This window comes from Variovorax sp. VNK109, from assembly GCF_049445855.1.
In the GTDB taxonomy this organism is placed as follows: domain Bacteria; phylum Pseudomonadota; class Gammaproteobacteria; order Burkholderiales; family Burkholderiaceae_C; genus JAGOCV01.
On record NZ_JBMSDV010000001.1, the window covers coordinates 956,271 to 1,068,287 of the forward strand.

108 protein-coding genes, 1 tRNA gene and 1 pseudogene (2 of these 110 running past the window's edge) are annotated in these 112,017 nt (G+C 62.2%); 42 read left to right on the forward strand and 68 right to left on the reverse strand.

Annotated features, from left to right (window positions below):
• Positions 1 to 34 carry the 3' portion of an acyl-CoA dehydrogenase family protein gene (locus ACO2Q9_RS04690; protein ID WP_423308793.1) on the forward strand. 959 nt of this gene lie to the left of the window's left edge, so 34 of the gene's 993 nt are visible here — the last part of the coding sequence; its start codon lies beyond the left edge, outside the window; it ends in the stop codon at positions 32 to 34.
• Here the strand turns inward: ACO2Q9_RS04690 and ACO2Q9_RS04695 are convergent.
• The 7 genes from ACO2Q9_RS04695 to ACO2Q9_RS04725 form a co-directional block, all read right to left on the reverse strand.
• Positions 31 to 1,197, reverse strand: a complete 1,167-nt coding sequence (locus tag ACO2Q9_RS04695; RefSeq protein WP_423308795.1) for a CaiB/BaiF CoA transferase family protein — start codon at positions 1,195 to 1,197, stop codon at positions 31 to 33. The genes ACO2Q9_RS04690 and ACO2Q9_RS04695 overlap by 4 nt on opposite strands.
• Positions 1,194 to 1,988 carry an enoyl-CoA hydratase/isomerase family protein gene (locus ACO2Q9_RS04700; RefSeq protein ID WP_423308797.1) on the reverse strand — a complete coding sequence of 265 codons (795 nt, stop codon included), beginning with the start codon at positions 1,986 to 1,988 and terminating at the stop codon, positions 1,194 to 1,196. Before ACO2Q9_RS04700 ends, ACO2Q9_RS04695 begins: the two co-directional genes overlap by 4 nt.
• Before the next feature lie 52 nt (positions 1,989 to 2,040).
• The gene (locus tag ACO2Q9_RS04705; protein ID WP_423308799.1) at positions 2,041 to 2,871 is read right to left on the reverse strand and encodes an FAS1-like dehydratase domain-containing protein; all 831 of its coding nucleotides are present in this window, start codon (positions 2,869 to 2,871) and stop codon (positions 2,041 to 2,043) included.
• 3 nt (positions 2,872 to 2,874) lie between these two features.
• Positions 2,875 to 3,813, reverse strand: coding sequence for an electron transfer flavoprotein subunit alpha/FixB family protein (locus ACO2Q9_RS04710; RefSeq protein WP_423308801.1), 939 nt, complete (start codon positions 3,811 to 3,813; stop codon positions 2,875 to 2,877).
• 746 nt (positions 3,814 to 4,559) lie between these two features.
• Complete coding sequence (locus tag ACO2Q9_RS04715) at positions 4,560 to 5,309, reverse strand: electron transfer flavoprotein subunit beta/FixA family protein (protein WP_423308803.1); 750 nt, start codon at positions 5,307 to 5,309, stop codon at positions 4,560 to 4,562.
• Between the two features lie 15 nt (positions 5,310 to 5,324).
• Positions 5,325 to 6,137, reverse strand: coding sequence for an HpcH/HpaI aldolase/citrate lyase family protein (locus ACO2Q9_RS04720; RefSeq protein WP_423308805.1), 813 nt, complete (start codon positions 6,135 to 6,137; stop codon positions 5,325 to 5,327).
• 2 nt (positions 6,138 to 6,139) lie between these two features.
• Positions 6,140 to 7,297: an acyl-CoA dehydrogenase family protein gene (locus ACO2Q9_RS04725; protein WP_423308807.1), complete on the reverse strand. Its 1,158-nt coding sequence runs from the start codon at positions 7,295 to 7,297 to the stop codon at positions 6,140 to 6,142.
• A gap of 121 nt (positions 7,298 to 7,418) precedes the next feature.
• Here ACO2Q9_RS04725 and ACO2Q9_RS04730 point away from each other — a divergent pair, with 121 nt between their 5' ends.
• A complete protein-coding gene (locus tag ACO2Q9_RS04730; RefSeq protein WP_423308809.1) occupies positions 7,419 to 8,378 on the forward strand; it encodes a LysR family transcriptional regulator in 960 nt (319 codons plus the stop codon).
• A gap of 455 nt (positions 8,379 to 8,833) precedes the next feature.
• On the opposite strand, the gene ACO2Q9_RS04735 is transcribed toward ACO2Q9_RS04730, so the two are convergent.
• From ACO2Q9_RS04735 to ACO2Q9_RS04780, 10 genes are read right to left on the reverse strand one after another with little or no spacing between them, the layout of a single operon-like run.
• Positions 8,834 to 9,814 (reverse strand): PDR/VanB family oxidoreductase, encoded by a 981-nt coding sequence (locus ACO2Q9_RS04735; protein WP_423308811.1) that lies wholly within the window; start codon positions 9,812 to 9,814, stop codon positions 8,834 to 8,836.
• A gap of 49 nt (positions 9,815 to 9,863) precedes the next feature.
• Positions 9,864 to 10,547, reverse strand: coding sequence for a TetR/AcrR family transcriptional regulator (locus ACO2Q9_RS04740; RefSeq protein ID WP_423308813.1), 684 nt, complete (start codon positions 10,545 to 10,547; stop codon positions 9,864 to 9,866).
• Between the two features lie 47 nt (positions 10,548 to 10,594).
• A complete protein-coding gene (locus tag ACO2Q9_RS04745) occupies positions 10,595 to 11,332 on the reverse strand; it encodes an SDR family NAD(P)-dependent oxidoreductase (RefSeq protein ID WP_423308815.1) in 738 nt (245 codons plus the stop codon).
• A gap of 9 nt (positions 11,333 to 11,341) precedes the next feature.
• Positions 11,342 to 12,493, reverse strand: coding sequence for an aromatic ring-hydroxylating oxygenase subunit alpha (locus tag ACO2Q9_RS04750; protein WP_423308817.1), 1,152 nt, complete (start codon positions 12,491 to 12,493; stop codon positions 11,342 to 11,344).
• 40 nt (positions 12,494 to 12,533) lie between these two features.
• Positions 12,534 to 13,709, reverse strand: coding sequence for an ABC transporter substrate-binding protein (locus ACO2Q9_RS04755; protein ID WP_423308819.1), 1,176 nt, complete (start codon positions 13,707 to 13,709; stop codon positions 12,534 to 12,536).
• Positions 13,710 to 13,726: 17 nt separating this feature from the next.
• Positions 13,727 to 15,592 carry an AMP-dependent synthetase/ligase gene (locus ACO2Q9_RS04760; RefSeq protein ID WP_423308821.1) on the reverse strand — a complete coding sequence of 622 codons (1,866 nt, stop codon included), beginning with the start codon at positions 15,590 to 15,592 and terminating at the stop codon, positions 13,727 to 13,729.
• 9 nt (positions 15,593 to 15,601) lie between these two features.
• Positions 15,602 to 16,375: an ABC transporter ATP-binding protein gene (locus ACO2Q9_RS04765; protein ID WP_423308823.1), complete on the reverse strand. Its 774-nt coding sequence runs from the start codon at positions 16,373 to 16,375 to the stop codon at positions 15,602 to 15,604.
• Positions 16,372 to 17,139, reverse strand: coding sequence for an ABC transporter ATP-binding protein (locus ACO2Q9_RS04770; protein ID WP_423308825.1), 768 nt, complete (start codon positions 17,137 to 17,139; stop codon positions 16,372 to 16,374). Before ACO2Q9_RS04770 ends, ACO2Q9_RS04765 begins: the two co-directional genes overlap by 4 nt.
• Positions 17,136 to 18,212 carry a branched-chain amino acid ABC transporter permease gene (locus tag ACO2Q9_RS04775; protein WP_423308827.1) on the reverse strand — a complete coding sequence of 359 codons (1,077 nt, stop codon included), beginning with the start codon at positions 18,210 to 18,212 and terminating at the stop codon, positions 17,136 to 17,138. Before ACO2Q9_RS04775 ends, ACO2Q9_RS04770 begins: the two co-directional genes overlap by 4 nt.
• Positions 18,213 to 18,214: 2 nt before the next feature.
• A complete protein-coding gene (locus ACO2Q9_RS04780; protein ID WP_423308829.1) occupies positions 18,215 to 19,087 on the reverse strand; it encodes a branched-chain amino acid ABC transporter permease in 873 nt (290 codons plus the stop codon).
• Positions 19,088 to 19,224: 137 nt separating this feature from the next.
• Here ACO2Q9_RS04780 and ACO2Q9_RS04785 point away from each other — a divergent pair, with 137 nt between their 5' ends.
• Together ACO2Q9_RS04785 and ACO2Q9_RS04790 are read left to right on the forward strand one after the other, a co-directional pair.
• Positions 19,225 to 21,240, forward strand: coding sequence for an NAD(P)-binding domain-containing protein (locus ACO2Q9_RS04785; protein ID WP_423308831.1), 2,016 nt, complete (start codon positions 19,225 to 19,227; stop codon positions 21,238 to 21,240).
• 16 nt (positions 21,241 to 21,256) lie between these two features.
• Positions 21,257 to 22,021 (forward strand): enoyl-CoA hydratase/isomerase family protein, encoded by a 765-nt coding sequence (locus tag ACO2Q9_RS04790; protein ID WP_423308833.1) that lies wholly within the window; start codon positions 21,257 to 21,259, stop codon positions 22,019 to 22,021.
• A gap of 15 nt (positions 22,022 to 22,036) precedes the next feature.
• Here ACO2Q9_RS04790 and ACO2Q9_RS04795 read toward each other — a convergent pair whose 3' ends face one another.
• Positions 22,037 to 22,171 (reverse strand): hypothetical protein, encoded by a 135-nt coding sequence (locus ACO2Q9_RS04795; RefSeq protein ID WP_423308835.1) that lies wholly within the window; start codon positions 22,169 to 22,171, stop codon positions 22,037 to 22,039.
• 125 nt (positions 22,172 to 22,296) lie between these two features.
• On the opposite strand from ACO2Q9_RS04795, the gene ACO2Q9_RS04800 reads away from it, so the two are divergent.
• From ACO2Q9_RS04800 to ACO2Q9_RS04820, 5 genes are all read left to right on the forward strand, one after another.
• Entirely contained in the window at positions 22,297 to 23,232 is a 936-nt protein-coding gene (locus ACO2Q9_RS04800; RefSeq protein ID WP_423308837.1) for a LysR family transcriptional regulator, read from the forward strand.
• Between the two features lie 71 nt (positions 23,233 to 23,303).
• A complete protein-coding gene (locus tag ACO2Q9_RS04805; protein ID WP_423308839.1) occupies positions 23,304 to 24,215 on the forward strand; it encodes an amidohydrolase family protein in 912 nt (303 codons plus the stop codon).
• The gene (locus ACO2Q9_RS04810) at positions 24,212 to 25,207 is read left to right on the forward strand and encodes a tripartite tricarboxylate transporter substrate binding protein (RefSeq protein WP_423308841.1); all 996 of its coding nucleotides are present in this window, start codon (positions 24,212 to 24,214) and stop codon (positions 25,205 to 25,207) included. Before ACO2Q9_RS04805 ends, ACO2Q9_RS04810 begins: the two co-directional genes overlap by 4 nt.
• A 7-nt stretch (positions 25,208 to 25,214) precedes the next feature.
• Positions 25,215 to 26,189, forward strand: coding sequence for a Bug family tripartite tricarboxylate transporter substrate binding protein (locus ACO2Q9_RS04815; protein ID WP_423308843.1), 975 nt, complete (start codon positions 25,215 to 25,217; stop codon positions 26,187 to 26,189).
• A gap of 22 nt (positions 26,190 to 26,211) precedes the next feature.
• On the forward strand, positions 26,212 to 27,108 hold the full coding sequence (locus ACO2Q9_RS04820) for an amidohydrolase family protein (RefSeq protein ID WP_423308845.1): 897 nt from the start codon (positions 26,212 to 26,214) through the stop codon (positions 27,106 to 27,108).
• A gap of 51 nt (positions 27,109 to 27,159) precedes the next feature.
• Here ACO2Q9_RS04820 and ACO2Q9_RS04825 read toward each other — a convergent pair whose 3' ends face one another.
• The 10 genes from ACO2Q9_RS04825 to ACO2Q9_RS04870 all read right to left on the reverse strand — a co-directional run bounded on the left by ACO2Q9_RS04825 (position 27,160) and on the right by ACO2Q9_RS04870 (position 37,524).
• Positions 27,160 to 28,236 carry a branched-chain amino acid ABC transporter permease gene (locus ACO2Q9_RS04825; RefSeq protein WP_423308847.1) on the reverse strand — a complete coding sequence of 359 codons (1,077 nt, stop codon included), beginning with the start codon at positions 28,234 to 28,236 and terminating at the stop codon, positions 27,160 to 27,162.
• Between the two features lie 17 nt (positions 28,237 to 28,253).
• Positions 28,254 to 29,237, reverse strand: a complete 984-nt coding sequence (locus tag ACO2Q9_RS04830; RefSeq protein WP_423308849.1) for a branched-chain amino acid ABC transporter permease — start codon at positions 29,235 to 29,237, stop codon at positions 28,254 to 28,256.
• Positions 29,234 to 29,962 (reverse strand): ABC transporter ATP-binding protein, encoded by a 729-nt coding sequence (locus tag ACO2Q9_RS04835; protein ID WP_423308851.1) that lies wholly within the window; start codon positions 29,960 to 29,962, stop codon positions 29,234 to 29,236. Before ACO2Q9_RS04835 ends, ACO2Q9_RS04830 begins: the two co-directional genes overlap by 4 nt.
• The gene (locus ACO2Q9_RS04840) at positions 29,959 to 30,735 is read right to left on the reverse strand and encodes an ABC transporter ATP-binding protein (RefSeq protein WP_423308853.1); all 777 of its coding nucleotides are present in this window, start codon (positions 30,733 to 30,735) and stop codon (positions 29,959 to 29,961) included. The genes ACO2Q9_RS04835 and ACO2Q9_RS04840 overlap by 4 nt, the downstream gene beginning before the upstream one ends.
• Positions 30,735 to 31,910 carry a substrate-binding domain-containing protein gene (locus ACO2Q9_RS04845; protein WP_423308855.1) on the reverse strand — a complete coding sequence of 392 codons (1,176 nt, stop codon included), beginning with the start codon at positions 31,908 to 31,910 and terminating at the stop codon, positions 30,735 to 30,737. Before ACO2Q9_RS04845 ends, ACO2Q9_RS04840 begins: the two co-directional genes overlap by 1 nt.
• A 27-nt stretch (positions 31,911 to 31,937) precedes the next feature.
• Positions 31,938 to 32,798 (reverse strand): alpha/beta fold hydrolase, encoded by an 861-nt coding sequence (locus ACO2Q9_RS04850; protein ID WP_423308857.1) that lies wholly within the window; start codon positions 32,796 to 32,798, stop codon positions 31,938 to 31,940.
• Positions 32,795 to 34,465, reverse strand: coding sequence for an acyl-CoA synthetase (locus ACO2Q9_RS04855; protein WP_423308859.1), 1,671 nt, complete (start codon positions 34,463 to 34,465; stop codon positions 32,795 to 32,797). The genes ACO2Q9_RS04850 and ACO2Q9_RS04855 overlap by 4 nt, the downstream gene beginning before the upstream one ends.
• 206 nt (positions 34,466 to 34,671) lie before the next feature.
• Positions 34,672 to 36,087 (reverse strand): sigma-54 interaction domain-containing protein, encoded by a 1,416-nt coding sequence (locus ACO2Q9_RS04860; RefSeq protein WP_423308861.1) that lies wholly within the window; start codon positions 36,085 to 36,087, stop codon positions 34,672 to 34,674.
• Between the two features lie 25 nt (positions 36,088 to 36,112).
• Positions 36,113 to 36,871, reverse strand: a complete 759-nt coding sequence (locus ACO2Q9_RS04865; RefSeq protein ID WP_423308863.1) for an enoyl-CoA hydratase/isomerase family protein — start codon at positions 36,869 to 36,871, stop codon at positions 36,113 to 36,115.
• Entirely contained in the window at positions 36,868 to 37,524 is a 657-nt protein-coding gene (locus tag ACO2Q9_RS04870) for a TetR/AcrR family transcriptional regulator (protein ID WP_423308865.1), read from the reverse strand. The genes ACO2Q9_RS04865 and ACO2Q9_RS04870 overlap by 4 nt, the downstream gene beginning before the upstream one ends.
• A 197-nt stretch (positions 37,525 to 37,721) precedes the next feature.
• Here ACO2Q9_RS04870 and ACO2Q9_RS04875 point away from each other — a divergent pair, with 197 nt between their 5' ends.
• Genes ACO2Q9_RS04875 through ACO2Q9_RS04905 form a run of 7 tightly spaced genes read left to right on the forward strand, consistent with a single transcriptional unit; the run spans position 37,722 to position 45,909 of the window.
• Positions 37,722 to 39,659, forward strand: a complete 1,938-nt coding sequence (locus ACO2Q9_RS04875) for an NAD(P)-binding domain-containing protein (RefSeq protein WP_423308867.1) — start codon at positions 37,722 to 37,724, stop codon at positions 39,657 to 39,659.
• 40 nt (positions 39,660 to 39,699) lie between these two features.
• Positions 39,700 to 40,869, forward strand: coding sequence for an ABC transporter substrate-binding protein (locus ACO2Q9_RS04880; protein WP_423308869.1), 1,170 nt, complete (start codon positions 39,700 to 39,702; stop codon positions 40,867 to 40,869).
• A gap of 11 nt (positions 40,870 to 40,880) precedes the next feature.
• Complete coding sequence (locus ACO2Q9_RS04885) at positions 40,881 to 41,753, forward strand: branched-chain amino acid ABC transporter permease (protein ID WP_423308871.1); 873 nt, start codon at positions 40,881 to 40,883, stop codon at positions 41,751 to 41,753.
• Position 41,754: 1 nt separating this feature from the next.
• Positions 41,755 to 42,669 (forward strand): branched-chain amino acid ABC transporter permease, encoded by a 915-nt coding sequence (locus tag ACO2Q9_RS04890; RefSeq protein WP_423308873.1) that lies wholly within the window; start codon positions 41,755 to 41,757, stop codon positions 42,667 to 42,669.
• Positions 42,662 to 43,435 carry an ABC transporter ATP-binding protein gene (locus ACO2Q9_RS04895; RefSeq protein WP_423308875.1) on the forward strand — a complete coding sequence of 258 codons (774 nt, stop codon included), beginning with the start codon at positions 42,662 to 42,664 and terminating at the stop codon, positions 43,433 to 43,435. The genes ACO2Q9_RS04890 and ACO2Q9_RS04895 overlap by 8 nt, the downstream gene beginning before the upstream one ends.
• A complete protein-coding gene (locus ACO2Q9_RS04900) occupies positions 43,428 to 44,225 on the forward strand; it encodes an ABC transporter ATP-binding protein (protein WP_423308877.1) in 798 nt (265 codons plus the stop codon). The genes ACO2Q9_RS04895 and ACO2Q9_RS04900 overlap by 8 nt, the downstream gene beginning before the upstream one ends.
• Positions 44,218 to 45,909: a class I adenylate-forming enzyme family protein gene (locus ACO2Q9_RS04905; protein ID WP_423308879.1), complete on the forward strand. Its 1,692-nt coding sequence runs from the start codon at positions 44,218 to 44,220 to the stop codon at positions 45,907 to 45,909. Before ACO2Q9_RS04900 ends, ACO2Q9_RS04905 begins: the two co-directional genes overlap by 8 nt.
• 122 nt (positions 45,910 to 46,031) lie before the next feature.
• On the opposite strand, the gene ACO2Q9_RS04910 is transcribed toward ACO2Q9_RS04905, so the two are convergent.
• Positions 46,032 to 46,316, reverse strand: a complete 285-nt coding sequence (locus ACO2Q9_RS04910; RefSeq protein ID WP_423308881.1) for a helix-turn-helix domain-containing protein — start codon at positions 46,314 to 46,316, stop codon at positions 46,032 to 46,034.
• A gap of 90 nt (positions 46,317 to 46,406) precedes the next feature.
• On the opposite strand from ACO2Q9_RS04910, the gene ACO2Q9_RS04915 reads away from it, so the two are divergent.
• The 5 genes from ACO2Q9_RS04915 (at position 46,407) to ACO2Q9_RS04935 (ending at position 50,944) form a co-directional block, all read left to right on the forward strand.
• Positions 46,407 to 46,748, forward strand: a complete 342-nt coding sequence (locus ACO2Q9_RS04915; protein WP_423308883.1) for an NINE protein — start codon at positions 46,407 to 46,409, stop codon at positions 46,746 to 46,748.
• 278 nt (positions 46,749 to 47,026) lie between these two features.
• Complete coding sequence (locus ACO2Q9_RS04920) at positions 47,027 to 48,364, forward strand: site-specific DNA-methyltransferase (protein ID WP_423308885.1); 1,338 nt, start codon at positions 47,027 to 47,029, stop codon at positions 48,362 to 48,364.
• A 1-nt stretch (position 48,365) separates the two neighbouring features.
• A complete protein-coding gene (locus ACO2Q9_RS04925; RefSeq protein ID WP_423308887.1) occupies positions 48,366 to 48,731 on the forward strand; it encodes a DUF5681 domain-containing protein in 366 nt (121 codons plus the stop codon).
• A gap of 19 nt (positions 48,732 to 48,750) precedes the next feature.
• Positions 48,751 to 50,226 (forward strand): phage terminase large subunit, encoded by a 1,476-nt coding sequence (gene terL / locus ACO2Q9_RS04930; protein ID WP_423308889.1) that lies wholly within the window; start codon positions 48,751 to 48,753, stop codon positions 50,224 to 50,226.
• Between the two features lie 169 nt (positions 50,227 to 50,395).
• Positions 50,396 to 50,944: a hypothetical protein gene (locus tag ACO2Q9_RS04935; protein WP_423308891.1), complete on the forward strand. Its 549-nt coding sequence runs from the start codon at positions 50,396 to 50,398 to the stop codon at positions 50,942 to 50,944.
• Here the strand turns inward: ACO2Q9_RS04935 and ACO2Q9_RS04940 are convergent.
• The 6 genes from ACO2Q9_RS04940 to ACO2Q9_RS04965 all read right to left on the reverse strand — a co-directional run bounded on the left by ACO2Q9_RS04940 (position 50,941) and on the right by ACO2Q9_RS04965 (position 57,118).
• On the reverse strand, positions 50,941 to 51,372 hold the full coding sequence (locus tag ACO2Q9_RS04940) for a DUF1810 domain-containing protein (RefSeq protein ID WP_423308893.1): 432 nt from the start codon (positions 51,370 to 51,372) through the stop codon (positions 50,941 to 50,943). The genes ACO2Q9_RS04935 and ACO2Q9_RS04940 overlap by 4 nt on opposite strands.
• Positions 51,372 to 51,815 carry a helix-turn-helix domain-containing protein gene (locus ACO2Q9_RS04945; RefSeq protein ID WP_423308895.1) on the reverse strand — a complete coding sequence of 148 codons (444 nt, stop codon included), beginning with the start codon at positions 51,813 to 51,815 and terminating at the stop codon, positions 51,372 to 51,374. The genes ACO2Q9_RS04940 and ACO2Q9_RS04945 overlap by 1 nt, the downstream gene beginning before the upstream one ends.
• A gap of 29 nt (positions 51,816 to 51,844) precedes the next feature.
• The gene (locus ACO2Q9_RS04950) at positions 51,845 to 54,133 is read right to left on the reverse strand and encodes a S1C family serine protease (RefSeq protein ID WP_423308897.1); all 2,289 of its coding nucleotides are present in this window, start codon (positions 54,131 to 54,133) and stop codon (positions 51,845 to 51,847) included.
• A 536-nt stretch (positions 54,134 to 54,669) separates the two neighbouring features.
• Positions 54,670 to 55,380, reverse strand: coding sequence for an NYN domain-containing protein (locus tag ACO2Q9_RS04955; protein ID WP_423308899.1), 711 nt, complete (start codon positions 55,378 to 55,380; stop codon positions 54,670 to 54,672).
• Positions 55,381 to 55,390: 10 nt separating this feature from the next.
• The gene (locus ACO2Q9_RS04960) at positions 55,391 to 56,203 is read right to left on the reverse strand and encodes a hypothetical protein (protein WP_423308901.1); all 813 of its coding nucleotides are present in this window, start codon (positions 56,201 to 56,203) and stop codon (positions 55,391 to 55,393) included.
• 15 nt (positions 56,204 to 56,218) lie between these two features.
• Positions 56,219 to 57,118: a BRCT domain-containing protein gene (locus ACO2Q9_RS04965; protein ID WP_423308903.1), complete on the reverse strand. Its 900-nt coding sequence runs from the start codon at positions 57,116 to 57,118 to the stop codon at positions 56,219 to 56,221.
• A gap of 138 nt (positions 57,119 to 57,256) precedes the next feature.
• Here ACO2Q9_RS04965 and ACO2Q9_RS04970 point away from each other — a divergent pair, with 138 nt between their 5' ends.
• Entirely contained in the window at positions 57,257 to 57,766 is a 510-nt protein-coding gene (locus ACO2Q9_RS04970) for a DUF2924 domain-containing protein (protein ID WP_423308905.1), read from the forward strand.
• Complete coding sequence (locus ACO2Q9_RS04975) at positions 57,763 to 59,448, forward strand: recombinase family protein (RefSeq protein ID WP_423308907.1); 1,686 nt, start codon at positions 57,763 to 57,765, stop codon at positions 59,446 to 59,448. Before ACO2Q9_RS04970 ends, ACO2Q9_RS04975 begins: the two co-directional genes overlap by 4 nt.
• A gap of 89 nt (positions 59,449 to 59,537) precedes the next feature.
• Here ACO2Q9_RS04975 and ACO2Q9_RS04980 read toward each other — a convergent pair whose 3' ends face one another.
• On the reverse strand, positions 59,538 to 60,242 hold the full coding sequence (locus tag ACO2Q9_RS04980) for a toll/interleukin-1 receptor domain-containing protein (RefSeq protein WP_423308909.1): 705 nt from the start codon (positions 60,240 to 60,242) through the stop codon (positions 59,538 to 59,540).
• 320 nt (positions 60,243 to 60,562) lie between these two features.
• Between ACO2Q9_RS04980 and ACO2Q9_RS04985 the strand changes: the two genes are divergently transcribed.
• Both ACO2Q9_RS04985 and ACO2Q9_RS04990 read left to right on the forward strand, forming a co-directional pair.
• Positions 60,563 to 60,982 carry a TIR domain-containing protein gene (locus ACO2Q9_RS04985; RefSeq protein WP_423308911.1) on the forward strand — a complete coding sequence of 140 codons (420 nt, stop codon included), beginning with the start codon at positions 60,563 to 60,565 and terminating at the stop codon, positions 60,980 to 60,982.
• 86 nt (positions 60,983 to 61,068) lie between these two features.
• Positions 61,069 to 61,326: pseudogene (locus ACO2Q9_RS04990) on the forward strand (IS21 family transposase); the annotation flags it as partial.
• A gap of 539 nt (positions 61,327 to 61,865) precedes the next feature.
• Here the strand turns inward: ACO2Q9_RS04990 and ACO2Q9_RS04995 are convergent.
• The 6 genes from ACO2Q9_RS04995 to ACO2Q9_RS05020 all read right to left on the reverse strand — a co-directional run bounded on the left by ACO2Q9_RS04995 (position 61,866) and on the right by ACO2Q9_RS05020 (position 66,929).
• Complete coding sequence (locus ACO2Q9_RS04995) at positions 61,866 to 62,525, reverse strand: hypothetical protein (RefSeq protein WP_423308913.1); 660 nt, start codon at positions 62,523 to 62,525, stop codon at positions 61,866 to 61,868.
• Between the two features lie 569 nt (positions 62,526 to 63,094).
• Positions 63,095 to 63,184, reverse strand: a tRNA-Ser gene (locus tag ACO2Q9_RS05000).
• 47 nt (positions 63,185 to 63,231) lie between these two features.
• Positions 63,232 to 64,542: a serine--tRNA ligase gene (gene serS / locus ACO2Q9_RS05005; RefSeq protein WP_423308914.1), complete on the reverse strand. Its 1,311-nt coding sequence runs from the start codon at positions 64,540 to 64,542 to the stop codon at positions 63,232 to 63,234.
• A gap of 27 nt (positions 64,543 to 64,569) precedes the next feature.
• Positions 64,570 to 65,505, reverse strand: a complete 936-nt coding sequence (locus ACO2Q9_RS05010; protein WP_423308915.1) for a threonine/serine dehydratase — start codon at positions 65,503 to 65,505, stop codon at positions 64,570 to 64,572.
• Positions 65,506 to 65,517: 12 nt separating this feature from the next.
• Entirely contained in the window at positions 65,518 to 66,480 is a 963-nt protein-coding gene (ispH, locus tag ACO2Q9_RS05015; protein ID WP_423308916.1) for a 4-hydroxy-3-methylbut-2-enyl diphosphate reductase, read from the reverse strand.
• Entirely contained in the window at positions 66,477 to 66,929 is a 453-nt protein-coding gene (locus tag ACO2Q9_RS05020) for an FKBP-type peptidyl-prolyl cis-trans isomerase (RefSeq protein ID WP_423308917.1), read from the reverse strand. Before ACO2Q9_RS05020 ends, ispH begins: the two co-directional genes overlap by 4 nt.
• Before the next feature lie 117 nt (positions 66,930 to 67,046).
• On the opposite strand from ACO2Q9_RS05020, the gene radC reads away from it, so the two are divergent.
• The 4 genes from radC (at position 67,047) to ACO2Q9_RS05040 (ending at position 71,626) form a co-directional block, all read left to right on the forward strand.
• Entirely contained in the window at positions 67,047 to 67,724 is a 678-nt protein-coding gene (gene radC, locus ACO2Q9_RS05025) for a RadC family protein (protein ID WP_423308918.1), read from the forward strand.
• 112 nt (positions 67,725 to 67,836) lie between these two features.
• Positions 67,837 to 68,709, forward strand: coding sequence for a c-type heme family protein (locus ACO2Q9_RS05030; protein ID WP_423308920.1), 873 nt, complete (start codon positions 67,837 to 67,839; stop codon positions 68,707 to 68,709).
• A 22-nt stretch (positions 68,710 to 68,731) separates the two neighbouring features.
• Entirely contained in the window at positions 68,732 to 70,903 is a 2,172-nt protein-coding gene (locus ACO2Q9_RS05035) for a protein kinase domain-containing protein (RefSeq protein WP_423308922.1), read from the forward strand.
• A 78-nt stretch (positions 70,904 to 70,981) separates the two neighbouring features.
• Positions 70,982 to 71,626 (forward strand): Smr/MutS family protein, encoded by a 645-nt coding sequence (locus tag ACO2Q9_RS05040; RefSeq protein ID WP_423308924.1) that lies wholly within the window; start codon positions 70,982 to 70,984, stop codon positions 71,624 to 71,626.
• A gap of 13 nt (positions 71,627 to 71,639) precedes the next feature.
• Here ACO2Q9_RS05040 and ACO2Q9_RS05045 read toward each other — a convergent pair whose 3' ends face one another.
• The 17 genes from ACO2Q9_RS05045 to apbC form a co-directional block, all read right to left on the reverse strand.
• On the reverse strand, positions 71,640 to 72,044 hold the full coding sequence (locus ACO2Q9_RS05045) for a group II truncated hemoglobin (protein WP_423308926.1): 405 nt from the start codon (positions 72,042 to 72,044) through the stop codon (positions 71,640 to 71,642).
• Positions 72,041 to 74,566: an ABC transporter permease gene (locus ACO2Q9_RS05050; RefSeq protein ID WP_423308928.1), complete on the reverse strand. Its 2,526-nt coding sequence runs from the start codon at positions 74,564 to 74,566 to the stop codon at positions 72,041 to 72,043. The genes ACO2Q9_RS05045 and ACO2Q9_RS05050 overlap by 4 nt, the downstream gene beginning before the upstream one ends.
• Complete coding sequence (locus ACO2Q9_RS05055; protein WP_423308930.1) at positions 74,563 to 75,450, reverse strand: formate dehydrogenase accessory sulfurtransferase FdhD; 888 nt, start codon at positions 75,448 to 75,450, stop codon at positions 74,563 to 74,565. Before ACO2Q9_RS05055 ends, ACO2Q9_RS05050 begins: the two co-directional genes overlap by 4 nt.
• A gap of 91 nt (positions 75,451 to 75,541) precedes the next feature.
• Positions 75,542 to 75,931 carry a hypothetical protein gene (locus tag ACO2Q9_RS05060; RefSeq protein ID WP_423308932.1) on the reverse strand — a complete coding sequence of 130 codons (390 nt, stop codon included), beginning with the start codon at positions 75,929 to 75,931 and terminating at the stop codon, positions 75,542 to 75,544.
• Between the two features lie 21 nt (positions 75,932 to 75,952).
• Positions 75,953 to 77,158, reverse strand: a complete 1,206-nt coding sequence (locus ACO2Q9_RS05065; RefSeq protein WP_423308934.1) for a formate dehydrogenase subunit gamma — start codon at positions 77,156 to 77,158, stop codon at positions 75,953 to 75,955.
• 10 nt (positions 77,159 to 77,168) lie between these two features.
• The gene (locus ACO2Q9_RS05070; protein ID WP_423308936.1) at positions 77,169 to 77,399 is read right to left on the reverse strand and encodes a hypothetical protein; all 231 of its coding nucleotides are present in this window, start codon (positions 77,397 to 77,399) and stop codon (positions 77,169 to 77,171) included.
• Positions 77,396 to 78,013, reverse strand: a complete 618-nt coding sequence (gene fdh3B / locus ACO2Q9_RS05075) for a formate dehydrogenase FDH3 subunit beta (RefSeq protein ID WP_423308938.1) — start codon at positions 78,011 to 78,013, stop codon at positions 77,396 to 77,398. The genes ACO2Q9_RS05070 and fdh3B overlap by 4 nt, the downstream gene beginning before the upstream one ends.
• A 15-nt stretch (positions 78,014 to 78,028) precedes the next feature.
• Positions 78,029 to 80,992, reverse strand: coding sequence for a formate dehydrogenase subunit alpha (locus ACO2Q9_RS05080; protein WP_423308940.1), 2,964 nt, complete (start codon positions 80,990 to 80,992; stop codon positions 78,029 to 78,031).
• Between the two features lie 30 nt (positions 80,993 to 81,022).
• A complete protein-coding gene (locus ACO2Q9_RS05085; protein ID WP_423308942.1) occupies positions 81,023 to 81,250 on the reverse strand; it encodes a twin-arginine translocation signal domain-containing protein in 228 nt (75 codons plus the stop codon).
• A gap of 126 nt (positions 81,251 to 81,376) precedes the next feature.
• Positions 81,377 to 82,018, reverse strand: a complete 642-nt coding sequence (locus ACO2Q9_RS05090) for a TorD/DmsD family molecular chaperone (RefSeq protein WP_423308944.1) — start codon at positions 82,016 to 82,018, stop codon at positions 81,377 to 81,379.
• Entirely contained in the window at positions 82,011 to 84,092 is a 2,082-nt protein-coding gene (locus tag ACO2Q9_RS05095) for a 4Fe-4S binding protein (RefSeq protein WP_423309932.1), read from the reverse strand. Before ACO2Q9_RS05095 ends, ACO2Q9_RS05090 begins: the two co-directional genes overlap by 8 nt.
• The gene (locus tag ACO2Q9_RS05100) at positions 84,052 to 84,720 is read right to left on the reverse strand and encodes a DUF3306 domain-containing protein (protein ID WP_423308946.1); all 669 of its coding nucleotides are present in this window, start codon (positions 84,718 to 84,720) and stop codon (positions 84,052 to 84,054) included. Before ACO2Q9_RS05100 ends, ACO2Q9_RS05095 begins: the two co-directional genes overlap by 41 nt.
• Positions 84,713 to 85,303, reverse strand: a complete 591-nt coding sequence (locus ACO2Q9_RS05105) for a DUF3305 domain-containing protein (protein WP_423308948.1) — start codon at positions 85,301 to 85,303, stop codon at positions 84,713 to 84,715. Before ACO2Q9_RS05105 ends, ACO2Q9_RS05100 begins: the two co-directional genes overlap by 8 nt.
• A complete protein-coding gene (gene fdhF / locus ACO2Q9_RS05110) occupies positions 85,290 to 88,220 on the reverse strand; it encodes a formate dehydrogenase subunit alpha (protein WP_423308950.1) in 2,931 nt (976 codons plus the stop codon). The genes ACO2Q9_RS05105 and fdhF overlap by 14 nt, the downstream gene beginning before the upstream one ends.
• On the reverse strand, positions 88,217 to 90,055 hold the full coding sequence (locus ACO2Q9_RS05115) for an NADH-ubiquinone oxidoreductase-F iron-sulfur binding region domain-containing protein (protein WP_423308952.1): 1,839 nt from the start codon (positions 90,053 to 90,055) through the stop codon (positions 88,217 to 88,219). Before ACO2Q9_RS05115 ends, fdhF begins: the two co-directional genes overlap by 4 nt.
• 121 nt (positions 90,056 to 90,176) lie before the next feature.
• A complete protein-coding gene (locus tag ACO2Q9_RS05120; RefSeq protein WP_423308954.1) occupies positions 90,177 to 91,118 on the reverse strand; it encodes a LysR family transcriptional regulator in 942 nt (313 codons plus the stop codon).
• A gap of 13 nt (positions 91,119 to 91,131) precedes the next feature.
• Positions 91,132 to 92,220 (reverse strand): iron-sulfur cluster carrier protein ApbC, encoded by a 1,089-nt coding sequence (gene apbC / locus ACO2Q9_RS05125; protein WP_423308956.1) that lies wholly within the window; start codon positions 92,218 to 92,220, stop codon positions 91,132 to 91,134.
• Positions 92,221 to 92,326: 106 nt separating this feature from the next.
• Between apbC and metG the strand changes: the two genes are divergently transcribed.
• Both metG and ACO2Q9_RS05135 read left to right on the forward strand, forming a co-directional pair.
• On the forward strand, positions 92,327 to 94,423 hold the full coding sequence (gene metG / locus ACO2Q9_RS05130) for a methionine--tRNA ligase (protein WP_423308958.1): 2,097 nt from the start codon (positions 92,327 to 92,329) through the stop codon (positions 94,421 to 94,423).
• Between the two features lie 10 nt (positions 94,424 to 94,433).
• On the forward strand, positions 94,434 to 95,189 hold the full coding sequence (locus ACO2Q9_RS05135) for a YoaK family protein (RefSeq protein ID WP_423308960.1): 756 nt from the start codon (positions 94,434 to 94,436) through the stop codon (positions 95,187 to 95,189).
• On the opposite strand, the gene ACO2Q9_RS05140 is transcribed toward ACO2Q9_RS05135, so the two are convergent.
• Complete coding sequence (locus ACO2Q9_RS05140; protein ID WP_423308962.1) at positions 95,181 to 96,854, reverse strand: sensor domain-containing diguanylate cyclase; 1,674 nt, start codon at positions 96,852 to 96,854, stop codon at positions 95,181 to 95,183. The genes ACO2Q9_RS05135 and ACO2Q9_RS05140 overlap by 9 nt on opposite strands.
• Positions 96,855 to 96,963: 109 nt before the next feature.
• On the opposite strand from ACO2Q9_RS05140, the gene ACO2Q9_RS05145 reads away from it, so the two are divergent.
• On the forward strand, positions 96,964 to 98,625 hold the full coding sequence (locus tag ACO2Q9_RS05145) for a SulP family inorganic anion transporter (RefSeq protein WP_423308964.1): 1,662 nt from the start codon (positions 96,964 to 96,966) through the stop codon (positions 98,623 to 98,625).
• 17 nt (positions 98,626 to 98,642) lie between these two features.
• Here the strand turns inward: ACO2Q9_RS05145 and bamE are convergent, their stop codons facing one another.
• Positions 98,643 to 99,167, reverse strand: coding sequence for an outer membrane protein assembly factor BamE domain-containing protein (gene bamE, locus ACO2Q9_RS05150; RefSeq protein WP_423308966.1), 525 nt, complete (start codon positions 99,165 to 99,167; stop codon positions 98,643 to 98,645).
• Between the two features lie 38 nt (positions 99,168 to 99,205).
• Here bamE and ACO2Q9_RS05155 point away from each other — a divergent pair, with 38 nt between their 5' ends.
• Entirely contained in the window at positions 99,206 to 99,412 is a 207-nt protein-coding gene (locus tag ACO2Q9_RS05155) for a DUF3460 family protein (protein ID WP_423308968.1), read from the forward strand.
• Positions 99,413 to 99,471: 59 nt separating this feature from the next.
• Positions 99,472 to 100,269 carry a segregation and condensation protein A gene (locus ACO2Q9_RS05160; protein ID WP_423309934.1) on the forward strand — a complete coding sequence of 266 codons (798 nt, stop codon included), beginning with the start codon at positions 99,472 to 99,474 and terminating at the stop codon, positions 100,267 to 100,269.
• 19 nt (positions 100,270 to 100,288) lie between these two features.
• On the opposite strand, the gene ACO2Q9_RS05165 is transcribed toward ACO2Q9_RS05160, so the two are convergent.
• From ACO2Q9_RS05165 to ACO2Q9_RS05180, 4 genes are all read right to left on the reverse strand, one after another.
• Complete coding sequence (locus ACO2Q9_RS05165; protein WP_423308970.1) at positions 100,289 to 101,281, reverse strand: NAD(P)H-dependent glycerol-3-phosphate dehydrogenase; 993 nt, start codon at positions 101,279 to 101,281, stop codon at positions 100,289 to 100,291.
• Positions 101,282 to 101,320: 39 nt separating this feature from the next.
• On the reverse strand, positions 101,321 to 101,776 hold the full coding sequence (secB, locus tag ACO2Q9_RS05170) for a protein-export chaperone SecB (protein ID WP_423308972.1): 456 nt from the start codon (positions 101,774 to 101,776) through the stop codon (positions 101,321 to 101,323).
• A 132-nt stretch (positions 101,777 to 101,908) separates the two neighbouring features.
• Positions 101,909 to 102,169, reverse strand: coding sequence for a glutaredoxin 3 (gene grxC / locus ACO2Q9_RS05175; RefSeq protein WP_423308974.1), 261 nt, complete (start codon positions 102,167 to 102,169; stop codon positions 101,909 to 101,911).
• A gap of 22 nt (positions 102,170 to 102,191) precedes the next feature.
• Positions 102,192 to 102,542, reverse strand: a complete 351-nt coding sequence (locus tag ACO2Q9_RS05180; protein WP_423309936.1) for a rhodanese-like domain-containing protein — start codon at positions 102,540 to 102,542, stop codon at positions 102,192 to 102,194.
• 137 nt (positions 102,543 to 102,679) lie between these two features.
• On the opposite strand from ACO2Q9_RS05180, the gene gpmA reads away from it, so the two are divergent.
• From gpmA to ACO2Q9_RS05195, 3 genes are all read left to right on the forward strand, one after another.
• Positions 102,680 to 103,423 carry a 2,3-diphosphoglycerate-dependent phosphoglycerate mutase gene (gene gpmA / locus ACO2Q9_RS05185; RefSeq protein ID WP_423308976.1) on the forward strand — a complete coding sequence of 248 codons (744 nt, stop codon included), beginning with the start codon at positions 102,680 to 102,682 and terminating at the stop codon, positions 103,421 to 103,423.
• A gap of 181 nt (positions 103,424 to 103,604) precedes the next feature.
• Entirely contained in the window at positions 103,605 to 105,041 is a 1,437-nt protein-coding gene (locus ACO2Q9_RS05190) for a S41 family peptidase (protein ID WP_423308978.1), read from the forward strand.
• A gap of 22 nt (positions 105,042 to 105,063) precedes the next feature.
• Positions 105,064 to 105,816 carry a HesA/MoeB/ThiF family protein gene (locus ACO2Q9_RS05195; RefSeq protein WP_423308980.1) on the forward strand — a complete coding sequence of 251 codons (753 nt, stop codon included), beginning with the start codon at positions 105,064 to 105,066 and terminating at the stop codon, positions 105,814 to 105,816.
• A gap of 13 nt (positions 105,817 to 105,829) precedes the next feature.
• Here ACO2Q9_RS05195 and ACO2Q9_RS05200 read toward each other — a convergent pair whose 3' ends face one another.
• Both ACO2Q9_RS05200 and ACO2Q9_RS05205 read right to left on the reverse strand, forming a co-directional pair.
• The gene (locus ACO2Q9_RS05200; protein WP_423308982.1) at positions 105,830 to 107,986 is read right to left on the reverse strand and encodes an AsmA family protein; all 2,157 of its coding nucleotides are present in this window, start codon (positions 107,984 to 107,986) and stop codon (positions 105,830 to 105,832) included.
• Positions 107,986 to 108,177 carry a hypothetical protein gene (locus tag ACO2Q9_RS05205; protein ID WP_423308984.1) on the reverse strand — a complete coding sequence of 64 codons (192 nt, stop codon included), beginning with the start codon at positions 108,175 to 108,177 and terminating at the stop codon, positions 107,986 to 107,988. The genes ACO2Q9_RS05200 and ACO2Q9_RS05205 overlap by 1 nt, the downstream gene beginning before the upstream one ends.
• Before the next feature lie 214 nt (positions 108,178 to 108,391).
• On the opposite strand from ACO2Q9_RS05205, the gene ACO2Q9_RS05210 reads away from it, so the two are divergent.
• Entirely contained in the window at positions 108,392 to 108,790 is a 399-nt protein-coding gene (locus ACO2Q9_RS05210; protein WP_423308986.1) for a response regulator, read from the forward strand.
• Positions 108,791 to 108,816: 26 nt separating this feature from the next.
• On the opposite strand, the gene ACO2Q9_RS05215 is transcribed toward ACO2Q9_RS05210, so the two are convergent.
• The gene (locus ACO2Q9_RS05215; RefSeq protein WP_423308988.1) at positions 108,817 to 109,449 is read right to left on the reverse strand and encodes a response regulator; all 633 of its coding nucleotides are present in this window, start codon (positions 109,447 to 109,449) and stop codon (positions 108,817 to 108,819) included.
• 87 nt (positions 109,450 to 109,536) lie between these two features.
• On the opposite strand from ACO2Q9_RS05215, the gene ACO2Q9_RS05220 reads away from it, so the two are divergent.
• From ACO2Q9_RS05220 to ACO2Q9_RS05235, 4 genes are all read left to right on the forward strand, one after another.
• Entirely contained in the window at positions 109,537 to 110,955 is a 1,419-nt protein-coding gene (locus tag ACO2Q9_RS05220) for a CHASE3 domain-containing protein (RefSeq protein ID WP_423308990.1), read from the forward strand.
• A gap of 178 nt (positions 110,956 to 111,133) precedes the next feature.
• A complete protein-coding gene (locus ACO2Q9_RS05225; protein WP_423308992.1) occupies positions 111,134 to 111,298 on the forward strand; it encodes a DUF1328 domain-containing protein in 165 nt (54 codons plus the stop codon).
• 75 nt (positions 111,299 to 111,373) lie between these two features.
• Positions 111,374 to 111,727 carry a hypothetical protein gene (locus ACO2Q9_RS05230; protein WP_423308994.1) on the forward strand — a complete coding sequence of 118 codons (354 nt, stop codon included), beginning with the start codon at positions 111,374 to 111,376 and terminating at the stop codon, positions 111,725 to 111,727.
• Between the two features lie 28 nt (positions 111,728 to 111,755).
• Positions 111,756 to 112,017, forward strand: partial view of a hypothetical protein gene (locus tag ACO2Q9_RS05235; RefSeq protein ID WP_423308996.1) — the 5' portion only. Its footprint extends 134 nt past the window's final position; 262 of the gene's 396 nt are visible here — the first part of the coding sequence; it begins with the start codon at positions 111,756 to 111,758; the stop codon falls past the right edge of the window.

Below are 112,017 nucleotides of genomic sequence, written 5' to 3' on the forward strand. Positions count from 1 at the left end.
TCAAACTCTGGACACGCGGCTAGCAATCGCCTAGCCGAATGCCCCGTTCTCGCGATGGCGCCGAATGGCATCTGCATCGAGCCATTGCTGCAACGCTTGCTCCGGCATCTGAGGCCCATCATCCGGCGCGCACGGGTCCGACGCCATGGTCCGGGAAAATCGGGGGGCAGCCCGCGGATGCTGGACTCCATCCACCTCCACGAATGTTCCACGCGCGGCCAAGTGTGGATGCCGTGGCGCCTCAACAAAGGTCAGTACCTGACTAAAGCATGCGTTCGTATGTTCTAAAAGTTGTGCCCACTCAGCACGCGTTCGGGTGCGAAATACGTCCGACAGCATACGTCGGGCCTGTGGCCAATGTGCTTGCTCGTATTGGCCGCCAACGGAATGAGGGGCGATCCCAAGTGCATGAAGCAGTTCGAGATAAAACTTGGGTTCAATCGGAGCAATTGATACCCAGTGGTCGTCCGCGCATTGATATACGCCATAGAACGGTGCCCCGCCGTCAAGCACGCTTTGGCCTCTTTGCACACCGTGGGCACCTGCAGCGATCAGCCCCTGGAACAATGCCGATAGCGATGCAACGCCGTCCACCATCGCCGCGTCCACCACCTGTCCTCGACCCGAAGAGCGGGCTTCGAGAATCGCCGCTAGTATTCCAAATGCTAAGTAAAGCGCGCCACCGGCATAGTCGCCAATTAGGTTGAGCGGAATTGCAGGTCGCTCGGCAGAACCGATGGCATGAAGCACGCCAGTAAGAGCTACGTAGTTTAAATCATGGCCTGCAACGTCAGCCAATGGACCGTCCTGGCCCCACCCCGTGACGCGCCCATACGTCAGTCGACGATTAACCTCAAAGCATTCTTGCGGACCTAATCCCAAGCGCTCCATGGTGCCGGGCCGAAATCCTTCCATCAGGGCGTCCGCCTGACTAATAAGATCCATCAACGCCGCATGACCCGCTTTGGACTTGACATCCACTACAACGGCAGGCCGGCTGCGAAGAACAAGATCGTATTTCCGAGGCCGGGGAATACCCAATCCGCTACCTCCAGCTTTTTCGATCCGGACAACCTGAGCCCCCAAGTCAGCCATCAACATGGCACACATAGGCCCAGGACCGACTCCGGCCATCTCGACGATTTTCAGACCATGAAGCGGCCCCGCACCGCTTGTTACGCCAACGCCAAGTGTCATGATTTTCGGCTCCGGAATGCTGCCACTCTGTCGCTAAAGTCGGGCAGCGCTTCCAAGAGTGCCATATGAGACGATACGGCATCAAGATGCGATCTCAAAGTCATCGACCCGTTCATGTTGTCGTAGACCGCACGCTTCGTGAACCGGATCGCTTCGCAAGGTTGACGCGCTATACGCCTCGCGAGCTCTAGTGCAACCTGGAGTGCCTGGCCCGCAGGTGCCAACCTATTGGCCAAACCCATAGCGAGTGCCGCCTGAGCGTCAACTTCTTCTCCAGTCCAAAGCAATTCGAGCGCCTTAGGGACACCCACGATGCGGGGAAGGAACCACCCCCCTCCGTCACCCGGCATCAGCGCCATGCGGATGTAGCTCTCTGCAACAACGGCGGCGGAGTCCATGATTCGTAAATCACACATCAACGCCATGTCCAGGCCCGCCCCTCTGGCAGTTCCATTGATCGCAGCTATGACCGGACAGTCGATCCTCTCCAGCAATTGCGGGATGTGGTGCACGTTCTGCCAAAGGTAGTTCTTCTTTTCCAAGGCGTCCATCGCTAAGAAGGCTTCGAGGTCATCCACGTCACCCCCTGCGCAAAATGCCTCGCCCCTTCCGGTAACCACGAGAACCCGAACTCTCCGATCTTCAGCGACTTTTTCAAGAGCAGCGCGCCACTGTCTGATCATCTCCGCATTGAAAGCATTGAACTTGTTGGGACGGTTTAGCGCAAGCGTGGCCACTCCATCGTCATCGACGGAATAAAGGATCAAGGCATCCTGATGTGAGTCAGTCATTTTTTCCCTTCAGTATAATGAACGACGTTCATTATACTGAACAAAACAAGGGCTAACCAAGAATCGCCATTCCATCCATTGCGAATTGGCCGTCCGCTCCTGCGGCCCACAATCTGGCAGTCTGTGCGTCGACGCGGCCGGCAACGGTAAACGAGCTTCCCACAAACAAAGGACTCAAGGCGCGAAATGTGAAGTTTCTGATCTTCACTCCAGGCCGGAAGGCCCGCAATTGCTCGAGTAGTAGAGTGGCGATTAAAGGTCCGTGCACTACCAAAGACGGATACCCTTCAATCTGTGTAGCGTAGGGGTGGTCATAGTGAATCCGGTGACCGTTAAACGTCAGGGCTGAATACCGAAATAACAAAATCGGGTCCGGCGTAACTATCCGACTGAACTGCGCGTCGTGCGGTGCCGAGCGCAACGGTAGACCCTGCACCGCTCCCGGGGCTTCTCGGTAAACAATGTCCTGACTTTCGCTGATTGCTAGACCTAAAGGTGAATGAATTTCATGGGCAACTTGGACAAAAACCAAGCTACCAGTTCGCCCAGTCTTCTCCTGGATATTGCTAATTCTGGACACCCGTCGGACAAACTCGCCGACCCGCAGGGGGTGGTGAAACGTCAGCGCACCACCGGCCCACATGCGCCTAGGCAATTCGATTGGCGGGAGAAAACCACCCCTACAGGGGTGGCCGTCATTCGACAAGTTTTCGGGAGCCTCTGCTTGCAAAAAGTGAAGCCAATGCCAAAGTGGAGGCAGTTCGTCGTTCTGCTCATCACTCGAACCCAGCGCTGCCCGCATTAGACGAATGGCAGTCGGCGAAACAATATCCTCTGTATCCTGCGAGCGTCCTACCCACGCTCCCCACGAAGAATCGGTCATATGCTACTTCTCCAGTTGTTGGAGCAAATCGGGGATCGCCATAAATAAGTCCGTCTCCAACCCATAGTCAGCCACCGAGAAGATCGGTGCTTCCGGGTCCTTGTTGATCGCCACGATCACCTTGGAATCCTTCATGCCGGCCAGATGCTGGATCGCACCCGAGATGCCCGCTGCGATGTACAGCTGCGGCGCCACGATCTTGCCGGTCTGGCCCACCTGCAGGTCGTTGGGCGCGTAGCCCGCGTCCACCGCAGCGCGGCTCGCGCCGATGGCGGCACCCAGCTTGTCGGCGAGAGGCGTCATCACTTCATTGAACTTCTCGGAGCTGCCCAGCGCACGTCCACCGGAGACGATGATCTTGGCGGCGGTGAGTTCGGGGCGCTCGCTCTTGGCGATCTCGCTGCCCACGAAGCTGCTCTTGCCGTTGCCGGAAGCGGCTGCGGGGGTTTCGACGGCGGCGCTGCCACCCGAGGCTGCTGCCGGGTCGAAGGCCGTGGTGCGAACCGTGATCACCTTGGTGGCGTCGGCGCTCTGCACGGTGGCAATCGCGTTGCCGGCGTAGATCGGACGCTCGAAGGTGTCGGCAGCATCGACCTTGGTGATGTCGCTGATCTGCGCGACGTCCAGCTTGGCGGCGACGCGCGGGGCGACGTTCTTGCCGCTGGCGGTGGCCGGGAAGAGGATGTGGCTGTAGTTGCTGGCGATGGCGAGGACCTGGGCCGCGACGTTCTCGGCCAGGCCGTGGGCGAAGCCTTCGCCGTCGGCGTGGATGACCTTGGCGACGCCGGCGATCTGGCTGGCAGCCTTGGCGGCTTCAGCCGCGTTCAGGCCAGCAACCAGCACATGGACGTCACCGCCGCAGGCGGCAGCGGCCGTCACGGTGTTGAGCGTTGCGGGCTTGATCGAAGCGTTGTCGTGTTCTGCAATGACGAGTGCGGTCATATATCTGTTGGTTTAGGTGTTGCGTTCTAGCGAGCAAATGGGAAACTGGAGGCAAATCAACGAGGCACCCTGCGGGCCGGCCACAAAGCGTAGAGCGTCTTCATCGGCAGAGGCAAAAATCACAGCCCACGGCAGATAGACAGAACTCCTTACTGTCAAGGAACCAGACATTACGATCAGGAATCGCCCGCCGCATCGCGCCTCCTTGCAGAGTTGCCTCTCATACCCAGGAGATAACGCCATGCAGGATGCAGAGACGCCTTCTGCATCTAGTGGCATGATTGAATGAACGTCATTGCACGCCAACGACTCCAGCCAACCTTGCGCAGGAGCGGTCGCGGTTCTCTGATACTTGCGAAAACCTCGGCGCAAACGAGCACGCTCATGAGGGAGCTGCCAAGCACCAGTGTCTGATAGCAGCCGGATCGTGAAATAGGATAGGCCGTCGCGATCTGCAATGAGTGGTCCGTAACCAGTTTCTGGCGTGGTGTAGTGGATACTCCACGGTGTCAGCACGTGACGGCCTAGCGCTCCTGCGCCCGCCGAAACGACCTGAAATTGATGTTCAAGATGGAAATGCGGCGGGAGACTAAAGCCCGCCTCTTGTTCGACAAGATATGCCTGCGGACTGGGTTGCATCAGCGGATCTGACACGATGAAGTCCGTGCGATATCCGCGGAAGAATGGAACATCACTGCGCCGCTTCAATGCAAAACTATCAGCGGCGTTCCTACCCACGAACATTGTCAGATGACCTTCGCTTCGTTCTTGAGCTTGTCCACCAGCGTGGCCACGTCCGGCACCTTGATGCCGGCCTTGCGGCCTGCGGGCTCGGCCACCTTCAGGGTCTTCAGGCGCGGTTTCACGTCCACACCGAGGTCTTCGGGCTTGACGGTATCGAGCTGCTTCTTCTTGGCCTTCATGATGTTGGGCAGCGTGACGTAACGCGGCTCGTTCAGGCGCAGGTCGGTGGTGATGACTGCCGGCAGCGTGAGCGCGAGGGTTTCGAGGCCGCCGTCCACTTCGCGGGTGACCTTGACCTTGTCGCCATCGACTTCGACCTTGCTGGCGAACGTGGCTTGGGGCAGATCAGCCAGCGCGGCCAGCATCTGGCCGGTCTGGTTGGCGTCGTCGTCGATCGCCTGCTTGCCCAGGATCACGAGGGAGGGTTGCTCCTTGTCCACGAGTGCCTTGAGCAGCTTGGCCACGGCCAGCGGCTGCAGCTCTTCGGTGGTTTCCACCAGGATCGCGCGGTCCGCGCCGATGGCCATCGCCGTGCGCAGCGTTTCCTGGCATTGCGTGACGCCGCAGGACACCGCGATGACTTCCGTGACGACACCCTTCTCCTTCAGGCGCACCGCTTCTTCCACAGCGATCTCGTCGAACGGGTTCATGCTCATCTTCACGTTGGCGATGTCCACACCGCTGCCATCGGACTTCACTCGGACTTTCACGTTGTAGTCCACCACGCGTTTCACGGGTACCAGCACTTTCACTTCATTTCCTTCTATTTAAGCTCTTCCGGCAAGCTGTTCGGCGGTCCGCACAATCGCCTGAGCTCGGAGGACAACAGGAGCGTCAACCATCTTTCCATCCAGGACAACCACATCACCTCCTGACTCTTGCACGGCTGTGACAACGCGGCGTGCCCACGCGACGACCTCTTGGGAGGGGGAGTAAGCAGAATTCACCACCTGAACCTGCTTGGGATGAATACAAAGCTTGCCCTCAAAGCCAAGCCTTGCACTCCTTGATGCATCCGCCGCCAGCCGCACGGGATCATCCAGAGCGACAGTTACACCGTCGATCGGACCAGGCAAACCAGCGAGCCGCGACGCAAGAACTAGTTCTGAGCGGTACATCAGCAGCTCGTCATCGTCTCCATCAATACGCAGATCAGCCTGAAAGTCGAGAGATCCAAAGGCTAAGCGAGAGACCGGTCTGCACCTCGCGAGCAATCGGGCGTTGGCCAGTCCTTCAGCAGTCTCAATGAGCGCAAAAATGCGGCTGCAACCCACCCGTTCCAGCATTTTGATTGGGTCAATCGACTCCGCTTTGGGCAACATGATGGCAGCTACACCTGGCAAAGATAAAAGTTCGAGGTCCGCGGAGAACCAAGCGCTACCCGCAGCATTGATCCGCACGATTGCAGGTTGCTGTGCGTTCAGCGCATTGGCAACTTGCTCGCGAGCAAATTCCTTTTCCCCCGGCGGCACTGCATCTTCCAAGTCAAAGATGACGGCATCCGTGGCGCTTTGAAATGCCTTCTGAAAACGCTCCGGTCTGTTACCCGGAACAAAGAGAAGAGAGCGTTCTAAAGACATCATTAGTACGATCGCGGCAAGTCAAGAAGATGCTCAGCCACATAGCTAAGAATCATGTTCGTTGATATAGGAGCAACCTGGTACAGGCGCGTTTCCCGGAATTTCCGCTCGATGTCGTACTCATGCGCGAACCCGAAGCCCCCGTGGTATTGAAGGCAAGCGTTCGCAGCCTCCCAACTTGCCTTGGCCGCCAGATACTTAGCCATATTTGCCTGAGCACCACAAGGTAGTTTGGCGTCAAATAGCCTGCAAGCTTCAAACCGCATCAAGTTGGCTGCCTCTAGCTCGATGAACGCTTCAGCGATGGGGAACTGCACGCCTTGGTTCTGGCCGATAGGTCTACCAAACACCACGCGGTCTTTCACATAGCGGCAAATTCGGTCAATGAACCAGTATCCATCGCCTATGCACTCGGCGGCAATCAGGGTCCTCTCCGCATTGAGGCCATCCAGGATGTACTTAAAACCATGACCTTCTTGGCCTATGAGGTTACCCTCCGGAATCTCCAGATTTTCAAAGAAAAGCTCGTTGGTCTCGTGATTGACCATATTTGCGATCGGCCGTACCGTCATTCCGGCCTTTTCCGCCTCGCGCAAATCAACCATGAAGATCGACATGCCTTCTGTCTTCCTCTTCACTTCAACCAACGGTGTGGTACGTGCCAGCAAGATCATCCAATCGCTATGCTGGACTCGAGAAATCCAGACCTTCTGGCCATTGACGATGTACCGGTCACCTTTCTTGACTGCAGTCGTTTTTATTTTCGTTGTATCTGTACCCGTCGTCGGTTCAGTGACCCCCATGGACTGCAGGCGCCACTCCCCTTTAGCGATCTTGGGCAAATAGAGGGCTTTTTGCTCTTCCGATCCATGTCGCAACAATGTGCCCATGTTGTACATCTGGCCATGGCATGCCCCGGAGTTACCGCCACTGCGATTTATTTCCTCCATGATGACTGAGGCCTCTGCTAAGCCGAGACCTGACCCCCCGTACTCGGTGGGAATCAAAGCGGCGAGCCATCCAGCGTTCGTCAGGGCATCCACGAATGCAGTGGGGTATGCCCTCTGCTCATCGATTTTTCGATGATATTCGTCCGGGAATTCGGCGCAAAGTGCGCGGACCGCGTTGCGAATATCCTGATAACTGTCGATATTTGACATGGTGATCTGGTGGTGGCCAGTTGTTTTCTATTTAATACCGCATTCATCCTAATATTTGATGAGTTGAAGAATCAAATAGAAAATTTGCATGCCACATTGAATATGAGCATCGGAGCTTTTTATGGATCTCAAACAGTTGCGGGCGTTTTTGACGGTTTCGGAGGTAGGTAGCGTCACCCGGGCTGCAGAGTTGTTGAACTTGGTGCAACCCACTGTCTCGAGGCAGCTACAGTTGCTCGAAGAGGATATGGGAACGCCCCTATTTGAACGCGGCGCCCGACGAATGACGCTGACAGCGGCCGGAAAAACTATGGTCGAATACACACGACGAATCCTGAATGAGGTAGCGCGTGCAAAGGCCGAAATTCGTCCGGAGGGCGGATCTGTGGCTGGAATTGTGAGCATCGGCCTGCTAGCTAGCACGTCCGATCTGCTATCCACTCCTATCGTCTCAGCAATCTCCAATGCCTACCCGCAGATACGACCCCGCATTGTTGTGGGGTATGCCGGGCACCTAGTCGAGCTTCTGGAGAATGGGGAAGTAGATTTCGCCCTCCTATACGACCAAAAAAATACCCCTGCGCTTCACGTAACAACACTGATCGAAGAGGAGTTATGGGTAGTTGGACCTGTTTCAGCGAACCTTCGCCGTAGTAGACCCGTACAGCCCAATCAACTGGCTCTACAGCGATTCGTCCTTCCCAGTGCGCCTTATGGGCTACGCGCATTGATTGAGCAGGCAGTGTCTTTGATGCAGGTCCAACTCGACGTAGTCGCCGAGACCGATTCACTTAGCGTGCAGAAGAACTTGGTGATGAACGGGCATGGCTGGACCATTCTGCCCGCGGCCTCCGTGTCAGAAGACGTTGCGCAGAAGCGCTTAAGTGCGACCACATTCGCGGGACTGCCATTGCGACGAAAAATCGTTATTGCAGCGCCTGCTAGCCGACAACCGACCACCTCCGTACGATGTGCACTGACGATCTTGCTTGATCAAATGAAAACCATGGTGCAGTCAAAACAGTGGACATCTGCTGTTTGGCTTGCCGAGGATTGGAATCAGAAGCACACACACACGTGATGCCTCAAGCTTTCACGAGTCCATCGTCTCGGCAGGACGCACTGGTTCGTGGCCAAAAATTTCTCTTTTCGGTCATTCGAGCGTACTGCTGGCATGACGCCATGCTGATCATGCAGCGAGAGACTACATGACCTCAGCGGCTTGCACATTGCATATGCTTAGGCCGACTGTACGGCAACATTCGCTAGATCGATTTACAGAGCGTTTCTCGCGAAATCGCTGACCTACCCCTCACCCGACTCAACAAGGCCAAGCAAAGCCGGTTCTACCGAATGTTGCCGGACGAAGGCAGGCTCGCACTGAACGACTTCGTGAAAGCGTTGGGAGCACTGAGATACAACGGGGTCTGCTCGCTGAAATCTTCAACGATCACGCCGGTAACTGGTCGCTCCCTATAAACGGGTGGATCGCAACATCTCCGCCGAGTAGCTGATTGATGCGTACTTGGTCGGGTCTTAAATATCCAGCACTAGTCCAGTTGCCATCGGACGTGACACACAGACCATCATGGTTCTGTTAGCCGCCTTCTCACTATCACTCAGAAGGCCATCCCGATGTTCGACTTCACCACTGAGGACCGGCGTTTCGCATGTACCGCAGACGCCTTCGCAGCAACTGTAGTTAACCGGGATCCCGGCATCAAGCATCGCATCCAAAAGCGTCTGGCCCGCCTTTACCGTGACAATGCGACGACTCCTGTGCAATTCAACCTGGTATTCGTTCGTGTCATTCAGGCCCGGATCCAGTGCCGCCGAAGGTATCGCAGTAAAGCGCTCCAGATGGACGTTGCCTTGTCCGAGCTCCGCCAGGGTGGACTCGTATGCGGCCAACATCGGTGATGGACCGCATGCGTAAAAGTGGGTCGATGGACCGACGAAGGGTGTCATCAGGGCCTTGAGATCGGGAGGACCACGCTGCTCGTCGTCGAAATGCAGAGTAAGTGCGCCAGTCACGTCCGTCAAACTCCTCACGTCCTCCATGAAGCCGGCCTGCAGCCGCGACCTTGCACAGTAGATCATGTGAACCTTCTGCCCCAATGCGGAAAGCCTGCGCAGCATCGAGAGAAGCGGGGTGATGCCAATCCCCCCTGCCACTAAAACACTCATTTCTGCCAACTCGTTCAGCTGGAAATGATTCCGAGGACCCGAGAGCCCGATCACCGAGCCGACGCGTAATTGTTCATGGACGAACCGCGAGCCACCCCGGCTGGCCCGGTCGAGGAGTACGCCCAGCACATAGCGGTGCGTCTCTCCAGGCATGTTCGAGAGCGAGTAGCTACGCACTATGCCATTTGGTAGATGGACGTCAACATGGGCTCCCGCCTCCACCGGCGGGAACTCAGCGACAGGATCTACCGGCCGTAGCTCGATTCCGACGACTCCGTCGGCTTCGTGGCGCATCAGGTGGACGCGCGCGGAGAGTAATTGTGTGGCCATGGCAGTCACTCAGCACCGTGAGCGAAGTTGAAGCGTCAGCGTGGACGGATCAGCCGGACTTCTTGCGCTTGGTGGGCGGGACTTCGCCGTACAAGGCTCGCGACACTAGCTTCTCGTAAACCGCGACCACCCATTCGGGCAGCTGTTTTGTACGGCCTTTCTGCCGCGCATATCGCATCGCGATGTACTCTCGGGCTCCCATGAGCATGAAGGCAATAGCCTCCAGCTCTTCCGCCGCCAGTCCCTTTATTTCGCCGCGACCATGGGCCCGCGTGAGAACGCGCGTATAGCCATCCGACACATTACGCGTGTGCTCCTCATAGGCTTCCGCACAAAAGACACGCGCTTCGAACAGGATTCGGTAGAACTCTGGGTGCTCATACAGGAAATCGAAAAACGCCTTGAAGCTGTTAACTTCACGCTCCAGGTCGGTTTTTGCAGTGGCGGCCTCGGCCTGGATGCGCTCCAGCATGCTCTTTCCGATGTTGGGCAGCAACTGGTCAAAGAGATCCTGACGGGATTCGAAATAATTGTAGAACGTGCCATGGGCGACCTTGGCCTCTGCCGTGATGGCTGCGACCTGGGCATCCGGATAGCCCATCTCACCGACGATCTTGGCCGTCGCATCGAACAGGGCATCGCGTGTGAGGATCGACCGCTCCTCACGGCTGAGCTTCGGAGCTTTTGACTTCTTCTTTGAGATGGTGGTGGCTGCAGTTTTGGCTTGTGCCATCGAAGTCCGCTCCCTGCTTTTTACGTTGACGGTCGCTGCTCTCGCCATCAGCTTGCGACGTAGCCGCCGTCGACGGGAATCATGACACCATTGACGAGGCTCGATGCAGCGGAAGCGAGGAACAGCGCCGTGCCAGCCAATTCTACGGGAGGCGACCAGCGCTTGGAGGGTAGCCGAGCCATGACAGTTGCATTGAAAGCTTCGTCGTTCTGCCCGCCCTTGCTGATTTCCGTATCGATCCAGCCGGGGGCAATAGCGTTGACGCGAATCCCGTCTTCTGCATACGCGATGGCCAGCGATTTTGTCAGCGACATAACTGCAGTCTTGGCTGCTGCGTAGGCAGGAACGCGGCCGTTTCCGAAATAGCTGTACATCGACCCGATGTTAATGATGCAACCACGTCGCTCTTTGAGATGCGGCCGGAAGGCCGCTGCAAGCCTTACGTTGCCGAACAGATGAATATCGACAATCTTCTCGAAGACACCGGGCTGGTGTTCCTTGAACGGCACCAGCGTTCCAGCGCAATGGATGAGTACGTCCAGCTTTTCCATCTTTGCCGCCAGTGCGTTGACCGCTGCTTCGTCGCGCACATCGAGCATCTCGAACCGCATGCGCTCATGCCGCAACGGCTCGGCCGGTGGCTTGATATCTGAAACCACCACGTGAGATCCACGATCTGCGAAGGCTTGCGCAAAGGCCATGCCGATGCCCCCCGTGCCGCCCGTGATCAGCACATGTTTCCCGGAGACGTCAAAAGAAAGTGGATCGACTGCATTACTGTCCATGAAAACTCCTCAGTTGGCAGGCAGACCCAGGCACAAGCGGATCTGCTGGTGAAAATGAATCAAGGCGGGCTCGTTGCGTCCGAAAGTCACATGCTTTTGCCCCCCCCGCTCGCAGGACTGCTGGATTCCTTCGCACACCGGAAAGTCCTCTTCCTCTACGGTGCGGAGCAACAGGTCCATGTTCTTGTCCCAGTAGCGCTTTTCGCGCTCGTTCTGGGGTGCCCGCGGAATGAACAGCGACGCTTCGGCGATGCACTCGCCCGCATGTCGACCCGGGAAGGCGCGCCAGATCTCCAGGTGGTCGCCTTGCCACACGATCAGGCTGTTTGGCAATGCCGTGTAGACGACGGCCGTGCGCGGCAGGAAGTCCCACTCTGCCTCCGGCTTTGACTTAAGTTCGATGATCGTGCGCCGCGGGATAATCAGACGTCCATTGGGCCCAAAAGCGTCGAAGACGTTGACGGCCGGCTGGAAGATAGGGGCCACCGTATCGCGGTGCAACGTTCCCACATGCCAGGTTTCCATGAAGGTGTCGATCACCAGCTTCCAGTTCATGGCCTTCGTGACGCGCCGTGTGTCATGGTGCTTGTAGCCGGCAAATCCATACGACGCGATCTCGTCGTCCATCCCGCCTAAGAGCTTGTCTTCGTCGATCTGCCCTCCAGGCTGTGGCAGCACCCAGATAAAGCCGTGCCGCTCCACGCAGGGCAGCATGACGAGACTGCGATCATCCGGGCTGATGCCGGGGAATCCGGCGCTCGGCGTCACCATGCGCAGCTTTCCCTCGAAACTGTAGGTCCACGCATGGTATGGACAGGTGATGGCGCGCTCACAATGCCCGGTCCCGTCCTTGAGTCGCGCGCCCCGATGGCGGCACATGTTGAGCATGGCGCGCGCCACCCCATCCTGCCCTCGGACGACGAGGATCGGCGTGCCGGAGAGCTCGTCGGCCACGTAGTCGCCCGGGTTCGGCATCTGGCTGCTATGGCAATGCAGGAGCGGGGACTGGCGGAAGAACACCTCGCGTTCGCGCGCGAGTTGTTCTTCACTGGTGTAGGTGTCCACCGGATTGAGGAAAACCTCGTCCGTCAGTTCCGTGCCGCGCTGTTCGATGAAATCGATCACCCGTTGGGCGAGATCGATCTGGGTCTGCTGTCTCATAAAGATTCCTGCATCGCCCGGTCACCCGGGCGAGTGATGGTCATTTTTGGCCAGAACTCTCGCTGACGCGCGTCCATCGGCCATCCTTGACAACGTAGATGATGGACGAGCGCGCAGAAGCATGGCTGGTCGGCGTAATGCTCTGCAGCGGTCCATTGAACATGTCTTGATAGCCATTAATCCGCTCGAATGCCGTAGCCAACGTCTGGGTATTGAGGTCCTTGCCCGCATCGTGCAACGCTCGGATGGTCAGGTCCATGATGACCTGGCCCACCGCGGCCTGGATGGCCGGGTCTGCATTGAACCGCGCCTTGTAGGCATCGAACCACCTGGCGACCGCGGGGTTTGCAGTGTCGCGGTACGGCGGGTCGAAGAATCCCGTGGCATAGAGACCTTCTGTGGCACCGCCTTGCGCCCCCGACACAGTCAGGTCATAGCTACTCGCCGCGCCGATGAAGTCCACATCGTTCCAGCCCATTTTGCGTGCGGTGGAGTAAGGAACGATCGTGTCCCGGACAATGGTGCCGAGTGCGATCAGATCACACTTGGCGTCACGCAACTTGGAGATCGCGGCAGTGAAATCCTGCTCGGTCGCACGGTGGCTGGCCGATGCCACCAGCGGCAGGTTGGCCGACTTGAGATACGCCTGCACGCCGTCGAAGACGTCACGGCCGAAGTCCGTATCCTGGTACATGGCACAGACCGCCTTCTTGCCCTTCTTTCCGATCATGTAGCTCAGGCCGGACTTGATCTGCTCCTGATAGGGCTGGTAGATCGCGTATTTGAGCGGGTTGACGGGTTCGGACATCGAGCTCGCCCACGTAATCGGGAACAGATTGGGGATCCCGGCTTTCTGCTGGAGCGGCAGCGCCGCATTGTTCATCGGCGTGCCGGCCGCACCGACGAAGGCAAAAACCTTGTCATGGCTGATGAGCTTGTTGGCCGCCTGCACGGCACGCGGCACCTGATACTGGCTGTCTTCCACAATGAGGCGGATCTTGCGCCCGTGGATGCCGCCCTTGGCGTTCTCCTCGTCAATCCGCATGCGGAATGCGTTTGCCACGGGAACGCCGAAACTGGCGGCAGGACCGGACAGGTCCGCGTGCATGCCCAGAAGGATCTCGGTCGGTGTCACGCCCTGCACCGCTTGGGCCGAAGCGATGATGGGCAGGGAGGCCAGCACGCCCAAGGCGCGCTTGATGGAGTTGGCGATCATGATGTTTCCTCGTTTCCTCAGTCTTGATACATGGACTCGATCAGCTGCTCGTACTTCTTGTTAACCAACTTACGCTTCAACTTCATGGTCGGCGTAAGCTCCTCATCGTCCGCCGTCAATAGCTGATCGATCAGGCGGAATCGCTTGATGGTTTCGACGCGGGCGAGTTGTGAATTGACCTTCTCGATCTCTGAGCCGATCAGGTCCTGGACTTCCTTGGCATGGCACAGGGAGGCGTAGTTCGAGAAGGGGACGTTCCGGTCTTGCGCGAACTTGACCACGTTGTCATGGTCAATCATCACCAGACAGGTCAGGAACTTCCGGCGATCCCCGATGACGACGGCGTCGGAGATGTAGGGCGAGAACTTCAGGAGGTTTTCGATTTCCGACGGCGTGATGTTCTTGCCACCGGCGGTGATGATGATGTCCTTCATCCGGTCGGTAATGTAGACGTAGCCGTCGTCATCGATCTTTCCGACGTCGCCTGTCCGCAACCAGCCATCGACGACCGTCTCTGCCGTCTTCTCGGGATTATGGAGATAGCCCATGAACACGTGCGGCCCCCTGACAAGAAGCTCGCCTTCGGGTGACGTCTTCACGCTGGAGCCCGGTAAAGGTTTGCCCACAGAGCCCAGCCGCTTCTCCGCCGGCATGATGGTGGCGATGCCGGTGCACTCCGTCTGCCCGTAGATCTCCCGCATCTCGAAACCGAGCGCAAGATACCAGCGCAGGAGGGCCGGTGCAATCGGTGCCGCCCCCGTGCCCAGCACCTTCGCGCGCCGGATGCCCAGCATGGTCTTGATGTTCCGCAACACCACAAGGTCGGCCACGCGGTGCAGCGCGGCGAGGTGGAGTGGCACTGGCTTCCTTGCCAGGCGAAGATCGGCCACCCGTTCGCCGACGGAAACTGCAGTGCGATAGGCGTGGCGGCAGATGGCAGGCGCCTCGGATATCCGTATCGTCACTTCCGAGTAGAACTTTTCCCACAAGCGCGGCACAGCGAAGAAGAAGGTGGGGGCGACTTCGCGGATGTTTTGCGTGACCGTGTCCAGGCCCTCAACAAAATTGAGGACCGCGCCCGTCTTCATCGAGAATAGGATGCCGAACTTGCGCTCGGCGATATGACAGAGCGGCAGGAAAGATAGCAGTTCATCGCCCTCGCCCAGCTCGGAGAACAGCGTGACGTGCTCCGTCTGGTACATGAGATTGCGGTGGCTGATCATCGACCCCTTGGGTGCTCCCGTTGTGCCCGATGTGTAGATCAGAACGGCAATGTCGTCCGGCCGGGCGGCGGCGCCCTCAACGGCCCACAGGTCGGTGTGGCTCAGCTCATGGCTGCGCCCTGTCTCCTGGAGATCAGCGAACGACATCACCATCGGGTCACGAAAATCCCGCAAGCCCTTCATGTCGAACACGACGATAGCCACCAGCGTCGGGCAATCCCTACGAACTTCCAGGACCTTGTCGAGCTGTTCTTCATCCTCGACAAAGATGACCCGCGTGTGACTGTCACTGAGGATGTACTGGATCTGCTTGGCGGAATCGGTGGGGTAGATGCCGTTGGTGACCGCCCCGATACCTTGCGTGCCCATATCTGCGAACAGCCACTCAGGTATGTTCTCGGACAGGATCGAGACGACATCACCCCGCTGCACACCCAATGACCGCATGCCAAGTCCCACAGCACGAGCGGCATCGCCGTAGTCTTGCCATGTGATTTCCTGCCAGATGCCGAGGTCCTTCTCACGCATCGCGACTTTCGATCCGCGCTCGGCGACCATCTTCTGGAACAGGGCGGGCACGGTTTCGCAGCCATTCACCGCATGTCGGCCCATAGCCTGAGAGTCAGTTTCTGCCATTACCTTGGCTTCGGTCATATTCATCAGCATGGTTCATCGCCAGGTTTTCCGGCGCTTCCAGCGCCGCGTGCCGCGTACGGCGTCGCCCTTGACACCAAGGTAGAACTCCTTGACGTCGTCCTGTTCACGCAGTTCGTCGCTGCGGCCGCCGAGCACGATGCGGCCCATTTCGAGCACATAACCGAAGTCCGCAGTCGCCAGCGCCGTGTTGGCGTTCTGCTCCACCAACAGGATGGTCGTGCCCTGCTCCTGGTTGATGCGTCGGATGATCGTGAAGATCTCCTTCATGAGACGGGGCGACAGGCCGAGTGATGGCTCATCGAGCAGCATCAGCTTAGGCCTCGCCATCATTGCACGGCCGATGGCCAGCATCTGCTGCTCCCCGCCGGACAAACCCGCGGCTGGCTGGCCTTCGCGCTTGCGAAGCGAGGGGAAGTAGTCGTAAACGAGCCGTAAGTCCTCCTGGACTTCCAGCCTGTCGTTGCGCACATAGCTGCCGATGGCGAGGTTTTCCTGCACGGTCATGAACGGGAAAACTTCGCGTCCTTCCGGGACGTGGCTGATGCCCAGCCGGACGGCAGCATCAGGATTGATGCCGTGGATTGCGCGCCCCTCGAACTCCACGCTGCCTTTCTGCGGGTCCATGACGCCAGAGACGGTCTTGAGGATGGTCGTCTTGCCAGCGCCGTTGGCTCCCAGCAGAGTGACGATGGCGCCCTTCTCAACGTCGAAACTGACTCCCCGGATGGCCATGACTGGACCGTAGTACGTCTCAATGTTTCGGACGCTCAATAGGTGTTCGCTCATTGTGCGGCTCCTAGATAAGCTTCGACGACCACCGGATTGCGCTGCACTTCTTCAGCTGTGCCCATGGCCAGATAGCGTCCAGAGTTAACCGCCAGCACCCTATCAGACACTTGGGACACCAGTCCCATGTCGTGCTCGATCATTAGCACCGTGACGCCCAGGTCCTTTTTGATGTCCTGGATCCAGAACGCCAGGTCGCCTGTTTCCTCGACATTGAGTCCGGACGACGGCTCGTCCAGCAAAAGTAGGCGCGGCTTCGCACACAGGGCTCGCGCGATTTCGACCACTTTGCGCACGCCGTAGGGCAGGTCGCGGATAGTGGCGTCGCGCCAGGCGTGCAGCTCCAGCAGGTCCATGACCTTTTCGGCGTACAGACGGCTCTCCCGTTCTCCACCACGGACCTTCGAGGTGAAGAACAGGTCACGCAGCACGCCCGTGCTGCGCCACGAGTGGCACCCGACGAGCACGTTGCGCAGTACCGATGCGCTCTCAAAGAGCTCGATGTTCTGGAAGGTGCGGGCAACCCCGCGGGCGGCCACAGAATGCGCAGGTACCCGAGTGACATCTTCCCCGGCCAGCAGGATCCGGCCGCTGGTCGCGTCATAAATCCGACTGAGGAGGTTGAAGACGCTTGTCTTGCCCGCACCGTTTGGGCCGATGATGGTGAACACCTCCCCAGCTTCGACTTCGAAGCTCAGTCCGTCCACGGCCTTGATGCCGCCGAAGTTGAGAGATATAGATTCGATACTCAGCAGGGCGCTCATCTCAGCCGCTCCGATCTCATGTAAGTCTTCTGGCGCTTGAAGCTGGCCGCCTTGTAGAGGGGGAATGTCGCGAAGAAGAACTTCACCTTCTGCCAACGGCCGTAGATGCCAGTGGGCTCGAAGACGATGAATGCAACGAGGATCAATCCGTACAAGCCCGGCTCGATGGCAGGCTGCTGCGCGATGGACTCGGGCATATAGGTCTTGGCGGCGGCAATCAGCAACGGGAGAATCACGATGAAGATTGCCCCGAAGAAGACGCCATGGATCGATCCCAGACCGCCCACCACGACCAGCATCAGCATCTGGATGGACAGCAGTGGACTGAAGACTTCTGGTGAGAGGTAGCTAATCTTGTGAGCGAGCAATGCACCCATCAGGCCGCTCAGCACGGCGCTAGCACAGAAGGCCACCGATTTGTAGTAGACGAGGTTGACGCCCATGCTGCGCGCGGCCACCTCGCTGTCCCGAAGCGCGACCAGAGCACGCCCTGTGGGTGAACGCATCCAGTTGAGGACGAGCACGGTCGGGATGCCGATCAGCAGCAGGCATAGGTAATAAAAGGGGCGCGCCGCGTCGAACGAGAAACCGCCGAACACCAGGCTGGGCACCGGCAGGCCACGGTGACCGCCTGTCAGCGACTCCCAGTGCGCGAACACCTGCTCAGCAATGGCCGCGAACGCGAGCGTACCGATGGCTAAGTAAATGCCATGTAGGCGCGTCAGCGGCAGCCCGATGAGCAAGCCGACCAGCCCTGCGGCGAAGGCAGCCGCCGGCAAGGCGACCAAGGGCGAGACACCGTGCGACACCAGCACCGCCTCGGTATACGCGCCTATACCGATGAACGCAGCCTGCCCCAGTGAAACTTGGCCCGTGTAGCCGACCAGCAGCATGGCGCCCAAGCCACCAATGGACCAGATCATCAGCATACTCAATTCGCCGATGTAGTAGTCCGAAAGGACCCAGGGCAATAAGACCGCAAATGCGATCAGCAGGCCATACCAGAAGACATCACCACCATGCCGGGTGAGGCCGAAGTCTTGCTCGTAGCGCTTCTTGAAAACGTAGCGCATGTTCAGACCTTTTTCCTGACGACTTTTCCGAAGATGCCGTGAGGCCGAGCGAGAAGCACAGCCAGCAGCACGATGTAGGGGCTGGTGTCACGCCATGCGGCACTCAGTGCCACGCCGGCGAGGAGCTCGACCACACCAATAATGATCCCGCCGACCAGCGCGCCGGGGATCGAGCCGAATCCACCGATGACCGCGGCAGCAAATGCCTTGAGCCCGATCGAGCCCATGTTCACATCGACCAGGGTTACCGGCGCAAGCAGAACGCCAGCGCATGCCGACACGGCGGCGGAAACTGCCCAGATGAGCGAGAGATATCGCCTGACGGGAATGCCCATGTAGTAAGCGGCCAACTGATTCTCCGATGCCGCCTGCATGGCCTGCCCGACCTTTGTGTAGCGAAACGCCAGATACATCAGCACACAAAGGGCCAGCGTGCCCACGATGATTGACGCATATGTGTAGGAGATGGAGATCTCTCCCACGTGCAGCATTCCCGCACTGAAAGGCGTCTGGAGCGTGCGTGTTTCGGGCCCCCATGCAATAGCGGCCACACTGCGCAAAATGAAGCCGATGCCCAGCGTCAGCATAACGGTGGAGAACTGCGGGTATCCGACGATACGCCGAACAATCACGGCATCGATTGCGCCGCCGATGAAAAGCATCGCCACAACCGCGAGACCAAACCCGGTCCAGTAACCCAGGCCCATCGTCGACACGAAAGTGACTGCGAGAAGGGCTCCAAGCATCATCAAGTCGCCCTGAGCGAAGTTCACCACTTCGCCTGCCTTGTAAATCAGCACGAATCCGAGCGCCACCAACCCGTAGATGCAGCCTACTGCGACCCCGGTGACAAGAAGCTGGGCAATCTCAGCCATTAACCACTCCTACGCCCGCCTGACATCGGCTCAAGCCAGTTAGCTCTAGTTTTATATGCATCATTCTTGCAAGTTTGATATATGACTCATGAATCATGTACTGGTGTTTTCACCTATGAAATCATAAATATTGACACATGAGTCATAAATCGTTTAATGTTCATAAAGCTTCTTCTCAGGGACGCGCAATGTCCTTCCAAGAGCATTTCGTTCAACCCCAAGGTTTCTTCATGTCCGACAAATCCGAGAAAATGCACGCGCTCTCCACCGCCATTGCGGCAGCTGATCTGCGCGTTCTCCTGATGGTTCTGGTGCACTTAACTGGTGATCTGCGATGGCTCGACGCTCCCTACCTCCCCAAGCGCGACATCCGGTTGATCCCGGATGCAGATGCCGGCTTGCCTCCAGCCATCCAGGATGAGATCCGCAAGGCCGCTGTGGAAGTCCTGTCGAGAAACACGCCCGCAGTCATCGTCGATCCAGGCGATACGTTGATGCAGCGCATGATGTCCGTCAGCCTCGGCGAGAGCGTCCCCGCAGAGTACGCTCCGTTGAATCGCGAGGAGATGGGGCTCATCTCAAGACAGGTCCAGTGGCCCGAATCTGCAGCGCGGTCACCGGAGCAGCAAAGCGTGCTGATCGTGGGGGCCGGCGTATGCGGTATCGCACTGGCAGCTAATCTGGAGCGCATGGGTATTCCGTTCACAGTCCTTGAGAAGCATGGGGACGTCGGCGGGACCTGGTACACGAACCGTTATCCGGGTTGCGGAGTCGACACGCCCAATCATTCGTACTCGTACTCCTTTGGGCCCCGCTTCAAGTGGCCGCGATACTTCTCCCGCCGTGAAGACGTCCAACGCTATGTTGCGGAAGTCGTGGATTCCCTTGCCATACGGAATCGGATTCGGTTCAATACGGAGCTTCTGAGTGCCCACTGGGACGAAGAGCTAAAACATTGGCGAGCCACGGTGCGAACCCCCGATGGCGTTGAAGAGCTGGTCACCAACTTCCTGGTCACAGCCATCGGCCAGTTGAGCGATCCCACGATTCCTCAAATCAATGGTGCAAGCAGCTTCACGGGTCTTAGCTTCCATTCGTCCGTCTGGCCCGATGGACTGTCCGTGGCCGGCAAACGGATTGCAGTCATCGGCACCGGTGCCACCGCAATGCAGCTCGTTCCAGAAATTGTCGACATCGCCCAATCGATCACTGTCTACCAGCGCACCGCCCAATGGTCACGTCCGATCCCTGGGTACTCAGATCCGATTTCAGCGGAAGCGCAGTGGCTTCTCACCCACGTCCCGTTCTACGCTGAGTGGTTCCGCTTCAACATGTTCTGGCGCTACGGCGATGGATTGCTCAAGTTCTTACGCAAGGATCCCGATTGGCCGCATCCCGAGCGATCCATCAACAAGGTCAATGACCGACATCGGCAGGAGATGCTGGACTTCATGCATTCGGAGCTCGGAAACCGGACGGACTTGGTCGAGAAGTGCACACCAACCTACCCCCCATACGGAAAGCGCATCCTGCTGGACAACCGCTGGTTTCAGACCTTGAAGAATCCGAAGGTCGAACTGGTGACGCAGCCCATTCAGAAGATCGTTCCCACGGGCATCGAGGCGTCGGACGGAATCCGTGAGGCAGACATCATCGTGTATTCGACCGGGTTCAGAGTCACGGAGATGGCCGCCCGCCTCGGCATTGAGGGCATCGGTGGCGTGCGCCTTGCAGATGTGTGGTCGAATGATAACCCTTCGGCCTATCTTGGCCTGGCTGTACCGAAGTTCCCAAATTTTTTCACCATGCTGGGCCCTGGGTCCGGTCCGGGACACGGCGGGAGCGCGGTTTTTCAGGCCGAATGCCAAGCGCGATACATCACATCAGCCATGGCGCAGATGGCAGATGCTGAAGCAGATGCGATCGAGGTAAAAGCGGAGATCCTCGAGGATTTTCTCCGCAAATTCGACGCGGAGCATGAGGCGTTGATATGGACACATCCGGGAATGTCGACTTACTACCGGAACTCGGCCGGGCGTGTCTTCTCGGTTATGCCTTGGCGCTTTGTGGATTACTGGGTGATGACGCACGATGCAGAGCTGTCCGACTACCTGGTCTCGAGGGTCAACTCGGATGAGTCGGTACCACAATAGTTAGCGAGCAAGCTTTATGTCTGTCCATATCAGCTATCCCTCCCAACGTATCGCCCTTGTTACGATCGACAACGAAGCCAAGAGAAACGCGCTTGGTATCCCGGAGTTCGAGGGCCTCGTGAGCGCATGGAATCACATCGAACAGCAGCCTGAAATCAGGTGTGTTGTAGTCACTGGAAGCGGTGAGACCGCCTTTTGCTCCGGCGCACAACTGGACGTCGACTTTTCGGCACGCAACGATATCGATGATCTAGTTGATGCAGCGTTGCTCAAAACTCGGATTTTCCCCAAACCAGTGATCGCCGCCATTAATGGGCACTGCGTTGCAGGTGGCTTTGAACTCATGCTTTCCTGTGACCTCCGGCTAGCCAGTGCAGATGCTTTGTTGGGACTGCCGGAAGTCCGCTGGGGAATCTTTCCCTCAGGTGGCGGTGCGATGAAGCTGATTGAACAGATCGGGTTTGCACACACGATGGAGTTGCTGCTGACCGGCAGTCTCATTTCATCCGAGAAGGCACTCCAACTCGGGCTTGTAAATCGTGTCGTCGGCCGGGCCGACGTGCTGCCTCAGAGCTTGGCGTTAGCCGATTCGATCGCGCAAAACAGTCCATTGGCTGTACAGCTGGCTCGCATCGCCGCTTTTGGGATGCGGGTGCAGCGATGGAATGAATTGGAGCCCAACGAAAGGCGTAGCGCTAGAGTCATGCGAAGGAGCATCGATCACAAGTTGGGCGTCTCCGCGTTTCTCCAGAAGCAACGTCCTGACTACCCTGATATCTAAACGCTGGCTGCGCATTCAGGTCCGCCCTGCCCTTGCTGGAAAATACTCATCATCTATATGCGTCAGGCGTTCGATCCGAATCGCATAGAGACTATTGATGTCGTGATCGGACAAAAGCCCCGATTCATCCAGCTTCAGCAGCTCGTGCATCGAAGCCTCGCTCAGCAACCGTTCTAGCGTCTGAGATTCAATCAGCACCTCGACCGTTTCGTTCTCAGGTCTTTCTGTGCTGTCGTTGACGTCAAACTCAATAGCTTGGCGCTAGACTAGTTCGAATGGACCTCAAGCAGCTCGAATATTTCGTCCACGTTGCCGAACTCGGAAGCTTCACCAAAGCATCAGACCTGCTAGGCATAGCTCAGTCCGCGCTGAGCAGGCACGTCCGCAAGCTGGAGGTAGAGTTGGGCCAGAACCTCCTGCATAGGGACGGTCGTGGCGTCAGTCCTACGGAAGCCGGCAAACGGCTACTCTCTCACGGTCACGGCATCCTGTTGCAGGTACAGCGCGCGCACCAGGAAGTTGCCGACGTTCGCGGAGCGCCTATCGGCAACGTGGTGATCGGCCTGCCCCATTCGCTCGGCCGTATCCTCACCGTGCCATTCGTCAGCGAATTCCAGCGTGCGTTTCCCCATGCGCAGCTCAGCATCACTGAAGGGCTCACGATCCACCTCCACGAATGGCTCAAGGCCGGCCGGCTGGACATCTCCGTGCTGCACGACCCGGTCCCTTCGCCTTCCATAGAGACATTCCCGCTGCAGCAGGACGACTACTTCCTGCTGTGCCCCGGCATGGCCGAAGGAGCAAGGGGCAAGACTGTGCAACTGGCCGATCTCGCGGGCTATCCCCTGATCCTGCCGCGCCGCCCCCATCCGATGAGGCTGCAACTCGAAACCCAGTTGGCGAATCTGGGGCGCAAGCCGCAGGTCGCGCTGGAGATCGATGCGGTTCCGGCCATCGCGGACCTCGTGGCACAGGGCCTGGGCTACGGCCTAGTCACCATGAACGCTTTGCGCGTGCACAACGGGCCCGCGCAGTTCAGCTTTCGCCGCATCGTGTCGCCGGCCATGCGCAGCACGCTGGTGCTCGGCATCTCTGCAGAAAGACCGCTGACCGACCTGGCGCAGAAAACGGTGGAGATGTTGAGAAGCTTCATTCCTGCTCACCTGCAGCAGAGGCAGCCACGACCTATCTCGAAAACGAGAAACAGCTAGTCCGGATTTGCTGTTTTTGTATTGGCTGATCCGCCCTAGGATGCAGCCCGATACAAGTGACGGAGACAGCAGTGAACATCACCGATTCCCAAGTGCACATCTGGGAAGCGCACCGGCCCGATCGCCCGTGGGATCCCGACGAAGTCCATGCACCGGTCTTCGTCGCCGTGCCCGGCGCGCGGCCCCATCGAGAGGCCCCGATCAGCGCCGAGGAAATGAACAGTCTGATGGATGGTGCGGGCGTGACCCGCGCCGTCATCGTGCCGCCTTCCCCGACGGGCGACGACAACCTCACGGCCCTGGAAGCCGCCGCGAAGTACCCCGACCGCTACACGGTCATGGGGCGTTTCAATCCGGCCGCACCGGGAGCCCGCGACCGTTTGCCGACCTGGCTCTCGCAACCGGGCATGTCGGGCATCCGCATGACATTCCACAAGCCCAAGTGGAGCCCGTGGCTGGACAACGACGAGATCGACTGGTTCTGGGCCGACTGCGAACGGCTGGGCATCCCGTTGATGCTGCTGCTTCCGGGCCGGATGGACGTCGTGGACCGTGTGGCGCGCCGTCATCCCGGCCTGGCGTTGATCGTCGACCACATGGGCCGACGCAGTCAGTTGCGTAACGATGAATGCTTCGCCGATCTCGAGGAGCTGCTGGCCCTGTCCCGGCTGCCCAACGTATCGGTCAAGGCATCGAGTGCGCCGTGCTACTCGACACAGGAGTACCCGTTCCCCGGACTGACGCCTCACCTCCAGCGGATATTCGACAGCTTCGGGCCACGTCGCACGTTCTGGGGCTCGGACGTCTCGCGACTTCAGTGCAGCTACAAGCAGGCTGTCGATCATTTTCTGCACGAACTCGACTTCCTGAAAGGCGAAGACAAGGAGTTCGTCATGGGACGAGCCCTTTCGGACCTCTTGCGCTGGCCGATGACAACTGCGGCCGCAGCTACTTCAAACAAATCCAAGGAGACATACGCATGATTTCTTCACCACGCAATCGACGCAGTGCGATTCTCGCAGCCATCTTCGCTGCAGCGACTTCGATGATTCCGGCCTCAGGCGCCTTCGCGCAAAGCGACTACCCCAACAAGCCCATCCGCCTGGTCGTTCCTTTCCCGCCGGGCGGTGGCGTGGACATTCTGGCCCGCCTGATCAGTCCCCGCCTGCAAGAGCAACTGGGACAGGCCATCGTGGTGGAAAACCGCCCCGGCGCGAACGGCAATCTCGCCACCGAAGCCGTCGCGAAGACCGGCACGCCAGACGGATACACGCTGCTCATCGGCGGTAACGGCCTGGCAACCAACCCGGCGCTGTATCCGGCCGCAGGCTACGACTTCATGCGCGACCTCACGCCGGTGGCGTTCTACGGGTCCGCGCCGCTCATCATGGTTGTACCGAGCGCATCCCCCGCTCGCGGTGTTCGCGACATCATCAGCCAGGCCAAGGCATCGCCCGGGTCGGTCAGCTATGCGTCGGCAGGCAACGGCAGCGCCGCGCATCTGTCGTCGGAACTGCTCAAGCAGACCGCTGGCGTGGATATCCTTCACGTCCCCTACAAGGGTGGCCCACCTGCGCTGACCGACCTCATCGGCAATCGCGTTTCGCTCATGCTGCTCGATCCCGGGCAGGCCATGCCGCACATCAAATCCGGCCGGCTACGCGGCATCGCGGTGAGCAGCGCCAAGCGCTCCCCGGTCCTGCCCGATGCGCCCGCCATTGCAGAAGCCTTGCCCGGGTACGAAGCCACTGTGTGGTGGGGCATCGTGGCACCTGCGAAGACGCCGCCCGCCATCGTCGCGCGCCTCAACACTGAGATCAACAAGGCGCTGGCCGACCCGGCGGTACAGGCACGCCTCGCAGAGATCGGCGTCGTCACCGAAGCCACCACACCTGCAGAGTTCGGCACCTTCCTTGGCAAGGAAATCGACAAATGGACGCGCCTTGTCAAGAGCGGCGGCATCAAGGGTGATTGAGGGCAAGATGATGATCCGCAGAAACACGTTCTCATTGGCCATCGCACTGGCACTGGCCTGTACCGCGAGCCTTGCTCAGGACTTTCCGAACAAACCCATCAAACTGGTGGTCGGGTTCGCGCCCGGTGGTGCCACCGACATCCTCGCTCGCATGATGGGCCAGGGCCTGACCGCCAGACTCGGGCAACCGGTGGTGGTGGACAACCGACCGGGTGCCAATGGTGCGCTGGCCGCACAAGCGGTACTCAGCAGTCCGGCCGACGGCTACACACTGTTCGTCACGCCGTCCGGTGCCATCACGCTGGAACCCACGATCCGCAAGCCACGCAAGTACGATCCGTTTCAGGTGTTCGCACCAGTTGCCATGGCCGCGCGATTCCCATTCGTGATCGTCGCGGGCAACTCTCAGCCATTCAACACCGGCCCCGAACTTGTTGCAGCCGCAAAAGCGAAGCCCGGCGCCCTGAGCTATGCAAGCGCAGGCAACGGCAGCCTGAACCATCTGGGCAGCGAGCACTTCAAGCTGCGTACCGGCACGGACATCACGCACATCCCTTACAAGGGCGATGGCGCATCGATCAATGACCTGATCGGCGGCACTGTGTCGTTCAACATGCTCACCGCGCCGGTCGCCATTCCCCTGGTTCAGGGCGGACGGTTGAAAGCCGTTGCGACGATGGACTCGTCGCGCAGCAGTTCACTGCCCAACGTGCCGACACTCGCAGAACAGGGCATGCCCGGCTTCGAGATCGGGTCGTGGATCGGTGTGTTCGCGCCGGCGGGAACGCCCCCAGCCACAGTCGAGCGACTCAATCGCGAGATCCTGGCGGTCTTCGCCACGCCCGACGCCGTGAAGCAACTGCAGGCTGGTGCGATGAGCCACACGCCGATGACACCCGCACAGTTCACCGACCTGTTGCGCAAGGAAACGGCACGTTGGCAGGAAGTGGCCGAGAAAGCAAACATCTCCCTCACGGACTGAACGCAGTGCGAGACCTGCGCCCATGACAACGACCTCCGCACCGCAGAAGCTGCTGACAGATCCACCGGATCCGAACCCGCGCAAGCCGGCTCTCGTGTTGCCGCCCGGATCGTGGGATTGCCTGATCCACGTCTATGGCCCGATGGAGGACTACCCGTTCCATCCCGGCTGCCCGTATCGCTCGGCGCCGGTGCTGCCCGAAACCTTCATACGGCAAATGAAGATCCTCGGACTGGAGAAAGCCGTCATCGCCAACGGTGCCGGATACGGCAGCGACAGCCGCTACCTGCTGGAGACGCTGGAGAAGTACCCCAAGACATTCAGAGGCGTCACGTACGTCGACGACGATGTCTCACCCGCAAGACTGAACGAACTCAGGCGCAAAGGCGTTCTCGGCGCCCGCTTTGCCGGTGGGCCCGCCTATCCCCATCTGCCGAAGATCACGCAACAGATGGCACGCAGACTCGCGGATGCAGATATGCATGTCGAGTTCCTCACGTTCACGCCAGGCGGCATGGCCGAAGAGAAGGAACTGTTCCTTTCGCTGCCCAACGACCGCATCGTCATCGATCACTTCGGGCGGCTCGATGCGACGAAGGGACTGGACCAGCCAGGCTTCACCGCTTTGCTGGAACTGCTGGACACCGGAAGGGTGTGGCTCAAGATGTCCAACCCTGCGTTCTGCACGAAGGAGGACTATCCCTATGCCCCTGTCTTGCCATTCGCCCGCACGCTGGTGCGTCACGCTCCTGAGCGTCTTCTTTGGGGGTCCAATTGGCCGCATGTGATGCGCAACGGCCGGATCATGCCGAATGATGGCGACCTCATCGATCTGATTGGCGAGTGGATACCTAGTGAAGAAGACCGGTTGCGAATCATGTCGGTAAATCCAGATATGGTTTACGGCGATGGCAGATAGTCATTCCCACGGATTGACCATCCGTTGGCACTTCGATTCATCAAATCAAAGCTACCGAGAAATTCTTTCGGCAGCCCGAGCCCGCAGCTTGCCCACGACCCCCGTCGGGAAGTAATAGACCGAGAGCACGAAGAGCAGACCCAGCCACAGCAGCCAGCGGTCCGGCGAGAGCAGCGACGAGAGCCCCGGGATGCCCGAGGCCGCTTCGCTGCCCAGACGCAGGATGTCCTGCAGGTAGCTTTGCGCCACCACGAAGAGCACCGCACCAATGGCCGCGCCATAGATCGTGCCCATGCCGCCGATGACGACGATCAGCAGCACGTCCAGCATGATCTCGAAGGACAGCGACGTGTCCGGCCCGTTGTAGCGCAGCCAGATCGCCAGCATGCAGCCTGCGAGCGTCGCAAACAGCGCCGACAGCACGCTGGAGACCGTGCGGTACACCACCACGCGGTAGCCGATGGCCTCGGCACGGAACTCGTTCTCACGGATGGCCTGCAGCACGCGACCGAAGGGCGAGTTCACGATGCGCAGCATGGCCAGCAGCAGCACGAGCGCCGCCACGAACATCAGGTAATAAGTGATGAGCTTGCCGTCCAGCGACACGCCGAGGAAGGGCTCTTCCATCAGCTCGAAACTGGGCGACAGCAATTCGGGCAGCCGGAAGGTCAGGCCGTCTTCACCGCCGGTGAACTCGGAGAGTTGCGAGGCCAGCGTCTGGAAGGCCGACGCCACGGCGAGCGTGATCATCGCGAAGAAGATCGCGCGCACCCGCAGCGAGAAGAGCCCGATCGCCAGCGCCAGCACGAGCGAGATGGCCAGCGCCGAGCCGATGCCCACCGCCAGCGCGCTCCACGACGCGCCCATGCGTGCACTGGCAATCGCCACGCCGTAGGCGCCGATGCCGAAGAACATGGTCTGCGCGAAGCTCACGATGCCGGTGTAGCCCAGCAGCAGGTCGAAGCTGACGACCAGCACGATGAAGATCAGCACCTTGGCCGCGACGTTGAGCGCTTTCACGCCCGGGAAGATGAAGGGCGCGAAGGCGAGACCCAGCAGCAGCGCCACCAGCACGAGGGCGAGGATGCGGCTGCGCGGGTAGTCGCCGGAGAGGATTCGGTTGAGCATGTGTCGTCCCTCCCCTTTCAGCGGTTGGCCACCGGGTACACACCCTGCGGACGCCACAGCAGGATGGCCACCATGAGCGCGATGTTGGAGAAGAGCGCCACCTTCGGCACGAGGAAGCCCGTGTAGTTGGCCATCAGGCCCACCAGCAGCGCGCCGATGAGCGCCCCGCCCGTCGAGCCCAGCCCGCCGATGATGATCACGATGAAGATCAGCACGTTCACCTGCGCGCCCATCTGCGGGATCACGTTCTGCTGGTACAGCCCCCACATCACGCCACCCAGGCCCGCGAGCGCACTGCCCACCACGAAGATGCCGATGAAGAGCTGGCGGATGCGGTAGCCGAGCGACTCGACCATCTCGCGGTCCTGCACGCCGGCGCGGATCAGCAGGCCGATCTTCGTGCGCGAGAGCGTCCAGGCCAGCAGCCCGAAGACGACCGCACCGATCACCACCGCGATCAGGCGGTACTTCTCCACCGCCGCATCGCCGATGAGCAGCGAGCCCTTCATGGCCTCGGGCAGCGGCAGCGGAATCTGCTGCGGGCCCCAGATCACCTTGATGAGCTCTTCACCGATGATCATGCCGCCCATGGTGATGAGGATCTGCTTCAGATGCTGGCCGTACACCGGCCGCACAATGAGGCGCTCGAACGCCAGGCCCAGCAGGCCGGCGGCCACCATCGCCGCCGCCACCGCGCATCCCATGGCCACGAGGTTGCGCCACAGCTCGGCAGACGTCGTCCAGTCGGCCATGCCGCCGAACACGCTCACCGCCACGAAGGCACCGAGCGCGATGAACACGCCGTGACCGAAGTTCAGCACGTCCATCAGCCCGAAGACGAGCGTGAGACCCGAGGCGATGATGAAGATGATCATGCCCATGGCCAGACCCGCCACCGTGAGCGTGAGCCAGGTCGAGCCCGAGCCGATGAGCGGCAGCGCGAGTGCGGCCAGCAGCGGCACGAGCGCCAGCGGCTTCCAGTCAAAGTCGATGTTCTTCATAGCGCCAGCCCCAGCAGCGACTGCTGCAGCTCTTCATTGGCCGCGAGTTCGGCCATGCTGCCCGCGTGCACGACGACGCCGTTGTCCATCACGGCCACCGTGTCGCCCAGCCGCTTGGCGAAGTTGATGTTCTGCTCCACCAGCAAGAGCGTCACGCCCTTGGCCTTGAGCTCGGCGAAGGCGTCGATCATGTTGTTGATGATGGCGGGCGCAAGACCCTTGCTCGGCTCGTCCACGATGAGCAGCTCGCGCGGCTCCACGATGGCACGGGCGACGGCCAGCATCTGCTTCTGCCCACCGGAGAGCTTGCCCGCCGGGTGGTTCCAGAACTTCTCCACCGCGGGGAAGAGCTGGAAGATCCACTTGAGGCGGGTGTCGTCCATCTCAGTGGCCGTGCGCGCACCGCGTGCGGCCAGCAGCAGGTTCTCCTTCACCGTGAGGTCGGAGAAGATGCCCATGTTCTCGGGCACGTAAGCGATGCCCAGTTGCGCAATGTCCGGTGTGCTGGACGCCGTGATGTCGCTGCCGTTGAAACGCACCGTGCCCTGGCTGGCCTTCCACAGGCCCATCACCGTGCGTAGCGTGGTCGTCTTGCCCGCGCCGTTGCGGCCCAGCAGCATCGTGAGACCACCGCGCGGCACCGCGAGGTCCACACCGTGCAGGATGTGGTACGCCCCGATGTGCGTGTGCACGCCCTTGAGTTCGAGGAGGTTGTTGTGGCTCATGCGGCCTCCTTCGTGGCTTCAGGAGCCACACCCAGGTAAGCCTGTTGCACCACGGGCGATGCGATGACCTCCGCCGGGTCGCCATCGGCCACCAGTTGCCCGTTGTGCAGCACGATGATGCGGTCGGCCAGCTCGCGCACCACGTCCATCTTGTGCTCGACCAGCAGGATGGTTTTTGTTTTGTCTTTCTTGAGCGCGCGGATCAGGTCCAAGATCACCGGCGCGTCGTCGTGGCTCATGCCCGCCGTCGGCTCGTCGAACATGAAGACCTGCGGCTCCAGCGCCATCAGCAGCGCCACTTCCAGCTTGCGCTGGTCGCCGTGCGGCAGGCTGGACACGGGTACATCCGCCTGCGCCGTCATCGACACGTCCTGCAGGATCTGCCGGGCGCGCTCGGTCAATGCGCCGTGGTCGCTCCAGATGCTCCACAGGTTCATGCCGCGCCGGTGCGCACCACTGCGCATGGACTGCACCGCCAGGCGCACGTTCTCCAGCACACTGAGATTCGGGAACAGGTTGGTCAGCTGGAACGCGCGGCCCAGACCCGCCTTCGCACGCGACGATGCGCTGTGGCGCGAGATGTCCACACCGTTCAGCGTCACCGTCCCCTCGCTCGCAGGGATCTGCCCCGAGATCAGGTTGAAGTACGTGGTCTTGCCCGCACCGTTGGGGCCCACGATCGCCGTGAGCGTGCCCGGCGCAAACGCGCACGACACACTGCTCACCGCCACGTGGCCGCCGAAGCGGATCGTTAAATCCTTGGTCTCGAGCATCAACGCTTGTTCTTGATGGGAATGTTCATCTCTTTCGGCGTGATTTCCTTGACCAGCGTGAGATCGGCCATCGCGCCAGGCTTTGCGTTGGCGGAAACACGGAAGTGATACATCGGCTGCAACGCCTGATGGTCCTCCTTGCGGAAGGTCATCGTGCCCTTGGGGGTCTCGAAGCTCAGCCCTTCCATCGCGGAAATCAGCTTGTTTGTGCCCGCATCACCATCGGTTTTCTTCAGAGCGGCAACCACGGCCATTGCGGCAGAGAATCCACCCGCCGTGAAGAAGTCTGGGGGACTTTGATGACGCTTGTAGTGGTTTGCAACCAGCCATTCGTTCGCGGCGTTCTGCGGGAAACGGAAGTAGTAGTACGTTGCGCCTTCCATGCCCGGCATGCTGTTGTACGCGGTCATGACAGGCAGGGTATTCCCGCCCGACGCCAGCTCGATGCCGTAACGCTTCGGATTGAGTTCGGAAATCTTGTACGGGTTGCCCGCACCTGCCCAGAGAATCCAGATGATCTTGCGGCCCGGTTGATCCTTGAGCTTGTCGAACAGCCGCTGCGCCGCCGCCGTGAAGTCGGTGGCGTTGAACGGGACATACTCCTCATGGATGATCTGCGCCGTCTTCACAGAATCCTTGAATGCCTTGATGCCGTCGCGGCCGAAGGCGTAGTCCTGCGCCAGTGTCGCGATGACCGTGCCGGGTTTGTCCAGAGCAACGGCATTGGAAATGGCATCCTGACTTGAATTCCGGCCAGTACGGAAGATGTACTTGTTCCACTTCTCGCCTGTAATGGAGTCGGCCACGGCGGGCTCCACCAGCAGGATCTTCTTGTACTCCTCAGCCACAGGCAGCATGGCGAGCGCAACGCCGGAGCTCGTCGGTCCGATGGCAATGTCTGCCTTGTCATCGCCATAAGCCGCAGCCAACTGCGACTTGCCGACATCAGGCTTGCCTTGTGCGTCGCGCTCGATGACAACGAGCTTCTTGCCATTCACGGTCATCGTGCCGCCTGTGGCGTACTCCAGACCCATCATCAAACCGATCTGGGTTTGTGAGCCGTAGGACTCTAGTGGTCCCGTCTTGTCGTAAACGTGCGCAATGCGGATCTCTTTTGCCTGCGCGCCAAACGCGCACGCGACAAGCAGGCTGCACAGCAATGATGAGAATTTCATGGTTGTCTCCTTGTTGAATGAAAAGTGTCAATTGACCGCGCCAAAGAACTTCCGGACCATGCCGATCTGGGCATCGACATTCAGAGCGGGCGCATGGCCGCAACCCGGGACTTCGATGACCTGCATCGCGGGCTGCAGTGCGCGCATCCTGGGCACCTGGTCCGGAAGCACCAGATCAGAACTCTCGCCCCTGAGAAGAAGGATCGATGCCTTGATCCGCGAGAACGCTTCCCACTGGCAGAAGTCGTCATCGAGATGATTGAAGAGCTGCTGGACGATCCGCGGGTCGTAGTGCGTCGTCACACGCCCGTCCTCACGACGACGCATCGATGTCGTCGCCATGTGGCGCCACTGCGCATCGCTGTGCCAGCCAAAAGGCGTGTAGACGCCGCGGCAATACGTCTCGAATTCGGAGACAGTGTCGAAGACCGGCGGTGACCCGATGTAGTTGCGGATACGCATGAGCGAATCCCTGCTCGGCTCCGGGCTCATGTCGTTGAGCACCAGATGCCTGATTCTCGGAGCCAGTCGGCCGCCCGCCACCCGTATGCCCAGCCCTCCGCCCATGGACGTACCAAGCCACGAAAACTCAGGCAGCGACAGCTTCTCGACAAGGTCTTCCACGATCTCCGCATAGAACTCGAAGCAATATTCTTCGTCTGGCCGAGTGCTCCATTCCGACATGCCGCGACCAATGGTGTCGGGCACGATGACACGGAAGCTGTCTGCCAGGGACGCAGCAAGGTCGTCGAAGTCCCTGCAGGTACGAGCCAGTCCGTGCCACAAGACAACTGCCGGGCTCGCTGGCTGTCCCCATTCCAGATAGTGGATCTCGCGCCCTTTGCATTTCACGAAGTGCGCTGTTGGCTTGATATGGGTTGCTGTCATCCTGCGATCTCCTTGCCTTGTTCCTGCTTCACGGCACTCGCCATCGCCGATCGACGCAGCTCGGCCCGGATGATTTTTCCCGTGGTGGTCAGCGGGAGTTCATTGACGAAATGCACATCACGCGGGTATTCATGTGCAGCCAGTTGGCTGCGGACACGATCCTGCAGTTCTACCGCCAGTTCGGGCGAAGCGACTCCGTCCGCCTTGAGCACGACAAACGCTGTGACCCTTTCCGTCCGAACCGGGTCCGGCAAGCCGACCACCGCCGCCATCGACACCAATGGATGCGAGATGAGGCAGTCTTCGATGGGACCGGGACCGATCCGATAACCCGCACTGGTGATCACATCGTCATCGCGCCCCACGAAATGGACGTATCCCTCACCATCCATGAAGCCGGTGTCTCCAGTCAGCAGGAAGTCACCGATGAACTTGGAACGTGTTGCTTCAGGCAAATTCCAGTAAGAAAGGAACATGACCGGATCAGGTCCCTGCACCGAAATCTGACCGACGGATCCCGCCGGTAGTGGCGTGCCATCCGCACCAACGATGAATACCGCATGCCCCGGCGTCGCCTTGCCGATGGCGCCCGATACACGGGGGAATTTCGAACCACTTCCAGAAACGACGACGTTGCACTCGGTCTGCCCATAGAACTCGTTGATCTCCACCCCGAAGAAGTGGCGGACCCAACCGACGATTTCGTCGCCCAGAGACTCGCCGCCGCTGGCGATCGACCGCAGTGCCAGACCAGCTGGCGGTGCGTCCCTGAATCGTTCGCGGATCTGCTTGAGTGCCGTCGGGGGCAAGAAGACATTGCGCACCCGGTGTCGGCGCATGAGGTCAATGGCCGACGCTGCATCGAACTTCCGGAAGCGATGGCTGAGGACCGGCAGGCCGTGATGCCATGCCGGCAGCAACACATCGAGCAAGCCCCCAATCCACGCCCAGTCGGCAGGCGTCCAGAACAGATCACCATCCACGGGCAATCCGTCATGCGACATCTCGACACCCGGCAAATGCCCCAGCAGCACACGATGCGCGTGCAGAGCGCCTTTTGATTTACCCGTCGTGCCGGAGGTGTAGATCAGCAATGCCGGATCTTCTGCCGCCGTGACGGGGCCGGAGAATCCGGCAGATGCCGCATGCAACGCCGGCCAGAAGAGTTGCGCCTCACCACCTGACGTCGCGTCAATGCTCAGCAACGTCTTCAACCCGGGCAGTTTGGCAAGCAACGCATTGATCTTGCGGATGCCCACTGCGTCGCTCACGAGAAGTTTCGCGGCACTGTCAGCCAGCCTGTGCTCAAGAGCTTCGGGGCCGAAAAGCGTGAAGAGCGGCAGTGCAACCGCGCCCAGCTTGTAAGAGGCCAGATGAACCAATGCGCACTCGACGCATTGCGGCAGCAGGATGGCCACACGATCACCCTCACTCACCCCTTGAGCTGCCAGCACATTGGCCAGCCTGTTGCTCATCTCGTCCAGTTCATCGAAGGTGAAACGACGAACCTTGCCATCCGCGTCCTCATCGATCAGGGCCAATCGCCCCGATCCGTCAGCCCATCGCGTGCAGACGTCTTGCGCGATGTTGAATTTCTCCGGGATTTCCCATTGAAACCCGTCACCCACCACGCTTTCCGCTGCAGATACTGCATACGCATTCCTCATGCGTTGTCTCCATCCAGGTTTTTGTTTCTGCTCCTCCTAGTGCAACAGCCATGCCACCGGCACAAAGGCCGCAGCCGGCGCATTTCTGACCGTTGAATGCAGAAAAATTCGGGGTTAACCCGGAGCAATTCGCGACGAGAGGATCGGCACGTCGCCGACCTCGTGTTCAGATTCAGGACACCCAGGTCCAGATGCTGGACAACAGATCAGATCGCGATTCCGAACGCACGAGCCTTCTTGTAGAAAGTTGTACGTGAAATTTCGAGCAACTCGGCGGCTGCGGCGATCGAACCGTCGGCGCGGTCCAGCGCATTGACCAGCGCCTCGCGCTCGACGCTGGCCACGATCTCATGCAAGGGGCGTGAGCCTTGCGGTGCCTGTGCCGATTCAGGCTCATCCTCGAGGAAAGACCGCATCCGCGCCGCATCGACTTCAGCGCCTGGCGCGAAAGCACAGCAACGTTCGAGCACATTCCGCAGCTCTCGCACGTTTCCAGGCCAGGTCCGCCCTTCAAGTACCGAGAACGCCGCCGGAGAAATCCGGGGCGAGACCGCGCCACTGCGTCGGGCGATCCGCTCCAGCAAGGCGACGGAAAGCAACGCGATGTCTTCGCGCCTGTCGTCAAGCGACGGCACGGGAATGTGCAACACCGCAAGGCGATAGTAGAGATCGGCCCTGAAGCGGCCTTCAGACACGGCCTTGCGAAGATCGGTGCTGGTGGCCGCAATCACCCGGACGTTGGCGCGCTGAACACGATTGGCGCCCAGCTGTTCGAATTCGCCACTTTCAAGGAAGCGCAGGAGCTTGACTTGGGCACCCTGTGGCAAGTCGCCGATCTCGTCAAGAAACAACGTGCCACCGTGTGCGGCCTGCAACTTGCCGATGCGACCGCGACGATCTGCGCCGGTGAACGCACCGGGCGCGCTGCCGAAGAACTCGGATTCGAACAGGGTCTCGGGAATCGCAGCGACGTTGACCGCAACCAGCGCCTTCCCACTTCTTGCGGATTGCGAGTGGATCGACTTCGCAACCACCTCCTTGCCACTGCCGGTCGGCCCGGTGATGAGCACCGAAGCGTCCGAGGCTGCGCACGCCTGAGCCAGATCCCTCACGCGAACCGCGCTCGCAGTTTCACCAATGAACCTGACGGCCTCTGCGTCCGGCTGGCGTGGTATCTCGTCGCCATCACCGGCCGTCGGAAGCATCCTGAACGAGGTACTCCAATGCCTGACCAACGACATGGCCTGGGAGCCTTCGCTCAACACGAAGCCGAACGCACCGATGATTGTTTCGTCCTGATCCTTGATCGGGAATCGCGACACGAGGTACTGGCGCCCGGCGTGCTCCATGACGTCGAGCAGGATGGGCTCGCCGGTGGTCAGCACCTCCGGCAGACGGGTTCCCGGAAGAACACCGGAAATCTGTCGCCCCAGCATCTGCCCGGCGGGCAAGTGAAGAAGCTGGCAGTACTTCTCGTTGATCCAGACGATCACGCCATCGCGATCTGTGGCAAGCGTACCGGCGGCCGTGGCCTCCATCATCGAGAAGAACGACTGCTCTGCGAGATGGGGCAGGTTCAATTGCAGGCCCGAGAAAGTGGGCATCACGACAGCGTCGACCATTCACGTCTCCTCATCCGGCAGGTTTTCACACATATCCGGGAGCACGCTTCTCGAAAAATGCCCGACGCCCTTCTTTGCAATCTTCGGTCGTGCGCATGGTTTGAGCCATTTCCCGCTCCGCAGGCTCCCTACTTTGCCACTGAGACGCCCTCAGGGAAAGTGCGGAAAGCTTGGTGGACTGAACCGCTCGTGGGCTGTTGGATGCAATGAGCCGGGCCAGCCCGAGTGCCGCATCCAGTACGCGCTCCGCTGGTTCGACACGATTGACCAGTCCCATGTCCAACGCCTCGCCAGCGGAAATGAGCTCTGCGGTCAGCATGAGTTGCATGGCCCTCGCGTGACCGATCTGCTCGATCAGCTTCATGGCACCGCCACCTGATGGGATGATCCCCCAACGGACTTCAGGCAACCCCAGCTTTGCACTGACGCTCACGACGCGCAGGTCGGCTGAAAGCATCAGCTCGAAGCCGCCGGCCACGCAATGCCCGTTGATCGCCGCGATCACCGGCTTCGGGAAAAGCCGGGTCTTCAGAAGCGCAGCATCCACGAGTGCATCGACGTCCTCCACAGATGAGAAGTCGGCACCCAGATCGGCACCGGAGCAGAAGGCGTGATCGCCCGCGCCCGTGACAACGATGCAACGAATGGAGGTGTCAGCCCCCAACTCACGCCATGCATCTGCAAGCCCGAGAAAATCTGCAAGCCCCAGGGCGTTGCGTCGTGCCAGATTGTCGATTTCGATGAGCCCGATGAATTCTTCAGGACGGGAGATCGAGATCGTCATTGGTAGATCCCTTTGGCCAGGAACTTCATGTATGCCTTGGAGACCCACTTCGGGAATTTTGCTGGCTGGTCGCCGTCGCGCGAGTAACGCATCGAAAGGTAATGCCGGGCACCCAGCATCATGTAGGTCAAGACCTCCAGCTCACGCGGCTCACACTCGACAATCTCACCCGCGCTACGAGCCCGCTCGAGGATGCGGCGAAGTCCACGCGCCACCGTCTCGCGGTGCTGCCGGGACGACTCGGCCGAATAGACCTCGGCCTCATAGAGGATCCGGTAATAGGCCGGATGTTCCTCGAGGAAACTGAAGTACGCCTGGAAGCGCTTTTCCTCCCGCTCGGCCTCGGTCTTTGCCGTCACCGAACGATCCTGGATGTAGTCGAGCATGAAGCGGCCCACCGTCGGCAACAACTGATCGAGCAGATCCTGGAGCGACTCGAAGTAGTTGTAGAAGGTGCCTTGCGCAATGCCCGCGCGTGTCGTGATGAGTGACACCATCGCGCCGAGATAGCCCACCTCTCCCACCACATCCACAGCCGCATCCAGCAATGCAGCCCGCGTATTCGCTGCTTTCTCGGCCCGTGTGGGCTTCAGCTTGCGCGCGGTTGTCTTCTGGCTCTTTGCCTTTGGCTTTTGCGGTTTGGGCGAGGTCATGGCGTTTCCGGACTCGGGTTATCCCGAACACGTCGGGCCTGCAGACAAAGCATAGAGAATTAATTTGCGAATCACCATTCATTTTCCCACCAAAGTCCTTGACCTCGCTCCAAATCAATGGCCAAATATTTACGAATTATGAATCACGAGTCATTTACTTAAACCCAACCTGACCGTGATCAAAGGAGCAACGATTGATGGATGGTTCGGTCACCGTGGAAGAAACAACCCAGGATATGCGGGATCGCGCGCTGGCAAGCGCGCATATCCCGGCTCTGCTGATGAGCCTGGCCCAACTGACAGGCGAAGAGCAGTGGCTGCAAGCCCCCTATCTGCCGCAGCGTGACATCTCGCTGTTCGCAGAGGAGTCCGGCGGACTCTCCGAAGAAGCCCAGCACACGGTGCGTGCCGCCATGGCCCAAGTACTCGACGATCTGCAGGCTGGCACCAGATCATTCGCGCCGCCTCCAGACGACGCAACCTTCCTGACGATGATGCGCGTGGTCCTTGGCGAAAAAGTGCCTCCGGAGTACGTGGGCATGGCTCAAGAGGAAATGGGCATGCGCGACCGCACCATCACACTCGCCCCCGATCGGGCGGAAGATGCGGGGAAGCACCATGTCCTGATCGTGGGTGCAGGTGTCTCTGGCATCGCGATGGCCAAGCGCCTGAAAGACATGGGCGTCAAGTTCACCGTCGTCGACAAGAACGCGGACGTTGGCGGCACCTGGATGGAAAACGACTACCCGGAATCGGGCGTCGACACTCCCAATCACTTCTATTCCTTCTCGTTCGCCCCGAACCATCGCTGGTCGGGCTACTACTCCAAGCGTGCAGAAGTCTGGAACTACCTGCGCGGCGTGGTCGATACGTTCAAGCTTCGCGACGCCATCCGTTTCGAGCAGACCGTGACCCAGATGCAGTGGGACGAAGGCCTGAATGCATGGTGCGTGACGCTGCAGGGGAAAGACGGCGTCGAAACCCGCCTCTGGGCCGATGTCGTGGTGACGGCCCTCGGCCAACTCAATCGCCCCAAGAAGCTCGACCTTCCCGGTATCGAGAACTTCCCAGGCGAAGCATGGCATTCCGCTCAATGGCGGCATGACGTTCCGCTGGCGGGGAAGAAGGTGGCGATCGTTGGCACCGGTGCAAGCGCGATGCAGTTCCTGCCATCGGTCGCGAAACAGGCGTCGAAGGTCACCATCTTCCAGCGTTCACCGCAGTGGATTCGCCCGCAGGCTGACTATCAGCAGCAGGTATCTGCCGAAAGCGTGTGGCTGATGGAGAACGTGCCGTACTACTACGCCTGGTACAGATTCGGCTTGCTCTGGCGCTTCGGCGACGGCCTGTTGCCGTCGCTGAGGAAAGATCCGGAATGGCCGCATCCGGAGCGTTCGATGAATGCCCGGAACGACCGCCATCGTCGGGAACTCACCGACTACCTGATGCGCGAACTGGAGGGTCGCCCCGATCTCGTCGGGAAGACATTGCCCGACTACCCGCCGTACGGGAAGCGCATCCTGATCGACAACCGTTGGTTCGAGACCCTAAAGCAGCCCAACGTCGAGCTGGTCACCGAACGTGTCGATCACATCGAAGGCAGTCATCTCGTCACCCCCGACGGCCAGAGGTTCGAAGCTGATGTCATCCTGTTCGCCACGGGGTTCGAAGTCGCGAAGATCATGGGCCCCATGAAGATCATCGGCCGCTCGGGCACACCGTTGCAGGAGGTGTGGGGCGATGACGATCCACGCGCCTACCTCGGCATTTCGGTGCCCGACTATCCCAACCTGTTCTGCATGTACGGACCGAATACGGGGTTGGCCCACGGCGGCAGCCTCATGTTCATGGCCGAGTGCCAGGCCCGATACATCACCGATGCGATCCGGTTGATGCTGGAGCAGCAGCTCAAGTCGGTCGAAGTGCGGCGCGACGTGCACGACGACTACTGCAAGCGGGTCGATGCGGAACATGCCGAACTCGTGTGGGTCCATCCGGGCATGAACAACTGGTATCGCAATGCCAAGGGGCGGGTGTTCTCACCGATGCCCTGGCGCCTTGTCGACTACTGGCAGATGACCCACGAATTCAGGGAATCGCAGTACAAAACCCAGTCCCGGTCACCCGGCGGCTGATTTCCAGTCAGTGCTTTCATCAAAGAGAAAAGGAGACAAAATGTTCAAGAGAAGACAAATAATCGCCGCCGTGACGGCCATCGCAGCCACCGCATCGGTCGGCTCCGCGTGGGCACAGGACACCTTCAAGATCGGCGTCAACGTCGAACGAACCGGCCTGGCATCCAGCTTCGGCCTGCACATGCTCATCGGTGCCCAGATCGCGCTGGATGAGATCAACAACGCCGGTGGTGTGAACGGTTCGAAGCTCGAACTCGTCATCGAAGACAACCGCAGCAGCCCTGAGCAAGCCGTCATTGCAGTGCGCAATCTCGATGCAGCCGGCGTCGTGGGCATGCTCGGTCCCATCCAGACCAGCCAGTGCCGCACGGCCTTCCCCGCGGCCAACCGCATCGGCCTCACCAGCATCTCGCCCGGCTCCAGCGCACCCGGTCTGACTGCGCAGAACCGTCCGTGGACGTTCCGCATCTCCGCGCTCGACAGCGTAATCGTCAACGAAGTCGTCGAGAACCTGCGCAAGGCAAACCCGAATGCAAAGACTGTCGCGATCGCCGTCGATGCAAAGGACGCCTACAGCCAGTTCCTGGCCAAGACGGTGGCGCCGCCGATCCTGGAAAAGCACGGCTTCCGCATCCTCAACAAGGACGCGCTGGTCGAGATTCCGCCGGAGACGACCGACTTCAGCGTGCATATCACGAAGATCCGCGCGATGAGCCCGGACGTGGTTCTGGTGGGAAGCGCCTTCGAACCCGGTCACGGCTTCCTGCGTGAAGCCAACCGCCAGAAGCTGAATGTGCCGATGTTTGCCGGCCAGGGCTACATCACGTCCTCCATCGCCACGGCAGCAGGCGACATCCAGCTCTGGGGCGGCCAGCCTTTCGCCTCGGATTCGCAGGATGCAGCGGTGCAGAAGTTCGCCGCCGAGTTCAAGACACGTGTGGAGAAGCAGTTGCCGGGTCAATACACGACGCCGACGTACATCGACGCGAGTGGCTATGAAAGCATCCACGTCATCGCCGACGCATTGCGCGCGTCCAAAGCCACGCCGAAATCCGATGTGAAGGCCGTCCGTACGTCGCTGCGCGACCATCTCACGCAGCTGAAGGACTTCAAGGGGCTGGGCAATACGCTGTCCATCAACAACGAAGGCGATGCAGTGAAGGCAACCATCATTTACCGGACCCAGTCCGGCAAGTGGGCTCGCCAGTAAGCCGCCGCATCATGCTCACTCAACAGCTGGTCAATGGACTCATGCTGGGCAGCGTGTACGCCCTGATCGGGATCGGCTACACGCTGGTCTTCGGCGTGCTTCGCATGCTCAACCTCGCGCATGCCTATGTGTTCATGTCGGGGCCGTTCATCGGGTTCTCGCTCATGGCACTGGGCCTGCCCGTGGGCCTGGCCCTTGCAGGCGGCCTGATCGGGACGGCGCTTCTGGGCCTCGTCCTGTATCTGGTCGCTTTCAAGCCCATCCCGCGCGAGCATGCCCTGGGTGGTTTCGTTGCCAGCCTGGCATTCGGCATCGTGATCCAGGTCGTGGTGGTGAACAGGTTCGGCAGCCTGAACCAGCCATTCCCTGTCTCGCTGCCGCTGCCCGATCTGACGATCGGCTCCGTCATCCTCTCGGGCATGCAACTGGCAAGCCTCGTGGTGTCTGCCATCCTGATGGTCGCATTGCTGTACATGATCCAGCGCACCCGCTTCGGTCGGAACATCCGCGCCATCGCGCAGAACCCGACAGCAGCCTCACTGCTCGGTGTCTCCGCGCCCAAAGCCGTGATCCTCGTGTTCATGCTCTCCTCAGGTTTGGCGGGCCTCGCCGGCCTCATGGTCGCACTGCGCTTTGGGACCCTCGGTCCGTACATGGGTGATACCTACGCGATCAAGGCGCTGGCGGTCATCGTCATCGGCGGACTGGGTGACGTACGCGGCGCCGTCTTCGCCGGGTTGCTTCTGGGCATGGCTGAAGTGCTGTTCCAAGCCTATGCATCGCCGGGTTGGTCAGAAGCCTTTGTGTGGCTGTTGCTGATTGCCGTGTTCCTGCTGAAGCCCGATGGCGTCTTCGGCACGGGCGTCAAGGTACGGGAGATCTGAGATGCAAGTCCTCCTCTCCGAACCCGTACAGGCCCTCATCGCTATCAACATCCTCCTCACATTGAGCCTGCTTTATCCGTTTGTCACCGGCGTCTGGTCCCTCGGCATGCCCGGCTTCATGGCCATCGGCGCCTACAGTTCTGCCTGGCTGACGATGGAACAGGGATGGTCCGTCGGCGCTGCGCTTGCCGTCGCGGGTGTTGCGGGCGCATGTGCCACCCTACCCTTCGCCCTGCTCACGCTGCGCATCCGCGAGATCTATCTCGCGATTGCGACACTCGCAGCGGCCGAACTCATCCAGCTCTTCTTCTCACACTTCAAACCGACTGGCGGGCTGATGGGGTTGACCGGCATGCCCTATCTGGAAACCGGCTGGATCGTGGGACTCGCCGTGCTGGCTGTCGTGACAACTTCGCTGCTGTACAACTCCCGCTTCGGGAAAGTGCTTGTCGCGGTAGGCAGCGATCCCGTAGTCGCTTCATGTCATGGCCTGAATGTGCCTTTGATCCAGTTCACATCTCTCGCCATCGGTGGCGCGCTGGCCGGTCTTGCAGGAGGATGCTTTGCGCACTACTACTCCTTCATCGGCCCCGCCAACTTCGGGTTCGCCAGAACCACCGACATTCTGATGTTCCTCGTGATCGGGGGCCTGACGCCGCTGGGTGCCGCAATCGGCGCGGGCGCGCTCACGCTCGTGCCCCAGGTTGTGACCTCGCTCGAGAAGTGGGCTCCGGCGATCTATGGTGTCATCGTGCTGGTCATGGCAGTGTTCATGCCGTCCGGTCTTCTTCCCAAGAACCGCCTGACGTGGTGGAAGCGCAGCTCACCGGGAAAAACCAGGACTGCATTGGCCCCGACCAGCGCAAAGGATCCGTCCATGCGCGACGCGACCGCAAGGGGGCCCAGTCATGCTTGAGGTCAACGCGATCAGTAAGGAATTCAGGGGGCTGAAGGCCATTGACGATGTGAGCTTCGATGTACCCAAGGGTTCGATCACTTCATTGATTGGCCCGAATGGGGCCGGTAAGACGACGCTGATCAACGTCATCACCGGCGTGCTCGCTCCAACACACGGCTCTGTGCGTCTGAACGATGCCGCGCTCAACGGAAAGCGTCCACACGCCATTGCCAGAAGCGGGGTAGGCAGGACCTTCCAGACCGTGCGGCTCTTCAACGGGCTGACCGTGCAGGAAAACCTGGAGATCGGCCAGTTCAAGGACCTTGTTCGTCGCGGCTCGTTCCTGAGTGCCATCGCCAATACCGTTTCGCCCATGTTCCTGGGTGACGCCACCGGTCGTGCACGCGCGCAGGAACTGATGGCGATGTTTGATCTGACGCACCTCGCCAACGAGATTGCAACGGACCTGCCCTACGGTACCCAGCGCCGCGTCGAAATTGCACGGGCGCTCATGGGCTCACCCAAACTGCTCCTGCTCGATGAGCCTGCAGCGGGCATGAACGAAGCAGAGACGGCGAAGTTGGTGGAAGACGTGCGCGCCATCCGTGCCTCCGGGGTCACGGTCTTCCTGGTCGAGCACGACATGTCGATGGTGATGAGCGTCTCTGACAAGGTCGTCGTTCTCAACTTCGGAAAGAAAATCGCCGAAGGCTCACCCGAGGTTGTCCAGAAAGACCCCGAGGTGATCCTGTCGTATCTGGGGGATGATTCCGACCATGACTGAAGCAACGCTCAGCAAGAAACAAGTAGGAAGCGGCGGCCTTGTCGTCCGCGGATTGTCCGCTGGCTATGGCAAGGCGCTCGTACTCGACAACCTCCATCTCGAAGTCCCATCCGGTGAGGTGGTCGCCGTTGTCGGCCCCAATGGCGCAGGCAAGAGCACCTTGGTCCGTTGCATCTCCGGTGTGATCAAGCCCCGAGCCGGCGAAGTCGTGTTCGACGGTACGCCCATCACGGGCTTGCCTTCACATGCCGTGGCACGCCGCGGCCTCCTCCACGTTCCGGAAACCCGCGACATCTTCGGGGGGATGACCGTGTGGGAAAACCTTCGCGTCGCATTTGACAACCTCAACAGCCCTGCCAACGAGCAAGCCGCCTTTTCCGAGGTGTACGAACTGTTCCCGATCCTCAAGCAACGGGCCAACGATGTCGCAGGTAACCTCTCCGGTGGTCAGCAGCAGATGCTCGCCATTGCGCGGGCGATGCTCGGGCGCCCAAAACTCCTGATCCTCGACGAACCATCGCTGGGCCTTGCCCGGTTGATCATCCGCGAAATCTACGCGGCACTGGATCGCCTGCGACAAGCCGGATATACCGTGCTGCTGATCGAACAGAACGCCACGATGGCCATCCGGTTTGCGGATCGTGCCGTAGTGCTGGTCAACGGCGAAATCGTACTTCGTGGATCTCGGGATGAACTGGCGTCCAACCCGATGCTGACCACACATTACCTCGGCGGCAATCATGTGCCGGCCTCCCAGACAGGCAGTATCCAGAGCGTGGCCCATGCATGACACCGTACTTATCGAAACCGCCGACGATGCCTCCATCGACTGGAGGCAGGTCACACTCGGCTCGGCCCTGAACAGTTCAGCCTCGCTCTATCCAGACCGCATCGCCATCGTCGATGGCGACAGACGAATGAGCTATGCGGAACTTGATAAGGCCGCGAGAGATCTGGCCCACGGCCTGCAAAGCCTGGGCATCGGTCGTCGCCAGCAGGTCGCTATCTGGATGACCAACAGCATCGATTGGGTGGTGTCCTGGATGGCGTGTGCGCATGTCGGGGCTGTGGTGGTGCCGATCAACACACGGTACAAGGCGGATGAAGTCGAATACATCCTCCGGCAGTCCGATGCCGTCGCACTGATCATGATGGATCGGTACTGGGGGATCGATTTCGTTGGCATGGTCAACCAAGTCGTCCCCGAGTTGGCAGCATCGGTGCCCGGGAAACTCCAGTGCAAGAAGCTCCCCGCCCTGAAATCGGTTCTTCTGTGGAAGGATGTCCAGGTGCCTGGCACCAGGGATCTGCAGACACTCACCACGTTGGGGGCGGAGTTCCATCAGACCGGCGCGAGACTGTCACCCCAACACCCCGGCGACGCAGTCATCATCGTCTATACGTCAGGAACGACGGGGCATCCCAAAGGTGCCGTGCACAGTCACATCGTGCTCCAGAATGCGTCCAACATCGCGCGCGTCATGCATATCGAACCCGGCGATGTCGTCATGGGGCACATGCCCTTCTACCATGTCGCTGGCGCCATCACCGCTGCGGCGTTGTCCATCCTGAAAGGCTGCACGCTCGTCTCCATGCCCCAATGGGACCCGGATCATGCGCTGGACCTCATAGAGCGCGAGCGCGTCTCGATCTTTGGTGGTATCCCAACGCATTTCATCGACTGCATTGATGCCGTGCGCAAGCGGCCACGCGACACCTCGTGCCTGAAGTCAGCGTGGATTGGTGGTGCGCCAGTCACGCCAGATGTGGCCCTGTCCGCCAAGAGGGAACTTGGCTTGCTGGCGCTGCAGGTCGTCTATGGAATGACAGAGACAACCGGCTCCACAACATTCAGCGAATTCGACGCAGATCTGGAAGTCGTCTGCAGCAACAAGGGGCGACCCATCGGTGATTTCGAAGTGAAGACGGTTGACCCCCAGACGCACAGGCCGATCGATGAGCCGGGTATCCAGGGTGAAGTGTGGGTGCGCGGTCACCTCGTGATGATGGGCTACTACAAGAATGACAAGGCAACTGCGGAAGTCATCACGCCAGACGGATGGTTCCGCACAGGAGACCTGGGCACCTTCGATGATGAAGGCTATCTGATGATCACCGGGCGTCTGAAGGAGATGTTCATCGTCGGCGGTTCCAATGCGTATCCCGCCGAGATAGAACGGATGATCCTGAGCCACGACAGCATCAAGCAGGTCGTCGTCGTCGGTGTTCCGGATGCGCGCCTTGGAGAGGTTGGTTTTGCTTTCGTTCAACCGAAAAGCGATGCCGTTCCTAACCTTGAAGAGTTGGCGGCAGAGCTCAAGAGGTTCTGCCGCAGCCAGATGGCCGACTACAAGGTTCCGCGCACATTCAATGTCGTGAATGAATTCCCGAGAACGCCCACGGGAAAGATCCAACGTTTTGCTTTGGCGACCATGGCCCGCGAGCTCGTGTCAAAAGCACAGACTGCGTCTTGAGCTACAGATCAGCGGATTTCGGCATCGAACCTCAGTAGAGTAAGTACTAAGCGCGCCTCCGTTTGAATCGGAGGCCAGTAAATCTCGGAAACAGCGACGCACGTATGGGCAGCTCCAAACGACTAGCCCTTGACTAGCCTCTCCATCGTCTGGTCGATGATTTTCCCTGGGCGCATACCAAGTGCCTCCGCCAGATTCATCACCATGACCAGGCTGGGGAGGTGCAGCCCACGCTCGATCTTGCCCATATGCGAGCGCTCAATGCCAGCAGCGTTTGCCAAGCCCTCCTGAGAGAGTCCCTTTGTCTTCCGGATTTCCCGCACGACCTCGCCGAAGGCAGTAGCAACCCCTTGATCAAAGCTTGTTGCGCCACGTGGACGCCCGGGTTTGACTTCGCGCTTTTGCATTGGACAAAAGCATTCCGTCGAGCGACAGTTCTAACCACGTTATATTTAACCCATTCTTGAGGAGTTCACGTGGAAGAGAGGGAAACTGTCATGAAAACAAAGGGCCCGAACGAGAAGTACTGCGCCGAATGCGGAGCGATCATCCGCGCCAAAGCCGAGATCTGCCCCCACTGCGGCGTCCGGCAAATGGCAGTGCCCGACACAGGTCGTCGGGACGCCCCGAAATCCGAGCGTAGCAAGCTTGTCGCCGGACTTCTCGCCATCTTCCTGGGTGGCTTTGGCGTTCACAAGTTCTATCTTGGCCGACTCTACTGGGGGATCTTCTATCTGATCTTCTGCTGGACGTTTGTGCCCGCAGTGATCGGCTTCCTCGAAGGATTGAACTACCTGTTGATGAGCCAGGCCACCTTCGACAAGCGCTACCAGGACTAGGGCGCAGCCAGCGCGCGCCGCTGGTGTCTTGTATATTCCGAGCCCTATTTTCGGTCGGGGATGCGGCCGACACGATCCACCTAGCGTTTATTTGCTAGGTGGATTTTGCTTTTCTAGAATTCCAATCAACGGGTGCATTTATGACGCCCGCAGTTCCGGAACTACCTGTCAGATGTTGACCCACCGCTGGTGGAGTGCACTGCTGCACTTCATCAGCTTTGGATCAGCTACGACCTGGTTGCAAGTTTTCCTTATCGAAAATTTTTCTGGAACTGACTATGAAAGCTATCACTCAGCCGCCCCCGACAACGCACATCGGCCCGATCACCCTGCGCTCGCCGCAGGAGCTGAAGGCCTGGCCGAACAACCCGCGCAAGCACCCGCCGCGCCAGATCGCGCAGTTGCGCGCTGCGATCCAGAGCTTTGGCTTCACGGCTCCGATCCTTCTGAACGAAGCCGGCGTGGTGCTGAGCGGCCATGGTCGCCTCCAGGCAGCGCTTGAGCTCAAGCTGGAGGAAGTGCCCACCCGCACCGTCTCCGGCTGGTCCCTCGCACAGCAGCGCGCCTTCGTTCTCTCGGACAACAAGATCGGCATGCTCTCCTCCTGGGACGAGGAGTTGTTGCTTGAGGAGATGGAGTTGCTCATCAAGGACGACTTCGAGCTGGAGCTGACCGCCTTCAGCACGGCCGAGATCGACCTGATGTTCGAACCGGTAACGGCCAAGGGCAAGCCCGATCAGGACGCACTGCAGGAGGTCGACGCCAGTGCCGACCTCGTGACCCGCCTGGGCGACCTCTGGGTGCTGGGCAACCACAAGCTCCTGTGCGGTAACTCGCTGCAGCGCGAGTCGTTCGAGGCTCTGCTCGCTGACGAATGCATCCAGATGGCCATTTCCGACGTTCCGTTCAATGTGGCCATCAAGGATGTCGTCGGCAAGGGTACGGTCAAGCACGCCGAGTTCCAAATGGCCTCTGGCGAGATGAGCCCACAGGAGTTCACCAAGTTCCTGCAGGACCATCTGGAACTTGTCCACGCGTTCGCCCAAGACGGTGCGCTCGTCTACACCTTCATCGACCACAAGGGCATCCGCCCGGTGCTCGATGCCGCATTGCCCTACTTCGGCAACCACAAGCAGCTGATCGTCTGGGACAAGGGGGTTGGAGGTTTAGGCAGCCACTACCGCTCCCAACACGAGCTCATCTTCCTGCACAAGAAGGGTACGGCACCGCACATCAACACGTTCGAGCTGGGCCAGCATGGCCGCTACCGCACGAACGTGTGGGCCTATGCCGGCTCCCAACAGTACACGGACAAGGCGATCCTGGCGGAGCACCCCACCCCGAAACCGGTGCCCCTCATCGCGGACGCCATCCGTGATTCGAGCCACCGCAAGGGCATCGTCTTCGACGCCTTCGCCGGCAGCGGCACTATTTTCATCGCTGCCGAACGCACAGGTCGCTACGCGCGCGCGATCGAGCTGGAGCCGCGCTACTGCGACACCTCGGTGCGTCGCTGGCAGCGCGTGACAAGCAAGAGCGCCATCCTGGAGGCGACCGGCCAGACCTGGGAGCAGGTCCGTGCGGAGCGTCTCCTCACTTCCCAGAAGGAGATGTGACATGGCCATTGGCTACAAGTCGCCCCCGAAGGCCACCCAGTTCCGCAAGGGCACGAGTGGCAACCCCCGCGGCCGCCCCAAAGGCTCGAAGAACTTCATGACCTTGCTGGAGCAGGAACTCTCGGAGCCCATCGTCGTGAACGAGGACGGTCGCCGCAAGAAGGTTACCCGTATGCAGGCGATGGTCAAGCGCATGGTCGCTGGTGCCCTTCAGGGTGACCAGAAGTCCCTACTCACTCTCATCGAGGTGATGCGCAAGACCGGCCAGCTGCAGCAGGCGGAGCAACCCACGGCGCTCCCCGATGACTACCAGGAAATCCTAGACACCTATATCCAGCGCCGCATCAACGGCAAATCCAAATCGTAACTACTGAAGGAGAACTGAAATGAAAAAATCTGCAACGGATTGGGACGCGTTCTACGCGGCGTCGAAAGACGACTTCCACGTTTTTGTGAAAATGGCGTTCAAGGTGCTCTATCCGGGTACGCAGTTCGAAGAGAACTGGCACATCGATGCGATCGGCCACCAGTTGGAGCTTGCGCGCACCGGCAAGCGCCCTCGCCTGATCGTCAACATCCCGCCGCGGCATTTGAAGACGTTCATCATCTCCATCGCGTGGCCGGCGTACATCTTGGCGCATGACCCGACCGCTGAGATCATCTGCGTGAGTTACTCGACCGAGCTGGCAGATGCGATTGCCCTCAACTTCCGTCGCCTCGTGATGAGCGACTGGTACCAGAAGGCCTTCCCCGAGGTCCAGTTCGTCAAGACTGCCGTCTCTGACTACGTGACCAAAGAAGGCGGTGGACGCCGCGCGATCTCCGTGCAAGGTGCTCTGACCGGCCGTGGTGGCGACATCATCATCATCGATGATCCGATCAAACCACAGGATGCCTACTCCGACCTGCGTCGCAATGCTGTGAACGAATGGTTCGTCACAACGCTTCTCAGTCGCCTGAACAGCCAGACGCTGGGCGTCATCGTCCTTGTGATGCAGCGCCTGCACGTGGGTGACCTGTGTGGGTATATGGAAGGTCTTGGCGACTTCCACAAGCTCTCACTGCCTGCGATCGCCACGAAGGCCGAAATCATCCCTATCGGTCCGAACGCGGATGACGTCTATCACCGCGCCGAGGGCGAACCGCTGCATCCGGCGCGCGACAGCGCGGAGGTTTGGGAGAAGAAGCGCAGGGAGGTTGGCCGCCGCATCTTCAGCGCCCAGTACCAGCAGACTCCGGAAGCGCCGGAAGGCAACATCTTCAAGCTCAAGTACATGCAGTGGGTGGACAAAATCCCGCCGCGCCATCAGGGTCACTTCTGGATCAGCATCGACACGGCAACTTCAACCGAGGAGAGCGCCGACTACACCGCGATCACGGTCGGCCAGAGCATGGATGACGGTACGCACTACATCCACCACGCATCGCGCGGCCACTGGGACTATGAGATCGTCAAGGCAAAGGCCCTGCAGTTGTGGAAGCAGTTGCCCGATGCACAGTTCCTGATTGAGACCGCAAACGTTGGCCTTACTCTTGCGAAATTCCTCAGATCCAAAGGCGCGAATGTCGGGGTCCACGAGCCGAAAAAATCCAAGGAAACTCGTGCCTACGATGTCCTTCAGCAGTTTGAGGAGAAGCGCGTCTTCTTCGTGCGTACACCGAAGAATGAGGAAGGACTGAAGTGTCTGGAATGTGAGTTGCTGATGTTTCCCTACAGCCGCTACGACGACCAAGTCGACAGTATCGTGCAGGCCCTGCGCATGGCAAAGAACAAGTGGGAAGGTACCGTGAAGGTGACGATCTATGCGGACCAGTGGGAGCCTCAACACGATCTCAATACCATCATGAACGCACCTTGGTAGTCCGCAGGCCCGGTCCATTGACAGTGACCGGGCTTTTTTCTGCCTTCTGCAGGCAACACGCGGGCACTTACCGGCACTAAGTCTCACAATCCGGCCCCATTGGACTGGATCTGGCTAGCTCGTGGAGCAATACTTTATGAGTTATATTTAACTCATAAGGAAGAGGCTCATGATCTGGTCATACGTGCTCCGGCTGCGGTACATCCTTGGCGTATTGCTGTGTGCACACGCTCACTTCTCTCTGGCCCAGCAGGTCTACCTGTGCAAGGGTGCCGACGGTCAGCAGCAGTACCAGCAAGCACCGTGCGGTCAGGGGGCAGAAGTCGGGTCAGCCTGGAGCAAGCAGCGCGAAGTGGAGCGCGCCCGTGAGGAAGCCAGACAAGCTGAACTGGCCAAACTGCAGGCCGCCCGCGCGCAAAAAGACGCCCAGCACCGGAGAAGCAATATCGATGGCCTGCGTACCTGCAAGCAGGGCAGGGATTGCGACATCGAATCCGTGCGCATGATGATGACAAACCTCTCACGCGACGATCTCATGACCGCGCTGGGTCCGCCAGAGACAGTTCAGAAAGTCGGCGATGAGCTGTGGTACTACTCAATCACAGCGGAAGACGCAGGTGCTCGCCGGAATTTCCGGCTCCAGATCAGTTTCAGATACAACGACGATGATCACAGTCGACGTCCGTACCAGTCGGTCTGGAAAGTCAACGTCTACTAAACCCGTCTTGGCAGCAGCAGAAGAGTCTTCTGGTCTTCGACGCCATCGAAGTACTTCTGCAGCATCTGCACGAAGCAGCTCTCATCAGGTTCGGCTCGATGGAAAATGGTCATGCATGAGCGCAGCTTCATGTCGTCGGGCGATCCCATGATCCTGTATGCGGTCCTGCCCTTGACGCTCAGGAGCAGGTTGCAGCACTCGGCAAGCCTAGGTCCAAGCACCGGGTGTGCCCAGTAAGCCTGAGCCTCTGCCAGATCACGCAGACCGTACTTCGTCGCCATGGCGCTACGGCCAAGCGCCTCATGCTGAGGAAAGATGAACCACATCCAGTGGCTCTGCTTCTCGCCGGCTTTCAGTTCCTGTTTGACCGTTTCGTAGACATCGGCCTGTGCCTGCACGAACCGGTCCAGATCGTACGCATCCGGCATCAGGCTTCCAGCTCTTCCCCGGTGAGAGCTGCGGCAGCCTCACGCTTACCCATCTTGCGCACGGCCGCCAGCGTGATGAGCTGTTTGGCACGCGGCTTGGATTCGCCGGCTTCCCAGTTGTAGATGGTCTGGGCCGAAACGCCCACCAGTTTGCCGAAGTCCGCCGCAGACAGGCCAAGGCGCTTCCGGTGCGCGGAAAGTCCTTCCTGGCGAAAGCGCAGGCTGGGCTGATCGTCTTCAGTCGACACGGGAGTCGCACCTCGCACGCCGGCCTTCTGCAGTTTCTTTAGCTGCGACTCAAGCTGGGCAATATGGCGCTTGAGCTGCGCGATGTCTGCGCGGTAGTTGGCACTTGCCCTTTTGAGCTGTTCGGTCTCGGAGCGGATTTCCTTGCGGGCAAGGCGTCCGATTTCCTCTTTGATGGCAGATGCGATATTGGGCATTACTTGATGACAACAGTGAATGCGGCATTCTATTGTTCATACAAGAATCGCTGCACCTCGATGAAATGCACTGCAAATCCAATTCCTTCGACGCCAGCGCGCACCAGCTTACGGGAATTGACGCCAACTACCTGGTTACCGCTGAACAGTGGGCCCCCTGAGTTACCCGGACTGATGGCCGCATCGGTCTGAATTACCAGCATCTCTGCCGAGCCAGGAACCAACGGATTCTTCATCCTTCGCACTGCACTGATAACGCCGCGAGTCAGCGTGAACTCAAGGCCCTGAGGATGGCCAATGGCCTCTACAGTGGTTCCCGCTGGCTGAAGCGAATTAGCAAACTGAACAGGTCTTCCGATCGGGTTAGTGATTTTCACAAGCGCCAGATCAAGACCAATGTCCTCCTTGATCACGCGGCCAGTCACAGTTGAACCATCAAACATCTTCAGCTCAGCCATCTTTGAACCTTCAATGACGTGATAGTTGGTCATGACGAGATCACCTGCAACAAAGAACCCCGTGCCCAATCCCCCTCTGGGATTTCGAACAACCACAACGCTGTCATTTCGCGAATCAACGGATCGTGCGCTTGGCATCTCTGCGGCAGGGCGCCCCATCGCAACCATTTGAAAGCCTGACGGTGCTGCTGCGGGTGAAGGTCGAGCTGCATACTGACTATCGCTTGCGTACGAGATGCTGGCCGGGTGAAATGGCTCGAACGCTGGCGCTGCCTTCGTGACCTGCTCACCGATCTGCTGCATAGGCGTAGAGAGCTCACTCATCTCATGAGCGTCGATCGCCTTCTCTTCATCAAATCTCGCTCCGTACACGTACTTCGCCGGATCCTGCTCACGAATTCCGAAAGCCACATTGAAAGTTTTCTGGTCGCTGTGAACCATTTGATGTCGAGCCACCCTGTTCTGCGCACGATCAACAATCCACACGTTGAACTTCGATTCACGTGTTGTCTCCACGCGACTCACTGTGAAAGAGTAGTCTTGATATACCGGCTCCTTAATCGTGGGGGATGTATTCGAAAGGTTCTTTCTCGCTGTATCCACAGCAGAAACAGCCGCTGCTTGCGCGATTCCGCGAGCGATGGCCACCCAGGCATTGGCAGCAGGTGACGTAGCCGCCTCCATTCGCTGCGCGTTGTAGTTGGCTTGTGCCTCCTGCAACTTCGACTGAGCGTTCGAGTACTCCGGATTAGGTAGAACTCGCTCACTGACTTGATACTTGGATCCTTGCTCGCGCTTCTCAACAATCTTCCGATTCACGACGACTTCAGCTTGCTGTACGACCACAACGTAGTCAGCATCTGCACCGCCAACAGCATCAGTGATTGCTGACGCCTTGCTTGTCTTCCATTGCGATGATGAACCACTGATCTGCAATAGCTTCCGGCCAGCAGGCATCTCGTCAGGTTGAAGTTGAACGTACGCGACGCGAAATTTCGGTGGCTGAGCGAGCTTGAAGCCGGAACGTCTGACCTCCTGAACTACGCGCCCCTTTTCGAAGAAGCTGGGTACGACGCCTGGATGGCGCTCTTCCAGCAACTTCTCATAGTAGATGCCACCGATCCGTTGAGCGGATTCTTCTGAAAGCGCGCTTCCATAGTGCCGCCGATAACGGTCAAGCTCAGGCGTCGTGAACCGCTGAATCTCCTCCTTCGAGGATTCGAAGTGCTTGTTGACAATCGGTACGGCCCGTGGCGTTCCAGGATAGACGTCAAAGAACGATCTCTCCTGCTTTAACCCGTAGGCGGTGAATGCAGTCTCTGCCTTTGACTCATAGAGCGTCACCACGCGACCGTAGTTAGCCTTGAGTTCGTCAAATTCTGGAGCCCGATAGGCCGCCTCCTTCAGCAGGGCAACCGTCCCATAACTCTGGATGCGTGCCTCAGCTTCGGAAAGACTCGTTTTGACTTTGCCCCAACCCTCGGGTGTTGCCTCCACATCCTGGCCAGCGAGCACGGCGAGTGCATCAGCATGCTGCTTCAGTGCTGGCACCCGCTCTTCATTCAAGCCCTTCACCAGTGCATTGAGGGAGTCCTGAATTCTCGCCTTCTGACTCTCAAGGTCTTGGGAGTTATCTACGTAGTACTGCGCCGCTTCGTCGTACTTCTTCGCCTGGACGAGCTCGTTGAACTTCTGGCTCTTGGGAGAAACGATGCTGCTTAGGAATCCACCGACGCCTTGAAACAACGCGCCAATCGGATTGGGCGCAGTCTGGGCGTGGGTTGCTGCTGATGCGGCAAGAATAAGTACAGCTACAAGTGTCTTGGCCCCTCTGGGGGTCCCATGCTGATCCATCTTCATCGCGCCCTCCAATTAGCTCTTTTGATCTAATTGTTACTCGATGTATCAGCGTTGTCTACTGCACTTTTTGGCACTTCTGACACTAAGGGCGCGACATCAGGTCCGGCCGCACTTCAATGCAAATTGCTCTTCACGAATGGCCAGTCGCTCACCCGCCAGCTTGGCTTCTGGGACGGCCGCGTCCAATGCCTGCCGGCGTCGTTGAAGTTCCCCGCAACGCAATAGGCGTTTGACCTCTGCATCACTTTGCTTCCTAGCGCGCTCGGAGCTCTCCCTGATCCGTTCGTGGATGACCTCGTTGCTGGCCTTGCGTTGACCCGACATGGAATCCAGGCCCCGCGTCGGAGCGATGTCCACCTCTTTACCACCCTTGCACGGCGCATCGGTGTAAACACCCCCACACAGGTACACCGGCTTCTGCGCATGAGCAGGCATCGCTGCTAGAAGCACACCTATCAGGGCCGCTGTACCCAGAGGCCAACACACCGACTCCTGCGACATCAGCCAATGGCGTCCCATATCACCCCCGAACATATTCACGACTTCAACCGCACTTGCAGATGCGGTGACCCTGAGACATCCGTCACCTCCCCGACCTCCAGATACTTCTGGGCGCGCACCAGATTACTCAGCTTAGCGAAACCGTAGTTGCGAGGATCGAAGGACGTGTGTCTTTTTCCGATATGGCCACCGACCGCTCCCAGACGAGCCCATCCATTCTCCCTCGCGGTTTCCTCAAGGGCATGCCGGATGATTTCCTCCAGATCAGGAAGATCTGCAACGCGCGGAGCCGCTTCATCTGTCGCAGGTTGCCGCAGAACCTCCAGGAAGAAGAAGCGGTCGCACGCCGCAATGAAGGGTTCCGGTGTCTTTCTCTCGCCGAATCCGTAGACGACTTTTCCTGCCTCACGTAGCCTCGTGGCAAGACGAGTGAAATCGCTGTCGCTGGATACCAGACAGAAGCCATCAAGGTTTCCCGCATAAAGCAGATCCATCGCATCGATGATGAACGCGGAGTCCGTTGAGTTTTTCCCGCTCGTATACGCAAACTGCTGGATAGGTTGAATCGCATGCCTGTGAAGGTGCTGCTTCCAGCCGTGAAGATTGTTGGTTGTCCAGTCCCCAAACGCCCGTTTCACCGTGGCTGTCCCGAATTTTGCGACTTCAGCGAGCAGCTCCTGAATTGATGCGGAAGAAGCATTGTCAGCATCAATTAGGACTGCGAGCCGAGCATTTTCACCAGCCATATTTATTCCTCTATGGGCTCTCTTTGAGCTTGCCTGTTTGCTTCAGCGTTGTCTTCAGCACCTCTGGGGCCGCAGGGATTTTGGAGATGAAGACAGACCCTTCGATTGACTTCTTGTCTTCGTCGATCTTCACCGCTATCAAGGTATCGCCGTAGCTTCGCACTAGTGCAAACGCAGGATGCTCATCGAGCATCAGAAAGCTCGACTGATTCGTAGCGACACCCATTCCCACGACCCAAGCCACGTAGACGGGAAAGAATATGGTGGCAAAAGCACCGGTGACATTGCTTCCCCATACTTTCTCCACCGGGCCAAACATGGGATCAATGTCTGTAAAAGATTTCTCCGACCCGGAGCTGAGTCGCTCCTTGACGGTTCCTTTGCCAACTGCCAGCCTGTACGCGTACCCGCCGAACAGGATCACGGCTCCAACCCCAATCTGGATGAGGCCATCGAGCTCAAGCCTGTACCAGAAGAGCGTGATGACAACCAGCAAGGCAAATGCAAACAGCTTCCGTCTCAATCGCCGAGCAGATTTGGGCACGAGCGCCAGCGGCCACGCGGCCGCGTAGAGCATGGCTGTTATGCCAAGTAGTACCGCAAATGCGGCCGTCAGTAGCGCGGTGAGACTTGGCGTGATGAGGTGGAGGGGAACCCCAAAGTGTGAGCAGAAGCCTGCTTCGTACGCAAAGGCAATGCAATAGGCCCATCCTGATGTCAGCGCGACAACAACCGCATCAGTGAATAGCTGCCGGAATTTGCTCGGAACAACACTCGACTCTGGCCGATGCGCGCGAAACCTTCTTGTCTTTCCACCTTCCATGTCTTATCGACTCTTTCAATGATCAAGCAACGCATCGTGGAAGTCGTTCTCGTGAACGATGAGGAGGCGGGCCCCCTTCTTTCGGAGTTCGACTGCTTTTTCCACTTTTCGGCCATAACAGGCGTACGCCCAGCACGGATTGCCATCCGCTCCTATGACCAAGAAGTTGAGTTTGGCGGATACGTTCTCGACAGTGCTACCGCCCTTGTCCGAGACAAAGCGCGAAAGCTCAGACTTGGTGTGCCTGCTGGACGCGCCTGTAAAACAAAACACAGAGCCCTGAAATGCAATGTCGGGCATGACTGCACACAGCCCGGCAATAGGCACATCGTCGCTCAAGCGGACTGGCGGATTGACGATCGTGCGCTCGTCCATGACAGCCAGAAACTCACGAAAGAAATCGAGGAGCATTGCATGCTCGGCCGGATCAATCTTGCTGTCGGCGAGTACCTGCGTTGTGATCGATGCAACTTCGTCGTATGGCCAGCACGTCTTCAGATGTTCATGTGCCTCCAGCCACTCAGACAGGCCTCTCAACTCGGCTTCGGAGATATGTCCGTCTGATGCGATCCCACCGACCACACCATGCAGTCGTTGCAAATCTGCCGTGACCATGTCGTAGAAGGCATCGTCACGCAGCTTCTTGCACAGCCAGACCAGATCCTCGCGTTCCTCTTTGTCGATGACACTGTCCTGCAGTGCACGTGCGACGGCAGGCACAAGCTCAGAGAATGGATGGCGCTTGCTCAATTCCTCGTGGTCTTCAAGCCAAATCCGGAGAAGCGTGATTTCTCGCGCATTGATCTGCCCGTCGATGGAAATTCCCTCGACCAAGCCCAGCAGGGAGTTCACCGCCTTGTCCACACGACTGCGCGCCGTGAGGCGGTAGTAGCGATTGATTTCCTTGACTTCCATGCGAAACCCTCCGTCTTATTTTTAGAACCAAAGAATACGTCAGGTTTTCGCCGCTGTCGATCAAGAATTCTCGGGTTTCGAGTTGACTTGGTGCCCGAGCAGAGCGTCCATCCGTAGTGTCTTCACTACGGAGCGTCTATGCCCAAGAGGTCGGCCGCCGACGGCCAGCAGAAACTCACCCGCGCGCAGCAGGAAGCCCAGCACCTGGTTGCGGCACTCCCCGAGATGCCGCTGCCCGAACTGCGGGCGCTGTGGCCCAAGTACTTCCAGGTGCCGGCCTTCTCCCAGAAGCGCGCCATCTTGATGCCCTTTCTGGGCTACGCGATCCAGGAGAAGGCCTTCGGCGGCCTCTCCCGCTCAGCCCGCTCAAAGCTCGAAGCCATCGCCAAGGACTGGGACGAAGGCAAGCGCCCGTCCATCGCCCCTCCACGGCCCACCGTTCGCCCCGGTGCCCGTTTGATCCGCTCCTGGCGCGGTGAGATCCATGAGGTCACCGTGCTTGATGCCGGCTTCCAGTACCGCGAGCAGCACTACCGGTCTTTGTCCGAGATCGCCCGCACCATCACCGGCGTCCAGTGGTCAGGTCCCCTCTTCTTTGGTCTCAAGCAGACGCAGGACCGCCTGCGCAAAAGGAAGGCATCCTCATGAGTGTTCGTCCCATCCGCTGCGCCATCTACACGCGCAAGTCTTCTGAAGAAGGTCTGGATCAGTCCTTCAACTCCATCGATGCCCAACGAGAGGCCTGTGAGGCCTATATTCTTTCCCAGAGGCATGAGGGCTGGGTTGTTCTACCTACCCGTTATGACGATGGCGGGTTCTCAGGAGGAACACTGGACCGGCCTGCCGTCCAGACGCTCCTGACCGACATCAAGGACGGAGCCGTCGATCTGGTGGTGGTCTACAAGATCGACCGGCTGACACGGTCGCTGGCGGACTTCGCGAAGATGGTGGAAGTCTTTGATGCCCACTCGGCATCCTTTGTGTCAGTCACCCAGCATTTCAATACCACCTCCTCCATGGGACGGCTCACCCTGAACGTCCTGCTTTCATTCGCCCAGTTCGAGCGGGAAGTGACCGGGGAGCGCATCCGGGACAAGATTGCGGCCTCCAAGAAGAAGGGGATGTGGATGGGAGGGACGGTGCCGCTCGGCTACGACGCTGTGGATCGGAAGCTGGTGATCAATCAGCCGGAGGCTGAACTGGTCCGGAAGATCTACGAGCTGTATCTGGAGACCGGGAACGTCCGGATGGTGCAGACGAGGCTGAGGGCGATGGGCGCTGTCTCGAAAGTCAGGCTGAACGCGGCCGGGAAAAGCTCAGGTGGAGCCGCCTTCCGGCCCGGTGCCATCTACAAGATCCTCAACAACCGGATCTATCTGGGCGAGGTGCCACATAAGGACGTCTGGTATGCGGGGGCCCATGAGGCCATCCTGGAGGAAGAACTCTTCAAGCGGGTTCAGGATGCCCTGGCCATCGGGCTGGATCGGCGACGCAAAGGTGTCCACGCCAAGGAGCCGAGTCTGCTGGCCGGCTGGGTGCGGGACAAGGACGGGAACATCCTGATGCCCTCGCATGCCCTTAAGAAGGGAAAGCGCTACCGGTACTACGTGACCCGGCCACGGGACATGGAGACGGATGAATGGGCACCGCGGATTTCCATTCCAGCACACGACATCGAAAAACTCGTCATTGAGGCCACCAGCCGGTGGCTCCTGGATGCGGGACGGATGCTCAACGACCTCCATATCAAGGACTGGGAGCCGGATGCGCGGATGAAGGTGCTGAAAGCTGCAGAGAGGTATGCCGAGAGGCTGAGGCAGGGCACGCATCACGAGCAGCGGGAACTGCTGCTGCCGCTGATCACCTGGGTGCAGGTGTACACGGAGGAGGTACGGATCTGCTTCAGACGGCAGGGAACGCTCAGCGCGCTCTGGGTGAAGCTGAAGGTGGACGAGAAGGAGGATCGACTGGATGAGGATGCGCCGGTCGTTTCAGTGGACGCCAGGCTCCAGCGCTATGGGCTGGAGATGCGGCTGATCGTGAACGAGGAATGGGCGACCATTGAGGAGCCGGAGATTGATCCGCATCTGGTGTTGGGGCTGGCACGGGGCCACAAGTGGTTCACCGAGCTGAGGACAGGAGCTGTCAGCTCCATTGCGGCGATCGCGAAGCGGGAGAAGGTCAGCGGGGACTTCGTCGGGAAGACGCTGAGGGGAGCGTTCCTGGCACCGGAGCTGGTAGAGCGGATGCTTGAGGGACGAATAACTGGTTGGTCGTCCAAGCGGCTGCAGGAGCCGGCGGCATTAAACTGGGCGCTGCAGTTGGAGTAGCGAACTCTTAGTGCAAAGGCCGGGTGCTCGAATCACGCAAGCTCCTCCCCCAAGCCCGCCTAGACGCAGGGAAGGCAAACTAATTTTAGTTAAGCCTCGACAGAGACAAGCTCAGCAAGCTTAGCGGCGATATTTGCCATCGAATCTTCCGCAGTGCTCAATCCGCTTCTTGAACCTAGAAGGGGACTGACATCTCGAAGAGCGTCATAAGTCGTGCCGTGCACGATGGGAACGAGCAGGTCGCGCGCCAAAAGCACCGATAGTTCTTTGTCGGCAATGCCCTCTCCACGAAGTCGGTTCAGTAGCGCGGGAGTCACCAGAACAATGCCAACACGCGATTTTGCAAGTCCCTTGTCGATTTCGCGAAGCAGCGCGCTGCCAAGGACAACGTCCTTTTCGCTGAACCATACTGAGACGCCCTTTGCCACGAGAAGATCGTGCAACTCCATGGCGGAGCCTCGACGATCGTCCCATGCATGACAGAGAAAGACGTCCCGCAAGTCAGGCACAGACACGCGTCTTTCGAAGTTTTCACGAACCGGCGTAAGTGTCCGCACCTCAGCAGGCGTGTACGTCACTAACGAACCAGGCCGCGACCAGCGCGGTCTTGAACTACCTCCACCCCCGCTGCCAGTGCTCCGGGAAGAGGAATAGGCCGGCGGCGAAGAATAGGAACCGTAGCCACTGCTGTAGCCGTATCCACCATAGCGACTGGAGCGACCACCGCATGCCGGGCAAGCTGCTGCTGCGCTTGATGATCGATGGCCGTTTACTGGTGCTGTGCATCTCGCCATGTTCGCCCTCGTTGTTAGTAATTAAATAGTAACACTCGGCGGTGCGGCGCACTTAGTTTAAACTGTACATTTATACAGTTGTGCTGACGCACGAACATCACATTAAAAATCTAGTCGCCTCTGCGCACCAGTTGCACCGGAGATGGTGCTCGGCTAACGCCAAGAAGCTGGACGATCTGGCGCGTGAGCTATGGCGTGCAGAGAACCTGCGCGATTGGACGTCGACTGTAGCCGCTGGGAAATGGCTTTCACCGATTAACCCAATGGACAAATGCGACCCCTAAAAGATAGAGTTATCGTTCGCACAAACGGAGGGAAAAATGGGACTACCAAGAACATTTGTTGGCTTCAGTAGCACAGACATTCATTACTACAGGCTCATGCAAGCTTGGAAAGCTTCCGAGCATATTGATTTCAACTTTACCGATTGCCAACTTGCTCAGGAAATCAACTCTGAGAACGAAGCGTACATAAAGCAGAAATGCAAAGAGCGCATTGCGATGGCAGGGAAGTTTGTAAGTCTCATTGGGGCCGATACGAAATCGAAGCACAAGTATGTTCGGTGGGAGTTGGAAACAGCCATTGAGAAACGATGCGTAATCATTGGAGTGAATCTCAACGGATCTCGCCGAATGGAACCTGACCGAACACCTGCAATCATGAAGAATATCGGGGCAATATTCGTTCCGTTTTCCGCAAGAATTGTTGCCCACGCTATGTTGAGTTCCGTCCAAAACTGATCCAGTTAGAGCAGTAATTTCCATTCAGAACTGACCCACGTTAGCCCTACCCTGATGCATCTCTAGCAGTACAGGGGAATTTCGGAGTGATAGACGTGGCGACATTGAATGTCATCAGGCGCTGGGCGCTGCGCGAGCAGCTGTCCATACGAGAGATCTCCAGGCGTACAGGCCTGGCGCGCAACACAGTGAAGAAGTACTTGCGGTCGGATCAACTGGAGCCGCAGTACGCCAAGCGAGCTGCTTCAAGCAAGCTCGATCCCTACGCAGACAAGCTGGCCGGATGGCTCGTAGCAGAGGTCAGCAAATCGCGGAAACAGCGGCGCACTTTGCGGCAGATCCACACAACTTCGCACCTCATTCTTTGTTCAATGGGGGCCTACGAAGCACTGTTCAAGATCAAGAAGGCACCTGCGACCGCACTAGTGCGTCGCCTTATGAAGTCATTCTTGACCTGCCCACATTGCGACGCAAGCTTGCGTCTAACGCGAGACAACGCGTTAAGTCTATATTTACGCGAAACGGTCGTTTGCGGGAAGTGCTCATTTTCCTCCCCCTTCCCTCTGTACTGGCTCATGGCCAAAGGGAACATCTCCATAGATCGCGACGGTAGGACAGCTCCCATTCTGAAGGAGTTCGAGGCAGTGCTCCAGAAGAATGTGCGGCCGGATAAGACTTAAAGATATGGAGGAGAGTAGCCATATTGACTAGTGCTGCCCGCTTCGGATCTTTGATGTACTCCATGAATGTCGGCGTCGGCTTCGCTGCATTATTCCCGATCTTGCTCATTCTTATTTTTATGCCCAGAACTGTTCTAAGCCTTGAGTAAACGCTTGCCATCAGGTCAAATGCACAACCTAGTGACACTCAGAACTGACGTGGTTCACGCGACATCCACCAGACTCTTGCGACCATAGTCAGCAAGCGTGAACGCTTCAGTGACCGCGTAGCGTTTGGTCTCCAACAGATCATCGGTTTCGCCTGGATCACCGCTTCGCACCACAAGCTCACGCGTATCGCGGTCGTATTCCTCCTCGTAGATTCGGTGGCCACTAACTCCTGCAGATCGCATCGCCGCGAGCTCCCAAGTGTTGCCCGATCGACTCCAACGCGTCGTGCTATTTCCGCGGAGTAGCTCTTCGACTACTTCCACGTCCCCGCCGTCAAGCACCGTCACTCCCGCAATTTCTGTAGGGTGCCAGTTCGTCGATGTGAACAGAGCATCCCCCGATGTCTGCACGACATATTCACCTGACTCAGTTTTGAACGCCATGCAAAGCCATCGCTCAGTCGACACGCCATGGCGGCTCTCTTCAGTGGTCACTTCATAGATGGATACATAAACCCCCGAGGCAAATTTTGCGTGCACTTGCTTCGCTTTCTCAGGTACACGGCTCGCGAACAATTGATCTCCTTGCTGAAGCGCGGACGAATCGGTATGCCCCAGCGTGTGGATGCTGGCACTTGCGGCGGTAGGGGCAACAACAAAACTCCACACAGCCCAACCAATGAAGGTTCTGCGAGGCACTGCGGATGTATTCATAGCAAATTCCTGGTAAACGGGCTCATCGGTATGTGGTCTGGCAGATGCACGATATCGACGTTGGGTGCAATATGGATGAAATCAATGTGAAGTCCAATGCGGAAACTCCACGCAGGCCTGTTGTTGTCTGCGGCTAGCTAATAGCAGACAGCTTAGTCAAGTCGATCTGCTCCAGGTGCTATGCCTTTCACACGAGAATCTTTACGCCCCACGCTCAATGCCGATCCAACTCGACCGGCCATTTTGGGGATATCAGAAATCGACGCCTGCTTCGCTATTTCGTTGCCTGTAGAAGTCATCTCTGCTCTAATTTGACTTCAAAGCTCACTTCCATAGACATGCGGACCTCGATTGCGAATTAATCAAGACTCAATGCATACGCGCTGGAATTCGCGAAGGCTGACGCGCCTTCTCCTCGGAGAGCCGCGCGTTCATTGAGTTTTCCCCACTAAATCAGACCCGCAGAGATTCGCAAAAACACACAGTCGGATGCCGGAGAACAATCCAGACCGAAGGTTCGAATTCGGGGTGAGAAAAAAGAAAAAGTCCTTCGAAATCAAAGGACTGAGTGGCGGAGAGGGTGGGATTCGAACCCACGGTAGATTTGCACCTACGCCTGATTTCGAGTCAGGTACATTCGACCACTCTGCCACCTCTCCTGTATCCGGTGCCGCGCGTGGTCGCGGGAAGCCGGGATTCTAGCAGGTCAGGCAGACAGTTTCTCAAGCCCACCCATGTACGGGCGCAGCACCTCGGGCACGGTCACACTGCCGTCGGCGTTCTGGTAGTTCTCAAGCACGGCCACCAGCGCACGGCCGACGGCCAGGCCCGAACCGTTCAGCGTGTGCACCAGTTCATTCTTGCCTTGCGCGTTCTTGAAGCGCGCCTGCAGGCGTCGCGCCTGGAAGCCTTCGCAGTTCGAGACCGAGCTGATCTCGCGGTACGTGTTCTGCGCGGGAATCCACACTTCGAGGTCGTAGGTCTTCGTCGCGCCGAAGCCCATGTCGCCGGTGCACAGCAGCATGACGCGGTAGGACAGACCGAGTTTCTGCAGCACGGTCTCTGCGTGGCGGGTCATTTCTTCCAGCGCCTCGTAGCTCTTGTCGGGATGCGTGATCTGCACCATCTCGACCTTGTCGAACTGGTGCTGGCGGATGAGGCCGCGCGTGTCGCGCCCGTGGCTTCCTGCCTCGGAGCGGAAGCACGGCGTGTGCGCGGTGAACTTCATCGGCAGCGCCGATTCGGCCACCACTTCGTCGCGCACGAAGTTGGTCAGCGACACTTCAGACGTCGGGATGAGGTACAGAGCCTCACCCTCGCCTTCCTGTCCGCCCTTCTTCACGGCGAACAGGTCTTCCTCGAACTTGGGCAGCTGGCCCGTGCCGCGCAGCGTGGCCCCGCTCACGATGTAGGGCGTGTAGCACTCGGTGTAGCCGTGCTCCTGCGTCTGCAAATCGAGCATGAACTGCGCGAGTGCGCGATGCAGCCGCGCGATCTGCCCGCGCATCACGGTGAAGCGTGCGCCGGACAACTTCGCACCGGTGTCGAAGTCAAGGCCGAGCGGCTGGCCGATATCCACATGGTCCTTCGGCGTGAAAGGCAGTTGCGGCGGCGTGAGGCCGTGCGCATTCCAGCTGCGTACCACCACGTTGCCGTGTTCGTCGGAACCGACCGGCACGCTTTCGTGCGGCAGGTTGGGCACGGCCAGCAGCAGGCCCTGCAGTTCCGCCTGCAGCACTTCGAGGCGCGCGGCAGCGGTGTCGAGTTCGGTCTTGATGCCGGCCACTTCGGCCATCACGCCATCGGTGCTCTCGCCCTTGGCCTTGAGTTGCCCGATGGACTTGCTCAGCGCATTGCGCCTGGCCTGCAGTTCTTCCGTACGCGTCTGCAGCGTCTTGCGCTCGGACTCCAGCGACCGGAACGCCTCCACGTCGAGGAAGGTTTGCGGCGACTTGCGCGTGCCCAGTCGGGCGACGACGGCGTCGAGGTCTTTGCGGAGCAGGTTGATGTCGAGCATGGCTGGGATTCTATTCAGGCAGTGTCTTCACGCGACAAGGGTCGCCGGGTCGAGGTTGGCACCGCAGATGATCAGGCACACCTTCTCGTTGGCGCTTGGTTTGTAGATACCGGTCTGCAGGGCGGCAAGCGGCAAGGCAGCAGCGGGTTCCACCGCAAGCTTCATTTCCTTCCAGAGCCACAACTGCGCGGCACGGATGGCGGCGTCGGGCAGCAGCAGCGAGTCCTTCACGTGAGCTTGCGTCACATCCCACGCGATCGCGCCGATGCGGCGCGCGCCCAGCGAATCGGCGGCGATGCCGCTGACCTGCACGTCCACCGGTTGCCCGGCTGCGCGCGCGGCATGCAGCGTCGGCGCGAGTTCGGGCTCCAGCGCAATCACACGGCTGCGCGATGCGAACCACGACACCACACCGGCGATGAGGCCACCACCGCCCACGCTCACCAGCACGCTGTCGGGCGTGCCCCCTTGTTGCTCGATTTCGCGCGCGAGCGTACCCGCGCCGGTCACCACCTCGGGCTGGTCGTAAGCGTGCGTGAGCAGCGCGCCCGTCTCGCGCTGGCGCTCCATGCAGGCCTGCAGCGCTTCGGCATACACGTCACCCTTCACCACCACCGTGGCACCCAGCGAGGCGAGCCGGTCGCGCTTGGCCTGGCTGCTCACGGTGGGCAGGAAGACTTCGCACTTCACGCCCAGCGCCTGCGCGGCCGCAGCCGTGGCAATGCCCGCGTTGCCGCCAGAGGCGACGATGACGCCCGACGCCGGAATGTCGTTCGCCAGCAGGCGATTCATCATGCCGCGCGCCTTGAAGCTGCCACCCACCTGCAGGTGTTCGAGCTTGAGCCATACCTGCGCGCAGTCCACGCCGAAGGCGAGGCCGGGCAGCTTCATGAGTGGCGTTTCGCGGACGAAAGCTACGCCATCCAGTGCGCCTGCAGCGGCGCTGATCTTTTCTGCGTTCATCTGAAAGAACCCTCAGGAAGAGGTGAGCTTGAGGCCCTTGGGTAGCGGGAACTTCACGGTTTCCTGGATGCCGTCCATCTTGCGCACCGACACACCGCCGAGCTCACGGATGCGTCCGATCACGCCTTTCACCAGCACTTCGGGTGCCGATGCGCCGGCCGTCAGGCCCACGCGCTGGCGGCCCTCGAACCATTCGGGCTCGAGCTCGTCCGCGCTGTCCACCATGTAGGCCGGCGTGCCCAGCCGGGCCGCGAGTTCACGCAGCCGGTTGCTGTTGGAGCTGGTCGGGCTGCCCACCACGATCACCACATCCACCTGCGGCGCCATGATCTTGATGGCGTCCTGCCGGTTCTGCGTGGCGTAGCAGATGTCCTGCTGCTTGGGTTCGCGCACCTTCGGAAAACGCGCGCGTACGGCGGCGGCAATGCCGGCCGCGTCGTCCACGCTCAGCGTGGTCTGCGTCACGACGGCGAGCTTCTCGGTCTGCAGCGGCTGCACCTTGGCGACGTCGTCCTCGTCTTCCACGAGGTGGATGCCATGGTCCAGCTGGCCCATCGTGCCTTCCACTTCGGGGTGACCCTTGTGGCCGATCATGATGAATTCGTAGCCCTCTTTCGCGAGCTTGGCCACTTCCACGTGCACCTTGGTCACCAGCGGGCAGGTGGCGTCGAACACGTCGAAGCCACGCGCGTGCGCCTCACGCTCCACCGCCTTGCTCACGCCGTGGGCCGAGAACACCAGCGTCGAGCCCGGAGGCACTTCGGCCAGGTCCTCGATGAAGATCGCGCCCTTGGCCTTCAGGTCGTTCACCACGAAGGTGTTGTGCACGATCTCGTGGCGCACATAGATCGGCGCGCCGAACTTGGCGATCGCGTGCTCCACGATGTCGATGGCCCGGTCCACGCCCGCGCAGAAGCCGCGCGGCTCGGCCAGCACGACCTCACGCTCGTTTTCGTGTGGGGTGTCGGTGCTCACAGGACTCCGATCACATGGACTTCGAAGGTCACGGGTTGACCTGCGAGGGGATGGTTGAAATCGAACAGCACGGCGTCCGGACTGTCCGCATTGCCGACCTGCTGCACCGCGCCGGCGTAACTGCCCATGCCATCGGGCGTGGGGAACTGCACCACGTCACCCACGTGGTATTGCTCGAGCGGGTCGCCCAGCTGGTTGAGGAGCGCGCGGGCTACCCACTGCTGCATCTCCGGGTTGCGGTCGCCGAAGGCCTCGCCGGGCGGCAGTTCGAAGGTGGTGCGCGTACCTTCCTCCAGGCCCAGCAGGCGCTGTTCCATCGCCGGCGACAGCTCGCCTGTACCCAGAGACAGGGTCGCGGGTTTGTCGCTGAATGTATTGATGATGTCGCCCCCCGGCCCCGCCAGACGGTAGTGCAGGGTGAGGAACGAGCCGGGCTGGATGGTGGGCATGGAAACGCTTGGAGACAGTTTGGTGCAAGGCCGGCGCGCGAAAAGACCGCTGGCGCGCGCCATGATGCGGCCCTCCATTTTAGTGAGCCGGGGCCGGACCCCGCCCGGCAACCCCACATGGCCCTTCAGGACCTCCCGCCAGACGCCCGTCCACGCGAAAAACTGCTGGCGCGCGGTCCCGCCGCCCTCGGCGACGCCGAACTTCTGGCCCTGCTGCTGCGCACCGGCATCCGGGGCAAGAATGTGCTGCACCTCTCACAGGAACTGCTCGACACCTTCGGCGGGCTGGCCGGTTTGCTGGGCACCGGGCTGGCCGACCTCAAGCGCATCAAGGGCCTGGGCGGCACCGCCAAACGCGCCGAACTGGCCGCCGTGCTCGAAATCGCCCGCCGCGCCATGGGGCAGCAACTGGCCGAACGCGCCGTGTTCGATTCACCTGCCACCGTGCGCCAGTACGTGCAGCTGCACCTGGCCAGCCGTCCACACGAGGTGTTCGCCGTGCTGTTCCTGGACGCACAGAACCGCCTGCTGGCCATGGAAGAACTGTTCCGCGGCACGCTCACGCAGACCAGCGTCTACCCGCGCGAAGTCGTGCTGCGCGCCCTGCACCACCACGCCGCCGCCACCGTGCTGGCGCACAACCACCCCAGCGGCAGCGTCCAGCCCTCACGCGCCGACATCCAGATCACGCAGACCCTCAAAGCCGCGCTGGCGCTGGTGGATGTGCGGGTGCTGGACCACGTGATCGTGGCGCCGGGACAGTCGCTGTCGATGGCCGAGGACGGGCTGGTCTAGACAGACGCAACGAACACCGGCGCCAACGGCTCGCTTACATCCTGTCGCAAAGCTATGATGGCGCGCAGAAATACAGCACAACACCGCCTGAACGCGGCTGAGGGGCCACACGATGAAACTGAGACTGAAGTTCAACCTCGTACTGATCGTGGTGTTCGCGATCGGCCTGGCCGCCGCCGGCGCCATTTCGCACCGACTGCTGCAGGAAAACGCCCGCGACGAAGTGCTCAAGTCCGCCGGGCTGATCATGGAATCGGCCCTCTCGGTGCGCAAGTACACGGTGGACCAGATCCGTCCGCACCTCGAAAGGCTGCCCGACGACGTGTTCTTCCCCCAGACCGTGCCGGCCTACGCCGCCACCGAGGTCTTCGAGGAGCTGCGCAAGAAGCTCGCCGACTACAGCTACAAGGAAGCGACGCTCAACCCCACCAACCCGCGCGACCGCGCCACCGACTGGGAGGCCGACATCGTCCAGCGCTTCCGCCAGGGCGGTGACGTGCAGGAAATCATTTCCGAGCGCGAGACGGCCACCGGTCGCCAGCTCTACATCGCCCGGCCGATCAAGATCACCAACCCCGCCTGCCTGCAATGCCACACCACCGCCGACATGGCGCCGGCTGCCATGGTGCGCATCTACGGCCCGGCCAACGGCTTCGGCTGGAAGCTCAACGAAGTGGTGGGCGCACAGGTGGTCACCGTGCCGATGGACGTGCCGCGCCGCAATGCCGACCGCGCGTTCACGACCTTCATGGCATCGCTGGCCGGCGTCTTCCTCGTCGTCTTCATCGTCATCAACGTGATGCTGAGCTTCCTGATCGTGCGGCCGATCCGCAAGCTCTCCGAGTCGGCCGACAAGATCAGCACGGGCGATTTCAGCGAACCTGAATTCGCCGACAAGGGCAAGGACGAAGTCGCCGTGCTCGCCGCCTCGTTCAACCGGATGCGCCGCAGCCTCGCCAAGGCGATCCAGATGATCGACGAGTGAGATGGACACAGGCAGTACCCGCATGAGCGAACATCCGCCACCCGCGGCACCGGCTCCGCGTTCGACGCTCGCGCTCAAGCCCGGGCAGTCGATGCTGGAGTACCGCATCGAGCAGACGCTCGGGGGCGGCGGCTTCGGCATCACCTACCTCGCGCGCGACGCCAACCTGAATCTGCCCGTCGCGCTCAAGGAATACCTGCCGGCCGATCTCGCCTGCCGCATGGACGACGGCGCGGTGCAGCCGCTGGGCGAATCGTCGCAGGAGCAGTTCAAGTGGGGGCTGGAACGCTTCCTCGACGAAGCGCGTGCGCTGGCCACCTTCCGCCACCCGAACATCGTGCGTGTGCTGCGTTATTTCACGGCGAACGGCACGGCCTACATCGTCATGGAGTACGAGTCGGGCCGCTCGCTCAAGCAGTGGCTGTCCGGCCGCATGCCGGTGGACCGCGACACGCTGCTGAAGATCGTGATGCCGTTGCTCGACGGCATCGAGCTCATCCACAAGGCCGGTTTCCTGCACCGCGACATCAAGCCGGACAACATCTACATGCGCGCCGACGGCAGCCCGGTGTTGATCGACTTCGGCTCTGCACGCAGCACCACCACCGGCCGCGACCTCACCACCATCGTGAGCCCGGGCTTCGCGCCCTTCGAGCAGTACCACTCGGCCGGCCACCAGGGCCCGTGGAGCGACATCTATTCGCTGGCCGCGGTGATGTACTGGATGGTTTCCGGCAACAAACCTGTGGAAGCCGCCGCGCGCCTGAAACGCGATGGACTGGTCCCGGCCTTGCAATGCGGCAACCCAGAACTCGTCGGAGAAGCCGTGCTCAAGGCCATCGACTGGGCGCTCGACCCGGACGAAGAACGCCGCCCGCAGACCGTCGCTGAATTCCGCGACCGGCTGAACGCCGCTACGGGTGCCATCCCCATGCCCGGCGGCGCGCCCACGCAGCGGCTGCCCACCGCGCCTGCGCCGCCACCCGACGTGCCGCGCGGCAACATGGTGTGCTCGGTGCTGTTCCTCGACATCGTCGCGTATTCGAAGGCCTCGGTCAGCGAACAGTACGAGGTGAAGAAGCACTTCAACGAACTCATCACCGGCAAGCTCGCGCACATTCCGCAAAGCACGCGCATCACGCTCGACACGGGCGACGGCGCGGCGGTCTGCTTCATGGGCGACCCGGAGATCGTGCTGCACACGGCCGTGGACATCCGCCGCTCGCTCGCCGCCCACGAGCGGCTGCGAGTGCGCATGGGCCTGCACATGGGACCGGTGCGCATCCTCAACGACATGAACGACCGCGTGAACGTCATTGGCGACGGCATCAACGCGGCGCAGCGCGTGATGAGTTTTGCGGGCGAGAACGCGTTGCTGGTCTCGCGTGCGTTCTACGACGTGGTGTCCTGCCTGTCCGACGGCGCAGAGCGCGCGTTCCGCCACATCGGCGCGCAGGCCGACAAGCACGGCCGCATGCACGAGCTGTACGAGACGGTGGACGACAGCGACAGCGATGCGCTGGCGGACCGCACGATCCAGCTGCCGTCCGATTCGCCCAGTGGCACGCCCCCGGCGCAGCCGACGGAAAGTTTCGACATCGACCCGGCCACGCTGGCTGCCATCGAGCGTGACCTGGCACAACTGCTCGGCCCGCTTGCGCCCGTGCTCATGCGCAAGGCCCGCGGCCGCGCCAGGACCGCGCAGGACCTGCGTGAACTGCTGGCGCACAGCATTGCCGATCCGCAGCAGCGCGATGCCTTCCTTGCCTCGCGCAGTCTGGCGACGCTGGACAACAGCAGCCGCTCGCGCAGCGCGTCTGCGCCATCGGGGGCAGCTTCTTCAGCGACACCATCGTCATCACCATCATCGCGATCTGCGGCCGGTCTCGGCACGACATCGGCGTCATCGACCAGCGTCCCGGTTTCCGTGACGGGCTCCGTGACCGCGTCCGTCTCCGGTCCGGTCTCGCAATCCGCCGCTTCCGCACGCCCCTGGCTGCCGCAGGAGACGGCAACGCGGCTCGAAAAGCTGCTGGCGCAGACCGTCGGCCCGGTGGCCCGCGTGCTGGTGAAAAACGAAGTGCGCAAGGCCACGGACTTCGCCGGCCTGTGCCAGGCGCTGGCCATGCACGTGGACGACCCGCAGACACGGGCGCAATTCCTCAAGGACGCGCTGAAACTCAAGCCGGCCTGAAGCCGCCCTGCCCCGGGGCTGTACAACTTGCAGACTCGCACGCTTGCACGACAATGCGCCTTCCATGAGGTGCCGACCTTGAAAGCCAAATCGCTGCAGGACCTTGCAGCCATCCGCCGCAAGCTCGCCGACGACCAGGCACGCGCCGCGCGCGAAGCCGCGGAACGACGCGAGGCCGAGCGCAAGTTGCGCTCCGAACAGGACCTGTTCGTGCGTGCCGCCGGGCAGGTCACCCGCCTGCCCGATCGTGGCCGCGCGCATCTGCCGCATGACCCGCCACCGCCCATCGCGGTGCAGCACCAGCTCGACGAGCAACGCGTGCTGCGCGAATCGATGAGCGATGACTTCGACTTCACCACCTTGCTGGATACCGACGACGCCTTGAGCTTCCGCCGTCCCGGCGTGGGCACCGATGTCACGCGCAAGCTGCGCAAGGGCGACTGGCGCATCCAGCGCGAGATCGACCTGCACGGCCTGCGCACCGACGACGCGCGCGAGGCGCTGGGCAGCTTCATCCGTGAGGCATTCAAGCAGGGCTTGCGCTGCGTGCGCGTGGTGCACGGCAAGGGCCTGGGGTCACCGGGCAAGACGCCGGTGCTCAAGGGCAAGGTGCAGGGCTGGCTGATCCAGAAGAACGAAGTGCTGGCTTTCGTGCAGGCGAGGCCGGCCGAGGGCGGCGCGGGGGCGCTGGTGGTGTTGCTGCAACCTTCGCCGCAATCCTGACGATCACGCGGCGTCAGGCACCGACATTCCGCATCCAGTCCGCCGTCTGGAAGAAGCTCTGCTTCAATCGCGCGCGCAGGTCGTCGGGCACACCCGTCTCGCCCATCGCCTGGTCCATGCAGGCAAGCCACTGGTCGCGCTCGAGGATGCCGATCTTGAATGGCATGTGGCGCATGCGCAGGCGCGGATGGCCGAAGCGCTCGGTGTAGTGCTGCGGCCCGCCGAGCCAGCCGCAAAGGAACCAGAAGAGGCGCTGGCGAGCGTTCTCCAGCGTGTCGCCGTGCGCGGCGCGCAGTGCGGCGTAGCCCGGTTCCAGGTCCATGAGGTCATAGAACCGGTCGACCAATGCGCGCACCTTGTCTTCGCCGCCGATCCATTCGAAGGGCGTGGCGAAGGGTGGCTTTTCCTCGATGTTCATTGCGCAGCGCGACGCAGCGTTTCCACGACCGGGCGGCGCAGGACTTCACGCAGACCCCACCAGCCCGCGGCCAGCGCGAGCACCGCACCGACCAGCGCACCGGCCAGCGGCACCAGCGGCGACGCGTTCCAGCTGAACTGGAATGCAAATCGCGCCAGCGCCCAGCCCACGGCCACCGCCACCACGCTGGCCAGGAAGCCGGCGAGCAGGCCTGTCCCTGCCAGTTCCGCGCGCTGAACCTGGCGCAGCAGCGATGAGCTCGCGCCCACCGCACGCATGATGGCGAATTCGCGCGCACGCTCCTCGCGCGTGGCCGTCACGGCCGCGAACAGCACCACGAGGCCCGCCGCCAGCGTGAAGCCGAAGAGGAACTCCACCGCGCGGATCACCTGGTCGAGCACGCGCTGCACCTGCGTGATGGTGGCTGTCATGTCCACATTGGTCACGTTGGGGAAGGCGCGCACCAGTGCATTGTCGAAGCCGCGCGTCTCCGGAGCGCGGAAGGCCGACATGTAGGTGACGGGCACGTCATCGAGATGGTCCACCGGGTACATCGCGAAGAAGTTCGCGCGCATCGAGCCCCAGTCCACCTTGCGCAGCGACGTGATCTTCGAATCCTTCTGGATGCCGCCGATGTCGAAGCGCACCGTGTCGCCGACCTTGAGGCCCAGCCGCTCGGCGATGCCCTCTTCGAAACTGATGCCGTCCTTCTCACCCGCCGTCCAGCGGCCTGCGGTGATCTGGTTGTGTGCGGGCTGCACACTGGCATTCGACAGGTTGAACTCGCGGTCCACCTGCCGCTTGGCGCGATCGTCGGTGTAGTCGTCAGGCGAGACCGGCCGGCCATTGATCGCGACCAGGCGGCCGCGGATCATGGGGAACCAGTCGAACTTCTGCACGCCGCCGTCGCGCAGCGCCTTCTGGAACGCCTCGTTCTGGTCCGGCATGACGTTGATGACGAAACGGTTGGGCGAATCCGGCGGCGTGGCCTGGCGCCAGCTGCTGATGAGGTCCGTGCGCAACAGCACGAGCAGCATCAGCGCGAGCAGGCCCACGGCGAGCGCACTCACCTGCACCACGGTGTAGATCGGCCGGGCCGAGATCTGCCGCGTGGCTAGCACCAGCCAGCGCGGTGCGGTGGCTTCATTGACGCTGCGCCGCAGCAGCTTGACCGCGAGCCATGACAGCCCGGCGAAGATCACCACCGCGCCCGCAAACCCGCCGACGGCGATCAGCCCCATCAGCAAATCACTGCTTGCGGCCACCAGCAGCGCTGCGAAACCGGCCACGCCGATGCCGAGCACGGCCAGCGAAGTCGGCTTGAGGCCGCCCACATCGCGGCGGATGACGCGCAGCGGCGGCACCTGCGCCAGCTGCAGCACCGGCGGCAAGCCGAAAGCGAACAGCAGCGTGAGGCCCATGCCCATGCCGAACATCACCGGCCACAGGCTCGGCGCGGGCAACGCCGTTTCCACCAGACCGGCCAGCAGCAGCACAAAGACGTAGTGCACACCGAAACCGATGGCCACGCCCAGCGCACTGGCGAACACACCGATCAGCGCGAACTCGAATGCATAGCTGCGCGCGATGGTGCGCTGGCTCTGGCCGAGCACGCGCAACATGGCGCAGTCGTCCAGGTGGTTCGCCGCAAAGCCGCGCGCAGCCAGTGCGACCGCCACGGCGGAAAGCAATGCAGACAGCAGCGCCACGAGGTTCAGGAATTTCTCCGCGCGGTCCAGCGTCTGGCGCATGCCTTCCTGGCCGCCCTCGAGCGACTCGACGCGCGCGCCGCGCAGGCTCTTCACCTCGGCCACGGCCCAGTCGGAGAAGGCCTTGACGTCACGGTCATTGCCCGCCACGGCATAGCGCCATGTGATGCGGCTGGCCGGCTGCACCAGGTGCGTGGCGGCGAGGTCGGCCTGGTTGATCATCACGCGCGGGGAAAAGCTCATGAAGCCGCTGCTGCCGCGGTCGGGCTCGGTCACGATGATGCGGCCGATGCGCAACTGTGCATCGCCCAGCAGCAGCGTGTCGTTCATCTTCAGGTCCAGCGCGTCGAGCAGCGGGCCGTCGATCCATGCCTCGCCGGGCGCCGGTATGTCGCGCGTCTTCGCGCCGGGCTCGCCCGGCTGGCCGGTCACGGTGAGGTTGCCCCGGAGCGGATATCCCGCTTCGACGACTTTGAGGGCCACGAGCTTGCTCGCGCCGCCCTGTGCATCGGTCGCACGTGCCATGGTCGGAAAGCCCAGCGTGCCCGTGGCATCGAGGCCGAGCGCTTTCGCGCGGTCGATGAAGGCCTGCGGCGTCGGCGTGTCGCTCGCCACCACGGCGTCGCCGCCCAGGAGTTGCCGCGCATCGCGTTGCAGGCCGCCCTTCAACCGGTCGGCGAAGAAGCCGACGGCCGTGAGCGCAGCCACGGCCAGCGTGACGGCGACGATGAGCAGGCGCAGTTCACCCGCGCGAAGATCGCGCACGAGGGTGCGCCAGCCCAGGCGCAGTGAAGACGAATTGGCGGTGGTCATGGTTCTGCGTGGAGTACTCGATCGTCGGGAAGTTTCTGGCTGACAACGGGGATGGCGGCGAGTGACGGGTCGAGCACGAGCCTGTCGGCGCCGCTGTAACAGAGGAAGCGCCTGTTCACGGCGCGGCCGATGGTGCACAGGCCCAACTGGCTCGCGATGTCCTGCCCCATCTGCGTGATGCCGCTGCGCGAGACGACGATGGGCACGCCCATCTGCGCGGACTTGATCACCATCTCGCTGGTGAGACGGCCCGTGGTGTAGAACACCTTGTCGCCGCCGGTCATGTCACCGGGCTGCATCCACATCCAGCCGGCAATCGTGTCGATGGCGTTGTGGCGGCCCACGTCCTCCACGAAGAGGAGCAGTTCCTCGCCCCGGAACAGCGCGCAGCCGTGCACCGACCCGGCGGATTTGTAGGTCGTCTCCTTGAGGCGGATGGCGTTGACGATGCCATAGAGCTCGGCCTGCGTGAGGCGCGCCTGCGACGCATCGGGCAGGCGGATGGATTCGATCTCGTCCATCAGGCCACCGAACACGCTGCCCTGGCCGCAGCCGGTGGTGACCACGCGCTTCGATGTGCGCTCCTCGATGCGTTCGATGCCGTTCTTCGTTTTCACGGCGGCTGCGCCGACTTCCCAGTCGACGGTGATGGAGTCGACGTCGGCCACGTCCTTCACCAGCCGCTGGTTGCGCAGATAGCCCAGCACCAGCAGTTCAGGTGCGGCGCCCAGTGTCATCAGCGTGACGAGTTCGCGCTTGTCCACATAGACGGTGAGCGCGCGCTCCGCAGGAATCTGCACCGTATCGCGCTCGCCGTGTTCGTTCACGACTTCGACGTCGCGCACCAGCGGGGCGCTGGCGTGGGTCAGGCGGGGCAGGGACATGGTGTGAGGCTACAGCAAAAAGGGCCATGCCCCGAAGGACATGGCCCCTTGAAACAACGGGGATTCGGCGGGACGTCCGGACTTCAGTCCATCAGGGCTTCTTGGCCGGCGCCACTTCAGACGCCGACTTGGCGGTGTTGTTGGGCGGGCTGCCGGTGGTCGTGGCCGGTGAATGCGCGCCGGCCGCTTCGATGGGCCTCACTTCCGCGGGCGGCGTGTAGACGAAAGGACCCGGGTCGGCGCAGGGCGGTGTGTCCATGGGCTTCACGTCCTTGCCGGCGGCTTTCGCGGTCTTGAGGTAATGGGCCGCCACGCGGTTCTGCGCCTGGCACAGCAGGTAGCCTTCCTTCTTGGTGGTCCAGGCGGTGCGCGCGGCCGTTTCGGCGGCCTTGGCCTTGGCCGCGTCGTTGGGCGGCGGCAGCTTGGCCACGGCGCTGCCGGCAGCGATGGCGCAGACCAGGGGGATGAGCAACTTCTTCATGGGGTTAACTCCTGAAAACGCCTAGACGCGAACCGGCGAACCGTCGGGTGCGGTCTGCGTGGGCGGCGTGCGTTGCGCGGGGATCTTGCCGGCCTTGATGTCGTCGTACCAGAGCTCGTGGTGTTCCTTCGCCCAGGTCTCGTCGACGTAACCGGTCTTCATGGCCTTGTACGCACCGCGCATGCCGATCGTGCCCAGGTAGATGTGGCCGAGGAACATGCACATCATCAGCACGGCCGCGACGGCGTGGATCATGTGTGCGATCTGCATCTCGCCGCGCAGGTAGAGGAAGCCGGGCACCAGCTTGTCCAGGAACAGGCCCGAGCCCACGACGATGAGGCCGAGGAAAAACACGCCGCCCCAGAACACCGCCTTCTCGCCCGCGTTGAAGCGGTGCGAAGGCACGTGCTCGCCGGTGATGAGGCCGCCGCCCTTGCGCAGCCACAGCAGGTCTTCGCGGCGCGGCAGGTTGTCGCGCACGAAGGTCAGCAACACGACGACCAGCGACACGGCGAACAGCGGGCCGGTGAAGTTGTGCAGGTTCTTCAATGCATAGGTGAGCCAGCCGAACAGCGTGCTGCCGATGACAGGCAGCAGGAAGAACTTGCCGAAGGCCATGATGATCCCGGAGATCGCCAGCGCGCAGAACGCGATGGCGTTCACCCAGTGCGCCGCGCGCTCGAAGTAGGTGAAGCGCTCGATCTTGCGGCCCGTCTCCGCGCCGTAGCCGATGCTGCCCTTGGCGAAGTAGAACAGCGCGATCGCCACGACAACGATCACCAGCAGCGCGCCGCCGTAGGGAATGATCCACCAGTTGCGCACCTGCCGCCAGGCTTCGCCGGCGTTGGTGAGGCGCGAGCCCGGGTATTGCACGAACTTCTGGATGAGGTTGCCCGCTTCGGGCGCCTCCGTGACGGGCAGGCTGCTGTAGCCGGTGACGCCCTGCCCGACCTGGCGCCACATCGGCGCGTTGTTCCCGGGCTGCACCTTGGCGCGCTCGGCGTTGGTCTGGTTGGCGTAGTTCGGGTCACTGCTCGCGTCGGGCTTGACCTCGAAGATGTTCTGGCCCTGGATGCCGGGCATCGCGGCGGGTGCGGGGGTCGCTGCGGCAGCAGGGGTTGCGGCCGGCGCAGACGCTGCAGGTGCGGGCGCAGCCTTCTCCTGGGAGATCGCCGGCAGGCTCCACGCGGCGACGGCCAGCAACAGCGCAGTGGTCAGTTGCTTCATGGTCGTGCCTTCAGCGCTTGCTGACCTTGTTGTATTCGTTCTGGCCGCCCTGGGCGCGGGCTTTGAGTTCCTGCTCCCACGAGGTGCGGTCGCCCGCCTTCCAGCCCGGGGCGGTGAAATTGCTGCCGGTGCCGCTGTAGGCCGTGCTGTCCTGCTTGATGCCGCTGCCGATGGTCTGCGGCTTTTCGCCGCAGGCGGCCAGCGCGACGGCCGATGCGATGACGATGGCAGCCGCCTTCATGACTTGGCTCCATTGGGCTGGCCAGCCTGCTTCGAGCCGTAGGCGGTGCCCCAGCCCCACACTTCGGCGCCCTTGCCGCGTTGCAGCACGCGGGTGCGGAAGATGTCGGCCACCACATCGCCGTCGCCGGCGAGCAGTGCCTTGGTCGAGCACATTTCGGCACAGGCCGGCAGCTTGCCCTCGGCCAGGCGGTTGCGGCCGTACTTCTCGAACTCGGCCTGGCTGCCGTTGGCCTCGGGGCCACCGGCGCAGAAGGTGCACTTGTCCATCTTGCCGCGAACGCCGAAGGTGCCTTGCGCGGGGAACTGCGGCGCGCCGAAGGGGCAGGCGTACGAGCAGTAGCCACAACCGATGCACACGTCCTTGTCGTGCAGCACCACACCTTCTTCGGTCTTGTAGAAGCAGTTGACGGGGCAGACCGCCATGCAGGGTGCGTCCGAGCAGTGCATGCACGCGACCGAGATGGACTTCTCGCCGGGCACGCCGTCGTTGAGCGTGACCACACGGCGGCGGTTCACGCCCCAGGGGACTTCGTGTTCGTTCTTGCAGGCCGTAACGCAGCCATTACATTCGATGCAGCGTTCCGCATCACAGACAAATTTCATTCGTGCCATCGTGGTCCCCTTTTCTTATGCCGCTTCGACGTTGCAGATCGTCGACTTGGTTTCCTGCATCATCGTCACGCTGTCGTACCCGTAGGTGGTCGACGTGTTGATGGCCTCGCCGCGCACGATGGGCGCAGCACCTGCCGGGTAGTGGGCCAGCATGTCCGCGCCCTGCCAGCGGCCCGAGAAGTGGAACGGCATGAACACCGTGTCCGGCCCGACGCGTTCGGTCACCAGCGCCTGCACATTCAGGCGCGCGCCGGTCGGCGTGACGACCCAGCAGCGCCCGCCGTTGCGGATGCCCTTGTCGGCCGCGACCTTCGGGTTGATCTCGATGAACATCTCCTGCTGCAGTTCGGCCAGCCAGGGGTTGGAGCGGGTTTCTTCGCCGCCGCCTTCGTATTCGACGAGACGGCCCGAAGTCATGACGAGCGGGAACTTCTCGTGCAGCTTGTCGGCGATGTTCTTCTGCTGGATCGACTTGTACAGCGTCGGCAGGCGCCAGAAGGCCATCTTGTCGTCGTGCGACGGGTATTTGGCCATCAGGTCGCCGCGGTTGCCGTACAGCGGCTCGCGATGCTGCGGGATCGGATCGGGGAAGTTCCACACCACGGCACGCGCCTTGGCGTTGCCGAACGGATGGCAGCCGTGGTTCTGCATGAACACGCGGATCATGCCGCCCGAGTTGTCGGTCTTCCAGTTCTTGCCTTCGGCCAGCTTCTTCTCTGGCTCGGTGAGTTCGTCCCACCAGCCGAGCTTCTTGAGCAGCAGGTGGTCGAGCTCGGGGTAGCCGGTGGTGATGTCGGCGCCGACCGAGTGCGAACCGTCTTCGGCCAGCAGGCTCTTGCCATCGCGCTCCACACCGAAGTTCGCGCGGAAGTTGCCGCCCCCCTCCATCACGTGCTTGGAGGTGTCGTACAGGTTGGGCGAGCCCGGGTGCTTGAACTGCGGCGTGCCCCAGCACGGCCACGGCAGGCCGAAATAGTCGCCCGACAGGTCGTAGCCGTTGACGGCGTCCTTGCCACCCTTCGACTTGAGCGTCTTGACGTCGAACACGTGCATGTTGCGCATGTGGGCCTGCAGCCGCTCGGGGCTCTGGCCGGTGTAGCCGATGGTCCACACACACTTGTTGATCTCGCGCAGGATGTCGTCCGGCACGGGCTCGTCCATGCCGTTGACCTTCTGCATCTTGTAGTTCTTGACCAGCTCCTTGCCGAAGCCGAGCTTCTCGGCGAACTGGTACATGATCATGTGGTCGGAGCGGCTCTCCCACAGCGGCTCGATCACCTTCTCGCGCCATTGCAGCGAGCGGTTGGACGCGGTGCAGGAACCGCTGGTCTCGAACTGCGTCGCCGCCGGCAGCAGGTACACCGCGCGGTTGGGGTTGAGGTCCTCGGCCTTGCCGGGCATTGCAGCCATGGCCGCAGTGGCCGACGGATACGGATCCACCACCACCAGCAGGTCCAGCTTGTCCATCGCGCGCTTCATTTCGAGGCCGCGCGTCTGCGAGTTGGGCGCGTGGCCCCAGAAGAAGACGCCGCGCAGGTTGGAGTCCTGGTCGATCAGTTCGTTCTTCTCCAGGATGCCGTCGATCCAGCGCGAGACGGTGATGCCGGGCTTGGACATCATCGCGGGCGATGCGAAGCGGCCCTTGATCCAGTCGAACTCCACGCCCCAGGCGTTGGCGAAGTGCCGCCACGAGCCTTCGACGATGCCGTAGTAGCCGGGCAGCGAGTCGGGGTTGGGGCCGACGTCGGTCGCGCCCTGCACGTTGTCGTGGCCGCGGAAGATGTTGGTGCCGCCGCCGCTCTTGCCCACATTGCCCAGCGCCAGTTGCAGGATGCACGAGGCACGCACCATCGCATTGCCGATGGTGTGCTGCGTCTGGCCCATGCACCACACGATGGTGCCGGGGCGGTTCTCGTTGAGCATGGTGGCGATCTGCAGCACGCGCGCTTCGGGCACGCCGCAGGCTTCTTCCACCTTGTCCGGTGTCCACTTGGCCATGATGTCGGCCTTCACCGCATCCATGCCGAAGACACGGTCGTTGATGTACTGCTTGTCTTCCCAGCCGTTCTTGAAGATGTGATACAGCAGGCCGAAGAGGAACGGGATGTCGGCCCCCGAGCGGATGCGCACATATTCGTCCGCCTTGGCCGCCGTGCGCGTGAAGCGCGGGTCGACCACGATCATCTTGCAGCCGGTCTCCTTGGCGTGCAGCATGTGCAGCAGGCTCACCGGGTGGGCTTCAGCCGCGTTGGAGCCGATGTACAACGCGACCTTGCTGTTCTGCATGTCGTTGTACGAATTGGTCATCGCACCGTAGCCCCAGGTGTTGGCCACGCCGGCCACCGTGGTCGAGTGGCAGATGCGGGCCTGGTGGTCGCAGTTGTTGCTCCCCCAATAGCTCACGAACTTGCGCAGCAGGTAAGACTGCTCGTTGCTGTGCTTGGACGAACCGACCCAGTAGATCGAGTCCGGCCCGCTGGCCTTGCGCAGCTCCATCAGCTTCGCGCTGATTTCGGTGAGCGCGGTGTCCCAGCTGATGCGCTGGTACTTGCCGTTCACCAGCTTCATCGGATAACGCAGGCGGAATTCACCGTGGCCATGCTCGCGCAGCGAAGCGCCCTTGGCGCAGTGCGCGCCGAGGTTGATCGGCGAATCGAACACCGGTTCCTGGCGCACCCAGACGCCGTTTTCCACCACCGCATCCACCGCGCAGCCCACGGAGCAGTGCGTGCAGACCGTGCGACGCACACTGATCTGCTTGTTGCCCATGCCGGCAGGCTTGCCCTCGGCGGCGTTGGCCTTCTTCACCAGGCTCAGCTGCGATGCGGCGATACCCACCCCCACGCCCAGACCCGAGCGGCGCAGGAACGCGCGGCGGTCCATGGTGGGCAACGTCTGCGACAGGCCGCGCTGCAGGCTGTGGATGAACGGCGAGCGGCCGGCTGCATGGGCCGATCCGGATTTCTTGGTCAACAACATGTGGGGCTCCTCAAAGCGGGCCAGGGCGAATCAGAGACGGGTGGTCTTGTAGTAGCGCTTGACGTGCTCGGACAGCGTGTAGCCGCCGCCACGCTCGGGCGCGGGGCGTGCGGCTTCGGTCACCGGGGCGACGTCGATCCTGGGCAGGGCCACCGTGGCGGCGGCTGCGGCACCGACGGTGGCCGCACCTGCGAAGAAATTGCGGCGGGAAGTTCCCGAAGGGGAAGCGCCGGGCTTGTTTTGCTGGCTGTCCTGCATGAAAAGTCTCCAGGAAGGGCTGGCGTTATGAAATGCTTTGCATACTGTAACGGCACGAGCGGTGCACCGCAATGATGCGCGAGGGAAATCCGACCAAACTACATAGGGGAAAACGCGCAGAACGAGTCACTGCAGCATGTCGAAGCCTTGCGCCTCCACGCTCACGAAAGCCTGTGTGAAGCCCGCGAGCGCCCGATAGAAGCGCGCCTTCGGATGCGCCGCCAGCGCCTCGCACAGGGCCGGCACCCAGGGCTGCACGTGCGCCGAGAAGAACTCGTGCTGCCTGGTGAGGTTGGCCACTTCGACGTCGTCGCCCGCGATCAGATAGCGCATGACCTCGCAAATGCAGGCCACGTGGTCCTCGGTCTCTCGCATGGCATCGTCGCGGGCCAGGCCCAGCGCGGCCAGGTCGGTGCGCAGTTGTGCGAGCGGCTTCTCGTTGAGAAAGCCGCTCAGGTAATGCGAACCGAAGAGGTACACCTCGGGCTTGCCGATGCCGCCGAACAGTGCGTCGTATTCATCCAGCACTGCAATATCGGAGAGGTCACGCGCGGCGGCGACGACCTCGCGCCACGGTTCCTCGAGGAAGCCGCCTGCCGCAGGTGCCTCGGTGGCGGCCACGCGCAGTTGCGCCATGAGTTCGGGCGCGGGCGGCGCGTAATACAGCGCGGCCAGCAGGCCGTACACCTCGGCACGCGCGGTTTCCTCGTCCAGCGCGGACGCGACCGGGATGCCGCCTTGCACGGCAGCGGTGATGGAATCAGACATCGGTGATCTTCGCTTCGTTGTCGGCCGAATAGATGTCGATCACCCGGCAGTCGCCACACATCTTCAGGCGCTCCAGCGCCGCACCCTGGAACATCGAGTGGCCGCTCAGCTTGCCGAGCATCGCCTCGATGGCCTTGAGCGTGCCGAAGGGCTTGCCGCAACGCACGCAGGAATAAGGCTTCGTCTCGTTGAGTACGCGTGCTTCCTTGCGCTGCGGCGTGAGCAGCAGGCGCGGCACGAGCGACACGGCATCTTCAGGGCAGGTCTTCACGCACAGGCCGCACTGCACGCAGTTCTTCTCGATGAAGCGCAACTGCGGCATCTGCGGGTTGTCCTGCAACGCGCTGGCCGGACAGGCGCTCACGCACGACAGGCACAGCGTGCAGGTGTCGCGGTTGACCGTGATGCTGCCGAAGGGCGCGCCCGAAGCGGGCAGGTCGATGGCCTCCGGCAGTTGTTCGGCCAGCGGCGCGTTCGAGATCAGATGGTCGAGCGCCAGATCGAGCGTGCTGCGCTTTTCCCTGGCGACCGCGAAGCGCGCGGCTTGCTGCGGCACGCGCTGCTTCGTCTGCGCGAGCGATTGCAATGCGGCATCGAGCGAAGCCACGTCGTGGGCCGCCAGCAGGCGGAAATGCGTGCCCGTGTAGCCCAGGCCGTTCAGCAGCGACTGCGCCACGGCCATCTGCGCGCGCAGCCCTTCGAGGTAGGCCGGCGCTTCTTCACCCGTGGTGAGCACGACGACCTGCGTCGCACCGAAAGCGACGGCGCCGAGCCAGAGGTCCAGCCCCGTGCTCGCCGTGTGCCACAGGCCGACGGGAATGACGTTCGCCGGCACACCTTTCGCACGGCGACCCGCAGACATCTGCGCGGTGCGGCCGAGCTCTTCCACCAGTGCCTGGCCGCGCGCCTGGCTGTGCAGCATGAGCACGGCGTCCTTGCCACCCGAAGCGGCGTAGGTGGACAGCAGCGTGCGGAACTTCAGGCCCTGCTCGGGCGTGCGGGGATAGGTGTAGGTCAGCGCGCCCGTGGGGCACACCGTGGTGCAGGCGCCGCAACCCACACAGAGGTTCGGGTTCACCTTGATCTGCTGGCGGCCCTTGTCGCTGGAGATGGCCTGTGCCGAGCAGATTTCGATGCAGGCATTGCAGCCCACGGTTTCGTTGCGGCTGTGCGCGCAGAGCTTCTGCTTGTAGTCGAAGAACTTGGGTTTTTCGAACTCGCCCACCATGTCGCGCAGTTTCACAGCCACGGGCAACAGCGCCGCCGCATCGCCACCGGCGACGTGGAAGTACCCCTGCGGCGGCGCATGCAGTCCGACGAGCGGCTTCGCGCCGAGGTCGAGCACGAGGTCGAACGCTTCTTCGCGCGACTGCGCGTCGCGCGTGAAGCTGATCGCACCGGCCACGCCGCACGCATCCACGCAATCGCGGTGCGAGGTGCAGCGCGACATGTCGATCTGGTAGTCCGCGCCGATCGCGCCTTCCGGGCAGGCGGCCACGCAGGCATTGCAGCGCGCGCACAGGTCCAGGTCGATCGGATTGTCCTGCGACCAGTTGAGCTTGAAGGCACCCAGCCAGCCGGTGAGTGCAAGCTTGCCGCCCGCCAGCACCGGGTACTTGCGCTCCTGCACGCCCCCCTCCGCAACGCCCGGGCCGGTGGCGAACAGCGTCACATTCAGCACATCGTCCAGCAGCGCGGCGGCACGCAATGCAGCGTCCATGGGGCCGAGGACGAGCACACGCCCGGCACTCTTGTATGTGACGGTGGCCACGGGCTCCGGGTCCGGCAGATGTGCAGCGGCCAGCAGCGCAGCGATCTTGGGCCCGGCGGCGGACGCATCGCGGCTCCATCCGCCGGTTTCGCGGATGTTGACGAACCGGATGACCGAGCGCGCCCCTTCGGTCTCGGTCGCCAGTTCGGCGAACAGGCGCTTTTCCTGCGTGCAGGCGACGACGACGTCATCACCGGTCTTGATGGCTTGCTGGAACGCGCCCGCCTCGCGGCGGCACAGCGTGGAGTGGAGCGTCAGGCTCTCATGAAGCGGCTCGCCCAGCGCCTGGGGGTCGAGCGGCATCGTCTGGTTGCAGTCGCAGATCAGCGTCGTGGGCATGTGTTTCTTGGCTGGCCGGCGGCTGGCTAGGAATTTCGTTGCATACCCCGGACTGTGCCACGTCCTGCGCGACATCGGCATCCGCAGCTTCCCCAGTGGAGTGGCCTGGGGGGGTATTCGGATCTTCCTTCTTTTCCTCGTCCCCGAACATGCCCAGGAACTTCGCACTGGCCAGTTGCCGCAGCACGCTTTCGGGCATCGGCGTGGTCAGGTTGTAGTCGTCGATGTAGACGTCCATGCGGTCCATCACATTGAAGTGCGGGTCGGTGAACAGCTTCTTCATCGCCGCATTGCGCACCTCGGGCGCCACGTGGCGGGCGACGAAGGGCTTGAAGTCGGATTCCTTCGTGAGCCCCTGCACATCGTCGAGGGTCAGGACTGGCTGCTCTGCGGGCCCTTTCGCGGCCTGCGCCTGCGGTGCACGCTGCTCGTCCGCAGGCAATGTGGCGGGTGGCGGCGTGACGGGCGCAGAGGCGGAAGCAGCGGGCCCAGGCGCTATGGGGGCAGCCACGGGTGCCGGCTCGTCCAGCGGCTTGCCCTCCCGCGCGTCGGCCTTGCGGCGCGACCAGCGGCCGAGGAAGCCGTCAGCCATGCTCGCCGCCTCCGCGCTTCTTTTCCGTCGTGACGGACGCCGGATTGCCGAAGCGGTCCGTCAGCGTGCGGAAGCTCTCGGGACGCTTGCGGCGCTTGGGTTCGATCACGTAATGCCGGGCGACGAAATCCATCATCCAGTCGATGACTTCCTGCGGCGCGGGCACCTGCTCCACCGTTTCCTGTGCGTCGAGCCAGCGGCCGGCATCGTGGTAGCTCAGGCTCACGGCCACGGGCCGGGCCATGAGCGCCTGGCCTTCGGGCACGGACTCGGGTTCGTCCATTCGCCACAGCACGAACCAGCATGGCGCGGGCGTGGTGCCGTTGAGGTAGTAGCCCTCGGCATCGTCGCGGAACAGTTCGACGACGAAGGGCGCATGCAGCCAGCGCTCTTCGCGGTCGTCCTTCAGCAGGAGCCGTGCGCCCTCGCCATGATGGGGCGACGGGGGCAGCACCTCGTGCAACACCCAGCGCCACGGCTGCCAGCGGTTGTCGATGCGCTCACGCCGCATGACCACGGCCACGTCGATCGACGGGCGCGCACTGGCGAGGGGAGATGCGTCGGTGACTTCAGGCGTGGACATGGGGCGATGTTATCGCCCCGGTTGCAGCCGCGTCGCCATGCGGGCCAAAGCCGGGCCGCGCCACGGGTTGGCCGCCGCGCGACAGTCGCACGGCGCAGTACTTGAATTCCGGAATCTTGCCGAACGGGTCGAGCTCGGAATGGGTCAGCACATTGGCTGCCGCCTCGTAATACGCGAACGGGATGAACACCGAACCCCGCGGCGTGCCGTCATCGCGCCGCGCATGCAAGGCCACGCTGCCCCGGCGCGATTCGACGGTGATGACGTCGCCCGGCTCGACGCCCAGCGCCTGCATGTCGTCGCCGCACAGCGATGCCGTGGCCTGCGGCTCGATGGCGTCGAGCACGCTGGCCCGCCGGGTCATGCTGCCCGTGTGCCAATGCTCGAGCTGCCGTCCGGTGATGAGCACGAACGGGAAATCGGCGTCGGGCCGCTCGGCAGCAGGAATGATGTCGGCCGGCACCAGCTTCACGCGTCCGCTCGGCGTAGGAAAGCGCTCGGTGAAGACCACCGGCTGCCCCGGATCGTCGGCGGAAAGGCACGGGTAGGTCACGCTCGATTCGCGCTCCAGACGCTGCCACGTGATGCCGCCGATGGCTGCGTGCATGGCCTGCCGCATTTCGTCGTACACCTGAGCGACCCCGTGGTCCGCCCCCTGGTAATGCCACTGCAGCCCCATCCGCAGCGCCAGTTGCTGGATGATCCACAGGTCATGCCGCGCATCTCCCGGAGGTGCGATGGCCTGGCGGCCCATCTGCACCATGCGGTCGGTGTTGCTCACCGTGCCGGTCTTCTCGGGCCAGGCGCTGGCGGGCAGGACGACGTCGGCCAGCCATGCGGTCTCGGTCATGAAGATGTCCTGCACCACGAGGTGCTGCAGGCTGGCCAGGGCGTGGCGCGCATGGTGGAGGTCGGGGTCGCTCATGGCCGGGTTCTCGCCCATGATGTACATCCCGCGGATCTTGTGCGGATCGCTGTCGGGCGCCAGTGCCTTGTGCATGATCTCGACGACCGTGTAGCCCGGCGTCGCGTCGAGTTCGCGCCCCCAGAAATTCTCGAACCACGCGCGGGCGGCGCTGTTGTCCACGCGCTGGTAGTTGGGCAGCATCATCGGGATGAGCCCCGCATCGCTCGCGCCCTGCACGTTGTTCTGCCCGCGCAGCGGATGCAGCCCGGTGCCCGCACGGCCGATCTGCCCTGCCACCGTCGCCAGCGCAATGAGGCAGCGCGCGTTGTCGGTGCCATGCACGTGCTGGCTCACGCCCATGCCCCAGAGGATCATCGCGCTGCCCGCAGCCGCATAGGCCCGGGCGACTTCGCGCAGCGTGTCGGCGGGCACGCCACAGATCGGCGCCATCGCCTCGGGGCTGTAGCCGCGCACGTTCTCGCGCAGCGCTTCGAAATTGCTGGCGCGCTCGCCGATGAAGGCGTCGTCGGCCAGCCCTTCTTCGATGATCACGTGGATCAGCGCATTGAGCATCGCCACGTCGGTATCGGGTTTGAACTGCATCACGCGCCACGCATGGCGGCCGATGTCGGTGATGCGCGGGTCGGCCAGCACGATGCGTGTGCCGCGTCGCGCGGCGTTCTTCATCCACGTCGCGGCCACCGGGTGGTTGGCCGTCGGGTTGGAGCCGATGACGATGATCAGGTCCGAGTGCGCGACATCGCCCACGGGGTTGCTCACCGCGCCCGAGCCCACGCCTTCGAGCAGCGCGGCCACGCTCGATGCATGGCACAGCCGCGTGCAGTGGTCGACGTTGTTGCTGCCGAAGCCGGTGCGCACCAGCTTCTGGAACAGGTACGCCTCTTCGTTGCTGCCCTTGGCCGAGCCGAAGCCCGCGAGCGACTTCGGGCCATGCGCATCGCGCAGCGCCGCGAGCGTGCCGCCGGCCAGCGCCAGCGCCTCGTCCCACGTGGCTTCGCGGAAGACCTCGCGCCAGTCGCCGGGCGGATGGTCCAGCAGGGCCGGGTCCTTGGCCACACCTTCCTTGCGGATCAGGGGCTTGAGCAGCCGGCCGGGATGGTGCGCGTAGTCGAAGCCGAAGCGGCCCTTGACGCACAGGCGCGAATGGTTGGCGGGGCCATCGCGCCCCTCCACCGCAACGATGCGTTCGTCGCGCACCTGGTAGGTGATCAGGCAACCCACGCCGCAGAACGGGCAGACGGAATCCACCTCACGATCGACCTTCTGCGATCCGACCCTGGTGCGCGGCGCGAGCGCACCGGTGGGACAGGCCTGCACACATTCGCCGCACGCGACGCAGGTGCTGTCGGCCATCGGGTCGTCCAGGTCGAAGACGATCTTCGACGCGCTGCCACGCAACGCGTAGCCGATCACGTCGTTCATCTGCTCCTCGCGGCACGCGCGCACGCAGCGGTTGCACTGGATGCACGCGTCGAGGTTCACCGCCATGGCCGGATGGCTCATGTCGGCGGCCACCGGTTCGCGCGCAATCGCCGCCAGCGCGGGACGCACGGACACCTGCATGCGGCCGGCCCAGTCACTCAGTTCGCCGTGCTGCGGTGCGGGCGCGTTGCCCTTGCCGGCATCGCCGTCGTTGCCGTCGTTGCCGTCGAGCCATTTGTAACCCTGCGCCGGCATGTCCGACAGCAGCATCTCCAGCACCATCTTCTGGCTGCGGCGCGGGCGATCGCCGCTGGCATTGACCTTCATGCCCGGCGTCGGTGCCCGGCAGCAACTGGGCGCTAGTGTGCGTTCGCCCTCGATCTCCACCACGCAGGCGCGGCAGTTGCCGTCCGGCCGCAGACCCGGCTTGTGGCAGAGGTTCGGAATCTCCACGCCTTGTCGCTTCGCGGCTGACCAGATCGACTCGCCGGGACCGGCATCGACGGATCGGCCATCGAGCGTGAACGTGACGGGCCCGGCGCCTTCGGGGAAATCGCGTGCGCTCATGCCTGCACCTCCGGGGTTTCCAGTTCCTGCGGGAAATAGCGTTCCACACAGCGCAGCGGGTTGGGCGCGGCCTGCCCCAGACCGCAGATCGATGCATCGACCATCACGTTGGCCAGATCGTCCAACGCCTCGCTGTCCCAGCGCGGTGCCTGCATCAGCTCGACCGCCTTCGCCGTGCCCACGCGGCACGGTGTGCACTGGCCGCAGCTTTCGTCCTTGAAGAAACGCATGGCGTTGAGCGCCGCGTCGCGCGCCAGGTCGGTATGACCCAGCACGACGACGGCCGCCGATCCGATGAAGCAGCCATGCGGTTGCAGCGTGTCGAAGTCCAGCGGCACATCGGCCAGGCGCGCCGGCAGGATGCCGCCGGATGCCCCGCCCGGCAGGTAGCCATACAGTTCGTGCCCCGGCTGCATGCCGCCGCAATATTCGTCCACCAGTTCACGCAAGGTGATCCCGGCGGGCGCGAGCTTGACGCCGGGCCGGCGCACGCGCCCGCTCACGCTGAAGCTGCGCAAACCCTTGCGTCCGTTGCGACCGAAGGATGTGAACCAGGCCGGCCCGCGTTCGACGATGTCGCGCACCCAGTAAAGCGTTTCGAAGTTGTGCTCCAGCGTCGGCCGGCCGAACAGGCCGACCTGCGCGATGTAGGGCGGCCGCATCCGGGGCTCGCCGCGCTTGCCTTCGAGGCTCTCGATCATCGCGGACTCTTCGCCGCAGATGTAGGCACCGGCACCGCGGCGCAGTTCGATGTGCGGCAGCGGGCATGGTGGATCGGCGCGCAGCTTCTCGAGTTCACGCTCGAGGAGGGCCCTGCAACCGTGGTATTCGTCGCGCAGGTAGATGTAGCAGGCCTCGGTGCCGACGACCTGCGCGGCAATCAGCAGGCCCTCGATGAAGCGGTGCGGATCGCGTTCGAGGTAGGTGCGGTCCTTGAATGTGCCGGGCTCGCCTTCGTCGATGTTCACCGCCATCAGCCTCGGTGCAGCTTGCTCACGCACGATGCGCCATTTGCGGCCCGCCGGGAACCCGGCGCCGCCGAGACCGCGCAGGCCCGACGTTTCCATGGCCGCGAGCACCGCCTCTGCATCCTGCTCCCCGTTGACGATCGCTGCAGCCAGGGCGTAACCGCCATGCGCACGATACGTCGCGTAATCGACGGTCGCCGGCGAGATGGTGACCTCGGCATGGCCGGTGACGGGCATTCCGGCCAGCGCGGCCGGTGCGAAACTGCTGCCGTCGACCGCCGGGGGATGCAGCGCTTGCGCGCGACCGGCAGCGATGGCTGCCACAGTCTGCGTCACGGTTTCCACCGACGCATGCGGCAACGGCAACTGATGCGCAACCACGACGGGCGCCTGTTCGCAACGGCCGACGCACGGGGCTTCGATCACGCGCACGTCGCTGCCCAGCAGATCGGGCAGCCGCTGCAGCAGGTCAGCGGCGCCGGCCATCCCGCACGACAGGCCGTTGCACACACGCACGGTCAGCGCGGCCACGGCATCGTCCGCCTTGACGACCTCGAAGTGGTGATAGAAGGTTGCCACCTCGTAGACCTCGGCCATCGGCAGGTTCATCTCGCGGGCCAGCGCCACGAGGTGCGGCTCACGCAGCGCGAGGTGGCGGTCGTTCAGGCCATGCAGGTATTCGATCAGCAGATCGCGGCGGTGTCCGTCTACCGGTCGCGGACCGATCAGCGCGCGCACCTCGGCCAGCGCCGCTTCATCGGGCTGCCGGCCCTTGAGCCGGCCACGCCGCTTCAGGCTGTGGCGCAACTCGTCCGCCGTGCCCAGGCTCACGGCCTGGACCGGCGGTGCCTCGGTCATCGTCTTCATCGGTGGGGCACGCTCGTTGGTTCGCCCGAGTGTCCGCAGTGGGGTGCAGTCGCGTCAAATCAGATCGGCACATGGGCCGATTCAGGTCACGAATGGGTCCGGGAAGAAACCGCGAAGAAATTCAGCGGCCCAGCGACCCGCTGTGTGCGGCAGCGTGGGCCAGCCAGCCGGCGTCTTCCGCCAGCGCCACAGCGGCATCGATGGCCCGGGTGGGTTGGGCACTGCGCGCGCGGATGAAGCCGATGGGCGTGCGCACGTCCGGCGCGGTGAGCGGCAGGGCTTCCAGTTCACCCTGCCCGCGGACGACCGCGACCAGCGCGCCGGGCAGCACGCTGCACACGTCGCCCGCCGCCACGCTGAGGGCCAGCGTGAGGATGGAATTGGTCTCGATCGCCGGCTCGACGGCGATGCCTGCCTGCGTGAACGCATCGTCCACGATCTGCCGGTTGTGCATGTCGGGCGTCAGCAGGCACAGCGGCTCGCGCGCGGCCTCGTGCCAATCCACCGGGTCACCGACCCGCAGTTCCGCCGTGCGGCCGGCCGCGCGACGCAGCAAGAAGTAGTGCTCCGTGTATTGCTGCTGCGTAGCCAGGCGCGCGTGATCCGCACCCAGCCGTTCGATGTAGCCCAGCGCCAGATCGAGCGACAGATCCTGGACGCCCTCTTCCAGCGCCGAAGAGGTCATCGACACCACCACAGGCCGGATACCGGGGTGCCGCGCCCGCAGCCTCGCCGCGAACCGTGCGGCAATCGGCATGGCCGTCGGCACGGCACCCAGCCGCAGGCGGCCCACGGGCTGACCCTCCAGGCTCGCCAGCTCCTGCGAAAGCGCTTCCCTCTCGCGCAGCATGCGCTGTGCTGCGGCCAGTACGCGCTCGCCTTCGGGCGTCAGCCCGGCGTAGTTCTGACCGCGCTTGACGATCAGCACGCCGAACTCTTTTTCCAGCGCGCGCAGCGCGTTGGACAGCGCCGGCTGTGTGATGTGGCTGGCCTGCGCGGCCCGCCCGAAATGCCTGTGCTCGTCCAGCGCAACCAGATAGCGGAACGAGGCAAGCAGGTTCATCGGGCCATTCGGTTCAGGTGTTCTTGCTGATGGTGATGCTCGGGAACTTCGCGGAGAAGTCCTTGGCCTTCTTCGCTATGCCCACGGCGACTTCGCGCGCGACGGATTTGTAGATACCCGCGATCTCGCCGTCCGGGTCGGCCACCACCGTGGGACGGCCCGAGTCGGCCTGCACGCGGATCTTCAGGTCCAGCGGCAGTGCGCCGAGGTAGTCCATGTCGTATTCCGCCGCCATCTTCTTGCCGCCGTCGCTGCCGAAGATGTGCTCCACGTGGCCGCAGTTGCTGCACACGTGCACGGCCATGTTCTCCACCACGCCGAGGATGGGCACGCCCACTTTTTCGAACATCTTGATGGCCTTGCGCGCGTCCAGCAGGGCGATGTCCTGCGGGGTGGTGACGATCACCGCGCCGGTCATGGGCACGCGCTGGCTCAGCGTGAGCTGGATGTCGCCGGTGCCCGGCGGCAGGTCGACGATGAGGTAATCCAGGTCTTTCCAGTTGGTCTGGCGCAGCAGTTGCTCCAGGGCCTGGGTGGCCATGGGGCCACGCCAGATCATGGCTTCGTCCTGGGCCACCAGGAAGCCGATGGACATGACCTGTACGCCATAGTTTTCGAGCGGCTCCATGGTGGAGCCGTCTTCGCTCTCGGGACGCGCGTCGATGCCCATCATCATGGGCTGGCTGGGGCCGTAGATGTCAGCATCGAGCAGCCCGACCGTCGCACCCTCGGCGGCCAGCGCCAGCGCGAGATTGACGGCCGTGGTGCTCTTGCCCACACCGCCCTTGCCCGAGGCCACGGCGATGATGTTCTTCACATTGGGCATGAGCGCGACGCCGCGCTGCACCGCATGGGCGATGACGCGGGTGCTGATGTTGACCGATACGTTCTGCACGCCGGGCACGCCCTTGGCGGCAGCGATCAGCGCACGGCGCAGTTCGGGAATGAGGCTCTTGGCCGGATAGCCGAGCTCGACGTCGAACGACACGTCGCCGCCGTCGACGCTCAGGTTCTTCAGCGCCTTGGTGGTGACGAAATCGCGGCCGGTCTGGGGATCGGCGACGGCCTGCAGGGCCTGCAGCAGTTGTTCCTGGGTTGCCATGGATGGTTTTCTCTGGGGAAGTGGGGGGCGCGCCGGGTCTTGTCGCCCGGCTGGGGTGCAGTGTAGCCACAACCCATAAAATCGCCGGTTCCCCCGGAAAAACACCATGCCCGCAAGCACGACACCCCAACGCAAGATTTTCGTGACGACCGCGCTGCCGTATGCCAACGGCAAGTTCCACATCGGTCACATCATGGAGTACATCCAGGCCGACATCTGGGTGCGTCACCAGCGCATGGGCGGGCACATGGTGCATTTCGTCGGCGCCGACGACGCACACGGCGCGCCGATCATGATCGCGGCCGAGAAGGCCGGCAGGACCCCGCAGCAGTTCGTGGGCGAGATCGCCGCCGGCCGCAAGCAGTACCTGGACGGTTTCCACGTGCGCTTCGACAACTGGCATTCGACCGACAGCCCGGAAAACACCGAACTCGCGCAGGGCATCTACAGGAAGCTCAAGGCCGCGGGCAAGATTTCCACGCGCACCATCGAGCAGTTCTACGACCCGGTGAAGGGCATGTTCCTGCCCGACCGCTACATCAAGGGCGAATGCCCCACCTGCCACGCCAAAGACCAGTACGGCGACAGCTGCGAGGTGTGCTCGAGCGTCTACGCGCCCACCGACCTGATCAACCCCTACTCCACGCTCACTGGCGCCACGCCAGAGCTGCGCAGCTCCGAGCATTTCTTCTTCAAGCTGTCCGACGCCGACGTGGTCGAATTCCTCAAGGGCTGGACGCAGGGCAGCAACGCCCAGGGCCAGCCGCGCCTGCAGGCCGAGATGGCCAGGAAGGCCGGCGAATGGTTCGAAGCCGGCATGAACGACTGGGACATCTCGCGCGAAGCGCCCTACTTCGGCATCGAGATTCCCGACCTGCCCGAAGGCGCGCCGCGCAAGTATTTTTACGTCTGGCTGGACGCGCCCATCGGCTACCTCGCCAGCCTCAAGAACCACTTCGACAAAGGCCAGGCGAAGGATCACTGGCACGAAGCCTCGCGCACCCCGCTGGGTTTCGACGAATTCATGGCCGATCCGGCTGTGGAACAGGTGCACTTTATCGGCAAGGACATCGTGTACTTCCACACGCTGTTCTGGCCTGCGATGCTGCAGTTCAGCGGGCGCAAGACCCCCAGCCAGGTCAACGTGCACGGCTTCATCACCGTGAGCGGCGAGAAGATGAGCAAGAGCCGCGGCACCGGCATCGACCCGCTCAAGTACCTGAGCCTGGGCATGAACCCCGAATGGCTGCGCTACTACATCGCCGCCAAGCTCAACGGCCGCGTGGAAGACGTGGACTTCACGGCCGAGGACTTCATGGCCCGCGTGAACGCCGACCTGATCGGCAAGTACGTGAACATCGCCAGCCGTGCGGTCAAGTTCATTCCCGACGGCTTGCTGGCGGAGTCGCCGGCGCACCCGAAGGCTGCGGGGCTGGTGGCGCAGATCCGTGCGCTCTACGAATCACGCGACTACGGCAAGGCGCTGCGCGAGATCATGGCCTTCGCCGACGAAGTGAACCTGGGCTTCGATTCGGCCGCGCCGTGGAAGCTGGTGAAAGAAGGCAAGCGCGCCGAAGCCGCGCGCGTCTGCTCCGAATGCATCGAGGCCTTCAAGATCATGACGGCCTGCCTGAAGCCCGTGCTGCCCGAACTGGCGGCGCAGGCCGAAGCGTTCCTGAACGCACCGTCGCTCGACTGGTCCAACGCTGCAACGCCGCTGGGTGCGGGCCATCAGGTCGGCAGCTACAAGCACCTGATGCAGCGCGTGGAAGACAAGCAGCTCGATGCGCTGTTCGAGCCGCCAGCTGCGCCGGCCGCGCCTGAACCCGAAAAGGTCGTGCCCGGTGGCGAAGAACTTGCGCCCACCATCACCATCGACGACTTCACGAAGATCGACCTGCGCATCGCGAAGATCGTGAACTGCGAAGCCGTCGAGGGTTCGACCAAGCTGCTGCGCCTCACACTCGACGTGGGGGAAGGCCGCGAGCGGAACGTGTTCAGCGGCATCGCCAGCGCCTACAAACCCGAAGAACTCGTCGGCAAGCTCACCGTGATGGTGGCGAACCTTGCGCCGCGCAAGATGAAGTTCGGCGTGTCCGAAGGCATGGTTCTGGCCGCCAGCCACGGCGACGAGAAGGCCGAGCCGGGCATCTACGTGCTCAACCCGTGGCCGGGCGCGCAGCCTGGCATGCGGGTACGCTGACACCGTTGCCGTGCCCGGCCAGTTCCTGCGGACCCTCGTCAGCGCCGAGCGCACGGTGCGGGCGAATCGCCAGCTGGGCTGTACGCTGGCGTTCATCGCGGGCGCGGTCAATGCGGGTGGCTTCCTGGCGATCGGCCGTTACACCTCGCACATGACGGGCATCGTGTCGTCCATTGCCGACGACCTGGCGCTCTCGCTGGTCTGGCCGGCGCTCACCGGCGCTGTGCTTCTGCTCGTTTTCACCGCCGGCGCCATGGTGACCGCCATCCTTGCCAACTGGGCACGCCAGCGCAGGATGCACAGCGAGTACGCCCTTCCCCTGATGCTCGAAGCCCTGCTGCTCATCGCCTTCGGCCTGCTCGGCGACCGGCTGGACAGCAACCGTACGCTGCTGGCCCCCGCCACCGCCGTCGTCCTGTGCTTTCTCATGGGCCTGCAGAATGCGGTCGTGACGAAGATCTCGAAGGCGGTCATCCGGACCACGCACATGACGGGTGTCATCACCGACCTGGGCATCGAACTGGGCAAACTCGTCTACCGCAACACGGACCGCGGGATTCAACCCTACCGGGTCGTCGCCGACCGTGACAGGCTGACGATCCTGTCGATGCTGCTGGGCTGCTTTTTCGTCGGCGCGCTGACCGGCGCGATCGCGTTCAAGCACCTGGGCTTCGCCTCCGCCCTGCCATTCGCCGCCATGCTGGTCACGCTCGCCATCCTGCCGATCGTCGACGACCTGCGCGTGCGCGCCGGCAAGTCACTCTAGAAAGCGCAGCGCCTTGCCCGGCCGGGCCTGCAGTTCCTCGATGAGCAGTTGCAGGTCGTCGAGCAGTTCCTCGGCGTCCTCGCAGTCGAGGGGTGGCACCGAGGCCGCCACCAGCAGGCGCAGCGACTGCTTCTCCGGCAGGTCACTCGTGTGCGCGAGGCCACGCGCGATGATGCGTTGCGCCGCTTCGCCGGCCTGCTCGCGGCTGGGCGCGTTGCCCAGCAGCAGCACGAAATCGCCGTTGCGATGCCGGGCCACGGTATCACCCTCGCGCGCCACGCGGCCGATGCACGCGCCCGCGTGGACCAGCGCCGTCTGGAGCACATCCGATCCGTACTCGTCCTGGATCTGGCGGGCATTGCCCACGCGCACGCGCAGCACGGCCATGTCCGCCCCACCACGCCGCAGTTGCTGGTCGAGCCGCTCCACCAGTACACGGTGGCTGGACAGACCCGTGAGCGGATCGACGCGTGCGAGATGGCTCATGCGTGCCTGGTTGTCACGCCGTTCCCGGCTTCGGAAATGCAGGCCCGCCATCAGCAGTGGCACCTCGATGCCCGCGCCGACCTGCGCGCCGAACTGGGTGAGCGGGCTCATCGCCAGCATCCCCAGGTTGCGCAACACGGCGAACACCGCCCCCACGAACAGCACGCCGAACGCCGCCACGAACCACCAGCCGACGCGCGGGTTGCGCTGCGCGTAGGCCATCATCGCCACGATGCACAGCGGCGAGCACAACAGGAAATAGTAGTTGGCGAACCGGAACGCGACGTTGCGGTCGACCCCGGTGAACGACGCGATGAGCGCCAGCCCCGCAAGGCAGTAGACGACGAGCGCCGCACGCCAGCCGCGCCCCGAACGCTCGCTCACCACGCGGTAGGTGAACCAGCCCGCCGCGACGGCACTCACCAGCGGCAGGATCACGGAGCTGTAGTCATTCCACACCGGATGCGTCGACCAGACGAACTGTCCACCCGCCCCCGTCAGGCTCACCTGCGTGAGACCGATCGACAGCACATAGAAGGCCGCGGTCAGGTACAGGCGGTCGCGCCAGGCGAACCAGTTGAATGCACACAGGCCGACCACCAGCAGCACGAAGCCCAGATAGGCACCGAGCAGCAGCAACAGGTACTGGTTGGCCGTGTGGAAGTCGGGTTCGGCCCACACACGCCACGGCAGTGTCACCGGATGGTTGTGCACCACACGCACCAGTACGCTCGCCGGCTGGCCGGCTTGCGTGGGCACGACGAAAGCGGGATGCAGGTGCCGCAGCGCCCAGTCGGCCACGGCGATCGAATCGCCCGAAAGCAGCACGGTCCAGTTGCCGTCGGCCTGTCGCAGGAATACTTCCGCAAGGTTGATGCCGGAGTGGGGAATGCTCAGCACCGCCGGGGTCGTCATGGACGGCAGGTCGAAGCGGAACCAGACGGCCGCATCGTGCGAGAACGGGTAGAAGACGGATTCGTCATAGGGCGCGCCCTGCCCGGCCGCCATGCGGGCCAGCGCTTCGTCGGCGCTCCAGCGGCCGCCCGCATCCGTCAGTGCTGTGCCGTGTGCGGGCTCACCGCCCCACAGCAAGGGTTCGGCCCGGGCGTGACCGGCCGGCAGCCCGATGCAAACCGTGCAGACCATCCACAGCACCAGCCTCCGCAGCCACCCCGTCACACCTGTCGCTCCATGAGTTCACTGTACCTGCACACGCTAGCACGGGCCATGCCGCAAAGATGGGATTGCTGACTTCGTACGCACCCCGGCGTACACTGCGCCGCAGGCCATGCTGCAAGCCTCGTTCGCCTTCCGTCCCCGACTGATCGACGCCCTCGCCGGGTACAACCGCGAGCGGTTCGGGCGCGACGTGGCGGCCGGTCTCACCGTCGGCATCGTGGCACTGCCGCTGGCCATGGCGTTCGCCATCGCGAGCGGCCTCAAACCCGAAGCGGGCATCTTCACCGCCATCATTGCAGGCTTCCTCATCTCGGCGCTGGGCGGCAGCCGCGTGCAGATCGGCGGACCAGCCGGCGCCTTCATCGTCGTCGTCTACGGCATCGTCGAGCGCTATGGGCTCGCCAACCTCATCATTGCCACCGCCATGTCGGGCGTGCTGCTGTTCCTGATGGGCCTGTTCCGCCTGGGCACGCTGATCCGCTTCATTCCCGTCGCGGTCGTGATCGGCTTCACCAACGGCATCGCCGTGCTGATCGGCTTGTCGCAGGTCAAGGATTTCCTCGGGCTGTCGGTCACCACGATGCCGGCGGATTTCTTCGGCATCCTTTCCACCATCGGGCACAACCTGCACACCGCCAACCCCGCGGCACTGGCCATCGCCGCCGGCTCGCTGGCGGTGGTGGTGCTGTGGCAACGCGTGGCCGCGAAGATCGGCCCGCCCGTGCGCATGGGCAGCAAGCTCAGCAGCGTGCCCGGCTCCATCGTGGCGCTGGTGCTGGCCACGTTGCTGGTGAGCCTGTTCGATCTGCCGGTGGACACCATCGGCAGCCGCTTCGGCGGCATCCCGGCCTCGCTGCCCGCATTCGTGCTGCCAGCGTTCAGCTGGGAATCCGCACGTTTCCTGCTGGTGCCCACACTCACGCTCGCGCTGCTCGGCGCCATCGAGTCGCTGCTGTGCGCCCGTGTGGCCGACAGCATGATCGGCGACCGCCACAACCCCAACCAGGAACTCATGGCGCAGGGCGTGGCCAACTTCATCACCCCCTTCTTCGGCGGCATGCCGGCCACCGGCACGATCGCCCGCACCATGACCAACGTCAAGAACGGCGCAACCAGTCCTGTCGCGGGCATGGTGCATGCGGTCACGTTGCTGCTCGTGATCCTCGTCGCAGCGCCGCTGGCCACCGATGTGCCGCTGGCTGCGCTGGCCGCCATCCTGATGTTCGTGGCGTGGAACATGGGCGAATGGCGCGAGTTCCTGCATCTGCGCCACTACCGGCTGCCCTATCGCCTGACGCTGCTGGCGGTGTTCCTGCTCACCGTGATCTTCGACCTGACGGTGGCGGTGGAAGTCGGTCTCATCGCGGCCTGCGTCACCTTCATCTACCGCATCTCCAGCCTTTCGCGTTCGGAAGCGGTCACTTCGGCCAGTCACCCCGTTCTGGCCGGGCACGAGGGCGAGGTCGCCGCATGGCGCATGTACGGCGCCGTCTTCTTCGGCGCAGTGAAGCTGGTGGAGGCGATGGAGGACAGGTTGCCCGCGCGTGTGCTCGTGCTCGATCTCAAGAATGTGATCTACGTCGACTCATCGGGTGCCGATGCCCTGACCGACCTGGCAAGCGCCTGCCAGCGCCAGGGCGTGCGGCTGCTCATGTGCGGGCTGAACCACCAGCCGCTGGACATCCTGCAGCGCGTGGGCTTCACCGCCTTGCTGGGTGAGGACAACCTCTGTCCGGATCTGGCGACAGGGCTGGCCCGGGCCACGGGATAGGCGCCTGCCTGCAGCATCTATTTCGGCTGTACTTCCGGATCGATGATCGAGCCGGTCCGCGCCACATACAAATCCTTGTCGAAGACCACGGTGAAGATCTTCGAATCCGCCATATTCGGCCCGTCCAGGTAGCGCCAGTCGAAGTGCGTTTCATTCTTCAGCGGATACGGCGTCACCTTCATCGGCTTGCCGAGCACGCGGCGCACTTCCTCCAGCTTCATGCCGGGCCGGACTTTCGCAAAGTTCTCCGGCGTGAGCACCTGCCGCAGCGCAGACATCTTTCCGTCCGTGCCGATGGTGATCATGTAGTTGCGATGCCCCGCCGGCTGCTGGCTGTATTCGAAGACGCGGGCTCCCGCCGGACCTTCCCAGACCTGCTGCGGATCGCCGAAGCGGGCGCGCACATCCGCCTCCGTCGAGACGCCCTCTTCCAGTTCGCTGATGCGTTGCGGATCGCACCCGGCCAGCACCAGCAGGCCGGTCGCAAGCATTGCCGCCAGCAACCATCCCGTCCATCGCCCGCGCCCATGTGACTTGTCCATGCCTCTCCCGGTAAAATCGCGCCAGAGGTCCCAAGTCTATGTCCATCTTCCGCCGCCCCGATTACAAGTCCGACACCACGCAGTTCATCGACCAGCTGAAAGCCCAGAAGCCTGAACTGGAAGCCGGACAGCATGCCGGCCGCGCCCTGCTGTGGGACAAGAACGTGGATCGCAGCGCCTGGAGCGAATTCCGAGCCGGCCAGGTCCCCCAGCAGCCCTACGTCTACCAGACGCGCGGCAAGTGAACATTTCGGCAGATACCGCCGAGCTCCCCGGGCCGCCCGACGGGGCCCCGCTGCCGGACATGCCTCAGGTGGTCGACCATGTCGCCGTCGCGCGGCTGTACGGTGAGCCGCTGTTCACGCTGCCGCAGGACCTGTACATCCCGCCCGATGCGCTCGAGGTGTTCCTCGAAGCCTTCGAAGGCCCGCTCGACCTGCTGCTTTACCTGATCCGCAAGCAGAACTTCAACATCCTGGACATTCCCATGGCGGGCCTCACCCGCCAGTACCTCACGTACGTTGACGAGATCCGCACCAGCAACCTGGAGCTGGCCGCCGAGTACCTGCTGATGGCAGCGATGCTCATCGAGATCAAGTCGCGCATGCTGCTGCCGCCCAAGAAGACGGCCGAAGGCGAGGAAGCGGAGGACCCACGCGCCGAACTGGTCCGCCGCCTGCTGGAATACGAGCAGATGAAGCTGGCCGCTGCGCGCCTGAACGCGTTGCCGCAGTTCGGGCGCGACTTCCTCAAGGCGCAGGTCTACATCGAGCAGTCGCTGCAGCCGCGCTTTCCCGAAGTGCATCTGGTCGACCTGCGGGAAGCGTGGGCCGACATCCTCAAGCGCGCCAGGCTCGTGCAGCACCACAAGATCAGCCGCGAAGAGCTCAGCGTGCGCGAGCACATGAGCATCGTGCTGCGCACACTGCAGGGCCGCAAGTTCGTGGAGTTCGAGAACCTGTTCGACCCCGCCCGCGGGACTGCCGTGATGGTGGTGACCTTCATCGCGGTGCTCGAACTGGCCAAGGAAACGCTGATCGAGATCACGCAGGCCGAGGCTTTCGCGCCCATTTACGTGCGGCTGGCTTACTCACCGGCCTGACGACGGCCGACCGATCCGCTCAGGTTTCGTCGCGCGCATCGCGCTGCATCAGCACCTTCACCGCTTCGGCAGGCTTCATGCGGCCGTCCAGCAGCGCCACCACGGCCTCGCTGATCGGCATGTCCACGCCGAGACCGTGCGCACGCTGTGCAACGGTACGCGCGCAATACACACCTTCGGCGACATGGCCGAGCGAATCGACTGCCTCCTTCAGCGTCCGGCCTTGCGCCAGCAACAGGCCGACCTTGCGGTTGCGGCTGAGGTCGCCCGTGGCGGTCAGGACCAGATCGCCCAGGCCCGACAGGCCCATGAAGGTGTCGGCCCGCGCACCCAGCGCCTGGCCCAGCCGCGTCATCTCGGCAAGACCGCGCGTGATCAGCGCCGCGCGGGCATTGAGCCCGAGGCCCAGCCCGTCGCACAGGCCGGTGGCAATGGCCAGCACGTTCTTCACCGCGCCGCCCACCTCCACGCCCACGAGATCCTCGTTGGCATAGACGCGCAGCGCCGGGCTGTGGAACGCATCGACGAGCAGGTTGCGGACTTCCGCATGGCTGCTGGCGGCTACGAGCGCCGTGGGCTGGCCACGCGCGACTTCGAGCGCAAAGCTCGGCCCGCTGAGTGCGCCGGCCTTCAGGCCAGGCGCCACCTGCGCGCAGACCTCATGCGGCAACAGGCCCGCCGCATGCGAGGCAGACATCTCGAAGCCCTTGCAGAGCCACGCGACGGGAACGGGTGAGTCGGCCAGCGCGCCGAGCCATTCGCGCAGCGCCGCCATCGGCGTCGCCACGATGACCACATCGGCTTGCGCAGCCACGGCCGACGCGTCGCCGTGCGCGATGCGCAAAGTTGAGGGCAGTTGCACGCCCGGCAGGTAGCGCTGGTTTTCATGACTGGCGGCGATCGCCTCCGCCTGGGACGCGTCGCGCGCCCATAGCGTCACGTCGTGACGCGGGGCTGCGCTGGCAGCCATGGCCGTGCCCCAGGCCCCCGCACCGAGCACCGCGATCTTCATGCGGTGCTCCGGTGCATGCGGCTTTCGCCGCAACGGAAATTACTGGGTGATGATGCCCGGAGCATTCTGCGCGGCCTGGGCCTGCTGCTGCTCGAACATGGCCTGGAAGTTGATTTCCGCCAGGTGCACGGGCGGGAAGCCGCCGCGCTGGATGACGTCAGCCACGTTGCCGCGCAGGTACGGGTAGACGATCTGCGGACAGGCGATGCCCAGGATGGGGCCCATCTGGTCCTGCGGCAGGTTGCGGATCTCGAAGATGCCGGCTTGCTTGGCTTCGATCAGGAACACGGTCTTGTCCTTGACCTTGGTCTGCACCGTGGCGGACACGGTCACTTCGAACACGCCGTCGGCCACGGGCTGGGCGTCCACGCCCAGCTGGATATCCACCGCAGGCTGGTCCTGCTCGAGCAGGATGGCGGGGGAGTTGGGCTGCTCCAGCGAGAGGTCCTTGAGGTAGACGCGCTGGATCTGGAACACGGGATCTTGGTCAGCCATTTGGCAGTACTTTCGGGAGTTTGGATTCGGAAGGGCCTGCCGGCCAAGCGATCAGGGCGCAAGGGCCGGAAAACCGGAACCGGGGATTATCTCAGGTGGGCTGAGGCGGCAAAAACCCAGCCCCGTGACAGCTCAGGCGCCCTGAAGGAGGGGCTGCAAGCCGCCCCGGCTGTCCAGCGCCATCAGGTCGTCACAACCACCCACATGGGTGTCGCCGATGAAGATCTGCGGCACGGTGCGCCGGCCGGTGATCTCCATCATGCGTGCGCGCTCTGCCGGGTCGGTGTCGATGCGCACTTCGTCGATGGCTTCCACGCCGCGTGCTTTCAGCAACTGCTTGGCACGGATGCAGTAAGGGCAGACGGCGGTGGTGTACATCTTGACGGTTTGCATGGCGGTTCCTGCGGCCCGGAAATCAGGCCTTCTCAACGGGAAGGTTAGCCTCTTTCCACGCCTTGAGCCCGCCGGCCAGAACTTGGGCCTGCTCGTAACCCAGTTTTTTGGCCGTGGCCAGCGCGCGGTTGGCGCGTGCGCCGGTGGCACACACCAGGATCAGCGGCAGCGACTTGTTCCTGACCGTTTCAGGCAGCCTCTGCTCGAGCTCGGACAGGGGGATGTTTTTCGCGCCACCGACGTGGGCTTCGGCGAACTCCTCGATTTCGCACACGTCGATGACCACGGCCTTCTCGCGGTTGATGAGCTGGACGGCTGCGGCCGCCGAAAGCGTGCCGGTGCCGGCGCCGCGCAGCACGGGCCACAGCAGCATGCCGCCCGAAGCGGCGGCCACCACCACAAGGTACCAGTTGGCGGTAAGGAATTCGATGAACTTCACGGTCAGATCCTGGATTGGGTAACCGGCGATTCTAGAATGTTGCGTTTTGCACCGGAATCCATAGGCCCTACATGTACAAGCTCGTGCTGATCCGCCACGGCGAATCCACCTGGAATCTCGAAAACCGCTTCACCGGCTGGACCGACGTCGACCTGACGCCAACCGGCGTCGAACAGGCGAGGAACGCCGGCCGCCTGCTCAAGGCCGAAGGCTACGAATTCGACCTCGCCTATACCAGCGTGCTCAAGCGCGCCACCCGCACGCTGTGGCACTGCCTGGACGAAATGGACCGCACATGGTTGCCCGTGGTGCACAGCTGGCGCCTCAACGAACGCCACTATGGTGCATTGCAGGGCCTGAACAAGGCCGACATGGCCAGGGAATATGGCGACGCGCAGGTGCTGGTCTGGCGCCGCAGCTACGACACGCCGCCGCCGCCGCTGGCAGCCGACGACCCCCGCAGCGAGCGTGGCGACATCCGTTACAGCAAGCTGGACGCCGCGCAGGTGCCGCTGACCGAATGCCTGAAGGACACGGTCGCCCGTGTCCTGCCGTTCTGGAACGAGGCCATGGCCCCGGCCATCCGTGCCGGCAAGCGCATCGTGGTCGCCGCGCACGGCAATTCGATCCGCGCGCTGGTGAAGTACCTGGACGGCATTTCCGACGATGACATCGTGGGCCTGAACATCCCCAATGGCATTCCGCTGGTCTACGAACTCGACGCCGACCTCAAACCCATCCGCCACTACTACCTGGGTGACGCCGAGGCTGCAGCCAGGGCCGCTGCGGCCGTGGCGTCGCAGGGCAAGGCCTGAACGGCCGGGCTCGGCCGGTGGCACCCGGCAAAGCTTGCGTCAAAGTCAGCCCGTTACAGCCACTTTTACATCTTTATCCAACCTTCTGGCACGACTTCTGCGGAACCCCTGAATTCGCGGCGGCACCAAGGTGTATATTGGATCGCAGGTACGCGCCGAGGCGTGACAAGGGACGTGACGTATGAGCCATAAGCTGAAGATCGTGGGTTGGGTAGCCGCAGGTGCGGTGGCCGGTGTTCTGACGACGGTGTCGCTGCAGACCGCAGCACGCGGTGCGCTCGCACCCTTGCCGCTCGAGGAGCTCCAGCAGTTCGCGGCCGTGTTCGGCATCGTCAAGAGCGACTATGTCGAGCCGGTGGACGAAAAGAAGCTGATCAGCGACGCCATCTCCGGCATGGTCGCCAGCCTCGACCCGCACTCCCAGTATTTCGACAAGAAGTCCTACAAGGAATTCCGCGAAGGCACGACCGGCCGCTTCGTCGGCGTCGGCATCGAAATCTCGCAGGAAGACGGCCTGGTGAAGGTGGTTTCGCCGATCGAGGGCTCGCCCGCCTTCCGCGCAGGCCTCAAGCCCAATGACCTGATCACCAAGATCGACGACACCGCCGTCAAGGGCCTGACGCTCAGCGAAGCCGTGAAGCGCATGCGCGGCGAACCCAACACGCAGGTCGTGCTGACCATCTTCCGCAAGGAAGAAAGCCGCACCTTCACCGCCACCATCACCCGCGAGGAAATCCGCACGCAGTCGGTTCGCGGCAAGGTGGTCGAGCCCGGCTACGCCTGGATCCGCCTGAGCCAGTTCCAGGAGCGCACGGTGGACGACTTCACCCGCAAGCTGGAAGATGTTTACAAGCAGGAACCCAACCTCAAGGGCCTCGTGCTGGACCTGCGCAACGACCCGGGCGGCCTGCTGGATGCCGCCGTTGCCGTGTCGGCCGCTTTCCTGCCGCAGGACGTGACCGTGGTGTCCACCAACGGACAACTCCCGGAAAGCAAGTTCACCTACAAGGCAGCGCCCGAGTACTACCTGCGCCGCAGCAGCCTGGATCCGCTCAAACGCCTGCCGGCCGCCGTGAAGAACGTGCCGATCGTGGTGCTGGTCAATGAAGGCTCCGCCTCGGCCAGCGAAATCGTGGCCGGCGCGCTGCAAGACCACAAGCGCGCCACCATCATGGGCAGCCAGACCTTCGGCAAGGGTTCGGTGCAGACGGTGCGCCCGCTCGGCCCCGACACCGGTCTCAAGATCACCACGGCGCGCTACTACACGCCCAGCGGCCGATCCATCCAGGCCAAGGGCATCATCCCCGACGTGCTGGTGGATGAAACCGAAGAAGGCAGTCCGTTCGCCGCGCTGCGCATGCGTGAAGCCGACCTGGAAAAGCACATCAGCAGCGGCCAGGGTCCCGAAGTGAAGGACGCCGCGCGCGAAAAGGCCCGTGAAGAAGCGCGCAAGCGCCTCGAAGCCGAAGCGCTCAAAGCCCCGACGGACCGCCGTCCGCCCGAATTCGGCAACGAGAAGGACTTCCAGCTCGCACAGGCGATCAACCAGCTCAAGGGCCGCCCCGTGCTGGTGAGCAAGACGCAGGTCGAGCGCAAGGAAGAGCCCAAGGAAAATTGAGCCGGCCTCCGCCGTCAACGCATTGACTGACGACCAGCTGCTGCGCTATTCGCGCCATCTGCTGCTCGACGAGTTTTCCGAGCAAAGCCAGGAACGGCTTCTGGCTGCGCGCGCACTGGTCGTGGGTGCGGGAGGTCTCGGTTCGCCCGTGGCGCTCTATCTGGCGGCGGCTGGCGTGGGCCACATCACGGTGGCCGATCACGACACGGTCGACCTGACCAACCTCCAGCGCCAGATTGCCCACACCGAGCAGCGTGTAGGCATGGCCAAAGCCGAATCTGTCCGCCAGGCGATGGCGGGCCTCAACTCGGGAGTGGAAGTCAGGGCGCTCACGCAACGCGCGGAAGGCCCGTTGCTCGACGGACTCGTCGCCAGCGTCGATATCGTGCTCGATTGCTGCGACAACTTCAGCACGCGCCACGCGGTGAACGCGGCCTGCGTGAGACACGGCAAACCGCTGGTTTCGGGGGCTGCCATACGCTTCGACGCGCAGGTTTCCGTGTTCGATTCACGTGGGGGAACATCGCCCTGCTACGCCTGCCTGTTCCCGCCGGACGAAGCCTTCGAGGAAACGCGTTGCGCCACGATGGGCGTGTTCGCGCCGCTTGTCGGCATCGTCGGCGCCATGCAGGCGGCAGAAGCCATCAAGCTCCTCGCGGGCATCGGGGAATCACTGGCTGGCCGCCTGCTGATGCTGGATGCGCGAAGCATGTCCTGGCATGAGATGCGGGCTGAACGGCAACCCGGCTGCCCGGTCTGCGGCGCCGGTCACTGACATCCCGGGCCAGTCAGCGCCGGACTGGCGTCACGCCGGCATTGGCTGCCTGGCGGCTCGTCTCCGTATCGCCCGGCTTGCGAGCCACCGGCGGTGTCGAAGCCGACCCGCGCTTCTCCGAGGAGTCTTTCGCAGCGACATTTTTCGCCTCGGCCAGCACCGTTGCGCAGTCGGTATCCACGCCGGGGCCGGTCTCGATGGTGGCCGCCAGGGCCAGCAAGGGGTTGATGGCCCCGAGCGCCAGAGCCAGCCCGGCGCGCCCGGCCAGTGCACCCTTGTCCGGGCCGGCCGCAGGATCACTGAAGGTGCCGCCGATCTTCAGCGGCGAACGCAGGCTCAGGAAGCTGCGGTCCTTGGGGGCCGGCCGCAATGTGATGTTCAGCGTCTCGTCGGCCAGGTTCACGCGGCCCTCGCCCAGCACCACGGTGTCGGACGTGTCGAGCACCAGCGTCTCGCTCGTCATCAGGCCCTTCTGCACATTGAAGGCAGCCGCCGCGCAACGCAGTTCGACATTCCGGTCGCCCTGGAGAAAGAACTTGATGATCTCTGCGCCGTCCAGCCCCACGACTTCGAGCAACAGGTTGCTGAATCGCCCCTCGCCCATCGCCACCTGCACGTGCCCCGAAGACGAACCCAGCCATTGCGCCACGGAATTGCCGGGGCCGCGAAGGTCGATGTCGCCATTGAGGCGACCCAGGCTGTCCTTCATGCGTGAGACCGTGGGGAACATGCGGTCGAGTTGCATATTGCGCACGCTGAGCACCGCCTGCACATTCGCCGGCCGCCCCTTGCCTTCGATGATCACATGGCCCTGGATGCGGCCACCGGCCACGCCAAGTGACAACGGGTCGAGTCGCAAGGTGCTGTCCTGCAGCCGGACATGCACGCTGCCCTGCTCGATCGGCACCGCCTGCACATGGCGGATGGTGTGGGCGGTGTAGACCACGTCCGCGTTCATGGCGGCCAGACGCTGCGTATCCAGCGGCGCGTTGGGCAGAACGCGCGCGCTACCCGCAGACGTCGTCATGGTTGCGGCCTGCCGCGTCGTTGTCGATGCTGCAGGCTTGGCGACCGCCGTATTGGCTGTATTGGTGGCTGTGTTGATGGCTGTGTTGACAGTACCGGTTTGATCGGCCGTGTCGGAAGCCTGCTTGATGTTGGCCTGTTGCGACGGCGTCAGGCCGATCAGCGGCGCGAGGTCATCCATGTCCAGCACGCGTGACTGGATTTTTCCGCTGAGCAGCGGAACGGCGGGGCCCATGTCATAGGTCAGGTTGCCGGACAGGTCGGAGGTGCCGAGCTTGCCTTGCATGCCCGCCACCTGCCACTGTTCCCCTCGTACGCTGAGCTGACCCTTCAGTGCGTAGGCGGGCGTGTTCGGCAGGACGACGCCGAGCAGCGCATAGAGATCTGCCAGATCCGAGCCGCGCAGGTCGACCGCAGCATCAATGCCTTCCAGCGACGCAAGACTGGACACGGAACCCTCCGCCCTGAGCGAGGTGCGGCCGGCCTTTGCTTCGATCTTCAGCGGGAAACGCAGGTTTTCACCGATCTCGTGCAGGCGCATGACGTCACCGGCGCGGCCTTCGGCAGTGAAAGCCTGGTTCTTCCACTTGCCTTTGGCGCTGTATTGCAGCGGCAGGGCCTGCTGGGCATCGGCCAGGTTGAACTGCAGATCGATGTCTGCACCGTAGGCCGGAGCCAGGTAGCGGACCAGCCCGCCGTCCACACGTACGGTGCCGATCTTCGGCAAGTTGGACTCGTCGGATGTGTCCTCGCCCATGGCCCAGCTCCGGCGGCCGTCAGCCTCCTGCTGCAGCGAAACGCGCGGGTTGTACAGGTGCAGGCGCGGCATCTCGATCCGTCCGCGCACCAGGGGCCAGAAGGCGATATCCAGTTCGATCTTGTCGGCCTCGACGAGCTGGGCATCGCGCGCCCAGGCCGGATTGGCAAAGCGCACACCGTCCAGCGTGATGGTCGTCTCGCGACCCAGTTTCACGTCGAGATGGCGCGTGATGGCGAAGTCACGCCCGGTTTTCCCGCTCACATAGCGGTTGACGGGTTCTCGGAGAACGTCCCAGGGAAAGAAGACGACGAGGAGCGTGAGAAGGACCAGCAGCGAGAGGAACGAAGCTGCAGCAATCCTCCATGCACGCCCAAGCCGCCGCATCAATCCTCCAGCCCCAGCAGCACGAAGCTGTCGCGCATATCGACGGAAATGTCGGGCAGTGCGGCAGGCAGGGGCTGGGTCGCCGCGTGCGCCACGGCAATGTCTGCGCGTGCGGGCTCACCGAATGTCATGGCGAACGAAGCCGCCAGACCAGCCATGCCGATCATCAGGAATGCGAACGTCTGTTTCATGGGAACCTCGATGGTTGGTGTTTGCTGGACTATGCATTCGGGCCGGGCCTCCGACAGTCGGCCATCGGCATGACCGCATGTCGGCCCTTGCCTACAAATGCGGTTGTAGGAGTTCTCCTACAAGCAAAACTACCGCGGGCTGGCACAATTTTTCGCAGCCCCAGTTGCATGTTTTCAGTGCTGGCCGGGAGGGGCTTAAAAACTCTGGACCCCTGTGAGATTGAGAACCTACATCGTCGAAGACAACGCGACCATCCGCGAAAATCTCATCGGCACACTGGAAGAGCTCACCTTTGTAGAGCCGGTCGGCTTTGCTGAAACGGAATCGCAGGCGCGGCTCTGGCTCGGCGATACCGGCAATGAATGGAACCTGGCCATCGTCGACCTGTTCCTCAAGCAGGGAAGCGGTCTTGGCGTGCTGCAGGCGGTGACGAATCGCAAGCCGGACCAGAAGGTCGTCGTGCTCAGCAACTACGCGACGCCCGATATCCGCAAGCGTTGCGCGCAACTCGGCGTGGACGCCGTGTTCGACAAATCCAACGAGATCGACGCGCTGGTCGACTATTGCGTCCAGCTTTCCTCCACGCTCGGCGGGGCGGCGGACAGCCGATGAGCGACACGCGTCGCCCTGGCGTCCATTCAATCGATCAGCTTGTTCTTCAGCGCGTAGTACGTCAGGTCGCTGTTGGAGGCGAGGTTCATCTTCTCCATCAGGCGCGTGCGGTAGGTGCTCACCGTCTTCACGCTGAGGGAAAGGGTCTTGGCGATGTCACCTGCCGTCTCACCCTTGGCCAGCTTCAGGAACACCTGGAACTCGCGCTCGGAAAGCTGCTCGTGGGGTGCGGAGTCTTCCTTTCGATCGAGTTGCCGGGCCAGCAGTTCGGCCACGGCCGGCGTGATGTAGCGCCGGCCCAGCGAGATCGTGCGGATGGCGTTCACGATTTCCGCAGGATCGCACTCCTTGTTCAGGTAGCCGCTCGCGCCCTGGCGGATCAGGTTCATCGCATAGTGTTCTTCGGGGTAGCCGCTGAGGATGAGGATGCCGACATCGGGGGCCTTCGCGCGGATCATCGCGAGCGCGTCGAGGCCGCTCTGGCCGGGCATTGAAAGATCCATGACCAGCACGTCCAGCTCGGTGGTGCGCACGAGTTCGATGGCTTCGCGCCCGCTGGCCGCCTCGCCCACCACGCGAAGGTCCGTGTGCTCGGAGAAAAACTGCTTGAGACCCGAGCGCACGATGGCGTGGTCGTCCACAATCCCGATTCTGATCATTGTTCCCGTTCCTTTTATTTGCTGCCGCCGCTTGTCCTCGCGACGGTACCCTTCCCGGCCATTATTCCCGAAATGGTACGGAAAAACATGATGGAGATTCTGATGCGCAAGTTCGTGATTCCCAAGATGGCCATCAGCATGCCTCTGGCAGTGCTGGCCGTCTGCGTGCTCATCATCATCAATGAAACGGGCTACAGCCGGTCCACCCAGGCTGTCGAGGACATGGCCGAAGCGCAGCGCACGCGCGCCGCCATCAACCAGTTGCTGCAGAACATGCTGGACGCAGAGACGGGTCAGCGCGGGTATCTGCTCACCGGCGATGCCAAGTACCTGGAGCCCTACGAAAGGGCAAACGCAGAAATCGCATCGGGCCTGGACACACTGCGCAATTTCTACACCACGAGCCCCGAAGGGCTTGCCACGTTCTCCCAACTGTCGCGCCACATCCAGCGAAAGATGTCCGAGATCGACGTGACGGTCCGACTGCGCAAGCAGGGCAACGAAGACGCATGGAAGTTCGTCCTCACCACGGACGTCGGCCTGGAACAGATGACCGCCGTGCGCGAGACCGCGTCTCGCCTTGCCGCATCCAGCACCTTCCGCATCGAGGCGGGGCAACTGCAGATCACGCGGGCCCTGCAGCTATCGCGCATCGGCATTGCCATCGTGGCGCTGGCCGGCCTGCTCGCGTTCTACCTGTACCTGCGGCAGACGAGCGCGCTGTCACAGGCCGGGCAGCGCCAGCAGGAAGCACTGGAGCGCGAGCGCTTGCGCCTCGCACAGGAAGTGCGTGACCGCACGGCCAGTCTTGCAGAACTCGCAACCCACCTGCAGAACGTGCGCGAATCCGAGCGCGGCCACCTCGCGCGTGAACTCCACGACGAACTGGGCTCGCTCCTCACCGCAGCCAAACTGGACGTGGCGCGCCTCAAGTCGCGCGTGGGCGAAGCACCTGAAGTGACGCAGCGCCTGCAGCATCTGAACGACATCCTCAACAGCGGCATTGCGCTCAAGCGCCGCATCATCGAAGACCTGCGGCCATCGTCGCTGTCCAATCTCGGCCTCGTCGCATCGCTCGAAATCCTGGCGCGTGAATTCGCCGAGCGCTCCGGCCTGGACATCGAGACCGCACTCGAAGCCGTGGAGCTGGACGAGGCAGGACAGCTCACCACCTACCGGCTGGTGCAGGAATCGCTCACCAACATCGGCAAGTACGCGCAGGCGAAGGAAGTGTCGATCGCGCTCAAGAACTACGAGAACTACGTCACCGTGCAGGTCATCGACGACGGCAAGGGCTTCGACGTGCGGAACGTGTCGCACCAGTCGCACGGCCTGGCCGGCATGCGCCACCGTGTCGAGGCGCTGGGTGGCCGGCTCACCGTGGAGTCGGCTCAGGGGCAAGGTGCACGCATCTCGGCGACGCTGCCCAAACCGCTGCCGAAAGTGACCGAAGACCGGGATGATGCGCCGTCCGGGTCGGCCCCGGACACGGCCACTGCGACCTGACGCAGGCAGTCCCGGGCGGGACAACGCGCCGATGGTGTGGGCGTGCTCCTACACCCGAGCTTCGCGGTCACCGACACGGTATCACGGCGACAGCCGATGCTGACTGAGGCCATCGCTCCGTAACCTTGTGGCTCAGGTGCTTCGATGTGAAGCAACCCTTCAACCCAAGGAGAAGAGCATGCTTCACTACGCCGTCGTTTTCCTCGTCATCGCGCTTATCGCAGCCGTGTTCGGCTTCGGTGGCATCGCCGCCGGCGCCGTCGAAATCGCCAAGATCCTGTTCTTCATCTTCGCGATCATGGCCATCGTCAGCTTTGTCGTCGGCCTGATCCGCCGCGGCTGACGCTGCTGCCAGCCCTTCCGGCTTCATTTTTCCGTTTGAGTTTTCCGTACTCCCACCGCATTGAAAGGATTTGCCATGACCAGTTCCACCCGTACCGGCCGCCAGCTGACCGATGAAGTTCTCCAGTCCGCCGGCCAGGCCGTCGATGCCACGCGTGGGCTGGCTCATGACACCGCCGACAAGGTGCGCGACCTGCGCCGCGACATCGAGCCTGCCGTGGACCAATGGTCCAGCCGCGTGCACGACGCTGCGCAGCGTGGCCTCGATGCGCTGGCGCATGGCAGCGCACGTGCCCGCGACTCGTTCGTGCGCGGCACCGATGCTGCCGGCCGCATGGTCGCCGACCAGCCCATGAAGTCCGTGCTGGTGGCAGCCGCCGTCGGCGCTGCGATCACGGCGCTGATCCTGGTGGCTGCACGTCGTCGTTGATCCGTACCGAGAAACGAGCGCCAGGACCATGCTTCACCCGTTGTTCTCAGTCGTGGTCCGCAGGCCGGACATCGTTGCCGAGCACCTTGCGGGCTATGCATTGCTGGCCCGCGAGGAAGCGGCGCTCGCGAGCGAACAGCTCGTGCAGCGCAGTGTCGCTTATGCGGTGACCGCCTTCAGTCTCGCGATGGGTTTGATGCTGGCCGGCGTCGCCGCCATGCTCGCCGCAGTCCACAGCCAGTTCCACTGGGCCCTCGCCGTCATTCCGCTTGTCGCGCTCGCTCCGGCCC

Coding starts and splice junctions, on each gene's coding strand:
- ACO2Q9_RS04695 (WP_423308795.1), bottom strand. CDS start 1,197: ATGACACTTGGCGTTGGCGTAACAAGCGGTGCGGGGCCGCTTCATGGT.
- ACO2Q9_RS04700 (WP_423308797.1), bottom strand. CDS start 1,988: ATGACTGACTCACATCAGGATGCCTTGATCCTTTATTCCGTCGATGAC.
- ACO2Q9_RS04705 (WP_423308799.1), bottom strand. CDS start 2,871: ATGACCGATTCTTCGTGGGGAGCGTGGGTAGGACGCTCGCAGGATACA.
- ACO2Q9_RS04710 (WP_423308801.1), bottom strand. CDS start 3,813: ATGACCGCACTCGTCATTGCAGAACACGACAACGCTTCGATCAAGCCC.
- ACO2Q9_RS04720 (WP_423308805.1), bottom strand. CDS start 6,137: ATGTCTTTAGAACGCTCTCTTCTCTTTGTTCCGGGTAACAGACCGGAG.
- ACO2Q9_RS04725 (WP_423308807.1), bottom strand. CDS start 7,297: ATGTCAAATATCGACAGTTATCAGGATATTCGCAACGCGGTCCGCGCA.
- ACO2Q9_RS04730 (WP_423308809.1), top strand. CDS start 7,419: ATGGATCTCAAACAGTTGCGGGCGTTTTTGACGGTTTCGGAGGTAGGT.
- ACO2Q9_RS04735 (WP_423308811.1), bottom strand. CDS start 9,814: ATGGCCACACAATTACTCTCCGCGCGCGTCCACCTGATGCGCCACGAA.
- ACO2Q9_RS04740 (WP_423308813.1), bottom strand. CDS start 10,547: ATGGCACAAGCCAAAACTGCAGCCACCACCATCTCAAAGAAGAAGTCA.
- ACO2Q9_RS04745 (WP_423308815.1), bottom strand. CDS start 11,332: ATGGACAGTAATGCAGTCGATCCACTTTCTTTTGACGTCTCCGGGAAA.
- ACO2Q9_RS04750 (WP_423308817.1), bottom strand. CDS start 12,493: ATGAGACAGCAGACCCAGATCGATCTCGCCCAACGGGTGATCGATTTC.
- ACO2Q9_RS04755 (WP_423308819.1), bottom strand. CDS start 13,709: ATGATCGCCAACTCCATCAAGCGCGCCTTGGGCGTGCTGGCCTCCCTG.
- ACO2Q9_RS04760 (WP_423308821.1), bottom strand. CDS start 15,592: ATGAATATGACCGAAGCCAAGGTAATGGCAGAAACTGACTCTCAGGCT.
- ACO2Q9_RS04765 (WP_423308823.1), bottom strand. CDS start 16,375: ATGAGCGAACACCTATTGAGCGTCCGAAACATTGAGACGTACTACGGT.
- ACO2Q9_RS04770 (WP_423308825.1), bottom strand. CDS start 17,139: ATGAGCGCCCTGCTGAGTATCGAATCTATATCTCTCAACTTCGGCGGC.
- ACO2Q9_RS04775 (WP_423308827.1), bottom strand. CDS start 18,212: ATGCGCTACGTTTTCAAGAAGCGCTACGAGCAAGACTTCGGCCTCACC.
- ACO2Q9_RS04780 (WP_423308829.1), bottom strand. CDS start 19,087: ATGGCTGAGATTGCCCAGCTTCTTGTCACCGGGGTCGCAGTAGGCTGC.
- ACO2Q9_RS04785 (WP_423308831.1), top strand. CDS start 19,225: ATGAGTCATAAATCGTTTAATGTTCATAAAGCTTCTTCTCAGGGACGC.
- ACO2Q9_RS04790 (WP_423308833.1), top strand. CDS start 21,257: ATGTCTGTCCATATCAGCTATCCCTCCCAACGTATCGCCCTTGTTACG.
- ACO2Q9_RS04795 (WP_423308835.1), bottom strand. CDS start 22,171: ATGCACGAGCTGCTGAAGCTGGATGAATCGGGGCTTTTGTCCGATCAC.
- ACO2Q9_RS04800 (WP_423308837.1), top strand. CDS start 22,297: ATGGACCTCAAGCAGCTCGAATATTTCGTCCACGTTGCCGAACTCGGA.
- ACO2Q9_RS04810 (WP_423308841.1), top strand. CDS start 24,212: ATGATTTCTTCACCACGCAATCGACGCAGTGCGATTCTCGCAGCCATC.
- ACO2Q9_RS04815 (WP_423308843.1), top strand. CDS start 25,215: ATGATGATCCGCAGAAACACGTTCTCATTGGCCATCGCACTGGCACTG.
- ACO2Q9_RS04820 (WP_423308845.1), top strand. CDS start 26,212: ATGACAACGACCTCCGCACCGCAGAAGCTGCTGACAGATCCACCGGAT.
- ACO2Q9_RS04825 (WP_423308847.1), bottom strand. CDS start 28,236: ATGCTCAACCGAATCCTCTCCGGCGACTACCCGCGCAGCCGCATCCTC.
- ACO2Q9_RS04830 (WP_423308849.1), bottom strand. CDS start 29,237: ATGAAGAACATCGACTTTGACTGGAAGCCGCTGGCGCTCGTGCCGCTG.
- ACO2Q9_RS04835 (WP_423308851.1), bottom strand. CDS start 29,962: ATGAGCCACAACAACCTCCTCGAACTCAAGGGCGTGCACACGCACATC.
- ACO2Q9_RS04840 (WP_423308853.1), bottom strand. CDS start 30,735: ATGCTCGAGACCAAGGATTTAACGATCCGCTTCGGCGGCCACGTGGCG.
- ACO2Q9_RS04845 (WP_423308855.1), bottom strand. CDS start 31,910: ATGAAATTCTCATCATTGCTGTGCAGCCTGCTTGTCGCGTGCGCGTTT.
- ACO2Q9_RS04850 (WP_423308857.1), bottom strand. CDS start 32,798: ATGACAGCAACCCATATCAAGCCAACAGCGCACTTCGTGAAATGCAAA.
- ACO2Q9_RS04855 (WP_423308859.1), bottom strand. CDS start 34,465: ATGAGGAATGCGTATGCAGTATCTGCAGCGGAAAGCGTGGTGGGTGAC.
- ACO2Q9_RS04860 (WP_423308861.1), bottom strand. CDS start 36,087: ATGGTCGACGCTGTCGTGATGCCCACTTTCTCGGGCCTGCAATTGAAC.
- ACO2Q9_RS04865 (WP_423308863.1), bottom strand. CDS start 36,871: ATGACGATCTCGATCTCCCGTCCTGAAGAATTCATCGGGCTCATCGAA.
- ACO2Q9_RS04870 (WP_423308865.1), bottom strand. CDS start 37,524: ATGACCTCGCCCAAACCGCAAAAGCCAAAGGCAAAGAGCCAGAAGACA.
- ACO2Q9_RS04875 (WP_423308867.1), top strand. CDS start 37,722: ATGGATGGTTCGGTCACCGTGGAAGAAACAACCCAGGATATGCGGGAT.
- ACO2Q9_RS04880 (WP_423308869.1), top strand. CDS start 39,700: ATGTTCAAGAGAAGACAAATAATCGCCGCCGTGACGGCCATCGCAGCC.
- ACO2Q9_RS04885 (WP_423308871.1), top strand. CDS start 40,881: ATGCTCACTCAACAGCTGGTCAATGGACTCATGCTGGGCAGCGTGTAC.
- ACO2Q9_RS04890 (WP_423308873.1), top strand. CDS start 41,755: ATGCAAGTCCTCCTCTCCGAACCCGTACAGGCCCTCATCGCTATCAAC.
- ACO2Q9_RS04895 (WP_423308875.1), top strand. CDS start 42,662: ATGCTTGAGGTCAACGCGATCAGTAAGGAATTCAGGGGGCTGAAGGCC.
- ACO2Q9_RS04900 (WP_423308877.1), top strand. CDS start 43,428: ATGACTGAAGCAACGCTCAGCAAGAAACAAGTAGGAAGCGGCGGCCTT.
- ACO2Q9_RS04905 (WP_423308879.1), top strand. CDS start 44,218: ATGCATGACACCGTACTTATCGAAACCGCCGACGATGCCTCCATCGAC.
- ACO2Q9_RS04910 (WP_423308881.1), bottom strand. CDS start 46,316: ATGCAAAAGCGCGAAGTCAAACCCGGGCGTCCACGTGGCGCAACAAGC.
- ACO2Q9_RS04915 (WP_423308883.1), top strand. CDS start 46,407: ATGAAAACAAAGGGCCCGAACGAGAAGTACTGCGCCGAATGCGGAGCG.
- ACO2Q9_RS04920 (WP_423308885.1), top strand. CDS start 47,027: ATGAAAGCTATCACTCAGCCGCCCCCGACAACGCACATCGGCCCGATC.
- ACO2Q9_RS04925 (WP_423308887.1), top strand. CDS start 48,366: ATGGCCATTGGCTACAAGTCGCCCCCGAAGGCCACCCAGTTCCGCAAG.
- terL (WP_423308889.1), top strand. CDS start 48,751: ATGAAAAAATCTGCAACGGATTGGGACGCGTTCTACGCGGCGTCGAAA.
- ACO2Q9_RS04935 (WP_423308891.1), top strand. CDS start 50,396: ATGATCTGGTCATACGTGCTCCGGCTGCGGTACATCCTTGGCGTATTG.
- ACO2Q9_RS04940 (WP_423308893.1), bottom strand. CDS start 51,372: ATGCCGGATGCGTACGATCTGGACCGGTTCGTGCAGGCACAGGCCGAT.
- ACO2Q9_RS04945 (WP_423308895.1), bottom strand. CDS start 51,815: ATGCCCAATATCGCATCTGCCATCAAAGAGGAAATCGGACGCCTTGCC.
- ACO2Q9_RS04950 (WP_423308897.1), bottom strand. CDS start 54,133: ATGAAGATGGATCAGCATGGGACCCCCAGAGGGGCCAAGACACTTGTA.
- ACO2Q9_RS04955 (WP_423308899.1), bottom strand. CDS start 55,380: ATGGCTGGTGAAAATGCTCGGCTCGCAGTCCTAATTGATGCTGACAAT.
- ACO2Q9_RS04960 (WP_423308901.1), bottom strand. CDS start 56,203: ATGGAAGGTGGAAAGACAAGAAGGTTTCGCGCGCATCGGCCAGAGTCG.
- ACO2Q9_RS04965 (WP_423308903.1), bottom strand. CDS start 57,118: ATGGAAGTCAAGGAAATCAATCGCTACTACCGCCTCACGGCGCGCAGT.
- ACO2Q9_RS04970 (WP_423308905.1), top strand. CDS start 57,257: ATGCCCAAGAGGTCGGCCGCCGACGGCCAGCAGAAACTCACCCGCGCG.
- ACO2Q9_RS04975 (WP_423308907.1), top strand. CDS start 57,763: ATGAGTGTTCGTCCCATCCGCTGCGCCATCTACACGCGCAAGTCTTCT.
- ACO2Q9_RS04980 (WP_423308909.1), bottom strand. CDS start 60,242: ATGGCGAGATGCACAGCACCAGTAAACGGCCATCGATCATCAAGCGCA.
- ACO2Q9_RS04985 (WP_423308911.1), top strand. CDS start 60,563: ATGGGACTACCAAGAACATTTGTTGGCTTCAGTAGCACAGACATTCAT.
- ACO2Q9_RS04995 (WP_423308913.1), bottom strand. CDS start 62,525: ATGAATACATCCGCAGTGCCTCGCAGAACCTTCATTGGTTGGGCTGTG.
- serS (WP_423308914.1), bottom strand. CDS start 64,542: ATGCTCGACATCAACCTGCTCCGCAAAGACCTCGACGCCGTCGTCGCC.
- ACO2Q9_RS05010 (WP_423308915.1), bottom strand. CDS start 65,505: ATGAACGCAGAAAAGATCAGCGCCGCTGCAGGCGCACTGGATGGCGTA.
- ACO2Q9_RS05020 (WP_423308917.1), bottom strand. CDS start 66,929: ATGCCCACCATCCAGCCCGGCTCGTTCCTCACCCTGCACTACCGTCTG.
- radC (WP_423308918.1), top strand. CDS start 67,047: ATGGCCCTTCAGGACCTCCCGCCAGACGCCCGTCCACGCGAAAAACTG.
- ACO2Q9_RS05030 (WP_423308920.1), top strand. CDS start 67,837: ATGAAACTGAGACTGAAGTTCAACCTCGTACTGATCGTGGTGTTCGCG.
- ACO2Q9_RS05035 (WP_423308922.1), top strand. CDS start 68,732: ATGAGCGAACATCCGCCACCCGCGGCACCGGCTCCGCGTTCGACGCTC.
- ACO2Q9_RS05045 (WP_423308926.1), bottom strand. CDS start 72,044: ATGAACATCGAGGAAAAGCCACCCTTCGCCACGCCCTTCGAATGGATC.
- ACO2Q9_RS05050 (WP_423308928.1), bottom strand. CDS start 74,566: ATGACCACCGCCAATTCGTCTTCACTGCGCCTGGGCTGGCGCACCCTC.
- ACO2Q9_RS05055 (WP_423308930.1), bottom strand. CDS start 75,450: ATGTCCCTGCCCCGCCTGACCCACGCCAGCGCCCCGCTGGTGCGCGAC.
- ACO2Q9_RS05060 (WP_423308932.1), bottom strand. CDS start 75,931: ATGAAGAAGTTGCTCATCCCCCTGGTCTGCGCCATCGCTGCCGGCAGC.
- ACO2Q9_RS05065 (WP_423308934.1), bottom strand. CDS start 77,158: ATGAAGCAACTGACCACTGCGCTGTTGCTGGCCGTCGCCGCGTGGAGC.
- ACO2Q9_RS05070 (WP_423308936.1), bottom strand. CDS start 77,399: ATGAAGGCGGCTGCCATCGTCATCGCATCGGCCGTCGCGCTGGCCGCC.
- fdh3B (WP_423308938.1), bottom strand. CDS start 78,013: ATGGCACGAATGAAATTTGTCTGTGATGCGGAACGCTGCATCGAATGT.
- ACO2Q9_RS05080 (WP_423308940.1), bottom strand. CDS start 80,992: ATGTTGTTGACCAAGAAATCCGGATCGGCCCATGCAGCCGGCCGCTCG.
- ACO2Q9_RS05085 (WP_423308942.1), bottom strand. CDS start 81,250: ATGCAGGACAGCCAGCAAAACAAGCCCGGCGCTTCCCCTTCGGGAACT.
- ACO2Q9_RS05090 (WP_423308944.1), bottom strand. CDS start 82,018: ATGTCTGATTCCATCACCGCTGCCGTGCAAGGCGGCATCCCGGTCGCG.
- ACO2Q9_RS05095 (WP_423309932.1), bottom strand. CDS start 84,092: ATGCCGCTCGACCCCCAGGCGCTGGGCGAGCCGCTTCATGAGAGCCTG.
- ACO2Q9_RS05100 (WP_423308946.1), bottom strand. CDS start 84,720: ATGGCTGACGGCTTCCTCGGCCGCTGGTCGCGCCGCAAGGCCGACGCG.
- ACO2Q9_RS05105 (WP_423308948.1), bottom strand. CDS start 85,303: ATGTCCACGCCTGAAGTCACCGACGCATCTCCCCTCGCCAGTGCGCGC.
- fdhF (WP_423308950.1), bottom strand. CDS start 88,220: ATGAGCGCACGCGATTTCCCCGAAGGCGCCGGGCCCGTCACGTTCACG.
- ACO2Q9_RS05115 (WP_423308952.1), bottom strand. CDS start 90,055: ATGAAGACGATGACCGAGGCACCGCCGGTCCAGGCCGTGAGCCTGGGC.
- ACO2Q9_RS05120 (WP_423308954.1), bottom strand. CDS start 91,118: ATGAACCTGCTTGCCTCGTTCCGCTATCTGGTTGCGCTGGACGAGCAC.
- apbC (WP_423308956.1), bottom strand. CDS start 92,220: ATGGCAACCCAGGAACAACTGCTGCAGGCCCTGCAGGCCGTCGCCGAT.
- metG (WP_423308958.1), top strand. CDS start 92,327: ATGCCCGCAAGCACGACACCCCAACGCAAGATTTTCGTGACGACCGCG.
- ACO2Q9_RS05145 (WP_423308964.1), top strand. CDS start 96,964: ATGCTGCAAGCCTCGTTCGCCTTCCGTCCCCGACTGATCGACGCCCTC.
- bamE (WP_423308966.1), bottom strand. CDS start 99,167: ATGGACAAGTCACATGGGCGCGGGCGATGGACGGGATGGTTGCTGGCG.
- ACO2Q9_RS05155 (WP_423308968.1), top strand. CDS start 99,206: ATGTCCATCTTCCGCCGCCCCGATTACAAGTCCGACACCACGCAGTTC.
- ACO2Q9_RS05160 (WP_423309934.1), top strand. CDS start 99,472: ATGCCTCAGGTGGTCGACCATGTCGCCGTCGCGCGGCTGTACGGTGAG.
- ACO2Q9_RS05165 (WP_423308970.1), bottom strand. CDS start 101,281: ATGAAGATCGCGGTGCTCGGTGCGGGGGCCTGGGGCACGGCCATGGCT.
- secB (WP_423308972.1), bottom strand. CDS start 101,776: ATGGCTGACCAAGATCCCGTGTTCCAGATCCAGCGCGTCTACCTCAAG.
- grxC (WP_423308974.1), bottom strand. CDS start 102,169: ATGCAAACCGTCAAGATGTACACCACCGCCGTCTGCCCTTACTGCATC.
- ACO2Q9_RS05180 (WP_423309936.1), bottom strand. CDS start 102,542: ATGCTGCTGTGGCCCGTGCTGCGCGGCGCCGGCACCGGCACGCTTTCG.
- gpmA (WP_423308976.1), top strand. CDS start 102,680: ATGTACAAGCTCGTGCTGATCCGCCACGGCGAATCCACCTGGAATCTC.
- ACO2Q9_RS05190 (WP_423308978.1), top strand. CDS start 103,605: ATGAGCCATAAGCTGAAGATCGTGGGTTGGGTAGCCGCAGGTGCGGTG.
- ACO2Q9_RS05200 (WP_423308982.1), bottom strand. CDS start 107,986: ATGCGGCGGCTTGGGCGTGCATGGAGGATTGCTGCAGCTTCGTTCCTC.
- ACO2Q9_RS05205 (WP_423308984.1), bottom strand. CDS start 108,177: ATGAAACAGACGTTCGCATTCCTGATGATCGGCATGGCTGGTCTGGCG.
- ACO2Q9_RS05215 (WP_423308988.1), bottom strand. CDS start 109,449: ATGATCAGAATCGGGATTGTGGACGACCACGCCATCGTGCGCTCGGGT.
- ACO2Q9_RS05220 (WP_423308990.1), top strand. CDS start 109,537: ATGATGGAGATTCTGATGCGCAAGTTCGTGATTCCCAAGATGGCCATC.
- ACO2Q9_RS05225 (WP_423308992.1), top strand. CDS start 111,134: ATGCTTCACTACGCCGTCGTTTTCCTCGTCATCGCGCTTATCGCAGCC.
- ACO2Q9_RS05230 (WP_423308994.1), top strand. CDS start 111,374: ATGACCAGTTCCACCCGTACCGGCCGCCAGCTGACCGATGAAGTTCTC.